Source organism: Nonomuraea sp. CA-141351 (assembly GCF_050944675.1).
Classification (GTDB): Bacteria; Actinomycetota; Actinomycetes; order Streptosporangiales; family Streptosporangiaceae; genus Nonomuraea.
Genome location: NZ_CP191982.1, coordinates 2,464,947 through 2,576,472, shown reverse-complemented (window position 1 = coordinate 2,576,472; position 111,526 = coordinate 2,464,947). Strand labels below are relative to the sequence as shown.

Annotated in this window: 110 protein-coding genes and 1 pseudogene (2 of these 111 only partly in view); 55 read left to right on the top strand and 56 right to left on the bottom strand. The window is 70.8% G+C overall.

Annotation, left to right across the window (positions count from 1 at the left end; all coding sequences use genetic code 11):
* Positions 1-851, top strand: partial view of a DUF6986 family protein gene (locus ACQPWU_RS12655; protein ID WP_433439480.1) — the 3' portion only. The gene continues 292 nt to the left of window position 1, outside the view; the window shows 851 of its 1,143 coding nt (coding positions 293-1,143); its start codon lies off the left edge, out of view; the stop codon is at positions 849-851.
* Between the two features lie 63 nt (positions 852-914).
* Here ACQPWU_RS12655 and ACQPWU_RS12650 read toward each other — a convergent pair whose 3' ends face one another.
* From ACQPWU_RS12650 to ACQPWU_RS12630, 5 genes are all read right to left on the bottom strand, one after another.
* A complete protein-coding gene (locus ACQPWU_RS12650; protein WP_433439478.1) occupies positions 915-1,595 on the bottom strand; it encodes a copper homeostasis protein CutC in 681 nt (226 codons plus the stop codon).
* Positions 1,596-1,811: 216 nt separating this feature from the next.
* On the bottom strand, positions 1,812-2,414 hold the full coding sequence (locus tag ACQPWU_RS12645; protein ID WP_433439476.1) for a GNAT family N-acetyltransferase: 603 nt from the start codon (positions 2,412-2,414) through the stop codon (positions 1,812-1,814).
* Between the two features lie 202 nt (positions 2,415-2,616).
* Complete coding sequence (locus tag ACQPWU_RS12640; RefSeq protein WP_433439474.1) at positions 2,617-3,354, bottom strand: GntR family transcriptional regulator; 738 nt, start codon at positions 3,352-3,354, stop codon at positions 2,617-2,619.
* 1,005 nt (positions 3,355-4,359) lie between these two features.
* Positions 4,360-4,803 (bottom strand): Zn-ribbon domain-containing OB-fold protein, encoded by a 444-nt coding sequence (locus ACQPWU_RS12635; RefSeq protein WP_433439472.1) that lies wholly within the window; start codon positions 4,801-4,803, stop codon positions 4,360-4,362.
* On the bottom strand, positions 4,803-5,972 hold the full coding sequence (locus ACQPWU_RS12630; RefSeq protein ID WP_433439470.1) for a thiolase C-terminal domain-containing protein: 1,170 nt from the start codon (positions 5,970-5,972) through the stop codon (positions 4,803-4,805). Before ACQPWU_RS12630 ends, ACQPWU_RS12635 begins: the two co-directional genes overlap by 1 nt.
* 260 nt (positions 5,973-6,232) lie before the next feature.
* Between ACQPWU_RS12630 and ACQPWU_RS12625 the strand changes: the two genes are divergently transcribed.
* The 5 genes from ACQPWU_RS12625 to ACQPWU_RS12605 all read left to right on the top strand — a co-directional run bounded on the left by ACQPWU_RS12625 (position 6,233) and on the right by ACQPWU_RS12605 (position 11,396).
* Positions 6,233-6,844: a flavin reductase family protein gene (locus ACQPWU_RS12625; protein ID WP_433439468.1), complete on the top strand. Its 612-nt coding sequence runs from the start codon at positions 6,233-6,235 to the stop codon at positions 6,842-6,844.
* Positions 6,837-7,994 (top strand): acyl-CoA dehydrogenase family protein, encoded by a 1,158-nt coding sequence (locus ACQPWU_RS12620; RefSeq protein WP_433445197.1) that lies wholly within the window; start codon positions 6,837-6,839, stop codon positions 7,992-7,994. Before ACQPWU_RS12625 ends, ACQPWU_RS12620 begins: the two co-directional genes overlap by 8 nt.
* 11 nt (positions 7,995-8,005) lie before the next feature.
* Positions 8,006-8,803: an SDR family oxidoreductase gene (locus tag ACQPWU_RS12615; protein WP_433439466.1), complete on the top strand. Its 798-nt coding sequence runs from the start codon at positions 8,006-8,008 to the stop codon at positions 8,801-8,803.
* Between the two features lie 63 nt (positions 8,804-8,866).
* Positions 8,867-10,162, top strand: coding sequence for a DUF2252 domain-containing protein (locus tag ACQPWU_RS12610; RefSeq protein WP_433439465.1), 1,296 nt, complete (start codon positions 8,867-8,869; stop codon positions 10,160-10,162).
* A gap of 34 nt (positions 10,163-10,196) precedes the next feature.
* Entirely contained in the window at positions 10,197-11,396 is a 1,200-nt protein-coding gene (locus tag ACQPWU_RS12605; protein WP_433439463.1) for an ATP-grasp domain-containing protein, read from the top strand.
* Positions 11,397-11,569: 173 nt separating this feature from the next.
* Here the strand turns inward: ACQPWU_RS12605 and ACQPWU_RS12600 are convergent, their stop codons facing one another.
* The 4 genes from ACQPWU_RS12600 to ACQPWU_RS12585 all read right to left on the bottom strand — a co-directional run bounded on the left by ACQPWU_RS12600 (position 11,570) and on the right by ACQPWU_RS12585 (position 14,042).
* Positions 11,570-11,836: a hypothetical protein gene (locus ACQPWU_RS12600; protein WP_433439461.1), complete on the bottom strand. Its 267-nt coding sequence runs from the start codon at positions 11,834-11,836 to the stop codon at positions 11,570-11,572.
* A 48-nt stretch (positions 11,837-11,884) separates the two neighbouring features.
* Positions 11,885-12,172: a hypothetical protein gene (locus ACQPWU_RS12595; RefSeq protein WP_433439459.1), complete on the bottom strand. Its 288-nt coding sequence runs from the start codon at positions 12,170-12,172 to the stop codon at positions 11,885-11,887.
* A gap of 186 nt (positions 12,173-12,358) precedes the next feature.
* Entirely contained in the window at positions 12,359-13,273 is a 915-nt protein-coding gene (locus ACQPWU_RS12590) for an SDR family oxidoreductase (RefSeq protein ID WP_433439458.1), read from the bottom strand.
* A gap of 31 nt (positions 13,274-13,304) precedes the next feature.
* Complete coding sequence (locus tag ACQPWU_RS12585; RefSeq protein ID WP_433439456.1) at positions 13,305-14,042, bottom strand: SDR family oxidoreductase; 738 nt, start codon at positions 14,040-14,042, stop codon at positions 13,305-13,307.
* 50 nt (positions 14,043-14,092) lie between these two features.
* On the opposite strand from ACQPWU_RS12585, the gene ACQPWU_RS12580 reads away from it, so the two are divergent.
* The 4 genes from ACQPWU_RS12580 to ACQPWU_RS12565 are packed head-to-tail and all read left to right on the top strand — an operon-like array spanning position 14,093 to position 17,343.
* Positions 14,093-14,821, top strand: a complete 729-nt coding sequence (locus ACQPWU_RS12580; RefSeq protein WP_433439454.1) for an enoyl-CoA hydratase family protein — start codon at positions 14,093-14,095, stop codon at positions 14,819-14,821.
* 8 nt (positions 14,822-14,829) lie between these two features.
* Positions 14,830-15,600 (top strand): CoA transferase subunit A, encoded by a 771-nt coding sequence (locus ACQPWU_RS12575; protein WP_433445196.1) that lies wholly within the window; start codon positions 14,830-14,832, stop codon positions 15,598-15,600.
* A complete protein-coding gene (locus ACQPWU_RS12570; protein WP_433439452.1) occupies positions 15,584-16,306 on the top strand; it encodes a CoA-transferase subunit beta in 723 nt (240 codons plus the stop codon). Before ACQPWU_RS12575 ends, ACQPWU_RS12570 begins: the two co-directional genes overlap by 17 nt.
* Positions 16,303-17,343 carry an NAD(P)H-dependent flavin oxidoreductase gene (locus tag ACQPWU_RS12565; protein WP_433439450.1) on the top strand — a complete coding sequence of 347 codons (1,041 nt, stop codon included), beginning with the start codon at positions 16,303-16,305 and terminating at the stop codon, positions 17,341-17,343. The genes ACQPWU_RS12570 and ACQPWU_RS12565 overlap by 4 nt, the downstream gene beginning before the upstream one ends.
* 5 nt (positions 17,344-17,348) lie before the next feature.
* Here ACQPWU_RS12565 and ACQPWU_RS12560 read toward each other — a convergent pair whose 3' ends face one another.
* From ACQPWU_RS12560 to ACQPWU_RS12550, 3 genes are all read right to left on the bottom strand, one after another.
* Positions 17,349-18,020: a pentapeptide repeat-containing protein gene (locus ACQPWU_RS12560; protein ID WP_433439448.1), complete on the bottom strand. Its 672-nt coding sequence runs from the start codon at positions 18,018-18,020 to the stop codon at positions 17,349-17,351.
* Between the two features lie 11 nt (positions 18,021-18,031).
* Positions 18,032-19,513, bottom strand: coding sequence for a glycoside hydrolase family 3 protein (locus tag ACQPWU_RS12555; RefSeq protein WP_433439446.1), 1,482 nt, complete (start codon positions 19,511-19,513; stop codon positions 18,032-18,034).
* Positions 19,514-19,588: 75 nt separating this feature from the next.
* Positions 19,589-20,746 (bottom strand): acetyl-CoA C-acetyltransferase, encoded by a 1,158-nt coding sequence (locus ACQPWU_RS12550; protein WP_433439444.1) that lies wholly within the window; start codon positions 20,744-20,746, stop codon positions 19,589-19,591.
* 97 nt (positions 20,747-20,843) lie between these two features.
* Here ACQPWU_RS12550 and ACQPWU_RS12545 point away from each other — a divergent pair, with 97 nt between their 5' ends.
* Positions 20,844-21,512, top strand: a complete 669-nt coding sequence (locus ACQPWU_RS12545; protein ID WP_433439442.1) for a TetR/AcrR family transcriptional regulator — start codon at positions 20,844-20,846, stop codon at positions 21,510-21,512.
* The gene (locus tag ACQPWU_RS12540) at positions 21,509-22,189 is read left to right on the top strand and encodes a DNA alkylation repair protein (protein WP_433439440.1); all 681 of its coding nucleotides are present in this window, start codon (positions 21,509-21,511) and stop codon (positions 22,187-22,189) included. Before ACQPWU_RS12545 ends, ACQPWU_RS12540 begins: the two co-directional genes overlap by 4 nt.
* Here ACQPWU_RS12540 and ACQPWU_RS12535 read toward each other — a convergent pair.
* On the bottom strand, positions 22,182-23,021 hold the full coding sequence (locus ACQPWU_RS12535; RefSeq protein ID WP_433445195.1) for a LysR family transcriptional regulator: 840 nt from the start codon (positions 23,019-23,021) through the stop codon (positions 22,182-22,184). The two genes, ACQPWU_RS12540 and ACQPWU_RS12535, sit on opposite strands and share 8 nt — an antisense overlap.
* 86 nt (positions 23,022-23,107) lie before the next feature.
* On the opposite strand from ACQPWU_RS12535, the gene metE reads away from it, so the two are divergent.
* Entirely contained in the window at positions 23,108-25,255 is a 2,148-nt protein-coding gene (gene metE, locus ACQPWU_RS12530) for a 5-methyltetrahydropteroyltriglutamate--homocysteine S-methyltransferase (RefSeq protein ID WP_433439438.1), read from the top strand.
* Here the strand turns inward: metE and ACQPWU_RS12525 are convergent.
* The 5 genes from ACQPWU_RS12525 to ACQPWU_RS12505 all read right to left on the bottom strand — a co-directional run bounded on the left by ACQPWU_RS12525 (position 25,246) and on the right by ACQPWU_RS12505 (position 28,275).
* Positions 25,246-25,797 (bottom strand): GNAT family N-acetyltransferase, encoded by a 552-nt coding sequence (locus ACQPWU_RS12525; RefSeq protein ID WP_433439436.1) that lies wholly within the window; start codon positions 25,795-25,797, stop codon positions 25,246-25,248. The two genes, metE and ACQPWU_RS12525, sit on opposite strands and share 10 nt — an antisense overlap.
* A 77-nt stretch (positions 25,798-25,874) precedes the next feature.
* Positions 25,875-26,033: a hypothetical protein gene (locus tag ACQPWU_RS12520; RefSeq protein WP_433439433.1), complete on the bottom strand. Its 159-nt coding sequence runs from the start codon at positions 26,031-26,033 to the stop codon at positions 25,875-25,877.
* 115 nt (positions 26,034-26,148) lie between these two features.
* Positions 26,149-27,027 carry a hypothetical protein gene (locus ACQPWU_RS12515; protein WP_433439430.1) on the bottom strand — a complete coding sequence of 293 codons (879 nt, stop codon included), beginning with the start codon at positions 27,025-27,027 and terminating at the stop codon, positions 26,149-26,151.
* Positions 27,006-27,263, bottom strand: coding sequence for an MFS transporter (locus ACQPWU_RS12510; RefSeq protein ID WP_433439428.1), 258 nt, complete (start codon positions 27,261-27,263; stop codon positions 27,006-27,008). The genes ACQPWU_RS12515 and ACQPWU_RS12510 overlap by 22 nt, the downstream gene beginning before the upstream one ends.
* Before the next feature lie 22 nt (positions 27,264-27,285).
* Positions 27,286-28,275 carry a S66 peptidase family protein gene (locus ACQPWU_RS12505; protein ID WP_433439425.1) on the bottom strand — a complete coding sequence of 330 codons (990 nt, stop codon included), beginning with the start codon at positions 28,273-28,275 and terminating at the stop codon, positions 27,286-27,288.
* A gap of 108 nt (positions 28,276-28,383) precedes the next feature.
* Here ACQPWU_RS12505 and ACQPWU_RS12500 point away from each other — a divergent pair, with 108 nt between their 5' ends.
* A complete protein-coding gene (locus ACQPWU_RS12500; protein WP_433439422.1) occupies positions 28,384-28,623 on the top strand; it encodes a hypothetical protein in 240 nt (79 codons plus the stop codon).
* Positions 28,620-29,063, top strand: a complete 444-nt coding sequence (locus tag ACQPWU_RS12495; RefSeq protein ID WP_433439419.1) for a type II toxin-antitoxin system VapC family toxin — start codon at positions 28,620-28,622, stop codon at positions 29,061-29,063. The genes ACQPWU_RS12500 and ACQPWU_RS12495 overlap by 4 nt, the downstream gene beginning before the upstream one ends.
* Positions 29,064-29,317: 254 nt before the next feature.
* Here the strand turns inward: ACQPWU_RS12495 and ACQPWU_RS12490 are convergent, their stop codons facing one another.
* Genes ACQPWU_RS12490 through ACQPWU_RS12465 form a run of 6 tightly spaced genes read right to left on the bottom strand, consistent with a single transcriptional unit; the run spans position 29,318 to position 35,048 of the window.
* Entirely contained in the window at positions 29,318-30,163 is an 846-nt protein-coding gene (locus ACQPWU_RS12490) for a phosphotransferase family protein (RefSeq protein WP_433439417.1), read from the bottom strand.
* A gap of 21 nt (positions 30,164-30,184) precedes the next feature.
* Positions 30,185-31,102 (bottom strand): carbohydrate ABC transporter permease, encoded by a 918-nt coding sequence (locus ACQPWU_RS12485; protein WP_433439415.1) that lies wholly within the window; start codon positions 31,100-31,102, stop codon positions 30,185-30,187.
* Positions 31,102-32,013 (bottom strand): carbohydrate ABC transporter permease, encoded by a 912-nt coding sequence (locus ACQPWU_RS12480; RefSeq protein ID WP_433439412.1) that lies wholly within the window; start codon positions 32,011-32,013, stop codon positions 31,102-31,104. Before ACQPWU_RS12480 ends, ACQPWU_RS12485 begins: the two co-directional genes overlap by 1 nt.
* Positions 32,013-33,425: an N-acetylglucosamine/diacetylchitobiose ABC transporter substrate-binding protein gene (ngcE, locus tag ACQPWU_RS12475; RefSeq protein WP_433439409.1), complete on the bottom strand. Its 1,413-nt coding sequence runs from the start codon at positions 33,423-33,425 to the stop codon at positions 32,013-32,015. The genes ACQPWU_RS12480 and ngcE overlap by 1 nt, the downstream gene beginning before the upstream one ends.
* Before the next feature lie 18 nt (positions 33,426-33,443).
* Positions 33,444-34,178, bottom strand: a complete 735-nt coding sequence (locus ACQPWU_RS12470; protein WP_433439406.1) for a sugar isomerase domain-containing protein — start codon at positions 34,176-34,178, stop codon at positions 33,444-33,446.
* A complete protein-coding gene (locus tag ACQPWU_RS12465) occupies positions 34,179-35,048 on the bottom strand; it encodes a MurR/RpiR family transcriptional regulator (protein ID WP_433439404.1) in 870 nt (289 codons plus the stop codon).
* Positions 35,049-35,127: 79 nt separating this feature from the next.
* Here ACQPWU_RS12465 and ACQPWU_RS12460 point away from each other — a divergent pair, with 79 nt between their 5' ends.
* Entirely contained in the window at positions 35,128-36,084 is a 957-nt protein-coding gene (locus tag ACQPWU_RS12460; RefSeq protein WP_433439402.1) for an N-acetylglucosamine kinase, read from the top strand.
* Here the strand turns inward: ACQPWU_RS12460 and ACQPWU_RS12455 are convergent.
* The 6 genes from ACQPWU_RS12455 to ACQPWU_RS12430 form a co-directional block, all read right to left on the bottom strand.
* The gene (locus tag ACQPWU_RS12455) at positions 36,074-36,892 is read right to left on the bottom strand and encodes a carbohydrate ABC transporter permease (RefSeq protein ID WP_433439400.1); all 819 of its coding nucleotides are present in this window, start codon (positions 36,890-36,892) and stop codon (positions 36,074-36,076) included. The two genes, ACQPWU_RS12460 and ACQPWU_RS12455, sit on opposite strands and share 11 nt — an antisense overlap.
* Positions 36,889-37,767 carry a carbohydrate ABC transporter permease gene (locus tag ACQPWU_RS12450; protein WP_433439397.1) on the bottom strand — a complete coding sequence of 293 codons (879 nt, stop codon included), beginning with the start codon at positions 37,765-37,767 and terminating at the stop codon, positions 36,889-36,891. The genes ACQPWU_RS12455 and ACQPWU_RS12450 overlap by 4 nt, the downstream gene beginning before the upstream one ends.
* Positions 37,768-39,015: an extracellular solute-binding protein gene (locus ACQPWU_RS12445; RefSeq protein WP_433439394.1), complete on the bottom strand. Its 1,248-nt coding sequence runs from the start codon at positions 39,013-39,015 to the stop codon at positions 37,768-37,770.
* 11 nt (positions 39,016-39,026) lie between these two features.
* Complete coding sequence (locus ACQPWU_RS12440) at positions 39,027-40,382, bottom strand: cellulose binding domain-containing protein (RefSeq protein WP_433439391.1); 1,356 nt, start codon at positions 40,380-40,382, stop codon at positions 39,027-39,029.
* 92 nt (positions 40,383-40,474) lie between these two features.
* The gene (locus tag ACQPWU_RS12435; RefSeq protein ID WP_433439388.1) at positions 40,475-41,236 is read right to left on the bottom strand and encodes a sugar isomerase domain-containing protein; all 762 of its coding nucleotides are present in this window, start codon (positions 41,234-41,236) and stop codon (positions 40,475-40,477) included.
* Positions 41,233-42,102 (bottom strand): MurR/RpiR family transcriptional regulator, encoded by an 870-nt coding sequence (locus ACQPWU_RS12430; RefSeq protein WP_433439386.1) that lies wholly within the window; start codon positions 42,100-42,102, stop codon positions 41,233-41,235. Before ACQPWU_RS12430 ends, ACQPWU_RS12435 begins: the two co-directional genes overlap by 4 nt.
* Positions 42,103-42,162: 60 nt before the next feature.
* Here ACQPWU_RS12430 and ACQPWU_RS12425 point away from each other — a divergent pair, with 60 nt between their 5' ends.
* On the top strand, positions 42,163-43,128 hold the full coding sequence (locus ACQPWU_RS12425) for an N-acetylglucosamine kinase (RefSeq protein ID WP_433439383.1): 966 nt from the start codon (positions 42,163-42,165) through the stop codon (positions 43,126-43,128).
* Between the two features lie 2 nt (positions 43,129-43,130).
* Here ACQPWU_RS12425 and ACQPWU_RS12420 read toward each other — a convergent pair whose 3' ends face one another.
* Entirely contained in the window at positions 43,131-44,201 is a 1,071-nt protein-coding gene (locus ACQPWU_RS12420) for a thiolase C-terminal domain-containing protein (protein WP_433439380.1), read from the bottom strand.
* Between the two features lie 247 nt (positions 44,202-44,448).
* Between ACQPWU_RS12420 and ACQPWU_RS12415 the strand changes: the two genes are divergently transcribed.
* Both ACQPWU_RS12415 and ACQPWU_RS12410 read left to right on the top strand, forming a co-directional pair.
* Positions 44,449-45,297, top strand: coding sequence for a LysR family transcriptional regulator (locus ACQPWU_RS12415; protein WP_433439377.1), 849 nt, complete (start codon positions 44,449-44,451; stop codon positions 45,295-45,297).
* Between the two features lie 15 nt (positions 45,298-45,312).
* Positions 45,313-45,933, top strand: a complete 621-nt coding sequence (locus ACQPWU_RS12410) for a MerR family transcriptional regulator (protein WP_433439375.1) — start codon at positions 45,313-45,315, stop codon at positions 45,931-45,933.
* Here the strand turns inward: ACQPWU_RS12410 and ACQPWU_RS12405 are convergent.
* Positions 45,930-46,817: a hypothetical protein gene (locus tag ACQPWU_RS12405; protein WP_433439372.1), complete on the bottom strand. Its 888-nt coding sequence runs from the start codon at positions 46,815-46,817 to the stop codon at positions 45,930-45,932. The genes ACQPWU_RS12410 and ACQPWU_RS12405 overlap by 4 nt on opposite strands.
* Before the next feature lie 76 nt (positions 46,818-46,893).
* Between ACQPWU_RS12405 and ACQPWU_RS12400 the strand changes: the two genes are divergently transcribed.
* Positions 46,894-47,307 carry a TIGR03668 family PPOX class F420-dependent oxidoreductase gene (locus tag ACQPWU_RS12400; RefSeq protein ID WP_433439369.1) on the top strand — a complete coding sequence of 138 codons (414 nt, stop codon included), beginning with the start codon at positions 46,894-46,896 and terminating at the stop codon, positions 47,305-47,307.
* Here ACQPWU_RS12400 and ACQPWU_RS12395 read toward each other — a convergent pair.
* Positions 47,297-47,971 carry a ThuA domain-containing protein gene (locus tag ACQPWU_RS12395; RefSeq protein ID WP_433439367.1) on the bottom strand — a complete coding sequence of 225 codons (675 nt, stop codon included), beginning with the start codon at positions 47,969-47,971 and terminating at the stop codon, positions 47,297-47,299. The two genes, ACQPWU_RS12400 and ACQPWU_RS12395, sit on opposite strands and share 11 nt — an antisense overlap.
* A 99-nt stretch (positions 47,972-48,070) precedes the next feature.
* On the opposite strand from ACQPWU_RS12395, the gene ACQPWU_RS12390 reads away from it, so the two are divergent.
* The 3 genes from ACQPWU_RS12390 to ACQPWU_RS12380 all read left to right on the top strand — a co-directional run bounded on the left by ACQPWU_RS12390 (position 48,071) and on the right by ACQPWU_RS12380 (position 50,660).
* Positions 48,071-48,946, top strand: coding sequence for an NAD-dependent epimerase/dehydratase family protein (locus ACQPWU_RS12390; RefSeq protein WP_433439365.1), 876 nt, complete (start codon positions 48,071-48,073; stop codon positions 48,944-48,946).
* A 7-nt stretch (positions 48,947-48,953) separates the two neighbouring features.
* Positions 48,954-49,799, top strand: coding sequence for an RNA polymerase sigma-70 factor (locus tag ACQPWU_RS12385; RefSeq protein WP_433439363.1), 846 nt, complete (start codon positions 48,954-48,956; stop codon positions 49,797-49,799).
* A gap of 99 nt (positions 49,800-49,898) precedes the next feature.
* Entirely contained in the window at positions 49,899-50,660 is a 762-nt protein-coding gene (locus tag ACQPWU_RS12380) for an SDR family oxidoreductase (protein ID WP_433439361.1), read from the top strand.
* 3 nt (positions 50,661-50,663) lie between these two features.
* Here ACQPWU_RS12380 and ACQPWU_RS12375 read toward each other — a convergent pair whose 3' ends face one another.
* On the bottom strand, positions 50,664-51,236 hold the full coding sequence (locus ACQPWU_RS12375) for a TetR/AcrR family transcriptional regulator (protein ID WP_360691995.1): 573 nt from the start codon (positions 51,234-51,236) through the stop codon (positions 50,664-50,666).
* 79 nt (positions 51,237-51,315) lie between these two features.
* Here ACQPWU_RS12375 and ACQPWU_RS12370 point away from each other — a divergent pair, with 79 nt between their 5' ends.
* The 5 genes from ACQPWU_RS12370 (at position 51,316) to cpt (ending at position 57,831) form a co-directional block, all read left to right on the top strand.
* Entirely contained in the window at positions 51,316-52,965 is a 1,650-nt protein-coding gene (locus ACQPWU_RS12370; RefSeq protein ID WP_433439357.1) for an FAD-dependent oxidoreductase, read from the top strand.
* Positions 52,962-54,392 carry an ATP-binding protein gene (locus tag ACQPWU_RS12365; RefSeq protein ID WP_433439355.1) on the top strand — a complete coding sequence of 477 codons (1,431 nt, stop codon included), beginning with the start codon at positions 52,962-52,964 and terminating at the stop codon, positions 54,390-54,392. Before ACQPWU_RS12370 ends, ACQPWU_RS12365 begins: the two co-directional genes overlap by 4 nt.
* Before the next feature lie 87 nt (positions 54,393-54,479).
* Positions 54,480-56,012 carry an AbgT family transporter gene (locus ACQPWU_RS12360; protein WP_433439352.1) on the top strand — a complete coding sequence of 511 codons (1,533 nt, stop codon included), beginning with the start codon at positions 54,480-54,482 and terminating at the stop codon, positions 56,010-56,012.
* Between the two features lie 25 nt (positions 56,013-56,037).
* Positions 56,038-57,171, top strand: a complete 1,134-nt coding sequence (locus ACQPWU_RS12355) for a M20 family metallopeptidase (RefSeq protein WP_433439349.1) — start codon at positions 56,038-56,040, stop codon at positions 57,169-57,171.
* 117 nt (positions 57,172-57,288) lie between these two features.
* Positions 57,289-57,831 carry a chloramphenicol phosphotransferase CPT gene (gene cpt, locus ACQPWU_RS12350; RefSeq protein WP_433439346.1) on the top strand — a complete coding sequence of 181 codons (543 nt, stop codon included), beginning with the start codon at positions 57,289-57,291 and terminating at the stop codon, positions 57,829-57,831.
* A 23-nt stretch (positions 57,832-57,854) separates the two neighbouring features.
* On the opposite strand, the gene ACQPWU_RS12345 is transcribed toward cpt, so the two are convergent.
* The gene (locus tag ACQPWU_RS12345; protein ID WP_433439343.1) at positions 57,855-58,877 is read right to left on the bottom strand and encodes an ROK family transcriptional regulator; all 1,023 of its coding nucleotides are present in this window, start codon (positions 58,875-58,877) and stop codon (positions 57,855-57,857) included.
* A gap of 73 nt (positions 58,878-58,950) precedes the next feature.
* Here ACQPWU_RS12345 and ACQPWU_RS12340 point away from each other — a divergent pair, with 73 nt between their 5' ends.
* Both ACQPWU_RS12340 and ACQPWU_RS12335 read left to right on the top strand, forming a co-directional pair.
* Positions 58,951-60,129 (top strand): MFS transporter, encoded by a 1,179-nt coding sequence (locus ACQPWU_RS12340; RefSeq protein ID WP_433439341.1) that lies wholly within the window; start codon positions 58,951-58,953, stop codon positions 60,127-60,129.
* A complete protein-coding gene (locus ACQPWU_RS12335; protein ID WP_433439339.1) occupies positions 60,116-61,033 on the top strand; it encodes an aminoglycoside phosphotransferase family protein in 918 nt (305 codons plus the stop codon). The genes ACQPWU_RS12340 and ACQPWU_RS12335 overlap by 14 nt, the downstream gene beginning before the upstream one ends.
* 21 nt (positions 61,034-61,054) lie before the next feature.
* On the opposite strand, the gene ACQPWU_RS12330 is transcribed toward ACQPWU_RS12335, so the two are convergent.
* A complete protein-coding gene (locus ACQPWU_RS12330) occupies positions 61,055-61,645 on the bottom strand; it encodes a TetR/AcrR family transcriptional regulator (RefSeq protein WP_433439337.1) in 591 nt (196 codons plus the stop codon).
* 117 nt (positions 61,646-61,762) lie between these two features.
* Between ACQPWU_RS12330 and ACQPWU_RS12325 the strand changes: the two genes are divergently transcribed.
* From ACQPWU_RS12325 to ACQPWU_RS12315, 3 genes are all read left to right on the top strand, one after another.
* Complete coding sequence (locus ACQPWU_RS12325) at positions 61,763-62,578, top strand: SDR family NAD(P)-dependent oxidoreductase (RefSeq protein WP_433439334.1); 816 nt, start codon at positions 61,763-61,765, stop codon at positions 62,576-62,578.
* An 875-nt stretch (positions 62,579-63,453) separates the two neighbouring features.
* The gene (locus ACQPWU_RS12320; protein WP_433439331.1) at positions 63,454-64,509 is read left to right on the top strand and encodes an LLM class flavin-dependent oxidoreductase; all 1,056 of its coding nucleotides are present in this window, start codon (positions 63,454-63,456) and stop codon (positions 64,507-64,509) included.
* Between the two features lie 15 nt (positions 64,510-64,524).
* Positions 64,525-66,009 (top strand): AMP-binding protein, encoded by a 1,485-nt coding sequence (locus ACQPWU_RS12315; RefSeq protein ID WP_433439329.1) that lies wholly within the window; start codon positions 64,525-64,527, stop codon positions 66,007-66,009.
* 22 nt (positions 66,010-66,031) lie between these two features.
* On the opposite strand, the gene ACQPWU_RS12310 is transcribed toward ACQPWU_RS12315, so the two are convergent.
* Both ACQPWU_RS12310 and ACQPWU_RS12305 read right to left on the bottom strand, forming a co-directional pair.
* Positions 66,032-67,174, bottom strand: coding sequence for a phosphatidylinositol-specific phospholipase C1-like protein (locus tag ACQPWU_RS12310; protein ID WP_433439326.1), 1,143 nt, complete (start codon positions 67,172-67,174; stop codon positions 66,032-66,034).
* Positions 67,175-67,282: 108 nt separating this feature from the next.
* Positions 67,283-68,191, bottom strand: a complete 909-nt coding sequence (locus ACQPWU_RS12305; RefSeq protein WP_433439323.1) for a cyclase family protein — start codon at positions 68,189-68,191, stop codon at positions 67,283-67,285.
* Between the two features lie 31 nt (positions 68,192-68,222).
* Here ACQPWU_RS12305 and ACQPWU_RS12300 point away from each other — a divergent pair, with 31 nt between their 5' ends.
* The gene (locus ACQPWU_RS12300) at positions 68,223-69,374 is read left to right on the top strand and encodes a serine hydrolase domain-containing protein (protein WP_433439321.1); all 1,152 of its coding nucleotides are present in this window, start codon (positions 68,223-68,225) and stop codon (positions 69,372-69,374) included.
* 12 nt (positions 69,375-69,386) lie between these two features.
* On the opposite strand, the gene ACQPWU_RS12295 is transcribed toward ACQPWU_RS12300, so the two are convergent.
* Together ACQPWU_RS12295 and ACQPWU_RS12290 are read right to left on the bottom strand one after the other, a co-directional pair.
* Positions 69,387-70,121 (bottom strand): SDR family NAD(P)-dependent oxidoreductase, encoded by a 735-nt coding sequence (locus tag ACQPWU_RS12295; RefSeq protein ID WP_433439318.1) that lies wholly within the window; start codon positions 70,119-70,121, stop codon positions 69,387-69,389.
* Positions 70,118-70,708: an isochorismatase family cysteine hydrolase gene (locus tag ACQPWU_RS12290; protein WP_433439316.1), complete on the bottom strand. Its 591-nt coding sequence runs from the start codon at positions 70,706-70,708 to the stop codon at positions 70,118-70,120. Before ACQPWU_RS12290 ends, ACQPWU_RS12295 begins: the two co-directional genes overlap by 4 nt.
* 168 nt (positions 70,709-70,876) lie before the next feature.
* Here ACQPWU_RS12290 and ACQPWU_RS12285 point away from each other — a divergent pair, with 168 nt between their 5' ends.
* The 7 genes from ACQPWU_RS12285 (at position 70,877) to ACQPWU_RS12255 (ending at position 80,421) form a co-directional block, all read left to right on the top strand.
* A complete protein-coding gene (locus tag ACQPWU_RS12285; RefSeq protein ID WP_433439313.1) occupies positions 70,877-72,631 on the top strand; it encodes a protein kinase domain-containing protein in 1,755 nt (584 codons plus the stop codon).
* Positions 72,632-72,828: 197 nt separating this feature from the next.
* On the top strand, positions 72,829-73,191 hold the full coding sequence (locus ACQPWU_RS12280) for a Zn-ribbon domain-containing OB-fold protein (protein ID WP_433439310.1): 363 nt from the start codon (positions 72,829-72,831) through the stop codon (positions 73,189-73,191).
* Positions 73,188-73,511 (top strand): VOC family protein, encoded by a 324-nt coding sequence (locus ACQPWU_RS12275; protein ID WP_433439306.1) that lies wholly within the window; start codon positions 73,188-73,190, stop codon positions 73,509-73,511. Before ACQPWU_RS12280 ends, ACQPWU_RS12275 begins: the two co-directional genes overlap by 4 nt.
* Before the next feature lie 15 nt (positions 73,512-73,526).
* On the top strand, positions 73,527-75,035 hold the full coding sequence (locus tag ACQPWU_RS12270) for a class I adenylate-forming enzyme family protein (protein ID WP_433439304.1): 1,509 nt from the start codon (positions 73,527-73,529) through the stop codon (positions 75,033-75,035).
* Positions 75,032-77,050 (top strand): acetate--CoA ligase family protein, encoded by a 2,019-nt coding sequence (locus ACQPWU_RS12265; protein ID WP_433439302.1) that lies wholly within the window; start codon positions 75,032-75,034, stop codon positions 77,048-77,050. The genes ACQPWU_RS12270 and ACQPWU_RS12265 overlap by 4 nt, the downstream gene beginning before the upstream one ends.
* On the top strand, positions 77,037-77,786 hold the full coding sequence (locus tag ACQPWU_RS12260) for a glucose 1-dehydrogenase (RefSeq protein WP_433439299.1): 750 nt from the start codon (positions 77,037-77,039) through the stop codon (positions 77,784-77,786). The genes ACQPWU_RS12265 and ACQPWU_RS12260 overlap by 14 nt, the downstream gene beginning before the upstream one ends.
* Before the next feature lie 622 nt (positions 77,787-78,408).
* On the top strand, positions 78,409-80,421 hold the full coding sequence (locus ACQPWU_RS12255) for a CHAP domain-containing protein (RefSeq protein ID WP_433439296.1): 2,013 nt from the start codon (positions 78,409-78,411) through the stop codon (positions 80,419-80,421).
* A gap of 130 nt (positions 80,422-80,551) precedes the next feature.
* Here ACQPWU_RS12255 and ACQPWU_RS12250 read toward each other — a convergent pair whose 3' ends face one another.
* The 3 genes from ACQPWU_RS12250 to ACQPWU_RS12240 are packed head-to-tail and all read right to left on the bottom strand — an operon-like array spanning position 80,552 to position 83,420.
* Positions 80,552-81,361: a TIGR03619 family F420-dependent LLM class oxidoreductase gene (locus ACQPWU_RS12250; protein WP_433439294.1), complete on the bottom strand. Its 810-nt coding sequence runs from the start codon at positions 81,359-81,361 to the stop codon at positions 80,552-80,554.
* On the bottom strand, positions 81,358-82,320 hold the full coding sequence (locus ACQPWU_RS12245; RefSeq protein WP_433439292.1) for an acyl-CoA dehydrogenase family protein: 963 nt from the start codon (positions 82,318-82,320) through the stop codon (positions 81,358-81,360). The genes ACQPWU_RS12250 and ACQPWU_RS12245 overlap by 4 nt, the downstream gene beginning before the upstream one ends.
* Positions 82,317-83,420 carry an acyl-CoA dehydrogenase family protein gene (locus tag ACQPWU_RS12240; protein WP_433439290.1) on the bottom strand — a complete coding sequence of 368 codons (1,104 nt, stop codon included), beginning with the start codon at positions 83,418-83,420 and terminating at the stop codon, positions 82,317-82,319. The genes ACQPWU_RS12245 and ACQPWU_RS12240 overlap by 4 nt, the downstream gene beginning before the upstream one ends.
* Positions 83,421-83,483: 63 nt before the next feature.
* Here ACQPWU_RS12240 and ACQPWU_RS12235 point away from each other — a divergent pair, with 63 nt between their 5' ends.
* Positions 83,484-84,527: a helix-turn-helix domain-containing protein gene (locus ACQPWU_RS12235; protein WP_433439287.1), complete on the top strand. Its 1,044-nt coding sequence runs from the start codon at positions 83,484-83,486 to the stop codon at positions 84,525-84,527.
* Here the strand turns inward: ACQPWU_RS12235 and ACQPWU_RS12230 are convergent.
* Positions 84,505-85,482 carry an alpha/beta hydrolase gene (locus ACQPWU_RS12230; RefSeq protein ID WP_433439284.1) on the bottom strand — a complete coding sequence of 326 codons (978 nt, stop codon included), beginning with the start codon at positions 85,480-85,482 and terminating at the stop codon, positions 84,505-84,507. The genes ACQPWU_RS12235 and ACQPWU_RS12230 overlap by 23 nt on opposite strands.
* A 74-nt stretch (positions 85,483-85,556) precedes the next feature.
* Positions 85,557-86,225, bottom strand: a complete 669-nt coding sequence (locus ACQPWU_RS12225) for a type 1 glutamine amidotransferase domain-containing protein (protein WP_433439281.1) — start codon at positions 86,223-86,225, stop codon at positions 85,557-85,559.
* Between the two features lie 72 nt (positions 86,226-86,297).
* Here ACQPWU_RS12225 and ACQPWU_RS12220 point away from each other — a divergent pair.
* Both ACQPWU_RS12220 and ACQPWU_RS12215 read left to right on the top strand, forming a co-directional pair.
* Positions 86,298-86,429: pseudogene (locus ACQPWU_RS12220) on the top strand (helix-turn-helix domain-containing protein); the annotation flags it as partial.
* Positions 86,430-86,612: 183 nt separating this feature from the next.
* Positions 86,613-87,179, top strand: a complete 567-nt coding sequence (locus ACQPWU_RS12215) for a substrate-binding domain-containing protein (protein ID WP_433445193.1) — start codon at positions 86,613-86,615, stop codon at positions 87,177-87,179.
* 9 nt (positions 87,180-87,188) lie between these two features.
* Here ACQPWU_RS12215 and ACQPWU_RS12210 read toward each other — a convergent pair whose 3' ends face one another.
* Positions 87,189-87,992: a helix-turn-helix domain-containing protein gene (locus tag ACQPWU_RS12210; protein ID WP_433439278.1), complete on the bottom strand. Its 804-nt coding sequence runs from the start codon at positions 87,990-87,992 to the stop codon at positions 87,189-87,191.
* A gap of 86 nt (positions 87,993-88,078) precedes the next feature.
* Between ACQPWU_RS12210 and ACQPWU_RS12205 the strand changes: the two genes are divergently transcribed.
* Positions 88,079-88,801 carry a dienelactone hydrolase family protein gene (locus ACQPWU_RS12205; protein WP_433439275.1) on the top strand — a complete coding sequence of 241 codons (723 nt, stop codon included), beginning with the start codon at positions 88,079-88,081 and terminating at the stop codon, positions 88,799-88,801.
* On the opposite strand, the gene ACQPWU_RS12200 is transcribed toward ACQPWU_RS12205, so the two are convergent.
* The 3 genes from ACQPWU_RS12200 to ACQPWU_RS12190 are packed head-to-tail and all read right to left on the bottom strand — an operon-like array spanning position 88,793 to position 93,271.
* A complete protein-coding gene (locus ACQPWU_RS12200) occupies positions 88,793-89,533 on the bottom strand; it encodes an ABC transporter ATP-binding protein (protein WP_433439272.1) in 741 nt (246 codons plus the stop codon). The genes ACQPWU_RS12205 and ACQPWU_RS12200 overlap by 9 nt on opposite strands.
* 1 nt (position 89,534) lies before the next feature.
* On the bottom strand, positions 89,535-92,135 hold the full coding sequence (locus tag ACQPWU_RS12195; RefSeq protein ID WP_433439269.1) for an ABC transporter permease subunit: 2,601 nt from the start codon (positions 92,133-92,135) through the stop codon (positions 89,535-89,537).
* Entirely contained in the window at positions 92,132-93,271 is a 1,140-nt protein-coding gene (locus tag ACQPWU_RS12190) for an ABC transporter substrate-binding protein (RefSeq protein WP_433439267.1), read from the bottom strand. The genes ACQPWU_RS12195 and ACQPWU_RS12190 overlap by 4 nt, the downstream gene beginning before the upstream one ends.
* A 247-nt stretch (positions 93,272-93,518) precedes the next feature.
* Between ACQPWU_RS12190 and ACQPWU_RS12185 the strand changes: the two genes are divergently transcribed.
* From ACQPWU_RS12185 to ACQPWU_RS12170, 4 genes are read left to right on the top strand one after another with little or no spacing between them, the layout of a single operon-like run.
* Positions 93,519-94,607, top strand: a complete 1,089-nt coding sequence (locus tag ACQPWU_RS12185; RefSeq protein ID WP_433439264.1) for an alcohol dehydrogenase catalytic domain-containing protein — start codon at positions 93,519-93,521, stop codon at positions 94,605-94,607.
* Positions 94,608-94,651: 44 nt separating this feature from the next.
* On the top strand, positions 94,652-95,050 hold the full coding sequence (locus tag ACQPWU_RS12180; protein WP_433439262.1) for a carboxymuconolactone decarboxylase family protein: 399 nt from the start codon (positions 94,652-94,654) through the stop codon (positions 95,048-95,050).
* A 47-nt stretch (positions 95,051-95,097) separates the two neighbouring features.
* Complete coding sequence (locus tag ACQPWU_RS12175; RefSeq protein WP_433439259.1) at positions 95,098-96,006, top strand: LLM class flavin-dependent oxidoreductase; 909 nt, start codon at positions 95,098-95,100, stop codon at positions 96,004-96,006.
* A 45-nt stretch (positions 96,007-96,051) separates the two neighbouring features.
* Positions 96,052-96,363 (top strand): hypothetical protein, encoded by a 312-nt coding sequence (locus ACQPWU_RS12170; RefSeq protein WP_433439256.1) that lies wholly within the window; start codon positions 96,052-96,054, stop codon positions 96,361-96,363.
* 6 nt (positions 96,364-96,369) lie between these two features.
* Here the strand turns inward: ACQPWU_RS12170 and ACQPWU_RS12165 are convergent, their stop codons facing one another.
* Positions 96,370-98,583 carry an MMPL family transporter gene (locus ACQPWU_RS12165; protein WP_433439253.1) on the bottom strand — a complete coding sequence of 738 codons (2,214 nt, stop codon included), beginning with the start codon at positions 98,581-98,583 and terminating at the stop codon, positions 96,370-96,372.
* Between the two features lie 97 nt (positions 98,584-98,680).
* Between ACQPWU_RS12165 and ACQPWU_RS12160 the strand changes: the two genes are divergently transcribed.
* Positions 98,681-99,202, top strand: a complete 522-nt coding sequence (locus tag ACQPWU_RS12160) for a TetR family transcriptional regulator (protein WP_433439251.1) — start codon at positions 98,681-98,683, stop codon at positions 99,200-99,202.
* A gap of 24 nt (positions 99,203-99,226) precedes the next feature.
* On the opposite strand, the gene ACQPWU_RS12155 is transcribed toward ACQPWU_RS12160, so the two are convergent.
* The 3 genes from ACQPWU_RS12155 to ACQPWU_RS12145 form a co-directional block, all read right to left on the bottom strand.
* Entirely contained in the window at positions 99,227-101,170 is a 1,944-nt protein-coding gene (locus ACQPWU_RS12155; protein WP_433439248.1) for a protein kinase domain-containing protein, read from the bottom strand.
* A gap of 108 nt (positions 101,171-101,278) precedes the next feature.
* Positions 101,279-102,703: a serine/threonine protein kinase gene (locus tag ACQPWU_RS12150; protein ID WP_433439246.1), complete on the bottom strand. Its 1,425-nt coding sequence runs from the start codon at positions 102,701-102,703 to the stop codon at positions 101,279-101,281.
* Positions 102,704-102,712: 9 nt separating this feature from the next.
* Positions 102,713-103,534, bottom strand: coding sequence for a TIGR03619 family F420-dependent LLM class oxidoreductase (locus ACQPWU_RS12145; RefSeq protein ID WP_433439243.1), 822 nt, complete (start codon positions 103,532-103,534; stop codon positions 102,713-102,715).
* An 89-nt stretch (positions 103,535-103,623) separates the two neighbouring features.
* Between ACQPWU_RS12145 and ACQPWU_RS12140 the strand changes: the two genes are divergently transcribed.
* Positions 103,624-104,871 (top strand): LLM class flavin-dependent oxidoreductase, encoded by a 1,248-nt coding sequence (locus ACQPWU_RS12140; RefSeq protein ID WP_433439240.1) that lies wholly within the window; start codon positions 103,624-103,626, stop codon positions 104,869-104,871.
* Positions 104,868-105,737, top strand: a complete 870-nt coding sequence (locus tag ACQPWU_RS12135) for a TIGR03619 family F420-dependent LLM class oxidoreductase (RefSeq protein WP_433439238.1) — start codon at positions 104,868-104,870, stop codon at positions 105,735-105,737. Before ACQPWU_RS12140 ends, ACQPWU_RS12135 begins: the two co-directional genes overlap by 4 nt.
* 18 nt (positions 105,738-105,755) lie before the next feature.
* On the opposite strand, the gene ACQPWU_RS12130 is transcribed toward ACQPWU_RS12135, so the two are convergent.
* Positions 105,756-106,211 (bottom strand): MarR family winged helix-turn-helix transcriptional regulator, encoded by a 456-nt coding sequence (locus ACQPWU_RS12130; protein WP_433439236.1) that lies wholly within the window; start codon positions 106,209-106,211, stop codon positions 105,756-105,758.
* A gap of 55 nt (positions 106,212-106,266) precedes the next feature.
* Here ACQPWU_RS12130 and ACQPWU_RS12125 point away from each other — a divergent pair, with 55 nt between their 5' ends.
* From ACQPWU_RS12125 to ACQPWU_RS12115, 3 genes are all read left to right on the top strand, one after another.
* Complete coding sequence (locus tag ACQPWU_RS12125; protein ID WP_433439234.1) at positions 106,267-107,436, top strand: FAD-dependent oxidoreductase; 1,170 nt, start codon at positions 106,267-106,269, stop codon at positions 107,434-107,436.
* A 639-nt stretch (positions 107,437-108,075) separates the two neighbouring features.
* A complete protein-coding gene (locus ACQPWU_RS12120) occupies positions 108,076-108,885 on the top strand; it encodes a HipA family kinase (protein ID WP_433439232.1) in 810 nt (269 codons plus the stop codon).
* A complete protein-coding gene (locus tag ACQPWU_RS12115) occupies positions 108,882-109,259 on the top strand; it encodes a DUF3037 domain-containing protein (protein WP_433439230.1) in 378 nt (125 codons plus the stop codon). The genes ACQPWU_RS12120 and ACQPWU_RS12115 overlap by 4 nt, the downstream gene beginning before the upstream one ends.
* On the opposite strand, the gene ACQPWU_RS12110 is transcribed toward ACQPWU_RS12115, so the two are convergent.
* Both ACQPWU_RS12110 and ACQPWU_RS12105 read right to left on the bottom strand, forming a co-directional pair.
* Positions 109,256-110,098: a GNAT family N-acetyltransferase gene (locus tag ACQPWU_RS12110; protein WP_433445192.1), complete on the bottom strand. Its 843-nt coding sequence runs from the start codon at positions 110,096-110,098 to the stop codon at positions 109,256-109,258. The genes ACQPWU_RS12115 and ACQPWU_RS12110 overlap by 4 nt on opposite strands.
* Positions 110,099-110,179: 81 nt before the next feature.
* On the bottom strand, positions 110,180-111,526 hold the 3' portion of the coding sequence (locus tag ACQPWU_RS12105; RefSeq protein WP_433439228.1) for an alpha/beta hydrolase. The gene runs 228 nt beyond the window's last position; only the last 1,347 of its 1,575 coding nucleotides appear in the window; its start codon lies off the right edge, out of view; its stop codon occupies positions 110,180-110,182.

Genomic DNA, 111,526 nt, shown 5'->3' with positions numbered 1-111,526 from the left:
ACTTCGAGGACGGGTACGGCGTACGGCCCGGCCTGGTCGAGGACGAGCACGTGGCGCAGGCCGTCGAGGCGGTGGCCACGATGCACGCGGCGGGCACGCTGCCGCGGCGCTGGGGGCCGCGGGTCAAGTCGTTCGCCGACGGGGATCCCGGGCGGTCGGTGCGCACGCTCGACCTGTTCGTCACGGGAGTGGTCGAGCGGACCGGCGAGCTGCCACCGGGGTTCACGGTGACCTTTCCCAAGGTCCTGATGGAGGCGTACCTCGGGCACTTCGCGGACGTGCTGGAGCAGCTCGAGGCGGAGCTGGAGGTGCCGCTCCGGTTCGAGATGCAGGTGGAGGCGCCGCAGACGCTGCACTTCCTGCGCGGGGACCTTGCCGAGTCGCTGGGCGGGCGGCTGGCCGCGGCGCACTTCGGGGTGTTCGACTACACGGCCGCGATCGGGCTGCCGCCGCACGAGCAGCGGCTCGACCATCCGGCGTGCGACCATGCCCGGCACGTGATGCAGACCGCGTTCGCGGGCACGGGAGTGGAGCTGTCGGACGGATCGCTGGCCGCCTCGCCCGCCTCCGGCCTCGGGCGGGACGTGCACGCGCTGTGGCGGCGCCATGCCGAGCTGGTCAGGCACTCGCTACGGCACGGCTTCTACCAAGGGTGGGACATGCACCCTTCGCACCTGGTGAGCAGGTTCGCCACCGTCTACGCCTTCCACCTCGCCCGGTACGACGCGTACCAGGAGCGCGTGAGAGCGTGGGAGGAGCAGCGAGAGGCCGGGGGCGGCGTCATGGACGAGCCGGCCACGATTCGCACGCTGGTGGCCGCTCTCAGGCGCGCGGACGCGGCACTGCCGTGACCGCCCCGGCTTCGGGGGAGCCTCACGGGTCCCTGTCGTGACCGCGCCAGGCCCGGCGGGGGCTCAGTCGCGTTCGACCCGGGCCCGCCACTGGCGTACGAGCCGCCACTCGACCGGGTCGGACCAGCTCGCCCGCACGGCGGACCCCACGTGGAACGCGCGGATGCCGTAGTCGAGCAGCGCCGGGACGTGCGCCGGCTTCAGTCCGCCGCCGGCCAGGATGATCGAGCCGTCACCGGCCCCGGCGCGCGTCTTCAGCACCGGGAGCCCCTCCCCCACCCCGTTGGGCGAACCCGAGGTGAGCACGGTGGCGAGGTTGGGCAGCAGCCGTACGGCCCGCCAGGACGCCTGGACGTCGGCCGCGTGATCGACGGCCCGGTGGAACGTCCAGGGCAGCGGCGAGACGGCGTGGATGAGCGCCTCCGTGGCCGCGAGATCGACCTTCCCCGAGCCGTCGAGGAACCCGAACACGAATCCCGCCGCCCCTGCCTGCGCCAACGCCTTGGCGTCCCGGCTCAGCCGCTCGAGTACGTCGGGGTCGGCGGTGAAGTTGGCGTCGCAGCGGAGCATGACCATCTGGGGGAGGGGGCATTCGGCGGCGATCGCGGCGACCGTCTCCGGGGACGGGGTCAACCCGTCGGCCGCCATGTCGGCGACGACCTCCAGCCGGTCGGCTCCACCCTGTTCAGCGGCCACGGCGTCGCGCACGTTCAGCGCGATCACCTCGAGCAGGGATCCGGTCATGGAGGAGAGGTTATATGGTGCTCTGCACCATTCCGCCGCAGATCACAGCAAAATGTCCCGCCCCGGCCTCCGAGACGGCCCCACATCCGCCGGCTCCCACGCCACGAAGGCTCGACAGGCACGGCCGGGCCGCCCCATGCGCGTCTGAGCGCTTGCCAAACCGAGCCCCACGGCCCGGCCGGAGTCGGGCTCCGGCCGGGCCGTGGGCGAAGGGCGTCAGGCAGTGATCAGTTCGGCCATCGTGAGGTCGCGGAAGGCCGTGGTGGACAGATCCGCCGAGGACCGTTCGAAGAGGGCCCCCGAGGCGCGGTGGGGAAGGTCCACCGTGCGGACGTGGCGGAAACCGCGGCGGCGGTAGTACTCCTGCAGCCGCCGGTTCCCCTTGGCGCAGTCCAGCCGCAGCCAGGGCAGCCCCACCGCGTGGGCCGAGGCGCCGGCCCAGTCGAGGAGGGCGTCGCCGAGGCCGCTGCCGGACCAGGGACGGGCCACGGCGAGCTTGTGGACATAAAGGGCATCTCCGGGGTCGTCATCGAGTGTCCAGAATTCCGGATCCGCGTGGCCGTCGAGGGCTATGGTGGCTACAGGCGGGGCCGATTCGTCGGGGTCGAGGTATCTGAGCTCGTCGTCGAGCAGGAACAGCACCCGCTCCTCAATGAGGGGTTCGATCCGCTCGGGGCCGAAGCCCCCGCGCGGCCACTGCCGCACTCCTTGCGCATAGAGCCACTCGGCGGTGTCCGCGAGCAGCGTGAGTACGCCGGGAAGGTCTTCGGGTTCGGCTCTGCGGAGCGCGAGCGGATGAAGCAGGGTGTTTGTGTGCATAATACAACTCCCGTTGCGTTGGGTGCGCGCGAAAATACACAGCGTGATGACGCAATGTCGCGCAGGCCCGGAATTCGGGCCTCAACCCGATATATATGGATAAATGGCGATTTAGGGGAGTATGCACGACTCCCCATGGCCAGCGAGGCGGCTAATTCTCGCTGCGCCCGGCCGGCGGGATCACCCCTTCACCCCGAGCCCGTTAGCGGCGATCGAGCTCGTATCTGATCAGATGTTTGTCGGCGGGCAGCACCGACACCGCGACACGCACAGGCATGTCCGCCACGTCGAATCCGACGCGGACGTAGACCATGACCGGCGTGCCGAGCTCTAGTTGGAGGCGCTCGGCCTCCTCCTGGTTGGGCATGCGAGCCCAGATGTCGTCCACGACGCGCACCTGCGCATGCCCCAGCTCCTCCAGTACCCGGTTCGCCCCTCGCGCGATGTCTCCGGGCCTGGCGATCTCGGAATCGGCAACCAGATCACGGGGGAAGTAGGAATCGTTGGTGTTGTACGGCTGCCCGTCCACGAAACGCAGACGGCGTCTCACCACCGCCAACTCCCCGTCCGCCAACTCCAGTCTGCTGGCGATCTCCTCGACGGGAGACACCGTCAGCACCTCGATGTACTGGCTTGGCGCGCGGCCTTCCTGCGCCACGGCAAAGGCGAAGGCTTCCCGCAGTTCCCCAGTAGGTTGCGGCTCCAGCTCCCGCTGCGGATAGATCAGCAGCGGTCTGCGATCTCTGACCACGGTTCCGCGCCGCGGCGTGCGCGTAACGAGCCCCTCATTGACGAGCTCTCCCAGGGCCAGCCTTACGGTGTTCCTGCTCACCCCATGGTCTTCCATGAGCTGCGCCTCGGTCGGTAGCTGTGCGCCCGGGCCGAGGACACCCGAGTAGATGGCTCGACGCAATTCCGCAGCCACCTGCTGATACAGCACCGACCTTGCCACTTTCACCCCTTTTGTTCCAACAATTTAGACGATCTGGTTCTAGCAGGCCACAACCCCTTGACCGAACCCCCTACCGCGGCCCATCATCCATTCGTTGGTACAAATCCATCTAAAGGCCGGTGAGGGGGTGAAGGCCAATGTCGCCGGTCCGCACGGGTACGCCGTACCTGCCCTGGCATGACCCTTGCGAAGCAACACGTTTACTGCGTTACGGGTTGCCTCGCCAGCGGTTCACCCACACCTACCAGAGCAACGGCGCATCCGAGCAATCGGTGTTGACTGAGCTGACCGTGCGGTGCACTGACGGATCCTTTGTCTGGAATGAGGAGGGTGTCGCCCCCGTCACGCACCCCATCGATGACCCGGTTGGTGCAGCTCAACGCATCGCCGCACGTTACCGGCAGCAGGAGCTTTCACACTCCCCCATCGACTCCGTGTGCGATCCAACGGCCTAGGACTCCATCCCTCGCCGGAGTCCTGGCGCCGTCGCTCACGGGACAGGAAGCGCGTCCTGGCGGGTCCCCCACGCCCGCCAGGGCGCGCTTTCCTCTGCGGGGAACCCGGCGCTGCTCCCGATCCAGGCGGACCGCGCGCGGCCGAGGCCCAGCTTCCCGCCGTGATCAACGGCGCTCCGCGCCGTCCAGAACCCCATCTTGTACGGCAGGCACGGCCGGCCCCACCCGCCGACCATGGCCGGCCTCTGTCCAGGGAGACGGTCCTCAGGTGTGCATGGCCGGGCGCCGTCACGGCACGGCACGACCGGCTGGGTGGTGAACCCGGCGACCGGCGGACAGGCATGCTCATGACCCGCGACCTCCGGGTCATGCCTGTCACCAAGTCCGAACCAGTCATCGCTCGCCGCCAAGTCAGAGCCGTCCGCGTTGACGCCTACTGCCACATCATCAACCCTCGGAGCCCAACCTGGGGGCTGCTTCGTGCTGGTGGGACTGGTGGGATTTTCCGGTACCAATCCAATTTCCGGACCAAGGTCAACTAGCGGGAGGATTTGCGCCGCCCCGGATGAGTATCCAGATTCCCGTCATCCTCGGCAGCCTCCCAGTCCACCAGCGTCAGCCCTTCATCGACCCGACGGTACGCGGCCCGTACCCGCTCGCCGCGCTCCGGTGGCCGCTCGCCGCGCCAGATCCCGTACACGAAGCACCCCGGCACCGCCGCCAGCCTGACCATCACCACCACGTACGGCTCCCCGAACCCCGGCATGAACGGCTGATGGTTGACGATCCAGCTCTCCACGGCCCCCTCGGGCTCCACCTCCCGCCAGTGCCACGCCTCCGTCCGGCACGCGGGGCAGAACGCCCGCGCCGGAAAGCGCGCCGTGCCGCAGCCGTCGCACTCCTGCACCGCGAACTCACACCTTGCCACCCGTTCCCACCACTGCCTGGAGTCCCGGTCGGGCTCGGGCCGGTACGCGGTCATCACGCACTCCTCAGGATCAGGGCGGAGGTGGCCGGCAGGATGTAGCCGGGCTGGGCGGTGGAGAGCGCGACCTCGGCACCCGGCACCTGACGGTCCCCGGCATCGCCCCTGAGCTGGGAGACCGCCTCGGCGATGTGGTTCATGCCGTGGACGTAGCCCTCCGACAGGAAGCCCCCGTGCGTGTTGACCGGGAGCGGGCCGTCCAGCGCGGTCGCGCCCGAGGCCACGTACGGGCCGCCTTCGCCCTTGCCGCAGAACCCGTAGTCCTCGAGCTGGACGATCACCGAGTACGTGAAGCAGTCGTACAGCTCGGCCACGTCGACGTCACCCGGCCCCAGCCCGGCCTGCTCGTAGAGACGCGGGGCCAGGGCGGCGGCCGCGGTCACCGTGGGATCGGCGGACGGGCCGGACAGGTGTGTGGTGCCGCCGCCCCAGGCGGCGGCCGAGATCAGCACCGGGGGACGGCGGAGCGAGCGGGCGCGTTCGGCGGTGGTGACGACCACGGCGCAGGCGCCGTCCGTCTCCAGGCAGCAGTCCAGCAGCCGGAACGGCTCCGCGATCCACCTGCTCGCCAGGTAGTCGTCGAGCGTGATCGGGGTGCGCATCAGCGCCCGGGGATTCTTGACGGCGTTGGCGCGCTGGGTGACCGCCAGCCGGCCGAAGTGCTCAGCTTCAGTGCCGTATTTCAGCATGTGGGCGCGGGCGTACATGGCGTACTGCTGCGGCGGCGCCACATACCCGTACGGAGCCTGGTACTGCACCTCAGGGCTAACCGGGACACCTCGGCCCGTCCCGCCCATGCGGAACTCCGAGCGGGCGTTGATGGCCCGGTAGCAGACGACCGTCTCCGCCATGCCCGCCGCCACCGCCAGGGCCGCCTGGCCGACGACCGCGTGGGAGACGCTCCCGCCGCCGAACTGGTCGAGGTGCCAGGTGAGGTCCGTCAGCCCCAGCGCCGGGCCGACCAGGGTGGGCGCCGCGGAGTCGCCCACGCGGTGCGTGGCCAGCCCGTCCACCTCGTCCACCGTCAGCCCCGCGTCCTCCAGCGCGGCCAGCACGGCCCGGCAGGCCAGCGTGAGCGTGCTGACGCCCGAGTCCTTGGTGAACGGGGTGTAGCCCACCCCGGCGATGGCGGTCCGATTACGGAAATCAAGCAAGCGCTTGGGCACCTTAGCCAGATTAAGCCGGACATTTCACCATGTCAACGCGGGCGCCCCGAGAAGAGCGCAGGCCGAGGACCCTTCCTACAGGGCGCTGTACCGGTACATGGTGCGCGACCTCGCGGTGCTCGAAGCACGCTGACCGGCGTGGAGCGCGCCGGACACCCCTGCCCACGCCATTCCAACTTGACATGGTCTTGGCATCCGCCCTACCGTCCAAGCAAGCGCTTGGTATGATAGGGCGCAGCCGGTGGACTAGGAGGCGGACCATGAGCACACACGCTGCGCGGCTCGTGGCGCCGGACGGCTGTCGCGGCCTTCCGACGCCCCATCAGCGCAGGATTCGCAACGGAGCCACCATGCCGACCGGCCCTTCACCCCAAAGCGCGAACGGCCATCTCGACAGCCGCGTCTTCCGGCAGGTGCTCGGCAGGTTCGCGACCGGTGTGGTGGCGATCACGGCGGTCGACCCGGTGAACGGCCGGCCGTGCGGGCTGGCGGCCAACTCCTTCACCTCCGTCTCGCTCGACCCGCCTCTGGTGGCGTTCTGCGTGGCGTACACCAGCACCAGCTGGCCCAAGGTACGCGGCGCGAAGGTCGTCACCGTGAACGTGCTGGCCGAGCACCAGCAGGACGTGTGCGCCCAGATGGCGACCAAGGGCGGCGACAAGTTCGCCGGCCTGGAGTGGACCGGCTCCCCCGGCGGCAACCCGGTGCTCGAAGGCGCGCTGGCCTGGATGGACTGCGCGGTCGAGGCCGAGCACCCGGCGGGCGACCACGTGATCGTGGTGGCCAGGGTGCTCCAGCTCGACACGCATGCCGAAGGCGGCCCGCTGGTGTTCTTCCGCGGCGGGTACGGAGGCTTCGTTGAGCCTGCCTGACCCGGCGGGCGCCACGCCCGGCCTCCGCGAGGAGGCGAGGGCCTGGCTGGAGGAGGCGCTGAGCGGCGAGTTCGCCCACGCCAGGGGGCTGGGCGGGCCCGGGCGCGAGCACGAGGGCCACGAGCTGCGCCAGGCGTGGGAGCGCCACCTCGGCAAGGCCGGGTGGACCTGCCTGGGCTGGCCCGAGCGGTACGGCGGCCGCGCCGCCTCCCTGGAGGACCAGGTGGCCTTCCACGAGGAGTACGCCAGGGCCGACGCTCCCGCCAGAGTGGGCCACATCGGCGAGGGGCTGATCGGCCCGACCATCCTGGAATTCGGCACCGACGAGCAGAAGGACCGCTTCCTCCCGCCCATCCAGCGCGGCGAGGAGCTGTGGTGCCAGGGCTACTCCGAGCCCGAGGCCGGATCCGACCTCGCCAACGTCCAGACGAAGGCGCGTCTGGAAGGCGGCGAATGGGTCATCAGCGGCCAGAAGGTGTGGACCTCGCTGGCGCACGTGGCCGACTGGTGCTTCGTGCTGTGCCGCACGGAGCCGGGCTCCCAGCGTCACAAGGGACTGTCGTACCTGCTCGTCCCCATGTCCGGGCCCGGCGTCGTCGTACGGCCGATCGTGCAGCTCACCGGGACGTCCGAGTTCAACGAGGTGTTCTTCGACGGCGCGCGCACGGCGGCGGGGAACATCCTGGGAGCGCCGGGCGACGGCTGGCGGGTCGCGATGGCCACACTCGGCTACGAGCGCGGCGCCTCGACGCTCGGGCAGCAGATCGGGTTCAGGCGTGAGCTGGCCAAGGTGATCGATACGGCCAGACGCACCGGCGCCATCGACGATCCCGTGCTGCGCGACCGGCTCGTCCGGTCGTGGCTGGAGCTGGAGATCATGCGGCTCAACGCGTTCAGGATGCTGCGCCCCGACCCGGGTCCCGAGGTGTCGATCGCCAAGCTCTACTGGTCGGAATGGCACAGGAGGCTGGGCGAGCTGGCGCAGGCCGTGCAGGGCAAGGCCGGGCTGGTCGCCGATCTGCCGGGCGACATCGGGCTCAATGAGCTGCAGCGGCTCTATCTGTTCAGCCGCGCCGACACGATCTATGCCGGATCCAGCGAGATCCAGCGGAACATCATCGCCGAGCGCACCCTGGGACTCCCCCGCTGATTGGAGCAAGGATGCCCCCGCCATACACGCAGCCACACACGCCGCCGTACCCGAGGGCGCATGGACTGCTCGACGGCAAGGTGACGCTCGTGACGGCCGCCGCAGGGGCGGGCATCGGGTACGCGACCGCGAGGCGCTGCGCCGAGGAGGGCGCGACGATCGTCCTCTCGGACAGGCACGAGCGCCGCCTGTCCGCCGCCGCCGACGCGCTGACCGAGCTCACCGGCGTCAAGCCGCTCGCCGTGCCGTGCGACGTGACGTCGGAGGCGCAGGTGCTGGCGCTGTTCGACGCGGTGGTGGAGGCGCACGGCAGGCTCGACGTGGTCGTCAACAACGCCGGTCTGGGCGGTACGGCCCCGCTGGCCGAGATGTCCGACGACCAGTGGCACACGGTCATCGACGTCACCCTGAACGGCACCATGCGCTGCACCCGGGCGGCACTCAAGCAGATGATCGACCAGGGCTCCGGCGTGATCGTGAACAACGCCTCCGTGATCGGCTGGCGGGCCCAGCGGGGACAGTCGCACTACGCGGCGGCGAAGGCCGGGGTGATGGCGCTGACCAGATGCGTCGCGCTGGAGGCCGCCGAGCACGGCGTACGGGTCAACGCGGTGGCGCCCTCGCTGGCGGTGCACCCGTTCCTGGCGAAGGTGACCAGTGAGGAACTGCTGGCGGAGCTGGCGGCCAAGGAGGCGTTCGGGCGGTCGGCGGAGCCGTGGGAGGTGGCGAACGTCATCGTCTTCCTGGCCAGCGACTACTCCACGTACATGACGGGAGAGGTGGTCTCGGTCTCCTCCCAGCACCCCTGACGCGGCCCTGTCAGGGGAAGATCAGGGTAGTCGGCAAGGGCACGACGATCTACTGTCCGGAGTATGGGCGCACGCTCTTCCTTCCTGCTCGATGTCCTCATGGCGGAGTTCGGCGAGTCGATCCAGCGAGACCCCGCCGCTTTCAGGCGGAAATTTCGGAAAATGGCGGCTTCTCCCTTCGCCTTCTACCGAGGCAGTGCCTGCCTGTTCTACGCGGACATGACCGGCCCGTACGCGGACGAGTCCTACCTCGACGAGCCGACCAGCCGGGTCTGGATCCACGGCGACCTCCACGCGGAGAACTTCGGCACGTACATGAACTCCTCCGGTGTCCTGGTCTTCAACGTCAACGACTTCGACGAGGCGTACGTGGGCCCGTACGTCTGGGATCTCAAGCGCTTCGCCGCCAGCGTGGCGCTCATCGGCTATGCCAAGGCGCTGTCCGACGACTCGATCAGCATGCTCGTGACCGACTTCGCCGGCGCGTACCTGGTCGAGCTGGCCGCCATCGCGGCCGGTGGGGACGACGCGATCGGCTCGCTCACGCTGGACACCACCACCGGCGTGCTGCACCGGGTCCTGCAGACGGCGCGGCTCAGCACGCGGGTGGCGCTGCTGGACGTCGAGACCGTGATCGACGACTACGACCGGCGGTTCGCGCTCATGGAGGGCCGGGAGAGCGTGGACGCGGAGACCAGGCGGTCCGTGCTGGCCGCGTTCCAGGACTACCTGACCACTCTGCCGGGGCAGGCCGGCCCCGTCGAGCACGTGATCAAGGATGTGGCGCTGCGCAAGGGCGTGGGCATCGGCTCGGCGGGCCTGCCCTCGTACAACCTGCTGCTCGAGGGGCGCTCACAGGCGCTGGAGAACGACGTCATCCTCTACATGAAGCAGGCGGCGGTGCCCGCGGTGGCGCGGTACGTCACCGACGAGAAGGTGGCCTCCTACTTCCTGCACCAGGGGCATCGCACGGCCGAGTCGCAGCGGGCCCTGCAGGCGTACGCCGATCCCTGGCTCGGCTACTCCACGCTCAACGGGGTGGGCCAGCTCGTGGCCGAGGTGTCGCCGTACTCCGCCGACCTCGACTGGGACGACGTCAACGAGCCGGCCGATCTGCGCGCGATCGTGCAGGACCTGGGGCGGGCGGTGGCGCGCATGCACTCGGTGGCCGACGACGAGTCCAGCCACGACCTCGTCGACTTCTCGACGGAGGAGGCGATCGTGGCGGTGATCGGCGACGACAAGCCCGGATTTATCGGGATGCTGGTGGATTTTGCCCACCGGTATGGGGCACAGGCCCGGGAAGACCATCAAAGGTTCGTCGACCTGTTCCGCAACGGCCGTCTCCCCGGCGTCTGACTCCGGCGACCGCGCGGGCGGGAGGAGGGGCGTCGTGCGACATCTGATCGGGCTGCTGTTAGGGACCGAGGAGGACTGGCCGTCGGCGTTCGAGACCGTGCTGCGGCGGCTCGGCCCGATCAAGGGGGTGGGCGAGTTCGGCGTGGAACGCCTCACGATCGAGCCGTTCGACCTGCGCGCCAAGCCGCGTCACGAGCTGGTGATCGACCGGCTGGCGTACTGGTACTACCACCCGCGCGAGTGGCTCAAGAAGGTCTCCATGATGGACGACGTCTATCTCCTGAACAGCCCGTTCACGTTCCAGTCGATGGAGAAGCACGCGGCGTACTGCGCGATGATGCGGCTCGGGCTCAAGGTCCCGGAGACGGTGCTGGTGCCGTACAAGAACCCGCTCGACAACGCGCGGTACGCCTACACGGCGGCCCGCTACAACCAGCCCTTCGACCTGGACGAGGTGGCCGGGCGGATCGGCTACCCGCTCTTCATGAAGCCGTACGACGGCGGGGCCTGGCGCGGCGTGTCGCTGGTGCGCGACCGGGACGAGCTGCACCGGGCCTACGACCAGAGCGGCGAGATGCTCATGCATCTCCAGCAGGCCGTCGAGGGATACGACGCGTTCGCCAGGTCGCTGTCGATCGGGGCGGAGACGATGGTGATGCGGTTCAGGCCCGACGAGCCGATGCACGCCCGATACGCCGTCGACCACGAGTTCCTGTCGCCGCCCGTGGGCGAGGAGGTGGTGACGATCGGGAAGCTGGTGAACGCGTTCTTCCGGTGGGAGTTCAACTCCTGCGAGACCCTGATCAAGGGGTCGGACGTGCACCCCATCGACTACGCCAACGCCTGCCCCGACGTGGCGCTGACGAGCCTGCACTACTACTTCCCCTGGGCGATCAAGACGCTGGTGAAGTGGAGCGTGTTCTGCGTGGCCACCCGGCGCAGGCCGCGGATCGACCTGGAGACGCACGACTACTTCGCCGTCGAGGGGACGTACGAGGAGCGGCTGGCGGAGTACAGGCGGCTGGCGGACAAGTACTTCGAGACCGAGCGCTACCACGAGTTCTGCCAGGACCGCCTGGCGCACATCGACGAGGTGGTGCTGGAGTGGGTGGCAGGGGCCGAGTTCGACCGGTTGCTGGTGGACACCGTGACCGCCACGTACCCGGCCCACGAGCGAGACCGCTTCGTCGAGCACTTCCGCGGGCTGCTGCGGCTCTGGGTGAAGGAGTCCTAGATCGAAAACTGCCGGACCAGGTCGATCCTGGCGTAGAGAAGGGGCTGGGGTACGGCGGTGAGCACCTTGTCCGCGAGATCGACCTGGTCCGGGGCTGGTGTGCGGAGCTTTGCCGTTACGGCGCGAGCCAGGCTGTTTCCGGCCCGGCCCGCGCCGGGGCGCGTCCCGCCTGGCTAGCCGACGTCGACCACGTCATCGACGCTCACGGTGCCGCGGTTGGTGGCGGTCACGGCGTTGCCGTTGACGTTGTTGATGCTGGTGGCGGCGAGGCCGCTCCGGTTGCTGCTGACGACGTTGCCGAAGTTGTTGCCCGACTGCGAAGAGCCTCGGTTGGCGCTGGTGTTGCCGGCGTTGACGTCCGCGTACGCGGGTGCCGACAGCAGCGTCACGCCCGTGACCGCAGCGGCGATAAGGCCCGTCGCGCAGAGCTTCTTCATCATGTTCGTTGTTGTCCTTTCGGATCATCTTTGACTTCGGACGTCAGCCGGTCAGTAGAAGATGTAGGTCACCGTGATCCCGCCGTTGGTGGCGGTCGGGGCGATGCCGTTGATGTTGTTGACGTTGGTGGAGTCGCCTTCGCCGCGGTTGACGGCGGTGACGTCGCCGAAGTTGTTTCCGGACTGGGACGAGCCGCTGTTGCGGCTCCAGTTGCCGAACCAGCTGTCACTTCTCCAGGGCCCGGACCAGCCGTCGTCGGCGTGAGCGGGGGAAGCCAGTAGTGCGCCGCCGGCGGCCGCTGCCATCACGACCGCGGCGGCGCACACCCTTCTGATCACTTCTGCTCCTTCGCCAGTTGGGCTTTGGGGGCCGGCGGCACGGGTCCGCCGCCCCTTGACCTTCCTTGACCGCAGGAGATCAAGGTCAGTGCGAGCATATAACCGTGCGTTGCCATTATGTAGCTCTACGTGACCAGAACATTGTTCGAGGGATACGCGTACAACAACGTAGCCGTGGAAGGGGGGTCAGTCGCCCGGCTGCGCGCCGTAGACCGGTTCCGGGGATGGGGCGGAGGCGAGGAGCGTGGCGACCGCGTCGCCGACGTGTGCCGGGTCCCAGCGACCGTCCTGGCCGGCCCTGGGCCCGTGCCGCCAGCCGGTGGCCAGGGCGATCGTCGCGCCCTCCACCTCGAACACCCGGCCCGTCACGTGGGCCGACCCTTCGGACCCGAGCCAGACGACGAGCGGGGCGATGTTCGCGGGGTCCATGGGATCGAAGCCGGACTCCGGCCTGGCCATGGTCGCGGCGAACACCTCCTCGGTCATGCGGGTACGTGCGGCGGGCGCGATGGCGTTCACCGTCACGCCGTACCTGGCCAGTTCGGCGGCGGCCACCTGCGTCAGCGCGGCGATCCCCGCTTTGGCGGCCGAGTAGTTGGCCTGGCCGACGCTGCCCAGCAGGCCCGCACCCGACGAGGTGTTGATCACCCGGCCCTCGACGCGCTCGCCCGCCTTGGACCTCTCCCGCCAGTGCGCCGCCGCGTGGCGGAGCGGCAGGAAGTGGCCCTTGAGATGGACGCGTACGACGTCGTCCCAGTCCTGCTCGGTCATCGAGACGAGCATCCTGTCCCTGACGAAGCCCGCGTTGTTCACCAGGACGTCCAGGCGGCCGTACGCGCTGACGGCGGTCTTGACGAGCCGGGCCGCGCCGTCCCAGGCGGACACGTCGTCGCTGTTGGCCACCGCCTGGCCGCCGAGCGCGTGGATCTCCGCGACCACCTCCAGCGCCGGGCCGCCCGAACTGCCCTCGCCGCCCGGGCCCGTGCCGAGGTCGTTCACCACGACGCGGGCGCCCTGCCTGGCGAACTCCAGCGCGTGCTCCCTCCCGATGCCCCGACCGGCGCCCGTCACGATCACCACGCGGCCAGCACAGATTCCCACACAGACCTCCCAGAAGGATCATGCAGAGATATCAGGAAATGTCGCCCGAAGCTAGGTGTCGCCAGGCGGGGATCTCGCCGCCGCCGTCCACCCGTACCTCCGCACCCGTGACGTAGCCGGGCGCGGCCAGCCACAAGCAAGCGCCGGCCACGTCGGCGGGCGTCGCCATCCGGCCCGCCGGGATGGCCGCACCCATCCCGTTCTCGCGGCCGCCGTAGTGGGAGGAGGCGTTGTCGGTGGCGGCGAGGCCGACGACGACCGTGTTGACGCATACCTCCGGAGCCCACTCGGCGGCCAGGCAGCGGGCCAGGTGGTGCAGCCCGGCCTTGGCGGCGCCGTACGCGGAGGTGCCGGGCGAGGGGCGCGCGCCGCCGGCGCTGCCGATCATCACGATCGCCCCGCCGGCGGCGGCGAGCAGCGGGTACGCCCGCTGCGAGACCAGCAGCGGGGCCGTGAGGTTGAGCTCGATGACGCGGGCGTGCAGGCGCGGCGAGGTGCCGTCCAGCGGCGCGTACGGCGAGCCACCCGCGTTGTTGACCACCACGTCCAGCCGGTCGAACCCGGAGATGAGCCGTTCGACGTCCTCAGGCACGCGCACGTCCGCCCGCACGAACCGCATCCCTGGGATCGGGGCGGCCGGGTCGTGCCTGGCGCAGACCGTCACGTCGGCGCCCGCTTCGCGGAAGGCGCGGGCGATGCCGGCGCCGATGCCCTTGGTGCCGCCGGTCACCAGGACGGCCTTGTCCGCGTAGTCGTAAGTCACGGTCACGAGTGCTACCGTACCAAGCAAGCGTTAGGTGCAACCAGACGGGAGCGTGGATGGGGATCACGCTGCGGAGCGGGCCGATCGCCGAGGTCGTGGTGGACGTGCCGCCGGTGAACGCGTTGACCGTGCGGGGGTGGCAGGAGCTGGCGGAGGCCGTCCGGCGGGCCGGGGACGAGCCGGAGACCAGGGTGGTGGTGCTGCGGGCCGAGGGGCGCGGGTTCAACGCCGGGGTCGACATCAAGGAGCTGCGGGACGCCGAGGGCCACGAGGCGCTGGTCGGGGTCAACCGGGCGTGTCACGCGGCGTTCGCGGCGGTCTACGAGTGCGCGGTGCCGGTGATCGCGGCGGTGCACGGCCACTGCCTGGGCGGCGGCGTCGGCCTGGCCGGGAACGCCGACGTCGTGGTGGCGAGCGACGACGCGTACTTCGGGCTGCCCGAGGTGGACAGAGGCGCGCTGGGCGCGGCCACGCACCTGGCCAGGCTGGTTCCGCAGCACCTGATGCGGGCCATGGTCTACACGTGCAGGAACGTGACGGCCGCCGAGCTGCACGCGTTCGGGTCGGTGCTGGAGGTGGTGCCGCGAGACAAGCTGCGCGACGCGGCGCTGGAGGTGGCGGGGCAGATTGCCGCGAAGGACCCGTACGTGATCCGCCGCGCCAAGGAGTCCCTCAACGGCATCGACCCGGTGGACGTCAAGCGCAGTTACCGCTTCGAGCAGGGCTTCACCTTCGAGCTGAACCTGATGGGCGCAGGAGACCGGCGCAGGGAGCGGTTCACGTGACCAAGCTGATGTCCGCCGAGCAGGTCGCGGGCGAGATCGAGAGCGGGATGACGGTCGGGATCGGCGGCTGGGGCTCGCGCCGCAAGCCGATGGCCCTCGTACGCGCCCTCCTCCGCTCCCCGGCCGACGACCTCACGATCATCTCGTACGGCGGCCCGGACGTGGGCATGCTGTGCGCGGCGAAGAAGGTACGCAAGGTCGTGGCGCCGTTCGTCACGCTCGATTCCATCCCCCTGGAGCCCCATTTCCGGCGGGCCAGGCAGGCCGGCGAGATCGAGTTCGTGGAGTACGACGAGGGGATGTTCATGTTCGGGCTGCTGGCGGGGGCGCACCGGCTGCCGTTCCTGCCGACGCGGGCTGGACTGGGGTCGGACGTGCTGCGGGTCAACCCCGGGCTGCGGACGGTCCGGTCGCCGTACGCGGACGGGGAGGAGCTCGTCGCGGTGCCCGCGCTGAGCATGGACGTGGCCCTGGTCCACACGAACCGCGCCGACTCCCGGGGGAACGCCCAGTACCTGGGCCCCGACCCGTACTTCGACGACCTCTACGCCAAGGCCGCGCGGCGGTGTTACGTGTCGTGCGAGCGGGTGGTGGAGGACCTCCTGAAGGAGGGGCCCGTGCAGTCGCTGCTGATCAGCCGGTCGATGGTGGCGGGGGTGGTGGAGGCGCCCGGCGGGGCGGGGTTCACCTCGTGCGAGCCCGACTACGGGCGGGACGAGGCGCTCCAGCGGCGTTACGTGGAGACGCCTTGGGAGGAGTTCGATGAGCAGCAGGGCTGACGTGTGCGTGGTGGCGTGCGCGGAGGCGTTCAGGGGCGACGGGGAGATCCTCGCGGCGGGGATCGGCGGGGCGGTGACGGTGCTGGCCGCGCGGCTGGCACGGCTGACGTTCGAGCCGGAGCTGCTCACGCACGACGGCACCTGCCTGCTCACCGGCGACGTGCCCGCACTGGGCGAGGCGCCCGGGGTGGTGGAGGGATGGCTGCCGTTCCGGGAGCACCTGTGGCTGGTGCTGAACGGACGCCGGCACGTCATGCTCGGGGCCAGCCAGATCGACCGGTACGGCAACTCGAACATCTCGTGCATCGGCGACTGGTCGCGGCCCAAGGCCCAGCTGCTGGGCGTGCGGGGCGCGCCGGGGAACACGCGCTGCGACCCTACGAGCTACTGGATCCCCCGGCACTCTCCCCGGGTGTTCGTGCCTTCGGTGGACATGGTCAGCGGCGTCGGCACCGACAGAGGCGCCTTCGACCTGCGCCGGGTGGTGACGGACCTGGCCGTCCTGGACTTCCGCGGCCACGGCGGGACCATGCGGCTGGTGTCGGTGCATCCGGGGGTGCGGGTGGACGACGTGGTGACAGCGACCGGCTTCGATCTCGACATTTCCGAAGATGTCACTCAAACGCGCGAACCGACCCCCGAGGAGCTGGACGTCCTGGACCGGCTCGATCCCCGGCGGACCCGCGACCGCGAGGTGCCGGCGTGAGGACCGCGCTGACCGATCTGGTGGGGTGCCGCCACCCGATCGTGCAGACCGGCATGGGGTACGTCGCCGGGGCCCGGCTCGCGGCGGCCACTTCGGAGGCGGGCGGTCTGGGCGTGATCGGCGCCGCGACGATGTCGATGACCGAGATGACGTCGGCGATCAGGCGGGTGAAGGAGCGCACGGACGCGCCTTTCGGGGTGAACATGCGTTCCGACGCCGACGACGCCGCCGAGCGGATCGAGGTGCTGATCAGGGAAGGTGTTCGGGTGGCGTCGTTCGCGATGGCGCCCAAGCGCGACCTGATCGCCCGGCTCAAGGACGCGGGCGTGGTCACGATCCCGTCGGTGGGGGCCCGCCGGCACGCGGAGAAGGTGGCGGGCTGGGGCGTCGACGCGGTGATCGTCCAGGGCGGCGAAGGCGGCGGCCACACCGGCCCCGTCGCCACCACCTTGCTGCTGCCGCAGGTCGTGGACGCGGTGGACATCCCGGTCATCGCGGCCGGAGGCTTCTTCGACGGGCGGGGGCTGGTGGCGGCCCTGGCATATGGGGCCTGCGGGATCGCCATGGGGACCAGGTTCTTGCTGACGAGCGACTCCCCCGTGCCCGACGAGGTGAAGAAGCTGTATCTGGCCATGCGGGAGACGGTGGTCACGACCAGGGTGGACGGGGTGCCGCACCGGGTGCTCCTGACGCCTTTCGTGGCGTCGCTGGAGCGGTCGCGCCTGATCAGGGCGGTGATGAACGGGGCCCGCTTCAAACGCCTGTCGGGCCTGTCCTGGGCGGAGATGCTCAGGGAGGGCAGGCGGATGCGGCAGGCCCGGGACCTGACGTGGGCCCAGGTGCTGCAGGCGGCCAACACGCCCGTGCTGCTGCGGGCCGCCATGGTGGAGGGACGGGCGGATCTCGGGGTGATGGCGTCGGGCCAGGTGGTGGGCGTGATCGACGATCTGCCGTCATGCCGGGAGCTGATCGACCGCATCATGGCCGAGGCCGAGACCGCCCTGGCCCACCTGGGCCGCACAGGGAACGACTCGTAGCGGCGTCAGACGACGGTGATGCCGCGGGCGGCGAGGATGGCGTTGGCCTGGGTCTGGTTGATGACGGCGCCCGCGAAAGCCCGCAGCTTCGCGTCGTCCGGCTGGCCCAGGTCGGCCCCGCGCAGATCGGCCTTGGCGAACTTCGTCTGCAGCAGGCGCGTCCCGATCAGCCGGCACTCGCTGAACGTGGCCTCCGTGAAGTCGCAGCCCGACAGGTCGGCGTCGTCGAAGCGGACGCCCTCGATGAGCTCCCCGCGCAGCGAGCAGCCGCCCAGGTTGGCCAGGGTCAGGTTGGAGCGGCTGAGCTTGAAGCCGGTGCCGCGCGAGGCCGTGAGAGACGTGCCGATCATGCGGCAGCCCGTGAAGGAGACGTCTGTCAGGAGCGCGCCGCCGAACTGGGCGGAGGACAGGTCCACGTCGGTGAACGTCACGTCGATGAGGTCGGCGTCGTTGAAGCGGGTCCGCATCCCGCCCCCGCCCGTGAACGAGGCCCCGTCGAGGTCGGCCTTGCGGAAGTCGGTCTGGTCCAGCACGCAGGACTCGAACCTGGCCCCCGCCAGCGGCGCGCCCCACAGATCGGCCTCCGTGAGGTCGCAGTTGCGGAAGACGTGTGTTTCGTCGGAGGGGAGCCGGTCGGCCAGCGCTTTGCGTGAAAGGTCCTCGCCGTCGAAGTTCACGGGATCACACACTACTCATGAGAACCCGTGAGCACCTCCGCCGCCGCCTGCCCGCAGACCCGGGCCGACCCGTACGTGGCGATGTGGACGGCGCCCAGATCCGACCGCGCGGGAAGGCCCATCTCCACCACCACCGCGTCGGGCCGGGCGCTGAGCAGGTGCCGCAGCGCCTGTTCCTGCCAGGCGTAGCGGTGCACGTCCCGGACCACGATCACCAGCGGCCGTCCGGCCGACTCCTTGACCAGGCGCTCGAGCGCCGAACCCGTCGAATCCCCCACCGCCAGCCGCGTCACCACGGTGTCCGGCAGCAGGCGGGCGAGGGGCTCGCCGACGCCCCACGGCGTGTTGCGGTCGATGGCCAGGTTCATCTCCGGCGCCAGCTCCACCACGTACGCCGGAGAGGTCAACGGCAGCACGGGAGCGGCCGACCGGCGGGTGACCCTGATCGCCCGGCGCGCGGCGACCAGGCCGATGGAGTGGTCGCGGGACGGCCGGCTGCCCGAGGAGGCGGCCCATGAGGCCAGCTCGCGGACCCTGCGAGCGGCGTCGGCCAGCCGCTCCTCGGGCAGCAGTCCCTGGGTCACCGCCGTGGCGATCGCGTCGCGGATCCCGGCGGCGGTGGCCTCGTCGGCTCGCTCGCCCCCGACGCAGATCGCGTCGGCTCCCGCGGCGATGGCGCGGGCGGAGGCGCCCCCGATCCCGTACTCCCCCGCCACCGCCGCCATCTCGATGCCGTCAGTGATGATCATTCCTTGGAACCCGAGCTCCTCGCGCAGCAGCCCGGTGAGTACCTTGGGGCTGAGCGTGGCGGGCAACTCGGCGTCGTACGAGGGCACCAGGAGATGGCCGGTCATGACGGCCTTGACGCCCTCCTTGATCGCCTCTCGGAAAGGGAGCAGCGCGTCCTCGATTCCGTCGTCGGACACCACGGGCACGCCGTGATGCGAGTCCACCGAGGTGTCCCCGTGCCCGGGGAAGTGCTTGGCGCACGCGGCCACGCCGGCCGACTGCAGGCCCCGTACGAACGCCCTGGTGTGCCGGGACACCAGGGCCGGGTCGGCACCGAAGGCCCGCAGGCCGATGACGGGGTTGTCCGGGTTGGAGTTCACGTCGGCGGATGGGGCGAAGTCGAGCGTGACGCCCGCCGCCGCCAGGTCGCTGCCGAGGTCCCTGGCCAGGGCCTCGGTCAGGGCCACGTCGTCCACGACGCCCAGCGCGTAACCGCCGGGGCGGCTGCTCCCGGTGGCCACCTCCAGCCTCGTGACCTCCCCCGACTCCTCGTCGGTGCCGACGAGCACCGAGGGGTTCTCGGCGCGCAGCGCGGCGGTCAGCCGGGCCACCTGGGCGGGGCCGGCGATGTTGCGCGAGAACAGCACGACGCCGGCCAGCCCGTCGCCGAGGCGGCGGCGGAGCCAGTCGGGAGGCATGTGTCCCGTGAAACCGGGGAAGAGTACGGCGTCGGCGAGGCGAAGCAGGTCACCGCTCAAGGGCATGACCCGCAATCTAATAGGAAAGTTTCCTATTTGCTAGAGGTATTTTCTGACGTCAGCTTGCTCCCCCTCACATGGTCACGAGGCCAGCCGCTCGATGACGGTGACGTTCGCCTGACCTCCGCCCTCGCACATGGTCTGCAGGCCGTACCGTCCGCCCGTGCGCTCCAACTCGTGCAGCAGCTTCACCGCCAGTACGGCGCCGGTCGCGCCGAGCGGGTGGCCGAGCGCGATGGCGCCGCCGTTCGGGTTGACCTTGACGGGGTCCGCGCCGGTCTCCTTGATCCAGGCCAGGACCACCGGCGCGAACGCCTCGTTGATCTCGATCGCGTCGAAGTCGTCGATGGCCAGGCCGGTCCTCCCGAGCGCGTGGACGGTGGCGGGGATCGGCGCGGAGAGCATCATGATCGGGTCGGCGCCGCGGGCCGAGACGTGGTGCACGCGGGCGCGCGGGGTCAGGCCGTGCTCCCGTACGGCCCTGGGCGAGGCGATGAGCAGGGCCGCCGCGGCGTCGGAGATCTGGGACGCCAGCGCCGCGGTGAGCCGGCCGCCCTCGACCAGAGGCTTGAGCCCGGCCATCTTCTCGACGGTGGTGTCCCTGCGTGGGCACTCGTCCGTGGCGACACCCTCGTAGGGGATGATCTCGCGGGCGAAATGTCCGGCGTCGATGGCGTGGACGGCCCGGCGGTGCGACTCGTACGCGAACCGCTCCATCTCCTCGCGGGAGACGTCCCAGGCGGCGGCCATCTGCTCGGCCCCGGTGAACTGGGAGACCTCCTGCGTGCCGTACCGCTCGGCCCAGCCCTTGGAGCCCACGAAGGGGGTCTCGTGCCCGAACGCGCGGCCCGCGAGCATCGCGGCCGAGATGGGGATCATGCTCATGTTCTGCACGCCGCCCGCCACCACCAGGTCGCTCGTGCCGGACAGCACGGCCTGGGCGGCGAAGTGGAGCGCCTGCTGGGACGAACCGCACTGGCGGTCCACCGTGACGCCCGGGACCTCCTCGGGGAGCCCGGCCGCGAGCCAGCAGGTGCGGGCGATGTCCCCCGCCTGGGGGCCGATCGTGTCCACGCAGCCGAAGATCACGTCGTCGACGGCCGACGGATCGGTGTCCGCGCGGTACATCAGCTCCTTGAGCACGTGCGCTCCGAGATCGGCGGGATGGGCCGCGGCCAGGCCGCCGTTCCTGCGCCCTACGGGGGTGCGGACCGCGCCGACGATGTACGCCTCGTTCACCCTCGCATGGTAGCAAGCGCTTGGTAGAGTATGGAATGCCGTATGAGCTGGGGCGGTTAGGTGAACAAGCGATTGTCTGAGGGCTCATAATGGTGTCGTGACCACGCGTAAGAACTCCGGCACCACGACAACCCCGGCGAAGCGCCAGCGCGCGACCTCATCGGGGCCGGCCTCCGAGCGCCGCGACCACCTCGTCAAGCTCGCCGCGGAGCTCTTCGCGCGCAAGGGCTTCCAGGCCACGACCGTCCGTGAGATCGCCGACGAGGCGGGCATCCTCTCCGGAAGTCTCTACCACCACTTCGACTCCAAGGAGACGATCGTCGACGAGGTGCTCTCCACCTTCCTCGACGACCTCATCGCCCGCTACCGCGCGGCGGTCGACTCCAGCGCCGACGCCCGCACCGTGCTGTCGGAGATGGTCCGCATCGGGTTCGGCACGCTCGAGCCCCACCGGGCCGCGATCACGGTCATGCAGAACGACTGGAACTACCTGCGGCAGTTCGAGCGGTTCAACTATCTGGTCAAGGCCGAGGACGAGGTCGAGCAGATCTGGGTCGCGCAGATCAAGAAGGGACAGGCGGCCGGGCTGTTCAGGTCCGACGTCGATCCGAAGCTGACGTACCGCATGATCCGCGACACGATCTGGGTCGCGGTGCGCTGGTTCCGCCCGGGCGGCAGGCTCAACACGACCGCGCTGGCCGAGCACTACATCACCGTGCTCTTCGACGGCCTCGCCACGGGCGAGCGCACCACGCAAAAGGGATGAGCCTCGGCAAGGCGGTGCGGCTGGCACTGCAGGACGCCGCGGAGCCCGGCAAGGCCGAGACCATGCGCGCCTACATGAAGTCCTCGATGCCGTTCCTGGGTGTCCAGGCCGTCGCCAGGCGGGCGGCGCTCAGGCGGGTCTTCTCCGAGCACCGGCTGGACAGCGCGCCGGAGTGGCGGCGGGCCGTGCTGGGGCTGTGGCGGGAGGCCGAATACCGCGAGGAGCGTTACGCCGCCGTCGAGTTGTCCGGCCACCACCTCTACCGGGACTTCCAGACCCTCTACACGGTGCCGATGTACGAGGAGATGATCGTCACCGGCGCCTGGTGGGACCTGGTGGACGAGCTGGCCACGCACCGGATCGGCGGCCTGCTGGCCGCCTTCCCCGACTCGATGCGGCCGCTCATGCTGGAGTGGGCGCACGACGGCGACCTGTGGAAGCGGCGCACCGCCATCCTGTGCCAAAACCGGTTCAAGCAGCGCACGGACACGGCCCTGCTGTACGCGTGCATCGAGCCCAGCCTGGCCGACAACGACTTCTTCGCGCGCAAGGCGATCGGGTGGGCATTACGCGAGTACGCCAAGACCAACCCCGCCGACGTGCTCCGCTACGTCAACGCCAAGGGCATCTCGGGCCTGAGCCGCCGCGAGGCGCTCAAGAACCTCCCCGTCACCTAGTCCACAGGGCGTCCTGAACGGCCTGCACAAGTGCGATCAGCTCCGGCGTGACGCGCTCCTTCGACCAGGCCAGTGCGTACGTGATGCGCAGGTCGCCGGCGTCGAGCGGCACGAAGCGCACGTCGTCCCTCCTGACGGCCCTGACCAGGAGCTGCGGGATCGGCAGCAGCCCGGCGCCCGCCGCCACCAGGTCGAGCGCGGCGGCGAAGTCGTCGTCGGCCACCATGCGCGAGCGCCCTGGCAGCCCCGCCCAGGGGCGGCTACCCGGCGTGAGCAGCACCTGGCCGCCCAGCTCATCCGGGGTGACCTTGGGCCTGGCCGCCAGCCGGTGGCCCACGGGAAGGGCCAGGTGGTCGACCGTGACGTGGAACCTGGCCGCCGTCACGAACTGCGCGGGCGCCGGAGTGGCCAGGATCGCGGCCGAGACCTCGCCGCCCGCCAGCGCCTGCGCCGCCGGCCCCCGGCCCGCCGCACGCAACTCCACGCCGATCGCCGGAGTGCGGCCCGCCAGCCGCCTGACGATCCGCGCCGCCAGCGCGCCGACGAGTGGTGGATAAGCGAGATGAATGGTCGGCCGCGCCAGCCTGGCCGACTCCGCCGCGAACGCCTGGACCGACTCGATCACCTGCTCCGCGTACGGCAGCAGCGCCTTGCCCTCGGCCGTGAGCCGCACGTCGCGGGCGGTCCGCTCGAAGAGCCTGACCCCGGCCGCGCGTTCGAGCCGGGTGATGGCCTGGCTCATCGCGGGCTGGGACATCCCCAGGTCGGCGGCGGCCCGGGAGAAGCTGAGCCGTTCCGCGACCCTGGCGAAGCAGTGGATCTCCTTGAGCATAAGCAGCACCAATACATGATGCATGAGCTCCCGAGTGCTCGGCAGGATGCCTGTGATCACTCGAACGACGTCAAGGGAGCCGAGAGATGTCCCCATTCCCCAAGTCCACCGTGCTCGGATATCCGAGGATCGGGCCGCGAAGGGAGTTGAAGCGGGCGCTGGAGTCCTACTGGGGCGGGCGTTCGACCCGGGCCGAGCTCGAGCAGGTGGGGGCCGAGATCAGGGAGCGCACCTGGCGCAGACTGGCCGAGCTGGGGCTCGAAGGGCTGCCGTCCAACACGTTCTCGCTGTATGACCAGGTCCTGGACACGGCGGTGCTGCTGGGCGCGGTGCCGGAGCGGTATCGCGAGGCCGGCGACCCCTACTTCGCGATGGCCAGGGGCACCGAGGGGCTCGCGCCGCTGCGGATGACGAAGTGGTTCGACACGAACTACCACTACATCGTTCCCGAGATCGGGCCCGGGACTGTGTTCAAGCTGGACGCGAGCAAGCCGCTGTCCGAGGTGCGGGAGGCCCGGGCCCTGGGGTTCGAGACGCGGCCCGTGGTGGTGGGACCGGTCACGTTCCTGCTGCTGGGGGCGGCGCTGGACCGGCTGGACGACGTGCTCGGCTGCTACGAGGAGCTGCTGTCCGCGCTGGCCGCCGAGGGGGTCTCGTGGGTGCAGCTCGACGAGCCCGCGCTGGTGGGCGACCGGACCTCGGACGAGCTGGCCGCCGTGCATGCCGCGTACTCCCGGCTCGGCTCTCTCACCACCCGGCCCGGGATCTTCGTGGCCTCCTACTTCGGCGACCTCGGCGAGGCCCTCCCGGTCCTGGCCGGCACTCCCGTGGAGGCCATCGGCATCGACCTGGTCCGGGGTGGCGTGCCGGCGCTCGACCTGTCCGGCAAGACCGTGGTCGCGGGCGTGGTGTCCGGGCGCGACGTGTGGCGCGTCTCGCCCGAGCGGGCGCTGGCCGCTCTGGGTGCCGTGCGGGCCTCGGAGGTGGTGGTGAGCACGTCGTGCTCGCTGCTGCACGTGCCCTACTCCGTGGAGGCAGAGCCGGAGCTCGACCCAGCGCTGAAGGAGCGGCTGGCGTTCGCGGAGCAGAAGGTGGCGGAGGTGGTGGCGCTCGCGCGTTCCCCGCTGCGGGACACTCCTCCCGCAGAGCCCTCCGTTCCCCTTTCCGGGCCGGTGGTGCCGGAGGAACGCGGCCCGTACGCCGTGCGTGCGGCGGCGCAGGCCGAACACCTGCGGCTGCCCCCGCTCCCGATCACCACGATCGGCTCGTTCCCGCAGACCGGCTCGCTGCGCGCCGCCCGGGCCGCGGTCGCCTCGGGCACGCTTTCTCAGGCCGACTACGAACAGCAGGTGAAGGCCGAGATCGAGCGGGTCATCCGGGTCCAGGAGCGCCTCGGGCTCGACGTCCTCGTGCACGGGGAGCCGGAGCGCAATGACATGGTGCAGTACTTCGCCGAGCACCTCGACGGGTTCGCCGTCACCAGGAACGGCTGGGTCCAGTCGTACGGCTCCCGCTGCACCCGGCCGCCGATCCTGCACGGGGACGTCGGCCGCCCCTCGCCGATCACGGTGCGGTGGGCCACGTACGCGCAGTCGCTCACGGACAAGCCCGTCAAGGGCATGCTCACCGGCCCCGTCACCATCGTGGCCTGGTCCTTCGTCCGCGACGACCTGCCGCTGCGCGACGTCGTGTTCCAGGTGGCGGACGCCGTCAGGCAGGAGGTCCGCGATCTGGAGGCGGCCGGGGTGTCGATCATCCAGGTGGACGAGCCCGCCCTGCGCGAACTGCTCCCGCTCCGCCGGGCCGCGCAGGCCGACTACCTGGAGTGGGCGGTGGCCGCGTACCGGCGGGCCACGTCAGGGGCGAGCGATCGCACGCAGATCCATACCCACCTCTGCTATTCGGACGCCGACCAGATCCTGGCCGCCATCGACGGCCTCGACGCCGACGTGACCACCATCGAGTCCGCGCGGTCAGGTGCCCGGATCCTGGGCTCCGTCGGGTCCTTCGGCCGCGGGCTCGGCCCCGGGGTGTACGACATCCACTCGCCCCGGGTGCCCGGCGCGGAGGAGGTCTCGGAGCTGTTGCGGCGCACTCTGGAGGTGCTGCCGGCGGAGCGGGTCTGGGTCAATCCGGACTGCGGGCTGAAGACGCGGACGTATGAGGAGGTGGAGGCCGCGCTGGCGAACGTGGTCACCGCCACGCGACGGCTGCGCGCGGAGCTTCACGCGTAGCGTTCGGTGAACTCCTCGACCGTCATCCCGAAGAGGAACTCGTCGTCGTAACGGCCGTTGGCGTAGTGACCCCTGCGCCGGCGGCCCTCCTCCACGAACCCCAGCCGCCGGTGCAGCGCCAGCGACGGCTCGTTGGAGCTGTAGACCCAGGCCTCGGCCTTCTGGAAGCGGCGCTCGAAGAACATGTACCTCAGCAGCAGGACGATGGCGTCGCCGGCGTAGCCCTTGCGGTGGTACGGCGTCCCGATCCCGATCCCGTACGCGAAGGTGCCGTGCACGCGGTCGACGCTGTGCGTGTTCACCATGCCGACCGGGGCATCCCCGTCTCGGGTGGCGATCACCAGGCGGACGTCGTCCAGGCCCTGGGTCTGCTCGGCCAGCTCGGCGGCCCACTTCCTGGCCCGCGCCGCCGACTGGGGCGGGTGGAGCTGGTGGCCGCTCCTGACGGCCTCGGAGTACTCCTCGAAGGAGTGGAACGCCTCCCAGTCCTCGGGCTCGATGGCTCGAAGCCGTACGCGCTCGCCTACCCATGCCGACGTCATGCCCGGCAGCAAACCACGCCGCCCCGGCCCCTCGCGAGCGGTTTTCCAGCCCGTTGGACGATGCAGGGAGCCGGGACCTAATCCCCCAAGAGGCGGCGGATCGCCTCTGCCCGGTGCTCGGCGAGGTAGCGGCTCTCTTCGGCGAGATCGTCGACACCGCCGGGCTCGTCGTCAGGCGGGGGATTGCGCTCGGCCCACCGGCGCAGGCGAGCCAGACCGGAGCCCAGGTCTGGCAAGGGCGGCCCCCGGCAAGATCGAGTCGCGCGTCGTCCCGACGCTGCCTGCCAGCTTCCCGCATAGGTGGTGTCCAGCAGGCGAGGGGCCTCCCGTCCAGGCATTGGTGCTGTGACATCACGGTGCGGCCTGGAAGCGGCTCCCCGCTGCCGACGCGGCTCGGCGCTCGGCCGCGCGGGCGGCGGGTGGGACGAGGAGGCCGACGACCGCCAGCCCGCCACCGAGGGCGATCCAGCCGAATTGTCCCCACTCGATGCAGAGCGTGGTGACCAGAGCCGGGCCGAGGAACTCGGAGGCGCTCATTCCCATGCCGAACAGTCCCTGGTACTGGCCGATCGCGTGCGGCGGAGCCAGGGCGAACGACAGCTCGAAGCCTCCGGCGGCATGCCAGAGCTCACCCACGGTGTGCACCACGACGGCCGCCAGCAGCATCGTGGCGGCCATCCATCGCGGCACATCGGCGCTGAACGCGATGACCGTACAGGAGAGCAGGAACATCGTCCCAGCACGGCGCATGGCCCGGCCGGCCGCCGCCGGCGTGTCGACCCCCCTGGCGGTACGCGCCTGGAACAGGCCCACGATGGCGGTGTTGACCAGCATCGTCGCGCTGATCAGCCAGTGGGGCGCGGCCGTGGCCGCGACGATCCAGAGCGGCACCGCGATGGTGAGCACCTTGAACTGGACGGCCATCAGCCCGTCCAGGACGGTCAGGATCACGTACGGAATATCCCTCAGCGCGGTCCACCGCGGCCCGCTGTGCGCCGGCGCCGGCGGGGTGGGCGGGAGGAGCACGGCGATCGCCGCCGCGCCGAGGAAGGTCGCGGCGGTGCCGAGAATGAGCGCCAGGTAAGCGGGACGGGTGCCGACCTGGATCGCCCATCCCGCCGGGAGGGTTCCGAGGGAGATGCCGATGTTGCTCACCGAACGCAGGTAGCCGCGGAACTCCTGTGGACGGTCCGGGCTGTGGTGGGCGATCAGCGGCGCCCGCGCGGCCACACCAAGCGCCCGCCGATCCGGTCCGCGAGGTGACCACTGGGCGGCCCGGCCGCCAGGGACAACAGCCCGGCGATGCTGAGGGCGACGCCGACCTGCTGGGCGGGCAGGTGGATGACTTGCGTGAAATACAGCACGCCGGCGGTCAGGTAGGCGCCCCTGCCGGCGGCGTTGACGAACGTGGCCGCGGCGAGGACCCGCTGCGGCCCGGGTCGCGGGATCCAGGAACTCGGCCTCATGCGCACGATCGGGGCCGGACGGTCAGTGTCGCCGCAGCGTCAGGCTCGCCTCGCCACCCGCGACGGTGAGCTCGGCCTGACCGCCAACGGGAAAGGCGGCCAGCGGGTCGGTGTGGCCGACGTCGATGTTGGCCAGCACCGGGAGTCCCTCCAGTGCCGGCTGGGTGGCGATGATGTGTTCCAGCAGCGGGCGCGTCATACGGCTTGCCCTCTGGAAACGCCCGATCGCCAGCCCTCGGACCCCGGCGGCGTCGGGAAGCTGGAGCAGTGATGTCAGATTCCGGGCGAAGGCCACCGGAGGCGATTCGAGGTCGTCCTCGACGATCAGTATCGCGCCGTCGAGAGAGGGCATGTAGGGGGTGCCCTGCAGCAGGTTCAAGGTGCAGAGGTTCCCGCCGACGATCCTCCCCTCGGCGGTGCCGGGCCGGAGCGGCCACCATCCCTCATTGGGGAACAGGTCGCGCTTGTCCTGGTCGAGGAACCAGAGGTCGTCGCTCCAGCGGGCCGCCGGGCTCCAAGCGATCGGATCGGAGCCGAACATGATCTCCGTGAACCATCGCAGGGTCGGCTCGAAGTGATCGCGCATCCCGAACGTCGACCAGTGCGGCCCCGAGTAGGTGACCAGCCCGGTACGGGCGAGGATGGCGTTCTGCAGGGCCGTGATGTCGGAGTAACCGCACAAGATCTTCGGGTTGGCGCGGATCAGATCCCAGTCCAGGTATGGGAGAAGTTCGTTGCAGTTGTAGCCGCCGATGACCGTCATGATCGCTGCAACAGAAGGGTCCGCGAAGGCCTCGTGCAGATCCGCCACCCGGGAGGCGATGCTGGAGGAGTCGAAGGGGTCCCGTTCATCGACATGGCGGCCGTAGGAGAGTGTGAGGCCGAGCTCGGCGAACCGGGATCCGATGATGTCGGTGTGGTCGTGCTCCGTCACCATGGCGCGGGACCTGGACGGCGCCACCACTCGTACGACGTCGCCTCTGTTCAGCTTGGGCGGGAAGATTACGTCCATTGTCGGGAGCGTAACCGACCGGTGTCGACGGCGATGTGCGCAACGACAGCGAACTCAACGATGAGGCTTGTCGGGCGTTCGCGGTACCGCCAACGTACACTCGCAGGTATGAGCGCCGGACATGCGCATGAGGAGCTTCACCACCTGGTGGATCGGCTATCGCCCGACCAGGCACGCCGCCTTCTGCGTCTGGTTAAGACCGACCCGGAACTCGCTAATCTCTCGGACGAACAGGACAAGCCGGTCCGTCGTCGTCTCTCGATCGCCGGGATCGGCGCGTCCGGTGAGGGGGATCTCTCGGAACGGGTCGAAGATTTGTTGGCGGAGCGGTTCAATCGCTCAGTGTGACCGCTGTTCTGCTGGATACGGGCCCCTTGATCGCGGTGGTCGATCGAGACGACAAGCATCATGCTTCTTGCGTTCGGCTGCTGGAGAGACTCGACGGACCACTGCTCCTGCCGTCAACGATCCTGATCGAGGCTGGCTGGACCATCAACCGGCACATGGGAGCGTCCGTCCATGCCCAGTTCCTCGATCTCGTGATCGAAGAGTTCGAGCTGGTCAACCTCATCCCACAGGATGTCCTACGAATGGCGGAACTGGTCCGTGTCTACAGGGACGCACGCCTCGACCCTGCCGACGTGTCCGTTGTCGCGATTGCCGAGCGGCTGGCGATCGCCCACATCGTGACCCTCGATCGCCGAGATTTCTCCCTGATTCGCCCTCGCGCGAAGTCGGAGACGACTGCTCCGGTTATTCCAGCGCACGTAAGCTCCCATTCCGCCTGAGGGGATGGGCCGGGCAACGCGTAGGCGCAGCCTGCGCCGCGGGTAAGACCGCCTGAGCGCAGCGAAGCCCGACAGGGGTCGGGACTGGGCCCGACTGGGAGCGACGGCTGAGCCCCTGAGCGCGAAGCTCCCCTGGCGAAGACCTTGCGCGCCGCCAGGCGCGTCCAAGGGGCGAGCGGAGCGAGACCCGCCCGGGGCCGGGCTCCAGCAGGCCGACCAGCCACTGGGCAACGGGTGGGGTGAGCCCGCGCAACCTACCCGAACGTCCAGGCCAGGTGGTTCAGGGCGGCGTCGGCGTAGTGGCGGGGACCCGTGCTCAGACCGTACGCCAGGTCCTCGATGAGGGCGCACCTCGCGTAGAAGAGCACCCTGGCGCGGTCCGTCTCGTCAAGGTCGAACTCGTAGTGGGCCACTGTCGACTCGAAGACCTCCGGGCCGAGGTCGCGGTAGATCAGGGCGAAGTCGTGGGCCGGGTCGGTGATGGCGGCGTCGGTCCAGTCGATGATGCCGGTGATCGTGCCCGACGAGGCGTCCACCAGCACGTGCTCGGCGCCCAGGTCGTTGTGGCAGAAGCGTAACGAGCGGGGCTCGTCCGGCGGCGGCTCCCGGAGGAAGCGCTCCACCAGGAGGCGCTGCTGCTCCGGGACGTGGCGCTCCACGTCGCGGTAGTCGAGCTCGGCGTCCTGCAGGAGCGTCGGCGCCGGGTAGACGTCGAGAGGCGCCAGGTCGCGCATCGTGTCGGCTGGGGCGGCGTGGAGGGCGGTGAGGAACTCGCCCAGGGGCTCTGCCAGGCGCCGCGGGTCGTCCACCGGGTGCCGGTTGAGGGGCTCTCCCGGGAGCTTGTGGTACGCGATCACGCCCGACTCGTCGTCGGCGAAGAGCACCTCGGGGACCGGCAGTGGGGAAAGCTCCCTGAGGGCCGCCAGGCGGGCGGCCTCCTGCCGGTTCTCCTCCGGATTCGTCGCCTTGTTGCGCCGTACCAGCAGCTCGTCGTTGACCTCGTACACCAGGTTGTCGAGGCCCTGGCCGAGCTGGCGGATGGAGCGCACCTGGTAGTCGGGGAGATGGCGGGACAGCAACGTGTGGATTTCGCCAGTCACACCCCGCAGCCTAAGCCCCGGCTACTTGAGGGCTCCAGACGTCAGGCCGCTCTGGATCTGGCGCTGGAAGACCGTGTAGACCACCAGCATCGGGAGGATGGCCAGGGTCAGGGCTGCGAACAGGGCGGACCAGTCCTGGTCGTATCCGGCGGCGGTGGAGATGTCGGCGATGCCCTGGGTGAGGACCCACTTGTCCCGCTCCTGCAGCAGCACCAGAGGCAGCTGGTACTGGTTCCACTGGCCCAGGATGTTGAAGATCGTGATGCTGATGATGCCCGGCCGCGCCATCGGGAGCATGATCTGGAAGAAGACCCTGGTGTGCGACGCGCCGTCCACCATCGCGGCCTCTCCCACGGCGGTCGGGAGCGTGCGGAAGAACGCCGACAGGAAGAAGACCGTGAACGGCATCGAGTACGCGATGTACACCAGGACCAGGCCCGCGTGCGTGTTCAGGCCGATGAACGGGCCGATCAGCGGCACGTTGCCCATGTTCTGGACGACGAAGAAGAGCGGGGTCAGAGCCAGGTAGACGGGAAAGGCCAGACCCGAGACGAAGAGCAGATAGACGGCCCGGTTGCCGCGGAAGGGGTAGCGGGCCAGCACGTACGCGGCCATCGACCCGATCAGCATCGTCCCGAACGTGCTGAACGACACGACGATGACGCTGTTGAGCATGTACTGCCCGATGTGCGCCTGCTCCCAGGCCCTGGCGAAGTTGTCCCAGTGCAGCGCGGAGGGCAGTGACCAGGCGTCCCCGAAGATCTCGTCCTCGCTCTTGACCGAGGCCAGGAACGTCCACAGGATCGGCACGATCACCAGCAGCGTCCAGATCAGCAGCGCGACGTGCGTCAGCACCCCGAGCGGGCCGAGCCGCCGTTTGCGCTCCTGGCGGGCGAGCTTGCGCGAGTTCGCCGCCGTCCACGAGATGGTCGTTGTCATCAGTACTCGATTCGTTCGCGCCGCGTGAGGCGCAGCGAAAGGATCGCGAAGCCGACGGTGAAGAAGAACATCACGACGCCCAGCGCCGAGGCGTAGCCGAAGCGGAAGTACTGGAACGCGTTGCGGTAGATCTCGGCGGCCATGACCGTGGTCGACCAGTCGGGGCCGCCGTGCTGGTCGGTCATCACCCAGACGATCGCGAACACGTCCAGCGCCAGGATCCCCAGATAGACCCAGGCCACTTGGACGGTGTCCCAGAGCAGCGGCAGCGTGATGCGGAAGAACAGGCTCACCCGGCCGGCCCCGTCGATCTGCGCGGCCTCGAACATGTCCCTGGGGATGGAGGCCAGGCCGGCGGAGAAGAGCACGACGTAGAAGCCGACCGCCTGCCAGACCATGACGCCCAGCACCGACCAGAACGCCACGTCCGGATTGGACAGGAACCCGATCGGCTTGACCCCGAGCGCCATCAGCGGGCCGTTCAGCATGCCGCTGCCGTCCGGCCGGAACACCTGCTGGAACAGCACCGCCACCACGGCGACGGCCAGGACCTGCGGGAAGAAGAACACCACGCGGTAGAAGTTCGACCCGCGGATCCCCGACGTGCCCTGCGCGCCGCCCACGTTCAGGAGAAAGGCGAAGAACAGGGCGATGACGATCGTGATCAGCGGCAGCAGCACGAGCAGCGCGCCGTTGTGCGTGACGGCCTTCCAGAACGTCCCGTCGCTGAGGAGCCGCTCGAAGTTTTCCAGACCTATGAACGTGGGCGTGGCCGTCACGCCGCGCCAGTCGGTCATCGCGATGTAGAAGGCCTGGACGTACGGCGAGATCACGTAAACCAGGTAGAGAATCACCGGGGCTGCCAGGAACGAGGTGATGAACAGCCCGCGGCGATACCTGTTGAAAATCATCAGCGCTTGTACTTCTTGATCGAGGAGTCCTTCTTGAGCTCGTCGGCCTTCTTCTGCAGGCGCTCGAGGTAGGCGTCCGGCTTGATCCCGCCGGTCATCAGCTCGCCGGTGGCGGCGATGGCCTCGTCCTTGAGCTGGGCGTACCAGGTCTGCCAGCGGTAGTAGACGACGTTCGTGCCCGCGGCGGCGAACGCCTTGGTCGCGCTCTCCGCGCCCGGCGACAGCTGGCGCCCCTCACCCGCGCCCTTGACCACGGAGACCGTCTTGACCATCTCGCTGAAGTCGCCCGCCGCCTTCTTCGACAGCATGGCCCGCAGGTACTCCATGCCGCCCTGCGGGTTGGGTGACTTGGAGGGCACGATGAAGTTCTCGCTCGGCTGGCTGTGCAGGGTGCCGTACGGCAGCTTGTCGGAGCCGCCGAAGTCGGGGATCGGGAACATCCCGTACTCGAAGTCGGCCGGGGTGGTCGTCTTCTGCTCGTTCTCCAGCCAGGAGCCGGAGGGGAGCATGGCGACCTTGTACTTGTTCTGGGCCGTCTGGGTCTGCACGTGGTCGAGGCCGGCGGTGCCCTCCATGAGGTACTTGGCGCCGATCTCGGCCCAGGCCGTGGCCGAGGTCTTCATGGCGTCGCTCTTCCAGGCGCCGTCCTCGAGGTTGTCGATGTTGACGAGGACCTCGGCGCCGCCGATCTTGGCGGCCATGGTGAGCAGCGGCTCGTAGAGGTACTGCGGGAACTTCCCGGCGTAGGTGAAGGGCGCCATCTTGCCGGACTTCTTGATGGTCTCGCAGAGCTTGAGGAACTCGTCCCACGTCTTCGGGGGCTCCCAGCCGTTGTCACGGAAGGCTTTCTGCGAATACCAGATGCCGAAGATGTAGTTCACGTAGCCGAGCACGCTGAAGGTGCCGTCGTACGTGCCGAGATCGATGACGGCCTGGTCGATGGTGTCGCGGACCTTGGTGTTCGGGTCGTCCCAGCTCGGCGCGTCGAGCAGTGGGGTGAGGTCCTGGAGCTGGCCGTCCTGGGCGAGCGCGCCGAAGTCCATGGCGTTGGCGCCGGAGTTGTCGATCACGTCCGGCGGGTTGCCGCCGGCGAAGCGCGGCTGGAGGACCTTGGTGATCTCCTTGGTCGCGTTGTGCTTGATCTCGACGCCGGGGTGCTTGGACTTGAACAGCGGCTGGTGGATGGTCTTGGCGTAGTCCTGGCCGAAGCCGCCGTCGAAGATCCACACCTCCAGCGGCTTGTTGTCCGCCACGCCGAACGGGTTGGCGGCGCTGGTCGCGACCGGCGCCGCCGAGGACGAGGCGGAGGGCTTGGCGGCGGGCGTGGCGCACGCGGCAAGCGCTCCCGCCACGGGCACGAGTGCGGCACCGCGAAGGAGCTCACGGCGGCTGATATGGGGGGTGTTAGGCATTTGACTGCTCCTGACTGTTTATGATCCGCGTCGGATACGTCCTGCGTAGCGGCTCTCCAGGGCCCTGTTGTGCTCGTCGCCGCCGGTCACGTTGGCGGACAGGTAGATGGGAGGCGTCTCCCCCGTGGCCACGAGCTCGTCCACCGCTTCGGTGACCACCATCTGCGCGAGCAGCGCCGAGGTGACCGTGGACACCGCGCCGTAGGTGCCGCCGCCGGGCAGCTCGAGGAGGGCGTCGCCGTACGGCGCGCCGTTGTCCAGCACGACGTCGGCCAGGTCGAGCAGCTTGCGGCCCGACGGGTGGCGCGAGGTCATCTGGGTGCTGTGCTTGACCGAGGTCAGCGCGATCAGCGGGTGTCCGCGCTCCTTGACGAGCGTGGCCAGCTCGACGACCGCGCCGTTCACCCCGGAGCTGGAGATCAGCACGAACACGTCCTGCGGCTCCACCGGCGCCAGGTCGTAGATCTCGTGCGCGATGGCCGGGTCGCGCTCCAGCTCGGGGGTCAGCACGCTCGCCGGGCGGCCCCCGTACAGGACGAGGTCCCTGGGCGTGAGGCGGTTGCTGGGGACGAGGCCACCGGCCCGTCCGGCGATCTCCATCGCGATGGCCTCGGAATGTCCCGACCCGAACGCGTTGACCACGCCGCCCGCCCGGATCGAGGCCACCACCAGCGCCGCGGCCTGCTTCACCGGCTCGGCCTGGCTCTGCGCGACCTGGTGTGCCAGCTCGAGGACCTTGGATGCGTACGTCATTCAGCCTCTCTCCACCCGATGGCTCTCCACTGCGCTGATCGTGCGCTCGAACGCCTCGTTGGTGCGTTCGTAGGTCTGTTGGGCCACCGCCACGTACACGGCGTCCAGCACGAACAGCTGCGAATGGACGGCGGCCAGCCCGCCGAGCCTGAACGTTGTCTCCCTGCTGGCGGTGGTCAGCACCAGGTCGGCCAGCTCCGCCAGCGGTGAGCGGGCGAAGGAGGTGACCGCGACCGTCAGCGCGCCGTGGCTGCCCGCCTCCGCCAGCGCCTCCATGACCTCGCGGGTGCGGCCCCTGTGGCTGATGCCGATGGCCACGTCGCCCTCCTTGAGCAGCGCCGCCTCCGACAGGGCCACGTGCGCGTCTCCGGCGCTCCAACCGGGGATGCCGATGCGGCGCAGCCGGCCTTCCAGCATGGTGGCGACGTTACCGCTGGTGGAGACGCCGACGAGGAGGACACGCGGCGCGGCCACGATCGCGTCGGCCACCTTGGCGACGACGTCGAGGTCGAGCTGCGCGGCGGTGTCCTGGATGAGCCTGGTGTCGGCGGCGGCCATGACCTCGATGGCCGCGTCGAGCGGGTCGTCCGGTCCGATCTCGTGGCCGACGCCCGCGCCCCAGCCCGCCTGCGCGGCCCTGCCGGTCTCGGTGGCGAGGGCGACGCGCAGCTCGGCGTACCCGGAGAAGCCGAACGCCCGGCAGAACCTGGTCACGGTCGCGGGCGAGCTGCCCGCCCGCTCGGCCAGCGCGATGATGGTCGAGCGCGCGGCCTCGGCCGGATCGCCGAGAATCACCTCGCCGACCCTGCGCAACGCCTCCGGCAAACCGGGTAGTTCTGTTTCGACGCGCCCCAGCGCTCCTGAAGTCACGAATATTCCTTCCGAATACCCGGTCTTCTGGCGAAAATTATTCTTGCTTCCGGTCCACGTCAACCCCCAGACTCGGACCGTGACTGAATCGCTAGTGGTCGGTGTCGACGCAGGAGCCACGTCCACGCGGGTCGCCGTCCACGCGCTCGACGGCACCAGGGTCGGCTACGCCCGGGCCGGAGCGGGCAATCCGACTGCTCACGGGCTGGGCAAGGCGGTGGCGGCCGTCGCGGCCGCGCTCGGGGAGGCACTCGGGACGCACGACGGAGGGCGGGTCGCCGGCTCGCTGGCCGGGATCGCCGGGCATGTGCACGAGATGGTGCCCGAGCTGGCGAAGGTCTGGGCCGGCCACGGCATCGCCGAGGGGCCCCGTTACATGGGCGACGTGCCGATCGCCTACGCCGCGGGCTCCGCGGAGCCCGACGGCTCGCTGCTGCTGTCGGGAACGGGCGCAGTGGCGGCCAGGATCGCAGGCTTCAAGGTCGACGCCCTCGCCGACGGGCTGGGCTGGCTGCTGGGCGATGAGGGCTCGGGCTTCTGGATCGGGCGCCGGGCCGTCAAGGCCGTGGTCGGCGCCCTGGACCGGGGCGCGCCTCCCAGCGGTGGCGGCGAGCTGGCCGAGCTCGTGGTGGAGCACTTCCTCGGCGACGAGCGGCCCCCCTCGTCGCGTGCCGCCGCCGACCGCATCGTACGGCTGGCGCAGGCCGACCACATGCGCCTGGCCGCGCTGTCCTCGCTGGTCAGCCGGGCCGCCGCGGCAGGCGACGAGACGGCACTGAAGATCACACAAGAGGCCGCCGGCCATCTGGTCGCCACACTCGGGCGGGTGCACGTGTCCGGGCCCGTGGTGCTCGCCGGGAGCGTGCTGACCAGCGACGGTCCGGTACGGCGGGCGGTGGTGGAGCGGCTGGCGGACAAGAACGTCACGACGGCGGGCGACGCGGCGGGCGCGGCGGCCTGGCTGGCGGCCCGCCCCCTGCTCCCGGAGGCGGACGCGAAGGCACTGCACGCGGCGTTCACCGCCGTCAGCCCTTGACGGCTCCCGCCGTCATTCCGGTGCCCATGCGGCGCTGCAGAAACAGGAAGAGCAGCAGCGCGGGCAGCGCGAACAGGCTGGCGGCCGCCATCGTGGCGCCCCAGTCCGTGCCGAAGACGTCGCGGAACGACGACAACCACACCGGCAGCGTGCGCTTGTCCTGGTCCTTGATGATCAGCACGTTCACGAACGCGAACTCGTTCCACGCCGTGATGAACCCGAACAGCGACGTCGCCATCAGCCCGGGCGCCAGCAGCGGGAACACCACCCGCCGGAAGGCGACCAGCCGGCTGCACCCGTCCACCTGCGCCGCCTCCTCCAGCTCCGGCGGGATCGCCGCCAGGAACCCGCGCAGCGTCACGATCGTGAACGGCAGCGTGATCATGAAGTAGACACCGCTCAGCATGGCCAGCGAGTCCAGCAGCCCGGTGTCCCTGGCGATGATGAACACCGGCACCAGCAGCGCCTCCCATGGCGCCATCTGCGCCGCGAACACCGCCACCACGAACGCCCCTCTCCCCCGCCAGCGCATCCTGGCCACCGCGAACGCCGCCAGCAGCGACACCACCAGCGCGACCAGCACCGCGGCCACGGTGACGACGAGGCTGTTGCGCCAGTAGGTCCAGAACCCCGGCGCGTTCACCGCCGTCACGAAGTGCTCCAGCGTCGGGTGCGCCGGCCAGAACAACGGCGTGGCCGCCTGGATGTCCCTGGTCGGCTTGAACGCGGTCAGGAACATCCAGTAGACCGGGAAGATCGTCACCACGAGCACGACGACCGCGGCCGCGTTGAGCGTCAGCCTCTTCACTGGCGGACCATCCTTCGCAGGTTGCTGACCAGGGCGACCGCGAGGATGACGACCGTGAGCATGGCGACCGCCGAGCCCAGGTCGTACCGGTGCAGCACCCGGGCGATCTTGAACGCGTACACCGGAAGGGTGGTCGTCGCGCCGTCCGGGCCACCCTCGCTGAGCACCCAGATCTGCGGGAAGCACTTGGCCACCCAGATCACCTCCAGCGAGGCGACCAGGGCGAACAGCTGCCGCAGAATCGGCAGCGTGACCTTCCAGAACACCTGCCAGCCGGTGCCGCCGTCGATCCGGGCGGACTCGTACAGCTCCGCCGGGATGGTGGTCAGCCCGGCGTAGAGGGTGAGCGCCGCGAACGGCACCGACTGCCAAACGACGAGGACCACGAGCACGGCGAACGTGGCCGTGCCGTCGGCGAACCACGTGTAGCCCCGGAAGGAGTCGAGCCCGAGGGTGACCAGCAGCCAGTTCACCACGCCGAGCTCCGACTGGAACAGCCACTGGAAGACCGTCGTGGCCGCGATGATCGGGGTGGCCCAGGCCAGGGCGAGGGCGCTCATCAGGGCCAGTCGCAGGCCGCGGCGCAGGCGGACGAGCATCAGCGCCACGCCCGTGGACAGGACCACGATCAGCACCACGTTGATCGCGGTCCACCCCAGCGTGCGCCACAGCACCCGCCAGAACTCCGCGCCGGACAGCAGCTCGGCGTAGTTGTCCAGGCCCGCGAAGGCCGCGCCGCCCTTGATCAGCTCCCCCATGCGGAAGTGCTGGAAGGAGATCACCGCCGCCTTGAGCAGCGGGTAGAGCAGGAGGAAGGCCCCGCCCGCCACCGTGGGCGCGATGAGCAGGTAGGGCCACAGGCTCCTGGCACGCATTCAGGATCCGCTGTTCAGGGTCGTGGTGATGGACTCCGAGACCTTCTTCGCCTCCGTCGCGGGATCGGCTCCGGTGAGCACGGCGGTCATGTACTGCTTGATCACGGAGGTGGCCTCGACGGCGGCCCAGTTGGGGGTGTTCGGGGTGGCGCGGCCGCCCGCGGCGCTCTTCGCCATGGCCGCGGTGCCCTCGTCGCCGGACAGCACGCCGGCCAGCGAGGTGCGGTTCGGCACGAAACTCATCGCCTTGGCCAGCTCGGTCTGGAACTGCTCACCGGCCAGGGACCTGACCAGCTCGTACGCCGCCTCCTGGTTCTTGGACGCGACCGGGATGATCAGGTCGGAGCCGCCGGTGAAGACGGTGCCGGGCTTGTCGGCCGTCTTACCCGGGATGGGGAAGAAGCCCATCTTGCCCTTCAGCTTGTCGTCCACCTCCAGGACGCGGGCGGCGATGCCGGGCACGGCGATGATCTGCGCGACCTTGCCCTGGGCGAACACCTCGTGCTGGGGCGGGTTGGCCTCGTCGGCGTCCTTGGGGCCTTTGCCGAGGGCCTGGAGGCGCTTGTAGAAGTCCATGCCGGCCAGGGCCTGCGGGGTGTCGAGGGCGCCCTTCCACTTGCCGCCCTCCTGGACGGCCAGGTCGCCGCCCTCGTCCCAGATGAAGCCGGCCAGGGCGTACCAGGTCTGGCCGGTCAGATAGATGCCCTGATTTCCGTCTTTATTTAGCTTTGCGGTGATATTTAGCCATTCGTCCTGAGTTTTCGGCGGCTCCTTGATGCCTGCCTTGGCGAACAGGTCCTTGTTGTAGACGACCACGCGGTTGGCGGCGTACCACGGGATCCCGTACTGCTTGCCGTCGATCTTGCCCGGCTGGGCCAGGCCCGGCAGCCAGTCCTCGCCCTTGAGCTCGGCGACCTTGGCGGTCAGGTCCGTGACGCCGCCGCTGGCCGAGTACTGCGCGACCTGGGTGTTGCCCACCTCGATCACGTCGGGGGCGTCGGTGCTGGCCAGGGCCGCGGTGACGCGCTCACCGATGCCGTCCCACGCCTGGATCTGGATGTCGAGGTCCACGCCCTTGTGCGCGGCCTCGTACTCGGTCTCGAACTTCTTCAGCAGGTCCTGCGTGACGCTGCCGTCCATGATCCAGACGATCAGTTTGGCGGGACCCGCGGCCGCCTTGGGCTCCTCGGCAGTGCCGCACGCGGCAACCGCGAATACGGCCGCCAAGGCCAGGATGCGGTTCTTCATGGCGATCCTTGTCACGGGTTGGGGACGGTGTCCCTGAAGGAGGTCCCGGCGGCGCGCAGGGAGGCGACGCGGGTGGTGACGTCGGCGGGCGAGACGACCTCGTTCTTGCTGTAGTAGAGCCAGTCCACCTGCTGCCGGTACGTACGCGTCCCGGTGGCGCCCTGGAGATCGATGAACCACTGGTTGAACATGATCCACATCGGCGTCTCGGGGTAGTAGATGTCGCCGTGGTCGGCGAACAGGCGGCCGTCCACGTAGTACTTGATGCGACCGCCGGAGACCTGGATCACGAGGTCATGCCAGCCGGCGAAGCTCGCGCGCTCCTCGGTGTGGGTGTTCACGGCCTGCCAGGGGTCGGCCTGGTAGGTCTCCCAGCTGGTGGTGTAGAGGATGTCGGACGGCTCGCCCCAGCCGCCGTTCGGCAGGTACTCGAAATCGAGCTCGCCGTAGTCGGGGTCCAGGTTGTAGCGGAGCGGGGTGATGGTGAAGAACGTCTGCACCACGTGCTCGCCATCAGGGCCGCCGGTCGGGGCGTCGCTGAAGCGGACGCGGGCGGCGTAGGTGCCCTCGAAGAACTTGCGGTTGGCGGTGGACACCTCGGTCTGCACAGTGCCGGCGGCGGTGCCGTTCGTCGAGGAGTCGAGCGTCAGCACGCCGCCGGGGAACGAGACCGCCGACGGCGACCAGGTGGCGCCGGGCACGCCGGGGCCTCCGGAGCTGGAGCGCACCGTCCAGCCGCGCTGGGTGAGGAGCGGGTCGCTCGATCCCGAGTACGTGAAGTCGTCGAACAGCACGCCCGCCGAGCCCGTCGGGGGGACCGTGGGCGTGACGGTGGGGGTGGGCTCGGTGCCGTTCGGCCGGCCCCACGCCAGCTGGCCGTTGACGTGGACGGTGACCTTGTCCCAGTTCGTGTAGGCCGTGTTGGACCCGTAGGAGTAGTCGTCGCTCTGCGTGAACGTCTGCCAGTCCGCGCGGTAGAAGCGCAGCTGCATGTCGCCGGTGTTCGCGCCGGGGGCCAGGCCGCCGGAGGTGAAGCCGACCTCGAGGTACTGGTCGGCGCCCGACTGGCGGACGAACTGCCCGGTCACCGTCGAGCAGCCCACCACGGCCCAGGAGCAGGCGAAGCGGTACGTCTCCGTGCCGGTCAGGTAGTAGCGGATCTTGACCTGGTTGAGCGGGATCGTGGTGGTGCCGTCGTTGAAGAGCTGGAACCAGGGCTCGGCCTGGGCGGTGGTGGCGCCTGGGGCGCTGGTGCGGTACTGGAGGCGTACGGACTGCTGGGCGCTGGCCGGGGCGACCAGGGCCACGACGACGAGGACGAGGGGGATGGCTAAGGAGAGGACTACTTTTCCGATATTTCGGTACATGGGGGGTTCTCCTTGCTGTGTGCGGCTCCCGAATTTCGTGCATGCCGAACAGAGCTCGTGGCGGCTCGTGGCGGAGGACTCTGGTGTCGTGATCAGGCACCGCGCCGGATGCGACCGGCGTACAGCGCCTCCAGCTTGAGGTTGTGCGCGTCGCCCTCGGGGACGTTGGCCGAGAGGTAGACCGGCGGCACCTCACCCGCTTCGAGCAGGTTGCGTACGGTCTGGGCCACGACGAGCTGGGCCAGCAGCGCCGAGGTAATGGTGGAGACGGCTCCGATGGAGGTGGGCGCGGTGGCGCCTCCTTCGGGCAGAGGAAGCACGGCGTCGCCGTAGGGTGCGCGGTTGTCCAGGACGACGTCGGCCAGGTCGATGAGCTTGCGGCCCGAGGGGTGGCGGGACGCGACGGCTCCGCTGTGGGCGCGCGAGGTGATCGCGATCAGGTCGTGACCGCGCTGCTTGACGAGCGTGGCCAGCTCGACGACCACGCCGTTGACGCCCGAGTTGGAGATGATGACGAACAGGTCGCCGGGGTGGACGGGCGCCAGGTCGAGGATGGTGCGGGCGATGGACGGGTCGCGTTCGAGGTCGTACCGCTCCAGCTCGGAGCGGGGGGCGTCGCCGTACAGGACGATGTCCCTGAGCGCGAGCTTGTTGGTGGGCACCAGGCCGCCCGCGCGGCCGGCGATCTCCATCGCGACGGCCTCGGAGTGGCCGGAGCCGAACGCCTGGATGACGCCGCCTCCGGTCAGCGCCTTGGTGAAGAGGCCGGCGGCTCGGGAGATCTCCGGGTCCTCCGGGATGGTCCGGACGAGGTCGGCGATGTGCTCAGCGAAAGTTGCCGGATCTATCGTCATATATCTCCTTCTGGAAGGCGATGTCCGGCTACCGCCCGGACGGTCACGTCGAATGCCTGCTTGGTGCGCTCGTACGTACGTTGGGCCACCGAGACGTAGACCACGTCGAGCACCACCAGCTGCGAGTGGATCGCGGCGAACCCCTCCGACCTGAAGCTCGTCGCGCGACTGGCCGTGGTCAGCACCAGCTCGGCCACCTCGGCCAGCGGCGAGCGCGGCTGCGAGGTGACGGCCACGGTGATCGCGCCGTGGCTGCCCGCCTCCGCGAGCACCTCGATGACCTCGCGCGTCCGGCCGCTGTGCGAGATCCCGATCGCCACGTCGCCCTGTCCGAGCAGCGCGGCGTCCGTCAGCGCGCTGTGGGCGTCAGACCTGCTCCAGGTCGGTACGCGCATGCGCTGCAGCCGGTACTCCATCTCGCTCGCCACGGCCGCGCTGCTCGACACGCCGAACAGCAGCACCCGCCCGGCCCTGGCCACCGCCTGGGCCACCTTCTCGACCACGGCCAAGTCCAGCTGGTCGGCGGTCTCCTGGATCAGGCGGATGTCGTTGCCGGACACGACGCCGAGCACCTTGTCGAGGCTGTCGTCGGGGAGGATCTCCTGGCCGATGTCGGTGTGCCAGGTCTGCTGGGCCTTGCGTCCGGTCTCGGTGGCGACGGCCACGCGCAGCTCGGCGTACCCGGTGAAACCGAGGGCGCGGCAGAAGCGCGTGATGGTCGCCGTGGACGTCCCACTCCGCTCGGCCAGGTCGACGATGGTCAGCCGGGCAGCCTCGGCCGGGGCGGCCAGGATCGCCTCGGCCACCTTGCGCAGCGCCTCGGGCATGTCGTGCTGCTCGGCCTGGATGCGGTTGAGTAGTTCCACGCGGTGAAAATTATGCTCAGACTCTGGTGCCGTCAAGGCTTAAGGGCAATAATTTTTGACATGCGGCAGCTTGTTCTCGGCGTCGACGCCGGCGGCACCTCGTCGCGGGCCGCGCTGTTCACGGTGGACGGAGCGCTGGTCGGGCGGGGGCACGCGGCCGGGGCCAATCCGGTGACGCTCGGCATGGACCGCGCCACCGCGAACTTGACCGCCGCCATCCGGGAGGCCGCCCATTCATCCTCGTTATCGCACGTCAGTGCGGTGGTCGTCGGGCTGGCGGGCAATCCCGGGTCGTGCCGGTCGCTGGCCGAGCGCGTCCTCCGCCCGCTCCTGCCCCAGAGCCCGCCGGTGCGGGTCGCCGGGGACATCGTGACCGCCTTCGCCGCCGGCACCTCCGCGCCGTCGGGCACCGTGCTGATCTCGGGGACGGGGGCGATCGCGGCAAAAATTACCAACCACGAGCAGACGGCGACCGCCGACGGGTACGGGTGGCTGCTCGGGGACGAGGGGTCGGGCTTCTGGCTCGGCCACGCCGCCGCCCGCGCCACCGTCCGCGCCCTCGCCACACCGGACCCACGCGCCGCACCCTCTGTTGATCGCGGGGGCGGGTCGCTGGTGGCGCTCGTCGTCCGGCACCTGCTGCCCGAAGGCGTGGGCGAGGATCCGGTCGCGCAGCTGGCGGCGGCGGTGCACGCGCGGCCGCCGCTCGCGCTCGCCGAGCTGGCGCCCCTCGTCAGCCGGGCCGCCGAGGCAGGCGACCAGGTCGCGGAGTCCCTCGTCACCGAGGCCGCGTCGCGGCTCGCGAGCACCGCCGCCCAGGTGCACGAGCCCGGCCTGCCCATCGTGCTCGCGGGCAGCGTGCTCACGTCGGATGGCCCCGTGAAGCGAGCGGTCCAGGGCCTCCTGGCGGGCGCTGCCACGGCCGGGGACGCGGCAGGCGCGGCGGCATGGCTGGCGGCCCGGCCGCTGCTCGGGCATGACCGGGCCGCCCGCACACACCATCGCTTCGTCGCGACGGCCGGATGACTTCACCGTGTGAGCAGGGCGGCGCTTCCGTAGCTGCCGCCGAAGCCCGTCACCAGCGCCACTTCGCGCCCGTTCCGCAGCTCACGCACGGCCTGGGCCACGTTGTTCAGGCCGTGCACGTACCCCTCGGAAAGAAGCCCTCCGTGCGGGTTCACCCAGGCGTGGCGGCGCTCCAGCAGGTACGCGCCCAGGTCCCCGCGCCCGACCAGCCCGAAGTCCTCCAGCTGCCGGGGCACGAGCCACGAGTACGCGTCGTACGGCAGCGCCACGTCCACATCCGACGGCCGCATGCCGGACGCCTCCCAGAGCATGGGCGCCACGTACGCCGAGAAGATCGCGGTGACGTCCGGCGCGCGGTCCATCGAGGAGCAGCCGGGGCCTCCCCCGCGCACGACCGCCTGGACGCGTGGCCCGTCGAGGACGCCGCTGACCAGCAGGGCGCAGGCCCCGTCGGTCTCCTGGCAGCAGTCCGCCGTGCGGAGCGGGGTGCAGACGTACGGCTTGGCGAGGTAGTCCGCGAGTTCGAGCGGCTCGCGGCGCAGGGCCCGGGGGTTGCTCTTGGCGTTCTCCCTGGACTGGGCGACGACGGCGTGCAGGTGCTCGGGGGTGAGGCCCGTGTCGTGCAGGTAGCGGGTCGCGGCCAGGGCGAACAGCGGGATCGGGCCCGCCAGCCCGTACGTGAAGCGCTCCTGGGGGCCGGTGGAGACGGTGTTCATGCGCTTGCCGGAGCGGCCGTTGAGCGCACGAAATATCACGATATTTCGCGCTAACCCGGCGTGTATCAGCATCGCCGCGTCGCCCAGTATCGACGCCGCCTGCGTGCCCCCTCCCGCGATGTCGTTGTGCCAGCCGAGCCGCTCGATCCCCAGAGCCCGCGCCACCTGTACGGCGGGCACGGAGTCGTTCATGTGGTAGCTGAGCACCGCGTCCACGTCACGCGGCCCGATTCCGGCGTCCCCACAGGCCGCCCGGCACGCCTCGACCGCCAGCTCCAGCTCGGCACGCCCGGACTCCCTGGTCAGGGCCGTCATCCCGATCCCAGCCACGGCCGCCCGCCCCGCGAACGGCTGCATCCCCGCCTCCGCCCCTCTTGCAGACCCGGTGCCGCCACGCTAGCCCGCACCACCAGCTTAGGCAAGCGCTTGCTCGGCAACGACGAGACCTCCCCGGTGGAGGCCGGTGCGCCGACGAGGTGCACTACGGCGATTCATCCATAAATATGGCCATCAGCGGATAACTGAGTATCTTCACCAGAGCCAGACCCTCTTGTAATACGGAAGTGTGATCAACCGATAGCCCATCATCACGCCGAGGTGAGGGATGGATCTACGCTACGTCCGGTACGCGATGGCGATCGCGCGGGCAGGCAGTCTGCGCCGGGCCGCCGCCGCGCTGCATATCGCGCAACCGACGCTGTCGGAGCAGCTCAGGGCGCTGGAGAAGGAGATCGGGGTCGAGTTGTTCAGCCGCTCATCGAGCGGCGTCCAGCTCACGGAGGCGGGCGAGGCGTTCCTGGCGCAGGCCACCGTCGCGGTCGAGGCCTTCGACCGGGCCGTGGCCGCCGCGAGGTGCACGGCCCAGAGCGCCCGCCTGGGCGTGGCCGACGGGCTGGCGGACGTGGTGGCCCGGCTGCTCTCCCAGCTCCAGACCTCGAACCTGCGGGTGGCGCCCATGGGGACGGCCGAGCAGATCGTCTCCATCGCGGACGGCACCCTGCAGGCCGGGCTCGGCTACGCGCCGGGCTCGCTGCCCAGGGGCGTGGCTCGCATGCTGGTCCACCGTTTCCCGGTGCGCGCGCTGCTTCACCGCGACCACCCCCTGGCCGCACACGAGGCGCTGTCGCTGTCGGACCTGGCGGCCGAGCCGCTCGTCATGCCGGAGTCGGACGCGGTGGCCGGGGCCCGCCGCTTCCTGGAGGGATTCGTACGGCACCGCCTCCACCCCCGCCTCGGTCCGTCCGCGGCCACGCACGACCTGGTCATCAACATGGTGGAGGAGGGCGCAGGCTATGCCCTGTGCGTCCATGAGGGCACCACAATCCCCGAGGCACTCTCATTTATCACGATAAAAGAGGACGTACCGCCACTCGAAGTGGTCTTCCTCTGGAACCGCCAGACCGACGTGCACGAGCTCCTCAGCGCAGCCCGCCACCTCGCCCGATCTGGATAGCGCTATTATCTATCGATGCGCATCTCCGAACTCAGCGCCAAGTCCGGTGTCGCCATCCCGACGATCAAGTACTACCTACGCGAGGGCCTGCTGCACCAAGGGCAGCAGACGGCCGCGACCAGAGCCGAGTACGACGAGTCCCACCTGCGCAGACTCCGCCTGATCCGGGCCATGCTCGAGGTCGGCAGGCTCCCCGTGGCCTCGATCAAGAAGGTCATCGCGGCGGTCGAGGACGAGTCCCTCCCCGTGCACCTGATGCTGGGCACGGCCCATTACGCCCTGAGTCCCGCCGTCGAGCCCGAGCCCGGCGAGGACTGGCAGATCGCCCGCGACCAGGTGGACCGCCTCATCGCCGATCTGGGCTGGGCCATCGACCCGCGCGCCCCGACCCGCGACGAGCTGGCCCAGACGCTCGTCAAAATGCGCCAGCTCGGCCTGCCCATCGACCTGACGCCGTACGTCGAGGCCGCGCGGAAGCTGGTGTCCGAGGTCGAGATGGACAAGATCCCGTTCGACGGCCCGCGCGACGCCGCCGTGGAGGCCCTGGTGCTCGGCACCGTCCTGTACGGCAAGGCGTTCGACGCGCTGCGCCGCATGGCCCAGGAGTCGGAGTCGGCCGGCCGCCTGTCCCCCTAGATCAGGCCGTTCGCGCGCAGCACCTCCACGGCGTGCACGGTGGCGGCCCCGCGCCAGTCGAGCGCCCCGACGGGTGAGATGCGCGCGTAGTCCACGCTCCAGCCGCCGTCGTCCTGCTGCTCCCCCGCCAGCCGGACCAGGTCGGCGGCGATCACCTCGGGCTCGAACAGGTCTCGGACCGGGCGGCCCGGGTGGGGCGCGAAGTCCAGCGGACGCAGGGCCTCGTTCTCGGTGCCGCCCTCGACGGGCACCCGCCCGTCCGCGGGAATGCGGGCGCTGAGCCGTTTGAGCAGGTCGGCCGCCCTTGGCCGGCTGTCATACACGGTGTCGAGGAACTGCACGGCGAACAGCAGCACGTACGCGTGCGGCCTCTCGTCGAGCGCCTGGATCGCGTCGAGGCAGTAGCGCGTGGCCCGCTCCAGCCACGGATGCCCGGCCACGGCCGGGTCGTGGACGGCGACGCGGTGGGCGGAGGCCGCGGAGATCGAGGTGATCTGCAGGGAGGAGGTGGCCGGGTCGCCGCTCGCCCACCAAGGAGCGGTGGCCTCGGCGACCGTGAGCGGCAGCGTGAACGGCAGTCCGCCGTCGGGCAGCGTGACCGACTCCAGCCAGTCGCACAGCGCCACGGCCTGCGGCGCGGTCGTGGGGGCGACGTTCTCGAACACCTCGAAGGCGTGCAGCGCGGCTCCTGGCTGGCTCTCCGGTGAGCGCAGGTCCGCCTCCAGTCCCCAGCCGTAGCCGCCGTCGGGGTTGCGGTAGGCGTCCAGGGCGGCCAGCACGGAGGCCGCGTCACCGTCGCCCATGAACAGGTCGTAGCGACGGCGGTCCAGTACACGTGCGTGCCCGGCCAGGAAACCGGGGATCGCGGCAGTGTTCACGTTCATGCGCTCATCCTGCCCAGGCAGACGACATGCGGTCTTGTAAGTTCCGGACGCCTTCTCCGGCCAGCAGAATGAGGGGATGGACGGCGAGCGGGCCCGCGCGAGATTCCGGGGGGAGCGGGTGGCACGGCTGGCCACGGTCAGCGGCGACGGCACCCCTCACCTGGTACCCGTCACCTTCGCCGTCGTCGCGGACCGCGTGGTGACCGCGATCGACCACAAGCCGAAGACCACCACCGACCTGAGACGCCTTCGCAACATCCGGGAGAACCCGCGGGTCAGCCTGCTGGCCGACCACTACGAGGACGACTGGACACGGCTGTGGTGGGCGCGCGCCGACGGCCAGGCCAGGGTCGTGGAGGAAGGACCGCAACGCGAGCCGGCGATCGACGCACTGGCGGCCAAGTACGGCCAGTATCGCGAACACCGGCCCGACGGCCCGGTCATCCTCGTGGACGTCACCCGCTGGACCGGCTGGTCCTTCACTCCGTGATGGTGACGGGCCGCTTCAGCAGCCACAATGCGGCCCGCTGGAGCAGCGTCCTGTGCACCTCGTTCTCGTACGACCGGGTGTCGTGCCCCAGGGCGTCGTAGAACACCCGGCCCCGGCGCACCGGCCGCGCCCAGATCAGCGGCTGGCCGTTCGACGACGCCAGCGGCCGGACGTCGGGCAGGATGTCGAGGTCGCTGTAGACCTCGTCCACCACGTCGAAGTCCCGCAGGCCGTCCACCACCGGGTGTCCGCCGTGCACCCGCACCCCTGTCCACCCCAGCGGCGGGTGGTGGGACTTGGGCCAGGTCCAGCAGCCGCCCAGGACGCGCGGCCAGCCCTGCCAGTCGTCGAAGCAGATCGACGCCGAGTGCATGCACAGCAGCCCGCCGCCCCGCTCGAGGTGGTCGAGGAGCGTGGTCTGGGCTTCGGCCGGTAACGTGAAGCGCCACTCGTCACGCAGGTCGGCGAAGCGGTCCTGGGTCATCTGCCAGCGCAGTGCGTTGACCGTGATGAGCTGGACCTCCGACGGCTCGCTCAGCGCGCCCGCGATGTCCTCGGTGATCTCCGACTCGACCCCCACCTCGGCGAGCGCCTCAGCGAGCGCGGCCGACGTGGCGGCGAAGTCGTGGAACAGTCCTCCTGACAGGATCAGATTTCTCGCCACTTCCCAAGCTCATCATGCTTACCGCGGCATTTCCAGCCGGGAACTGTCACATCTCGCAAGGCTGCCCCGTCCTGTCCGCGTATGCGGAAGGAGAAGGTCATGAAAGTTCTGGTCGCGGGAGCCACGGGTGTGATCGGCCGCCAGCTGGTCCCGCTGCTCAAGGCGGTGGGGCATGAGGTCGTGACGCTGTCCAGGTCGCCGGGCGCGGACGTCGCCGTGGACGCGCTGGACCGCGATGCGACCGTGAAGGCGGTGCGGCGGGTCGCGCCGGACGCGGTGGTGCACCTGCTGACGGCCATCCCCCAGGCCATCGACCCGCGCAAGATGGATCAGGAGTTCGCCCTGACGAACCGGCTGCGGACCGAGGGCACGAGGAACCTCATCGAGGCGGCGCCGGACGCCAGGTTCGTCGCCCAGGGGCTGGCCTACGCCTACCAGCCGGCGCCCGGACTGGCGGACGAGGACGCTCCGCTGTGGCACGACGCTCCCAAGGTGTACACGCCGGTCGTGGCGGCGCTCGACTCACTGGAACGGCAGGTCACCGAGGTGGGCGGGCTGGTGCTGCGGTTCGGGCACCTCACCGGGCCCGGCTCCGTCTATGCCAAGGACGGCTCCACCACGCAGTCGGTGCTCGCGGGCAAGCTGCCGATCGTCGGCGACGGCGGCTCTGTCCTGTCGTTCACCGACTCTCACGACGCCGCCACGGCCGTGGTCTCGGCGCTCGACCGGAACGTCTCGGGTGTGCTGAACATCGTGGACGACACGCCGGTGAGGATGGCCGAGTGGCTGCCGCGGTATGCCGCCCAGCTCGGCGCGCCCAAGCCCAAGCACGTGCCCGCCTTCCTGGCCAGGATGCTCGTGGGCGCCTTCGGCGTGGCGTACATGACCAGGCTCAGAGGCGCCGACAACAGCCGGGCGCGGCTTCAGCTCAACTGGCGGCCCCGGCACACCTCGTTCCTCAACGACGAGGCATGATGCCGCCGTGGAATTCGAGGAGTACCGACCCATGCTGCTCGGCCTGGCCTACCGCCTGCTCGGCAGCATGTGGGACGCGGAAGACGTCGTCCAGGAGGCCTGGCTGCGGTGGGAGGGCACCGACCAGAGCGAGATCAGGGAGCCGCGGGCCTTCCTGCTGACCGTGGTCTCGCGGCTGGCGCTCGACCAGCTGCGCTCCGCGCGGGTCAGGCGCGAGGCGTACACCGGGCCGTGGCTGCCCGAGCCGGTGATGACGTCGGAGGCGGGGCCGCTGGACACGGCCGAGCTGCGTGACACGGTCTCGTACGCGACCCTGCACCTGATGGAGCGGCTCTCGCCGCCGGAGCGCGCGGTGTTCGTGCTGCGGGAGGCGTTCGAGCTCCCGTACGACGAGATCGCGGGGATCGTCGGCACCTCCGTGGCCAACGCCAGGCAGATGCACCACCGCGCCTCCGCGCGGCTCGCCCAGGGGCGTGACAGGTTCCAGCCGTCAGCGGCGGACCACACCAAGCTGCTGACGAAGTTCATGGACGCGGCCTCGGGCGGCGACCTGGCCGCGCTCACCGAGCTGCTCCACGAGGACGTCGTGGCCTACAACGACGGCGGCGGCAAGGTCAGGGCCGCGCTGCGGCCGATCTTCGGGCGCGGCAAGGTGGCGGCGTTCCTGGACGGCCTGCTCAGCCGGTACGACTTCACGGACACCCAGCTGATCGAGGTCAACGGCCAGCCGGCCGTGTGGACGCGGGTCGGCGAGAACCGCCAGGTGGTATTGATCGACATCCACGACGGCCTCATCACGGGCATCTACGGCGTGCTCAACCCGGACAAGCTCACCCGCGTCATCCCGAACTGAGCCCGATCCGGTTCAGCACCCTGACCAAGCTCTGCGAGGTGCTGGAACGCCGGCCGGGCGACCTGCTCAGCCACGCCCGCACGATCTATAGTCGCCCCTATGGATCTCGGCATCTCGGGCAAGGTCGCCCTCATCACCGGAGGCAGCGCGGGCATCGGGCTCGCGGCCGCCAAGAGCCTCGCGCGTGAGGGCTGCGACGTCTGCGTCAGCGCCCGCAACCCGGAGCGGCTCGCGGACGCGGTGGTGCAGCTGCAGGAGTACGGCAAGGTCGTGCACGCCGTGCTGGCCGACGTGGAGGACCCGGCCGCCGCCCGGCGGGTGGTCGAGGAGACGCGCGACGTGCTCGGCCCGATCGACATCCTGGTGGCCAACTCGGGCGGGCCGCCGGCCGGCCGCTTCGACCAGGCCAGCCTGGAGGACTGGGAGGTCGCAGTCGAGCGCAACCTGCTCGGCACCGTACGCCTGATGCACGCGGTCCTGCCCGACATGCGCTCGCGCGGCTGGGGGCGCATCGTCACGATCACCAGCAGGTCGGCCAGGGAGGCGATCGACGGCCTGGCGCTGTCCAACGCCACCCGCTCGGCCGTGGCCGGCGTCGTACGCACGCTGGCCCGCGAGGTCGCCCGCGACGGTGTGCTGGTCAACAACGTGATGCCGGGCCCCATCGACACCGAGCGGCTGCGGGAGCTGGCGGGCGGCGAGGAGGGCCTCGCCCAGCGGGCCGAGGCGGTGCCGGTCGGACGCGTCGGGACCCCGGAGGAGGTGGGGGACGTGGTGGCGTTCCTGGCCAGCGAGCGGGCCTCGTTCGTGAACGGGATCTCGATGCTGGTGGACGGCGGCGAGAGCCGCGTCATCGCCTGAGCGTCACTTCCTGACCAGCGTGCGCACCATCGCGGCGGCCCAGGGCCCGTCCGCTTCGGGGAGCTCGACGAAGTAGGACATGTTCGCCCGGTGGAAGCAGGCACCCATCAGCATCGCCGCGGCGGCGTCGGCGTCCATCGCCTCGTCGATCCGGCCGGCGCGCTGCTCGACCCGCAGGATCTCGGCCAGCGCCTGGATCGGCAGATGCGGGCCCGAGCGGGTCTCGGCCAGCATGCCCCTGAACCCCGTCATGAGCTTCGGGTCGGCCAGCACGCCGGAGGCGATGCCCGCGGCCTTGGTGTAGAACTCCACCGCCATCAGCGCGAACTCGGTGAGGTTCGCGGCCAGGTCGCCCTGCCCGGTGCTGAGGCGCAGCCGCGCCAGCGCGGGGGCGAGCGCGGGCAGCCGCTCCAGCAGGACCGCGAGGAAGAGCGCCTCCTTGCTGGCGAAATGCTTGTAGAGCAGCGCCTCCGAGCAGCCGGCCTGATGGGCGATGCGCTTGGTGGTGGCACCCGCGATGCCGAAGTCCCGAATCGCCTGCTCGGCGGCGTCGATGATGCGATCGCGTGTGCCCATCCGCCCATGATATGAGCGAGTGCTCACTGACCCCCTCGCGCATGACATGCTTCCTATTAGGGACCAGTGGGGAGAAGACATGGACAAGCCGGTCATCGTTACGGTGGACGACGACCCGGGCGTCTCGCGGGCGGTGGCCCGCGACCTGAGACGCCGCTATGGCCAGGAATACCGGATTGTCCGCGCCGAGGCGGCCCGGGAAGGCATTGAGGCAGTCAAGCAGATGCGGCTGCGGGGCGACGACGTGGCTGCCATCCTGGCCGACTACCGCATGCCGCAGATGAACGGCGTGCAGTTCCTCGAGGCCGCCATGGACATGTATCCGTACGCCCGCAGGGTGCTGCTCACGGCCTACGCCGACACCGACGCCGCCATTCAGGCGATCAACGTGGTGGACCTCGACCACTACCTGCTCAAGCCGTGGGACCCCCCGGAGGAGAAGTTCTACCCGGTGATCGACGGCCAGCTCGACGCCTGGATGCGTACGGAGCGGGTCGAGCAGTCCGAGCTGCGGGTGGTGGGCGACCGGTGGTCGGCGCAGTCGTACAAGGTGCGTGACTTCCTGGCCCGCAACCACGTGCCGTACCGGTGGATGCTGGCGGAGGACCCGGAGGGCGCGCAGCTGGTGAAGGCCGCCGGCGAGGGCTGCCACCTGCCGCTGGTGGTGACCGCCGAGGGCACCACGCTGGAGTCGCCCGACCAGGCCACGCTGGCCATGGCGGTGGGCCTGTCGACCACCCCGGCCACCGACTTCTACGACCTGATCGTGGTGGGCGGCGGCCCCGCCGGGCTCGGCGCGGCCGTCTACGGCGCCTCGGAGGGGCTGAACACCGTACTGGTCGAGGCCTACTCCTCGGGCGGCCAGGCGGGGCAGAGCTCCAGGATCGAGAACTACCTGGGCTTCCCCGACGGCGTCTCGGGGCAGCAGCTCGCCGACCGGGCGCGCAGGCAGGCGCTGAAGTTCGGGGCGGAGCTGCTGACCGCGCGCAAGGTGGTCTCCCTGGAGGCGCGCGGCCAGGCGCGGGTGATCGGGTTCAAGGACGGCGGGGAGATCGCGGCGCACGCGGTGATCCTGGCGACCGGCGTCACCTACCGCCGTCTGGAGGCGCCGGGGCTGGACGAGTTCGTCGGCCGGGGCGTCTTCTACGGCGCGGCCCTGACCGAGGCGCCGTCCTGCAAGGACACCGAGGTCCACATCGTGGGCGCGGCCAACTCGGCCGGTCAGGCAGCGGTCTACCTGGCGGGATTCGCGAGCAAGGTCCATTTGTTGGTGAGGAGTGATGGTTTGGAGAAGTCCATGTCTCACTACCTCATCGAGCAGATAGCCGCGCTCCCCAACGTCGAGGTGCACCTCCAGACGGAGGTCGTCGGCGGCGAAGGCGACGATCACCTCGAGCGGCTGACGCTCTCGACCAAGGGCGAGACGCGTACGGTCGACGCGCAGTGGCTGTTCGTGTTCATCGGCGCCGAGCCGTACACGTCGTGGCTGAGCGAGACGATCGAGCGCGACGAGAAGGGCTTCGTGCTGACCGGTCCCGACCTGCTGCAGGGCGGGAAGCGGCCGCGTAACTGGCCGCTACGGCGCGAACCCTACTTCCTGGAGACGAACGTGCCCGGGGTGCTGGCCGCGGGCGACGTACGCGCCGAGTCGATCAAGAGAGTGGCCTCCGCCGTCGGCGAGGGCGCGATGGCCGTCGCGCTCGTGCATCGCTACCTGGAGAAGCAATGAGCACAACCATCGACATCGACGAACTGCGCAAGCTCTTCCTCTTCGAGCGGCTGACCGACGAGCAGCTCACCAAGCTCGCCAACGCCGGCAGGGTCCAGTCGTACGGCGCGGACGATCTCATCATCCGTCAGGGCGACCCGGCCGAGTGCTTCGCGGTGCTGATCGAGGGCGAGGTGCAGATGCTCAACGAGACGGTCAGCGCCGGGACCGTCGCGATGCCCCGCACCTCCCAGCCCGGCGTGTACGCCGGCGCCACCAGCGCCTACCTCGGCGACCGCGCGCCGCAGACCTACCAGCACTCGCTGCGGGCCACCGCGCCGTCGCGGATCTTCCTCCTGCCGGCCAAGAAGTTCGCCTACATCGTCGCCGAGTGGTTCCCGATGGCGATGCACCTGCTCGACGGCCTGATGTCCGGCGGGCGGTTCCAGCGCGAGGCCATCGACCGGCGGCAGCGGCTGACCGCGCTCGGCACGATCACGGCCGGGCTCACGCACGAGCTGAACAACCCGGCCGCGGCGGCCGTGCGCGCGGCGAGCGAGCTGCGCTCGCTGATCAAGATCTCGCGCCTCCAGCTCGCCACGCTCGCCGAGGAGGGCATCCCGCCGGAGAAGCTGCGCGCGCTGATCGAGTGGCAGGAGGCCTGCACGAGCAATCTGGGCAAGCTGCCGCCGCGTTCGCCGCTGGAGATCTCCGACGCCGAGGACGAGCTGGGCGACGCGCTGGACGAGCTGGGCGTCGAGGACGCGTGGGACCTGGCTCCCGCGCTGGTCAACGCCGGGTTCTCGAACAAGGAGCTGGAGAAGGTCCGCGGCAAGGTGGGCGAGGAGCAGACTCCCGCCGCGCTGCGCTGGCTGGCCAAGGCGATCGAGATCTCGCAGATGCTCGACGAGGTGACCGAGGCCACCGAGCGCATCACGTCACTGATCAGCTCGGCCAAGCAGTACTCGCAGATGGACCGGGCGCCGTTCCAGCAGGTGGACGTCCACGACCTGCTCGACAGCACGATCGCGATCTTCCGCGGCAAGATCGCGCCTGGCATCAGCGTGGTCACCGACTACGACCGCACGCTGCCGCTCATCCCCTGCTACGCGGGCGAGCTCAACCAGGTGTGGACGAACCTCATCCACAACGCGCTCGACGCGATGGGCGAGGAGGGCACGCTGACGATCCGTACCGCCCACGACGAGGACGAGGCGATCGTCGAGATCGGCGACACCGGACCGGGCGTGCCCGACGCGATCAAGGAACGGATCTTCGAGCCGTTCTTCACGACGAAGAGCGTGGGCCAGGGCACCGGTCTCGGCCTCGACATCTCCTACCGGATCGTGGCCGGACGGCACGGAGGGGAGATCAAGGTCCGCTCGGTTCCGGGCGAGACCTGGTTCGAGGTACGCGTGCCACTCCGGGAGCCCGTCCCCATCCCCTGAACACCCGTCTCTTGACCGAACACTTGTCAAGAGCCTCCTTTACCCCATGTAATGGTTGACCGAAATATGGGGAAAGGAGACGGGCTAGTGAGCGCCTCCGAGACGGTGACGGGTTCGCGTTCCCTCAACGCGCTGCTCCGCGTGCTGAGCGGGATCGAACGGCTGGGCAACAGGCTGCCTCATCCGTTCTGGCTGTTCATCGTCCTGAGCGCGTTACTGGCGCTGGTGAGCTGGGGTCTGTCGGCGGCCGGCGTGTCGGCGGTGAACCCGGCTTCCGGCAAGACCGTCGTGGCCAAGAACCTGCTGTCCGCCGACGGCGTGCGGATGATGGTCGAGGACGTGGTCGAGAACTACACCACGTTCCCGCCGCTCGGCACGATCCTGGTCGTCATGCTCGGCGTCGCCGTCGCCGAGCGCTCCGGGCTGCTGGCGGCCGTGCTGCGGTCCGGGGTGTCGAGGGTGTCGCCGAAGTGGGTGACGTTCGCGCTGGCGTTCACCGGCATGGTGGCGCACGTGGCCTCCGACGCCGCGTACGTCGTGCTCATCCCGCTCGGCGCGCTGGCCTTCCGCGCGGTGGGGCGCAGCCCGATCCTGGGCATCGTGGTGGCGTTCGTGTCGATCTCGGCGGGTTACGACGCCAGCCCGCTGGTCACCCCGGTTGACGCCATCCTGTCAGGGCTGACCACGGCCGCCGCGCACACCGTCGATCCGGCCTACACGGTCACGCCGCTGGCCAACTATTTCTTCTCGCTGGCCTCCTCCCTGGTGCTGGCGGGCACGATCACGCTCGTGACCGAACGCGTGCTGGCCCGCCGGGTCGAGTCCATCCCGGTCGATCCCGACGCCCCCGACGACGACCTGGGCTCGCTCGCGCTCAGCGCCGAGGAGCGCCGGGGCCTGCGGGCCGCGTTGATCGCGCTCCTGGCGTTCGTGATCGTGGTCGTGGCGGCCGTGCTGCCCGCCGGGTCGCCGCTGCGCGGCGAGGGCGGCAGCATCGTGCAGTCGCCGCTGCTCACCTCGATCGCGGTCTTCCTCGCGCTGGCGTTCCTGGCCGCCGGGTGGGCGTACGGGAAGGCCGCGGGCACGGTCACGGGCAGCAGGGACATCCCGGGCTTCATGGCCCACGGGCTCCGCGAGATGGCGCCGATCCTCGTGCTGTTCTTCGCGATCTCGCAGTTCCTGGCGTACTTCAAGTGGACCGGCATCGGCGAGATCATCGCGATCGGCGGGGCGGACCTGCTGAAGTCGGCCGGGGTGAGCGGACCCGTGGTGTTCCTGGGCATCCTGCTCGTGGTCACCCTGATCAACCTGGTGGTCACCAGCGGCTCGGCGCAGTGGGCGCTGGTCGGCCCGGTCTTCGTGCCGATGCTGATGCTGCTGAACATCCCGCCAGAGATCACCCAGGCCCTCTACCGCATCGCCGACTCGTGCACCAACGCGATCACGCCGATGAGCCCGTACTTCGTGATGGCGCTCGGTTTCCTCCAGCGCTACCGGCGCGCGGCCGGCATAGGCACACTGGCCTCGATGACCATCCCGCTCTCGCTCACCCTCCTCGTCGTCTGGACTCTGCTGTTCTTCGTGTTCTGGTGGCTGGGCATCCCGCTCGGCCCCGGCTGATTCATCGGTTTTGAAGGGATTTCCCGTGTTGATCAACGACTGGACCCGGCAGGCCCTTCCGGGCATGCTCGACGACCTCAAGGCCGCCGTGGAGCTGGAGACCCACAGCTACGACAAGGCCATGCTGGTCAAGGGGTTGCGCGCGATCCGCGCCCGGGCCGTCGAACGCCTCGGCACACCGGACGAGGAGGTGCTGCACGACGGCGGGCCGCACGGCGACATCCTGGAGCTGACCTACGAGGGCACCGCGCCGGGGACCGTTCTCATGCTCAGCCACTACGACACCGTCTGGCCGGCGGGGACGCTGGCCGAGTGGCCGTTCTCGGTGGTGGAGGGCAAGGCCACGGGGCCGGGCGTGTTCGACATGAAGACGGGCCTGGTGCAGTCGATCTGGGCGCTGCTCGGGCTGCGGGAGCTGGGGCTGCCGCACCCGAGCGTGCGGTTCCTGTTCAACGGGGACGAGGAGATCGGCAGCCTGACCTCGCGTCCGTACATCGAGGCCGCGAGTGAGGACGCGCTGGCGACCCTGGTCTTCGAGGCGTCACTCGACGGCGCGCTCAAGACCGCCCGCAAGGGCGTGGGGCTGTTCAACGTGAACGTGACCGGGAAGGAGGCGCACGCCGGGCTCGACCCGGACGCGGGAGCGAACGCGATCCACGCCCTGGCCGAGATCGTCACCACGCTGGCCGGGGCCGGCTCCCGCGAGCGCGGCACCACCGTGAACGTCGGGCTGATCACCGGCGGCACCGGCCGCAACGTGGCGGCCGGTCACGCGAGCTGCGGCATCGACGTTCGCGTGACGGATCCGGCGGAGATGGGGCGGATCGACGACGTGTTCGCCGGCCTGAAGGTGTCGGATCCGCGAGTGTCGATCTCCGCCACCGGGGACTGGAACCGGCCGCCCATGACGCCCAACGCGGCCTCGCAGCGGCTGTTCAAGGAGGCGCGGGAGGTGGCCGCCGGGTTCGGGTGGCTGCTGGACGAGGCGTCGGTGGGTGGCGCCAGCGACGGCAACTTCGTCTCCGCGCTGGGGCGGCCGGTGCTGGACGGGATGGGGGCCGTGGGTGATGGGGCGCACGCGCGGCACGAGCACGTGCTGGTGGAGCACATTCCGGAGCGTACGGCGCTGGCGATGGGGCTGATCACGGCGCTCGCCTGACGCGCGCGTTCAGGGTCGCGGGGCAGGTCCAGGCGGGTGGACCCGCGCACTTCCGAAACCGCTCGCCCGGCTGAAAACGTGTTTTCAGGCCATGGGCACCGCTTCTAGTGTGGGGCGGTGACAACTCAGGTGATCGTGCTGAATGGCGGCTCCAGCTCGGGAAAGTCGGGAATCACCCGCTGTCTGCAGGCCGTACTCCCGGATCCGTGGCTTGCCGTCGGCGTCGACTCGCTGATTGAGTCGATGCCCGCGTCCATGCAGGCATCAGACGCGGGGATCGAGTTCGCTCCGGACGGCGGGGTGAGCGTCGGTCCAGAGTTCCGGATGCTGCAAGCGGCGTGGATGGAGGGAGTCGCCGCCATGGCCCGGGCGGGCGCTCGGGTGATCGTGGATGACGTCTTCCTCGGTGGAGCGGCGTCCCAGCAGGATTGGCAGAAGGCTCTTGCCGGACTGGACGTGCTGTGGGTCGGTGTCCGGTGCGAGAGCGCGGTCGCGGCGGGCCGCGAAATCGCCCGAGGGGACCGGATCCAGGGGATGGCCGCGTCACAGGCGGAGGTGGCTCACCAGGGCGTGGTCTATGACATCGAAGTGGACACCACACATACCGAGGCCCTGGTGTGTGCGCAGAGTATCGTCACCCGAATGCGGTGCCAGGCATAGCCTCCTCGGACGGCTTCGCGCGTTCAGCCGAACACGTTGTCGCGGGCCAGGTCCAGAGCGGTCAGCACGGCGCCTTGCAGCACCGCGTTGCCCTTGACCGTGCTGGCGCGGACCTCGGTCGGCGCCGGGGCCAGCTCCCGCAGGTGCCCGGCGACCAGCTCGGCCAGCTCGTCCCCACCTTCGTGACCCGTCGTGCCACCGAGAACGACGAGCCCGGGGTCGAGGAGGGTGGCGAACGCGAAGGCGCCCAGGGCGATCCGCCGGGCCAGCTCGTCCCGGCCGAGGCCCGAGATGGCCTCGGGGTTCACCTGATCGCAGAAGGCCACGCCGCCCACTTCCAGGAACCCGATCTCCCCCGCGCCCCCCGATGCCCCCCGGCGCAGCCGCCCTCCGAGCACCACCGCCGCCCCCACGCCGTCGTCGAGCCAGAGCAGCACGAAGTCCTCGCTCCCCACCGCGGCTCCGGTGCGGAGCTCTGCGATGGCCGCCAGATTGACCTCGTTCTCCAGGATCACCGGCATGCCCAGGCGCTCGCGTACGGACGTCATCGTGCCGCGCCGCCACCCGGGCACGTCGTTGGGCGACACCAGCTCCCCGTCACGCGGATCTACCAGCCCCGGCGCGCCGACCACGAGCGTGTCCAGCACGCGCTGCCCGACCGCGTCCCTGACCACCTTGGTGATGAGGGTCGCCAGGTCGGCTCTCGCGCCGATCGTCGTCCTGGCCTCACTGACCACGCGCCCGGTGATGTCGGCGACCGTGACGTTCACGGCGTCGCGCCGTACGTCCACCCCCGCCACGTGGGTCCGGTCCGCCACGAGCCCGTACACGCGCGCGTTCGGGCCCCGGCGGTCCTCGCCGGACTCGCCCGTGATCTCGATGAGCCCGCCCGCCGTGAGCCGCTCGATCAGGTCGGACACGGTGGGCCGGGAAAGCCCGGTCATCGTACGGAGCTGGGGCGCGGTCAGCGGCCCGTGCTCCAGCAGCAGGTCGAGCGCCAGCCGGTCGTTGATCGCCCGGGCCATGGACGGGGTCGCGGTCTTCACGGTCCCAATAATAATCAGGGACCCTACCTAAAAGCTCTTTTCATCAGGAACCCTGCCTGATAATTTTCCGGACATGAGCCATCACCGTGCCATCGCGGCCGTCTTCGCCACGCACGGCGCCGTCGCCGGCACCCTGTCCACACGCATCCCCTGGATCCAGGACCACCTCCACCTCAGCCCCGCCACCCTCGGCCTCGCACTGCTGTGCCCGTCGATCGGCGCCTTCGCGGGGATGCCGACGGCGAGCCGTCTCGCCTACCGCTTCGGCAACCGCGCCGCCACGCGCACCCTCATCGCGCTGTGGTGCGCGGGGCTGGCCCTGCCCGCGCTCTCGCCGTCGCCCGTGTGGTTGTTCGGGGCTTACCTGCTGTTCGGGGCGGCGGCGGGCATGTCCGACGTCGCGATGAACGCGCACGCCGTCGTGCTCGAACGACGTCTGGGCCGCTCGATCATGTCGGGGCTGCACGGCATGTGGGCCGTCGGCAGCCTGGCCGCCGGTGGCCTCGGCGCCCTGGCCGCGCACGCGGGCATCGACGCCCGGCTCCACCTCGGGGTCGTGTCGCTGGCGTTACTCGCCTTCGGCGCGGCAGCCGGCCGCGGTCTCCTCCCCGACAGCGGGACGGCAGGTTCCGTACGCGTGGCCGACGCACCCCCGCCACGGCGCTTCGCGCTCCCCACACGCGGGATCCTGGCCATCGGGCTGGTGGGGTTCTGCGGGACGTTCACCGAGGGCGCCAGCTCGAACTGGGCCGCCGTCTACCTCACCGCGGTCACCGACGCCGGTCCAGGACTGGCCGCCGCCGGGTACACCGTCTTCATGCTCTGCATGGCGAGCGCGCGACTGCTGGGCGACCACGTCATCCGGCGGCTCGGACCTGTCGCGACCGTCAGGACGGGCGGCGCCGTGGCGGTGGTCGGCGGGGTCCTCGTGGTCGCGGCCCGCACCCCGGCCCTCGCCATCGCCGGGTTCGCCCTGGTCGGGCTGGGGATAGCGGTGATCGTGCCGCTCGTGTTCGCGGCGGCGGGCAACGCGGGCACGACTCCGGGCGAGGGCGTGGCGGGCGTGGCCACGATCACGTACCTGTCGGGCCTGATCGCCCCCGCCGTTACCGGATGGGTCGCCGGCGCGCTCAGCTATCCCACGGCGTTCGCGCTGATCACCGCCGTGGTCGTGCTGCTGACGCTGCTCGCGCCCGTCCTGCGCCGCTCCCCCGACTCTCACCCAGAAGGAGCCCTGCGTGTCCACGCCTGACCCCGGCGACGTGCTGATCGACGAGCCCCTGGTACGCCGCCTGCTCGCGGCGCAGTTCCCCCAGTGGGCCTGCCTGCCCCTCACCCCCGTGCCGCGGTCCGGGATGGACAACGCGACGTTCCGGCTCGGCGAGGACATGTCCGTACGTCTGCCCCGCTACCCCCGGTGGGTCGGGCAGGTGGAGCGCGAGCACCGCTGGCTGCCGCGGATCGCCCCGCACCTGCCGCTGCCGATCTCCGAGCCGCTCGCGAAGGGCGAGCCCGGTGAAGGCTATCCCTTCCCCTGGTCGGTCTACCGGTGGCTGGAGGGCGAGACCACGGAGGAGCTGGCGGATCCCGTGCAGGCGGCCAAGGAGCTGGCCGGGTTCGTCCGCGCGCTGCAGCGGATCGACGCGACCGGCGGTCCCGGCCCCTCATGGAGCAACGCGTTCCGCGGCGTGCCGATGGGCGACGAGCGGGACTCCCTGGCCGTCGAGGCCCGCGTACGCCCCAAGATCGAGGCGCTGCGCGGGATGGTGGACACCGACATGGTGACGGCCGTGTGGGAGGCGGCCCTGGCGGCCCCCGCCTGGGACGGCCCGCCGGTGTGGATCCACGGCGACCTCGCCACCGGGAACCTCCTGACCGTCGAGGGCAGGCTGAGCGCCGTGATCGACTTCGGCACGCTCGCCGTCGGCGACCCCGCCGTGGACCTGCTGGCCGCGTGGAAGTTCCTGCCTTCCGAGGCTCGGGGCGTCTTCCGGGAGACGCTCGGCGTGGACGAGGCGACCTGGGCGCGGGGCCGCGGCTGGGGCCTCGCGGCATCGCTCCCGGTGCCCGACGACCCCTACTACGCCGACCCGGTACGCGCCGACACCGCCCTGCGCCATCTCGACGAGATCATCGCGGACTTCCGTTCCGCCTGAAACCAGGGCAGAGGGTTGGGGTCAGTCCGGGCGTAGGGCCTTGAGTGCGAGGTCGACGAGGGCGTCGGCGTACTCGGGGGTGAGCGGGCCCGAGCGGTGCAGCCACCGCTGGAACAGCGGGGCGTACAGGAGCTCCAGGGCCAGGTCGAGGTCAGTGTCGGCGGCGATCTGGCCAGCCCGCTGCGCGCTGCGCAGCCTGTCCTTCTTGGCCTCGTCTACCGGGCCTGCCAGCTTCTCGCGGTACTGGGCGGCCAGCTCGGGATCGTTGATGATCTCCGTAGTGAGCGCCCTGATCGGCGCCTCGAACGCCGCATCGGCGAACTCGGCCACCGTCGCCCGCATCACCGTCTTGAGATCGGCCTCGATGTCGCCCGTGTCGGGCAGCGCGATGCTGTCGCCGACCTGACTGAGGGCGAGGAAGGCGTCGAAGACCACGGCCCCCTTGGACCGCCACCAGCGGTAGATCGTCTGCTTGCCCACGCCGGCGCGGGCGGCGATGGCCTCGATCGAGAGCTTGGCGTATCCCACCTCGGAGACCAGCTCGCGGGCCGCGTCGAGGATGGCCTGGCGCGAGCGCTCGCTGCGGCGGGCCGGGTCGGGTCGCGTGGACATGCGGGTCAGCATAGCAGCGAAGCGAGACGAGACGGTCCGTCTTGACAGGGCGCAACCATCCGATAGAGTGCTCACTCGACGAGACGATACGTCTCGTCTTGTTCTGAGGAGTACTTCATGACCCGTGTATGGTTCATCACCGGCGCGTCCCGCGGCCTGGGCCGGGCGTTCGCCGAGGCGGCGCTGGCCGCGGGAGAGCGGGTCGTGGCCACCGCGCGCAACGTGGAGCCGCTGGCCGACCTGTCCCGGAAATATCCCGACACTCTCGTACGGATGCCACTCGACGTGTCCGACCGGGCCGCCGTACACGAGGGCGTGGACCGGGCGGTAGCCGCGTTCGGGCGGCTCGACATCGTGGTCAACAACGCCGGCGGGCTGCTGTACGGCATGCTGGAAGAGGCCACGGAGGAGCAGATCAGGGCCCACTTCGACGTCAACCTCTTCGGCGCGATCTGGGTGGCCCAGGCCGTCGTCCCGCACCTGCGCGATCAGGGCTCAGGGCGCATCCTGCAGGTCACCTCGATGGGCTCGGGCGGCGGCGTCGCCTCGGTCGGCCTGTACGCGGCGGGCAAGTCGGCGCTCGACTCGGCCATCCAGGCCCTGGCCATGGAGGTGGAGCCGTTCGGCATCAAGGTCACCATCCTGCAGATGGGCGGCTACGACACCGGGCTGTTCACCACCGGCACCACGGCCACACAGCCGAACCCCGTCTACGACCCCCTACGCGCCAAGATGGCCGAGATGTGGGGCGACGACGCGGGCCCCGACCCGAGCACCGCCGCCCCGGTCATCATGGAGGTGGTCGACCTGCCCGACCCGCCCCTGCGGCTGATCGTCGGCGGCCACTCCTACGACCTGGTGCAGCAGATGGACCAGGAGCGCGCCGCCGAATACCGCGCCTGGGAACACCTCAGCCGCAAGGCACCGGGATAACCCAGGGGCGCTGCGGTGAGGTTCCGTTGCCGTACCCCGGCCGACCAGCGGCGACCGGCCGGTGAGCCGCCCCTGACGAGCGTGCCGCGCTCGACATCCACCCAGCGATCAGGCTGCGTATCAGGCAGGGGGTCTCGGCAACCGAGCCTTGTCTCGGGCGAGTCAGGGGCCGCACGACCGCTGGAACGCTTCGATATTGCTGGTCGTGCGGCGCACGCTGAAACCCAAAGCACACAGATTGATTGGCTTGGTGCAGGTGTGCCATTTTTCATCCGGAGTGGAGGATGTTCCTCCTGAGTAGAAAGATCATCCTCCCGCGTATCAGGAATGCTCCCGCAGCGAGACGACGCCGAGAGACTACCGCTGCTCCTCTATCAGGGCACGGCCGTGCGGGCTGAGCGCCGGCCGCCCGCCCCGGCAAGGTGTCCCGCCAGGCAGGGTGGATTCGCGGTGCCTGCCTGCTCATCCGCCGATCTTCAGGTGAGCAATCACAGGGTAGTGGTCGGATGGGAACTGGCCGCCCTGCTCGAATGGGTCGATCTCGGTCCAGAGAGTCTCAACGGCGCCACGTGACAGGATCCAGTCGATCCGGTCGCCATCTGGGACGGGGGGCTTCCAGTTGCCGAAGGTGTTGTACGCGGGGCCGCGGCGAAGCGCGGTCCGCCCCTCGTGGAGCAAGGCGGACCTGAAGCGCTGGCCATCCGTGCCAAGCGGGCGAACGAGATGCTGGAACTGTTCGTCGCAGGCTTCCTTGCCGAACGCAAGGTCAAGCAGCAGGCATCGTAGACGAACCCTGGACGGACCCCTGGGGCTTCCCCGGGCGACATGGTACGCTCCCAAGCGAGCGCTTGGTTTACACGCTGAGGGGTCACCGCATGAAGTTCTCGACCTTCCACCTCTTCCACCGCTTCGACGGCCAGAGCTTCAAGGACGTCTACGACTATCACCTGGAGCTCATCGAGCTGGCCGAGGAGCTGGGGTTCGACGGGGTACGGCTGGCCGAGCACCACTTCCGCGACTACGGCGTCGTCCCCAACCTGTTCACCATGCTCGCCCACGCCGCCGCCCGCACCTCGGGCATCCGGCTCGGCACGGGGATCGTGGTGCTGCCCCTGCACAACCCGATCCACGTGGCCGAGGAGGCCGCGCAGGTGGACGTGCTCTCCGGGGGCAGGCTGGACCTGGGGATCGGCCGGGGGTACCAGAGCTTCGAGTTCGAGGGGTTCGGGATCGACCTGGCTGAGGCCCGCGACCGGTTCAACGAGGCGCTGGAGGTGATCATCGGGCTCTGGACGCAGGAGGCGTACCAGCATGAGGGGAAGTTCTACAAGACCGGTTCCGAGGTGAGCCTGACGCCCAGGCCGCTGCAGTCGCCGCATCCGCCGCTGCACGTGGCGGCCGTGTCGCCCGAGACCGTGACCATGTACGCCGAGCGCGGGCTGCCCATCCTGGCCGATCCGGCGGCGCCGTTCAGCAAGGTGATCAAGGCGGCGGAGACGTGGCGGGAAACGGCCGCGCAGGCCGGGCACCCCGAGGGGGCGGAGCTGGTGGTGGCGCGGACCGTGTACGTGGCGCCGACACTGGAGCAGGCGCGCGAGGACCAGGCGCGGTTCGAGGCATCGTTCGACCGCTCGCGCATCTTCAACGAGCGCAGCGCCCCCATCGACCCCAAGACCGGGCAGGCCGCGCAGGGCTTCGAGTACTACCAGAACCGCTACCTCAAAGGCGGCACGTTGTCGGCCGACTTCCGGTGGGAGCAGCTGGAGGTGATCGGGGACCCGGCGCGGGCGATCGAGCAGATCTCACTGCTCAGGGACGCCGGCTTCACGAACCTGCTGTGCGACTTCGGCAGCACCCGCCCGATGCCGCTGGAGGACATGAAGCAGGTCATGCGCCTGTTCGCCACCGAAGTCATGCCCGCCTTCCGCTGATTCCTGGAGGCCGCGATGATCCACAGCCTGTCCCTGTCAGACGTCCTCGCCGACCACGCCCGCAGCCGTCCCCAGGGCACGGCGGTGGTGGACGGGGACGTACGGCGCACCTACCCGGAGCTGGACACGCGGGTGACCAGGCTGGCCGACGCCCTGGCGGGGCGGGGCGTGACGGCCGGGGAGAGGGTGGTGTGGCTCGGCCAGAACTCCCATGCCGTGCTGGAGCTGCTGCTGGCCTGCTCCCGCCTGGGCGCGATCCTCTGCCCGGCCAACTGGCGGCAGTCGGAGGACGAGCTGCGGTTCGTCCTGTCCGACCTGACCCCCAAGGTCGTCGTCTGGGAGCCCTCGGACGCCACCGCGGCCGTGTCAGAGAGCACGTGGGTGCGGGCCGGGGACGAGTACGAGGAGCTGGTGGCGGGCGGCTCGCTGCGGGACTTCCCGCAGGTGGCGGACACCGAGCCGGTCCTGGCCCTCTACACGGCCGCTTTCGGGGGACGGCCCAGCGCCGCCCTGCTCAGCAGCGCCGCGCTGGTCGCCCACAGCGCCTCGCTGCTCGTCTTACGCCAGATGGAGCCCGGCTTCACGTTCCTCAACAACGGGCCGCTCTTCCACGTCGGCACCATGATGTTCTGCCTGGCCACGCTGCAGATCGGCGGCACGAACGTGTTCACGCCCGCCTTCGACGCCGAGGAGGTCTGCCGGCTGATCGACGCCGAGCGGGTGACGCAGGCGTTCCTGTTCGGGCAGATGATCGACGCGGTGGCGGCCGCGAACGCGGGCGGCAAGTACGATCTGTCGTCGCTTGGGTTCGTCTCGCACTCGGCCGAGTGGGACGACATGATCACGGTCGACGACTCTCCCTGGTGCCGGTCCAAGATGGGCGGGTACGGGCAGACCGAGGTGGGCGGCATGCTCACGTTCCTCGGGCTGGCCGAGGGCGGCGCCGGGTTCGCGGGCCGCCCCTCTCCGCTGGTCCAGGTACGCATCCTGGGCCCGGACGGCGTCGAACTCCCGCCTGGTGAGGTAGGCGAGATCTGCGCCCGCGGCAAGACCCTCTTTTCCGGATATTTCGCCCGACCTGACTTAAATGCGGCCAAGGCGGCGTACGGCTGGCACCACACCGGCGACCTCGGCCGCCGCGAACCCGACGGCACCATCACCTTCATCGGCCCCAAGCTTCGGATGATCAAGTCGGGCGCCGAGAATATCTACCCCGCCGAGGTGGAACGCGCGCTCAAGTCCCACCCCGCCGTGGCCGACGCCGCGGTGATCGGCGTGCCCGACCCCGCCTGGCACCAGGCCGTCAAGGCCGTGGTGGCACTCAAGCCGGACACCACCGCCACGCAGGACGAGCTGGTCGAGCACGTCAAGACGCGGCTGGCGTCGTACAAGAAGCCCAGGGAGGTGGCGTTCGTGGACACGATCCCCAAGCGCGGCTTCGTCCCCGACTACGACGCCCTGGACGCGACGCACGGCGGCGGCAACTACCCGGGAACATGACGGGCGGCCGCCGCGTGCGGGTTCAGCGCAGGCGCTCCAGGGTGCGGTCCTGGCAGCCGGTGGGCGCGTTCACCGGGTTGCAGCGGGCAGTGGCGCCGCCGGGCAGCTCGGCCACGTAGTCGCTGCCGTTCCTGGCGGACAGGCCGACCACGGGGAAGTCCGTGCTGACCATCTGCGCGCCGCTGTCCAGTGCCGCCTTCAGCCGGCTCGTGTCGCCCGACCTGGCCTCGGTGAACGGCACGTCGGAGCGGGTGCGCACGTAGTAGCCCTTCCGTACGAGGTCCTGGATCTGCGCGGTGTTCGTGCCCTGCGGCTCGTTCCAGCCGACGAATGCGGCGTCCGCGCGGCCGGGGCGGGAGTTGGTGAACAGCACCCGCCCCTCCAGGCTGGGGTGGCCGGCGAGGTAGGGCGTCTGGATGGCCTCGGCCTGGTTGTCCATGAAGAACATGACCTTGCCCCGCGAGGACGACAGCTCCGGCCAGCCGTGCTGGAGCACGGACTGCTCGAGGGTGAGCCCCGGCCTGCGAACGTCGTCGGGCGTGATGAGCCGGTCGTCAGGGAAGATCGAGCGGATCTCGGCGTCCAGGGCGTCCATCAGCGCCGCGTCCCACGCCGGGCTCTTGGCCCCGCCCATCGCCTCCTTGGCCGGGTCGGTGCTCTTGAACTCGGTGAGGATCGTCAGCGGCACGTGCCCGGGGTGGGCGTCGGACCATTCGCGCACCTGGCGCAGGCAGGTGACCAGGGCCGAGCAGTTGGTGCCGTAGTCGTGGTCGGCCCAGTGCAGCACCTTGAACCCGGGCTTGGCGAGCGCGGGGTCGTTGAGCGGCGGCAGCCCGGCGTCCCGCCTGACCAGCGGGTTGGCGTACAGGCCACCCTTGGGGTCGGGGAAGACGTCCAGCTCGATGCCGCGCACGTGCTGGGCGGTGAACTGGTTCGGCAGGGCGGTGTGCGAGTACTGCAGGTTCCACCAGTTGGCGTCGGTCTTGCGCTGCACGTCCTTCTCGGCGTCGGTCAGCTCGCGGTGGTAGCTGTTGTGGGTGGCCATGGTCTGGATCTGGTTGATCCGCAACGTGCCGCGTCCCGCCGTGGTGGCGTCGGCGGCTGGTACGGCCGCGAGAGCGGTCAGGGCGGTGGCGGCGATGCCGATGAGGGCGAGGCGGCGCACTGGGTCTCCTAGCACGGGGGTTTTACCGGGACAGACCCTTGAGCTCGGGGGTTAACGGCTGATCACGAAATATCCAAATGTGCCGGAAAATATGCGGAACCGTCCGGATCAGAGGATGGCCAGAGGAGTGACCGGGCTGCCGGTCCCCCCCTCGATCCTGAGCGGCGCCACCACGAACACGAACTCCGTACGGCCCGCGGCCCCCAGCTCCTCCAGCCAGAGCATCTCGACGAGGTGCACGCCGTGCCGGTGGAGCAGGATGAGGTGCAGGTCGTCGGCGAGGCCCTCGTCGGCGAGCCCCCGGGCGTTGAGCCCGCCGATGGCGGCGTTGTCCGAGGCCACCACCGACACGTCATGCGCGGCGAGCCAGCGGCCCGCGTCCGCGGACAGCCCCGGCTGACCCGCCCAGTACTCCTCGCGCGAGCGCTGCCACACCAGGGGCCATCCGGTACGGATCACCGCGGCGTCCCCCGGCCGCGGCGTGGCGATCTCCGCCAGCAGCTCCGCCGGGATCCTGAGATCGGCGGGCAGGTGGTCGAGGCCGAGGTGGGCTGCCACGTCGAACAGGACACCCCTGGCGACCACGCCGCCCACCTGCTCGATTCCGCACCTGGTCGCGCCGTAGGAGCGGACCCTGGCCGCCGGGTGGCCGTTGTAGAGCTCGTCGCCCGACCACATGTGGCACAGCGCGTCCATGTGGGTGGTGGTGCCGTGGTGGCTGACGACCAGCGCGTCGTCGGCCACGTACAGACCCTCCCCGATCGGGCGGGTGCCGGCCGCGTAGTCGCCGCCGTCCACGGACATGAAGTGCTGCGGCAGCGGGCGGCCGGGCAGGTGCGGGACCGTCGTGGGGGCGGGCGAGGAGGTGGCGCCCCTGATCGGCATGGCCAGGCTGAGCACCTCGCCCGTGGTGGCGCTGCGCAGGGCGTCGAGTACCACGGCAGGGGTGAGGAGGTTGAGGGTGCCGCGCTGATCGTCTGGGCCGAAACGCCCCCAGTTGTTAGGCTCGTGAACCAAGTAAGCGCTCCCTTTCTCATGCGGAGGTCTGATGCACTGTGATCCGCGGTTCTCCCGCGTGCGCGAGGTGTTCGAAGGGCATCTCGCCGACGGTGCGGAGCTGGGCGCCGCCTTCGCCGTCTACCTGGACGGCGAGCTGGTCGTGGATCTGTGGGGCGGTGTGGCCGACCGGCACACGGGACGGCCGTGGGAGGGCGACACGCCCGCCTTTGCGTACTCCTGCACCAAGGCGATCACCGCCACCGTGCTGCTGCAGCTCGCCGAGCGGGGGCTGGTGGACGTCTCCGGGGCGGTCGCGGACGTGTGGCCGGAGTTCGCGGCCCGGGGCAAGGGAGCGATCACCGTCGAGCACCTGCTCACTCACCAGTCCGGGTTGCCGGTGGTGGAGGAGCCGGTGCCGGTGGAGGAGTTCGGGGATCCGGCAGCCATCGCGGCCCGGCTCGCCGGTCAGGCGCCCCTGTGGGAGCCGGGGTCGGCACACGGCTACCACGCGTTGTCGTACGGGTTCCTGGTGGGGGAGGTGATCAGGCGCGTCACCGGCAAGCCGGTGGGCGAGCTGGTCGCCGCGGAGATCGCCGAGCCGCTGGCGCTGGAGCTCTGGGTGGGGGCGCCGGACACGGTGATCGCCCGCACGGCGCGCCTCAAAGCCGGCGAACGCCCCCGTACGGCGGCCACCGAGACCACCGGCGGGGTTCCGGATGTGCTGGCCGAGATGGCGACGGCGGCGCTCGACCCGCAGAGCCTCATGAACCGTGCGCTCGGCAACCCCGGCATGCACCTCCTCAAGGGCGGCGCGAACCACCCCGTCATCCTGCGGGCGGGCTGGCCCGCGGCCGGGGTCGTGACCACGGCCAGAGGGCTGGCCGGGTTCTACCGTTCGCTGATCGCGGGCGAACTTCTGCGCCCCGAGACGCTGCGGGACGCCGTACGCCCCCGCGTGCACGGCCCCGACCGTGTCCTGCTCCTGGACACCTCGTTCGGTCTCGGCTACATGCGGCCGTCCATGACGTTCCTGATGCCGTCCGAGACCGCGTTCGGCCACTCCGGCCTGGGCGGCTCGCTCGGCGTGGGCGATCCGGAGCGCGGCCTGGCCGTCGGCTACGTCATGAACAAGATGGCCAACGCCGTCTCCGGCAACCTGCGCGGCCTCCGCCTGGTGCAGGCCGTCTACGACTCGCTCTGATCGCATGATCGCTCAGTGCATGGTCACGCCGCCGCTGACCGACAGCGTCTGCCCGGTGATGTAGGCCGCGCGATCCGTGCACAGATAGGCGACCAGGCCCGCCACGTCGGCGGGGGTCCCGAGGCGGCGCAGCGGGATGCCTCGCGCGATCTTGTCCACCAGCCCCGGCTCGGCCGCGGACACCCGCTGGAGCATCGGTGTGTCCGTGGGGCCGGGGCAGACCACGTTCGAGGTGACCCGCGCCTTGGCCGCCTCCCTGGCGAGCGTCTTGGCCAGGCCGAACAGCCCCGCCTTGGTCGCCGCGTACGCCCCCTCGCCGCCCGATCCCGCCCTGGCGCCGTCGGAGGAGACGAACACCAGCCGCCCCCAGCCCCTGGCCATCATGCCGGGCAGGAGCAGCTTGGTGAGCAGCATCGGCCCGCGCAGGTTGACCTGCCACATGAGATCCCAGCCCGCGGGGTTGCTCTCGGTGAACGGCTCCACGATCGACACCCCGGCGTTGTGCACCAGGATGTCCACCGGCCCCACTGCTTTGGAGAACTCCTCGACGGACGCGGGCGAGGCCAGGTCCACGACCGCCGCCCGCCCGCCGGGCAGACCCGAGGCCACCGGTGCCGCGTCCCGGACGTCGGCGACCACGACCTCCACCCCCAGCGCGGACAGGTCCGCGGCGATGGCGGCGCCGATCGCGCCCGCTCCCCCGGTCACCACCGCCACGCGCCCGTCCAGGCGCAGCCCGTCGATCATTTCCAGCTCTCGACGAGGTCCGCGGTGGTGGCGCGGGTGGCGAGGAGGCTGATCGTGTGTTTCAGTACGGCCCGCGCGTAGTCCTCGGGGATGCCCGCCACCGCGTCCGTGACGACCGTCACCCGGTATCCCAGGTTGACCGCCTCCAGCGCCAGGCCCGGGATGCCCAGGTTGAGCGACACGCCCGTCGCGACCACGGCGGACACGCCCAGGGAGCGCAGCGTCATGTCGAGCGAGGTGCCGGTGAACGGGGAGAAGCCGTGGTGGCGGCGGCTCTCCAGGTCGCCGCCGTCTCGCAGTTCGGGGATGACCTCTGCTGCGGCCGTGCCCTCCAGCATGTGGTCCGGGTCCTTGAGCAGGGAGACGATGAACGGGCAGTTGTCCGTGTGGGAGCCGGACCGGTCGGGGCGGAAGGCGGCCGTGCAGTGGATCACCGGGATCCCGGCCGATCTGGCTGCCTGGAGGAGGCGGGCGGTGTTGGCCACGACGTCGTGCCGAGCACAGGCATCCACCAGGTCCGGAAATTTCGTGAGATCGCCGACGACGCCCCTCTGCATCTCCATCACCAGCACGGCCACGCGCTCCACGGGCGACCTCCGTCGATTTAGCCGAGCGCTTGCTTGGGGACGACTCAGCATACCACCCGCAACACAGCGTCATTTCGCATTAACACCCGGCGAAATATCTTCAGTCGTGACAACCGCAACCCCAGGTGAGACCGTCAAATCGAAGACGGCTGCTTATGGGGGTTGGACTTGGTCCCTGGTTACCGTGAAGTACGCCAGCTCGGCGCCGGCCGCACCGGCCGGGTGTTCCTCGCCACATACCAGGAGACCGGCGCCTACGTGGCGATCAAGTATCTGAACGCCACACTGCGCAGGGACACCGAGTTCATGGACCGCTTCCGGTCGGACACCCACGAACTGGTCGAGATCGACGACCCGAACGTGGTCCGGCTCTACGAGTACGTCGAGACCTCCACCAGGGCGGCCGTCGTCATGGAGCTGGTGGACGGCGTGTCACTGCGTACGCTGCTGACCGAGCACCGCGGGATCAGCCCGGAAGCGGCCCTCGCCGTGCTGAAGAGCACGCTGCTGGCCCTGGCCGCCGCGCACGAGCGGGGCGTGCCGCATCGAGACGTCAAGCCGGAGAACATCCTGGTCCAGGCGGACGGCACCAGCAAGCTGGCCGACTTCGGCGTCGTCGTGCACGCGGAGGAGCCGGGCGTGCCCGCGGGCAGCCCCGAGTACATGTCGCCCGAGCTGTGGACCCAGGGGCAGGCCGGGCCGCCGGCGGACCTGTACGCGGCGGCGTGCGTGCTCTTCGAGGCCGTCAGGGGGCGACCTCCCTATCGGGCGGTCAAGGAGGGCGAGGAGGGGGAGCTGGACGTTCCCGCCGTGCGGGACCAGCACCTGGTGGAGCCGGTGCCACTGGAGGTGACCCCCGACACCCTGCGCGACCTGCTCAAACGCGGGATGGCCAAGGATCCCTCCGCCAGGTACGCCTCGGCCAGGCAGTTCGCGGCCGAGCTGGAGGAGGACGCGGTCGCCGGGTACGGGCCGGAGTGGGAGAAGCGGGGGCGGCGGCATCTGGGCGAGCTGGCCACGCTGCTGGCGCTCCGGTTCCCGCTGGCCAGGACCGAGCGGGCTGCCGGGATCACCCTGAAGGACCGGGTGCTGCGGATGCCCCGGCTGCCCCCGCACTTATGGGTGGCGGGGGCGACGGTGGTCGCGGTGGCGATCTCGCTCATGGTGTCGGGCGGGCGGCTGCCGCCCGGGCCCGGCACGATCCTGATGCCACCGCCCAAGACGACGCCGAGCGAACCGGGGCCGACGCCCGTCGACGCGGCCACGCCCACCCGGACCCGGACGTCTGCCGCTCCCCGCCGCACCTCCCCCACCCCTACCCGTGCGCCGAGCAGCTCCCCGCCGCCGCCACCTCCTCCCACGATCCGGCAGGGCGGGACCTCCCTGCCGCGTCCCGCCTCCGTCCAGGCGGCCAGCATCGTGGGATGGAGCGGGACGTCGGGGGCGATCAAGGTCTCCGCGGACGGCACCGGGCCCGTGCGGCTGCGGATCTCGTACACGCGGCGGGACGGGGAGGGCGGGGCGGCGAGCACGGTACGGCAGGAGAGCCGCACCTTACGGGGCAGCACCGTCTACACCAGCAGCGTGGCGCACGCTCCTGGGAGCGTTTCCTGCGGTGAGAGGGCGTACTTCGGGATCGTCGTCATGACGGAGCCTGCCGCGGCGAACGGGCCGCAGGTGAGCGAGGTCGCGGTGGACGGCCCCGCCTGCCCCACACCCTCCCGTTCCGCCACGCCGACGCCCACCCAGGAACGCAGCACCTCGACCCTCACCACCCCCACGCCGTCAGGCACCCCGGCGGCCACTGCCGAGGAGCGGCTCGCCCGCTCATCGGACCCGCCCACCGCGGAGCCCTCCGCCCCGCCTTCCGACGAGCCGCTGGTCCAGCCCTTCTCGACTCCCCTGGAGGAGCCGTCACCTTAGACGCGCCGCACTTCGGCCGGCGCCCTGTGGGGATCAAGGGCGCCGGACGGGATCCGGGCCGGCGCCGCCCTCCGACCCGCCCCCTTCCCTCCACCAGAGGACATCAGCCGAAGTGCGGCGGGCGCCTGGCCCGGCGGCGGGAAGGGGGACAGACGGGGCCTTGTGAGGCAACCAAGCGTGCGCTAGCTTGGCAAGCGATGAGCGGTGACACCTCTGCGTACTGGGCCGCCTGCGCGCGCGGCGAGCTGGTCGTCCAGCGCTGTACGTCGTGCGGCCGCCGCGTCCACCTCCCCGAGGCCGACTGTCCCTGGTGCGGTGCAGGCGAGCTCGTGTTCGAGCCGGTCAAGGGCGAGGGCGTCGTGCACACGTTCACGGTCGTGCACCGCTCGTTCGCTCCCGCCTACCGGGGCCGGGAGCCGTACGTGATGGCCTGGGTGGACCTGCCCGAGGGCGTGCGGGCGTTCGGGCATGTGGTGGGGTGCGCCCCGGACGACGTACGCATCGGCATGCCGGTACGCGTGACGTTCATCGACGAACTCCCTCGTTGGAGGCCCATGTGAAGCTCGGCAACGTGCTGATCCCCGTCGCCGACCTGGACGAGGCGATCGCCTTCTACGGCCTGCCGGTGAAGTTCAGGGACGGTGACAGGTTCGCGGCGCTGGACGGCGGCGGGGTCACCGTGGCGCTGGCCGGGCCCGCCGAGCACGTCACAGCCTCGATCGCGCCGTCGTACAAGGTGGACGACCTGGACAAGGCCGTGCGGGGGATGACCGCGCGCGGCGGCAAGGTGGTGCGGGAGCCCGAGAAGGGGCCGCATGAGACGCGGGCCGTGCTGCGCGATCCCTCAGGAAACGTCTTCGTGCTCTATCAGCCCCTCTGACTGGAGGCATCCCCCATGGCGCGATCACCCTACGGCAACTACGGCCACGCGATCCTGACCGCCGGAGCGCTGCGCACGCCCGACCGGGTCGCGCTCACGTACTGCGGCGAGCAGAGCTTCACCTACGACGAGCTCAACAGGAACGTCAACCGCCGCGCCAACGCCCTCCTCGCGAAGGGGATCGCGCCGGGCCGGCGGGTGGCGGCGCTGCTCAACGAGACGTTACGGGTGGCCGAGGTCTACCTGGCGCAGGCCAAGATCGGGGCGGTGACGGCGGCGCTGAACCCGTACTGGCCGGTTGAGACGCTGCGTGACGTGGTGGCGGCCTCGGGGTGCACGGCGTTCGTGTACGACGCGACGGTCGAGGGCGTGGTCGAGCAGATCAGAGGGTCGCTCCCGGCCGTGACCACGTGGATCGACGTGCGCGAGCTCGAAGGCGAGTCCGACGAGGAGCCGCCGATCAGCGGCTGGTACGACGACCCGCTGGCGCTCTACTACACCTCGGGCACGACGGGACTGCCGAAGGCGATCGTGCACACGCACGCGTCGTCCCTGGCCACGGCGCAGATCTGGCTGGATGTGCCGCGCGGGCCGGACTCGGTGTTCGGGACGGGCGCGATCATCTGGGGCATCGGTTTCCCGGCCATCGTCGGGCCCGCCCTGTACGCCGGGATGCGCCTGGTGCTGGAGCAGGACTGGGGTCCGGCGAATTTCCTGCGCGTGGTCCCCCGCGAACGGGTCACGCACCTGTCGCAGATCCCCTCGTTCTACGCCGCGCTGCTCGCCTCGCCCGACCACGAGGGCGTGGACCTGTCGTCCATCCAGGTGATCATGCTGGGCGGCGAGCCGCTGACCAGGACCATGCTGGACCGGATCAAGGCCAGGCTCCCGCAGGCGGGCGTGTACTCGTACTACGGCCAGACCGAGGCCCCGTACACGTGCATGGGCCGCGTGGACGACGGCTCGATCCCGCTCGGCTCCTCGGGGCGCGCCCGTACGGGGAACGCGGTGCGGATCACCGGCCCGAACGGCAGCCGGGTGGTCGGCGAGGTCGGCGAGATCAACCTCGCCGGGCCGCACCGGATGACCGGCTACGACGGCCTGCCGGAGCGGACGGCGGAGGTGCTGCGCGGCGAGTGGTACGTCGGCGGCGACCTCGGGACCCTCTCCCCGGACGGCGTGCTGCAGGTGCTGGGCAGGCGGGAGGACTCGATACTCAAGGGCGGCGTCTGGACCCAGCCGGTCGTGATCGAGGAGGCGGCCTCGGCGCTGGACGGGGTGGCCGAGGCCGGCGCGGTCGGCGTACCGGAAGGGGCCTCCGAGCAGCGCGTGCTGCTGGCGGTCGTGCCGCGCGCCGGGCACACGCTCGAGGCGTCCAAGCTGGCGCTGGCCCTGGCCGACACGCTGCCCGAGCACCAGCGGCCGGACCACATCGTGGTGGCCGAGGAGCTGCCGCACTCGCAGGACGCCTCCGGCGGACCCGGCAAACTGCTGCGCGGGAAGATCCGCGAGCTGCTCGGGTGAGCGCGTACGAGCACGAGGTCAAGGCGCTGCTCAGCGAGGCCGGGGTGCCGGTGCCGCGCGGGGTGGTGGTGCGCGACCTCGACTTCTCCCGGGCCGAGGAGCTGGCCGAGCCGCTGGTGCTGAAGGCGTTCGGACCGGGGCTGGTGCACAAGTCGGACGTCGGGGCCGTCGCGCTCGGGCTCTCCAGGGACGAGCTCGAGGCGGCGGCGGCCGGCATGCGGGCCAGGCTGCAGGTCGCGGGGTTCCTGGTCGAGGAGCAGGCCGACGCCGGGGTGGAGCTCATCGTGGGCCTGGTGCGAGACCCGGGCTTCGGGCCGGTGCTGCTGGCCGGGCTGGGCGGGGTGTGGACGGAGGCGCTGCGTGACACGGCGCTGCGGCTCTGCCCGATCTCGGAGGAGGACGCGCGGCGCATGCTGGCGTCACTGCGCGGGTCATCCGTCCTGTACGGGCACCGCGGCGGCCCGCCGGTGGACGTCGACGCGGTGGTCAAGCTGCTCATGACGGTCGGCGGTCCTGGCGGACTCTGGGAGCGGCTGGAACTGGGCGAGTTCGAGCTGAATCCGGTCATCGCGAGCCCTTCGAGGGTGATCGCGGTAGACGCCCGCTACCTGCCCTCCTCGGGACCTGTGTCCGGGGTGCCTGGTGCTGAAGCGGATTTCCTGCCGCTCTTCGAGCCCAGGGCGGTGGCCGTCGTCGGGGCCTCCACGACCAGGCCGAACTTCGGGAACATGTTCCTCGCCTTCTACCAGGCCGCGGGCGTCCCACTGGTGGCCGTGCACCCGTCGGCGACCGAGGTGGCGGGGGTGCGGGCCGTGCCGTCCCTCGCCGAGGCGGACGTGGACTACGCCCTTGTGGCCGTGCCCGCCGAGCGATGTGCCGAGGTGGTGCGGCAGGCGTACGGGGTGCCGTTCGTGCAGGTGATGAGCGGCGGGTTCGGCGAGGCGGGACGGCCTGAGCTGGAGGAGGAGCTGGTCGAGGCGGCGCGGGCGGCGGGGACACGGCTGCTCGGGCCCAACTGCATGGGCGTGTACTGCCCCCGGGGGCGGCAGACGTTCGTGGGGGGCGGGGTCGGGCCTGCCGGGTCGGTGGCGCTGATCTCGCAGAGCGGCGGGCTCGCGGGCGAGGTGATCAAGGTCGGGGAGCGGCGCGGGCTGGCGTTCAGCCGGGTCGCCACCGTCGGCAACTCGGCCGACGTGACCCCCGCCGAGCTGCTCCGCTGGCTCGCCCGCGACCCGGAGACGCGCGCCGTCGGGCTGTACCTCGAGGATCCGCGTGACGGGCGCGAACTGTACGAGGCGCTGCGTTCCACGGAGGTGCCGGCGGTGCTGCTGGTCGGCGGGCGTAGCGGGCAGGGGCAGGAGGCGGCCGCCTCGCACACCGGTGGCATGGTGAGCGACCGGCGGGTCTGGGAGGCGGTGGCCGAGCAGGCCGGGGTGGTGCTGGTGTCCAGCCAGGACGACCTCATCGGAGTGCTGGCGTACTTCCAGGCGCACGGCTCACGCGCCGCCGGCTCCGATGGGGTGCTGGTGGTGGGGCCGAGCGGGGGCGCGAGCGTGCTGGCGGCGGACGCGTTCGACCTGGCCGGGGTGCGGCTCGATCCGCTGCCCGGCGACGCGCTGGACGCGCTGCGCGGGCTCGGCGTGGCGGCCACGGGCAATCCGCTCGAGGTGCCGGTGGGGCCTTTGGGGCGGACCGCTCTCGTGCCTGACGTGATCGCGGCTCTGCTGCGGCACCGGGCGTACCGTGACGTGGTCCTGCACGTCAATGTCCAGGCGTTCTTCACGTACGGGGACACGGCCGAGCCCTTGTACGCGTACGCGCGGGCCGTGGCGGGGGCGCAGGACGCGCTGCCCGGCACCAGGATCACCCTCGTCACCAGGAACGGCGAGTGCGCGCCCGCGGGTGTCGAGGACGAAGTGAGGCGGATCGCGGCGGCGGCGGGGATCCCCGTCTACCGCTCCATGGAGGCGGCCGCGGTGGCCGTCGCGGCAGGAGGTCGTTATGAGGTTGCTTGACGGCAAGGTCGCGTTGATCACCGGGGGGGCTCGCGGGATGGGGGCGGCGCACGTGCGGCTGTTCCTTGAGGAAGGGGCACGCGTGGTCTTCGGTGACGTGCTGGACGAGGAGGGCAAGGCGCTGGCCGAGGAGACGGGGGCCGCGTACGTTCATCACGATGTGACCAGCGTCGAGGACTGGTCGCGGGCGGTGGCGACGGCCACGAAGCTGCACGGCCGACTGGATGTACTGGTCAACAACGCCGGGATCCTGAAATTCCGGCGCATCGCCGACATGTCGCCCGACGACTTCGATCGCGTGATTTCCGTCAATCTCAAGGGCACCTGGCTGGGGATCAAGTCGGTGATCAGCCCCATGAAGGCGGCCGGCCGCGGCGCCATCGTGAACATCTCCTCGATCGAGGGCTACGTCGGGGCCGAGGGGTTGTCGGCGTACTCCGCCTCCAAGTTCGGCGTGCGCGGCCTCACCAAGTCGGCGGCCCGCGAACTGGCCCGCTTCAAGATCCGGGTCAACTCGGTGCACCCTGGCGCGATCAACACCTCCATGGCGATGGATCCGGACCTGATGAACGAGGTCGACGCCGACGCGTTCGTGAAGTCCATGGTCATCAAGCGCTTCGCCAAGCCGGTGGAGGTGTCGCACGTCGTGGCGTTCCTGGCGTCGGACCGGGCCAGCTACTGCACGGGCAGCGAGTTCACGGTCGACGGCGGCTTGCTGACCGGCGCCGGCTACTGACCCCGCCGAAGGCGTGCCACAGCACGCCGGCTCGCCCTCACGGGGGGAACCGATCCCTGGTACGGCACGACCGCGTCGAGTCGCCGAAGCATCGCGGGCTCGGCTGCCCTCCCGGCACCGGGACGCCGCGCTGGTTGCCCCTGGGACACGACCCGGCGCGGCCGGCACGGCGCCGCCGCACATAGCACGGGCACGCATGACGCGGCTCGGCGTACGGCACGACGCGACGCAGCATGGACACGGCGCGGGGCGATGCACGGCGCTCGGGTTCAAGACGCCCCGCGCCAGCATCCCGCGGGGCACGGCCCTCCCGGATGGGGCGGCACCGCCTATGCGCGGGCTTGCGGGCATAGGGGGTGCCACCTGGGCACACGTAGATCTTTTTGGATTAAACCACCGCAGCTTGGACATTTCTGGCAACATCTTTGACCAGCGGTTTCCTAGCCTAGGAAGGCTTGAACCTCTCTTGGGTCGTGCTTGACCTGCCTTGACGGCAAGGTAGCCTCGCTCATCACGGAAGACGACAAGCCTCCGGTTTTGTCACACAAGTCCCGGGTTACCCTTTTTACCCGGATTTATGTTGACAAACCCGGTCTTGCCCGGAAGGTTCCCCCATACTTCCATGACGCCAGAGATGCAGAAGTTCATCGACCTGCTCGAGAGCCAGCTCGGCTACTCCGAGAAGGGCGGGTCGTACACCAAGTTCGGCGACTGGTACGGCAAGCACGTCGAGTTCGACGCCGACTACAGCTCCGCCCCGTGGTGCGACATGTACCTCTCGTGGGCCGCGCACAAGCTCGGGTACGAGGACTGGATCGGGCAGTTCGCATGGACGGTCTCCCACGCGAAGTGGTTCAAGGAGCAGGGGGCGTGGGGCCACAAGCCCAAGCCCGGGGCGATCGTCTTCTACGACTGGAGCGGGACGAACCGCATCGACAACATCGACCACGTCGGCATCGTGACGAGGGTCGAAGGCGACATGATCTTCACCATCGAGGGGAACATCGACGGGGGCATCGCCAAGCGCAAGGAACGCGACACGAGCAAGGTCGTCGGGTACGGCTACCCCGAGCGCATCAAGGCCCGCCTGGACGATGAGGTGGCCCAGCAGGCGCGGGAGGCCAAGAAGAAGGCCGAGGAGCAGGCCGCGCTTCCGCCCGGGCCCGGCACCGACGTTGGCACGCTCCAGCTTCCCGGGCACGAGTCGCTCACCTCCCTGATCCCTCAGAGCGAGATCGAGGAGCCCGCCCACGCCCCGGTCGCCGGGAGCTCTCCGGCGAAGAAGTCCCCCCAGACCGCCGCCACCCCCGCCCCCAAGGCCACCACCGCCACCGCCACGGACGGCAAGGCCGCCGAGACCCCGCAGCAGACCAAGAAGGCCAAACACGCCAAGCCGACCACGGCCGACACCACGGCGGCGACCGCCGAACCCCTCCCCACGCACGCCGACGCCTCGTCCACCGGCCCGCTGCCGGTCATCTCCTCCCCGACGCTCGTCGGCTCGGCTCTGGTGGCCGCGCTGGCGCTGCTCGCCGTGGCCAAGACCCGCCGCCTCCGCACGGTCCCGGCCGCCGCGGGGAGCACGACACCCCGCTCCAACGCCAACCGCCGCCGTCGCCGCCGCGAGCCCACGACCACGCCGGTACGGGCGAGCCTGCGCCTGGACAGCACCCAGGACACGCCCCAGCGCACCGCTGCCCTGGACACCGTCCAGCTCGCCACCGCCGTCCAGCTCACCGCCGCCCACGACGCCCGGCCACTCACGGCCGCCAGCGCCATCGGCCGTACCTCCGCCTACGACGGCCGCCCGGCCACGGACTCAGACCGCATCGGGCACACTGCCGCCCACGACGCCCGGACTGTCACGGACTCGGATGCCTTCGAGCGCATCGCGACGCCCGGCGCGCGAGACGTTGACGCCTCGGAGGCCTTCCGCCGTGCCGCCGCCACCCGCAGTGCCAGGCACCGGAGGCGCCCGCTCGACACCCGCCCGTTCGACCTCGCCGAGACCGCCACGTTCGCGCCCGCTTTCGGCACGGACCGGCGTGCCTCCGGAAGCGAGTCCTTCGAGGCCCGCTTCGGCGCACGGCGGTCCGAGGCGGGCGCCGCGACGGGGCCGGTCGAGATCGTGCTGGACACCGGGCCGCTGGAGCGCTTCGTCGACACCGGGCCGTTCGAGCGCATCGTCATCCCGGGAGCGAGCAGCGCGTTCGACGCCTTCGCCCCGGCCAGAAGCATGGGCGGCGACGTACTCGACACCTCCGACATCGGCGCCACCTACCGGGGACGCCGGCGCAGCCGCGAGCGCCCCGTCGACGAGTCGGCGGCCTTCACAGCCGACCTCCCCCTGCGCGGCCGCCGCCACCGCAGGCCGGCGCCCGGCCCTCAAGGGGTCCACGTCGGCGGCGCTCAGGACCATCCGCCGGCCGGCCGCCGCCACGCCACCCCGACCGCCGCCTTCCCGCCACCGCCCCGGCACGACGACGACCGCGAGCTGGTCGGCGCGAGCACGAGCGCCACACCCCAGCCGGGCAGGAGCGCAGCAGCCCAGCCGGGCGGCAGGAGCAGCGCCTCCGGCCACGCGGCCAGGAGCGCTCCGGGCCAGCCCAGAAGGCGGGGACGGCACCGCGCGTGACCGACCTCGGCGCCCCACAGAACCCGTAGTCGACAACGAAGGCGACCAGCCAGGTCACAGTCCGCAATCGACAGCGAAGGCGACCGGCCGGGTCACAACCCGTAGTCGGTGGCAGAGGCGGCCGGCCGGGTCACAACCCGTGGTCGGCGGCGAAAACGGCCAGCCGGGACACCGCGTCCCGGCTGCGCGTCCAAGGACGTACGATCAGGCGTTCCACACCCAGCGCCGCCCAGGCCGGCACCTCGTCGGGCGAGGCCAGCGAGTACGCGTGCGCGGTCACCGCCACCCCCGCCCCCAGCCGGTCGAGCTGCGGCTTGATCGACTCGAGAGTGTGCGGCATGCTGATCCACCCGTCGCACAGCCGGGCGGCCCGGCGCAGCGCGGCGGGCGACTCCCCGCCCGCGAGCACCGGCAACCGCCCCTGCACCGGCTTGGGCTCGAAGGCGACCTCGGGAAAGGAGTAGAACCTCCCGGAATGGGCGACCACGGGCTCGCTCCAGAGCCGCCTGACCACCTCGATCGCCTCGTCCAGCCGCGCTCCCCGGGTGCTGAACTCGACTCCGGCCGCCTCCCACTCCCCCCGGTACCAACCCGCGCCGACCCCGCAGATAGCCCGTCCCGACGAGACCACGTCGAGGGTGGCGAACGCGCGGGCCGACACGAAGGGGTGGCGCAGGGCGAGGAGCTGCACCGCCGTACCGAGCTTGACGCGGGAGGTGAGGGCGGCGAGCCAGCAGAGGTACGCGGGCGCGTCGAACAGCGGCGTCGTGGGCTTGATCCCCGGCTCAGACGTGCCCGGATAGGCGGCCGACGACAGGTCGGTGGCGAAGACGAGGTGTTCGGGCAGCCACACCGACTCGAACCCCAGCTCGTCCGCCGCCACCGCCACGTCCTTCCACGCGGCCGGATGCAGCAGCCCGAGCGGCACGCCGAACTTCACGGATACCTCCGCAGGTCATCGGCCATCACGGCGGCGCGCAGGCGTTCGCGGTGGACGGCCGTGGTGCCGTACGCGGCCGACAGCGACCAGGCCCGCGCGAGCCAGAACCGCAGATCCAGCTCCTCCGTGTACCCGATCGCCCCGTGCACCTGCAACGCCACCCGAGCCGCCAGGACGGCGGCCTCGCCCGCGGCGGCCTTGGCCGCGCTCACGTCACGGTCAACGGCGGGGACGGCCCGGTCCACCGACAGGGCCGCCCGGTGTACCAGCGGCGCGGCGAAGTCGACCGCGATGGCCACGTCCGCGAGCTGGTGCTTGACGGCCTGGAACGACCCGATGGCCGCGCCGAACTGCTTGCGCACCCGCGCGTAGGCGACGGTGACCGCGAGCAACTCCCTGGCGACCCCGATGAGCTGCGCGGAGGTCGCCACCGTAGCCCGCCGCAGCGCCGGCGCGGCCGAGCCGCCCAGTTCCTCAGAGGCGTCGAAGGAAACCTCGAACAACCGCCTGCACGGATCCACCCCAGGGCGGGGCGCGAGGCGTACGGACTCCCCGGCGACCAGGCGCAGGCCGCCGGCCCGCGCCACCACCAGCAGGTCGGCCAGGTCGGCGTCCGCCGCGTACGCCTGCCCCGGCGGCACCACGCTGACGCACACCTCGCCCGAGGCCAGCTTCGGGTTGTCCGGCAGCAGGTACGGCGCCGCCACGGCCGTCTCCACGACCGGCCCCGGCAGGCACGCGCGCCCGGTCTCCTCCAGCGCGGGCAGGACGTCGGCCAGCCCGAGCCCCAGCCCGCCGGCCTCGGGAGGCACCAGCAGCCCGAAGAACCCGAGCGTGGCCAGCTGCTCCCACGCCGGGCGCCGCTCGGAGCGGAGCGCGGCCGGGGGGCAGTGCGCCCGCAGCACGTCCCGCACGGTCGCGGCCAGCGCGAGCTGCTCGTCGGTGAAGCCGAAGTTCATCGCGGCAGCCCCAGGACTCGTTCGGCGACGATGTTGCGCTGGATCTCGTTCGTGCCCGCGTAAATGGGCCCGGCCAGCGAGAACAGGAACCCGTCCAGCCAGGACGTCTCCCCGGCCCGCTCCCCCAGCAGCTCCATGGCCAGGGCGTGCATGCGAAGGTCCAGCTCGGACCAGAACACCTTCCCCATGCTGGCCGCGGACCCGATCTCCTCCCCCGCCATGACGCGCCGCGCCGTCCCGAAGGTGTGCAGCCGGTACGCCTCCGCCTCCACCCAGCACCTGGCCGCCCGATCGACCAGCGCGGGATCTCCTGAGGAGCGGGCCAGCGCGACGAGCCGGTCGGCGGTGGCCAGGAAGCGGCCGGGGCTGCGCAGGGTGAGGCCGCGTTCGGAGGAGGTGGTGGCCATCGCGACCCGCCATCCTTCGCCGGGCTCGCCGAGCACCATCGACTCGTCGGCGAACACCCCGTCGAAGTGCAGCTCCGCGAAGCCGGGCAGACCGTCGAGCTGCGCGATCGGCCGCACGGCGACGTCCGCGAGCGGGAACAGGAAGTACGTCAGCCCCCGGTGCCGCGTGCCGGAGGTTCGGAACAGGCCGAAGCCGTGCGTGGCGTAGGCGGCTCGCGAGCTCCACGTCTTGTGCCCGTACAGCCGCCAGCCGCCGGGCACGGGCTCGGCACGGGCGGTCAGCGCGGCCAGGTCGCTGCCCGCCTCCGGCTCCGACCAGGCCTGCGCCCACACGTCGTCGCCCCTGGCCATCCTGGGCAGCCACCGTTCGCGCTGATCGGGTGTGCCGAAGCGCATCAGGGACGGCCCCAGCAGGAAGATCCCGTTCTGGGTCACCCGGGCGGGGGCTGCGGCGGCCCAGTACTCCTCCTCGAAGATCAGCCACTCCATCAGGGAGGCGCCGCGCCCGCCGTACTCCTCGGGCCAGGAGACGACGGACAGCCGTGCGTCCGTCAGCAGCGCCTCCCAGGAGCGGTGCGCCGCGAAGCCCTCGGGGGTGTCCATGGACGGGAGCGACTTCGGCACGTGCGCGCTCAGCCAGTCGCGAACCTCGGCGCGGAAGCCCTGCTCGGCCGGGGAGAAGTCGAGATCCACATAAACCAACCTAGCGCACGCTTGGTCCATCGAACAGCGGTATTCAGACATAGTGTGTTGGACATGCTGGGACTGCTGCTGCGGCTCTCCACGCTCGACGCGGACGCGGAGAGCGCGGTGCGCGTCATCGCCTACTTCGACTCGCTGGTTCGCGACCACGTGAGCGTGCCCGTGCTGCTCGCGGCCACGGCGCGACTGGCGCAGTGCCCGGTCGGGCTGCACGACGCGGTCACCGGCCGCCGCACCCGCACGTCACCCGGCGGCGCCGTGGACACGCCCGCTGACGCCCCATCCCCGGTCAGGGAGCTGAGCGACGGGCTCGGGGCGGTCTGGATGGAGCGCGAGGGGCCGCCGCACGGGCTCGACGAGATCGTCCTCGAGCGGTACGCGGCGGCGGCCGAGGTCACCCTCGAACGCGCGGCCGCACTGGCGCGTTCAGGGCAGGACCCCGCGCTGGTGGAGCTGGTGCTGTCGGCCGAGACCGGCGAGGCCGAACGCGCCCGCGCCCTGCGGCTGCTCGGCTTCGCCCCTTCCACGCCGCTCCAGGCCCTCGCCATCGCGCTGCCCGATCGGGGGCTGGCCTCGGGCCTGCGCGCGATGGGCCACCAGGTACGCGCCGCGACGATCGGTGACACGGAGGCGGTCCTGGTGGCGACCACCCTGCCCAGCGAGCTACCCGAGGGGTCGCGGGTGGGCATCGGGCCCGAGCTGCCCGGGGAGCGGGCGGCCGAGTCGTGGGCCGGCGCGCGGACCGCACTCCGCTTCACCGGCCCGCACGATCGCGTGATGCGCTGGTCGGACCTGGGCGCGCTGGCGCTGTTCGCCGGCCTCCCTGAGCCGGCTGTCGCGGGGCTGGCCGACGTCCAGGCGATGGAGCGGCTCGGCGACGAAGCCATGACGGCGGTGCGGGCGCTCTGTCTGGCCGGCTCGGTACGCGGCGCGGCCACCGCCGTGCACCTGCACCACAGCTCGATGGCCGCGCGTATCGCCCGGGCCGAGTCCGCGCTGGGCTTCTCGCTCGCCGACCCTGCCGGACGCCTCCGCGCCCACCTGGCCCTCGCCCTGGTACGGCTCCGCTCGAACCTCAGAGCCGGTACGCGCGCTTGAGCGCGGCCAGCCGGCCCGCCCGCGCCCGCTTGCTGAGCTCGGTGTCCGGGACCATCCCGTCGAACCCGTGGAAGGCCCCCGGATAGAGGTGGAACTCGGTGGACACCCCAGCCTGCGACAGCCGCAGCGCGTAGTCGATGTCCTCGTCCCTGAACACCTCCAGCTCGCCGACGTCGATGAACGCCGGCGGCAACCCGGCCAGGTCCGTGGCCCTCGCGGGGGCGGCGTACGGGGGCACGTCGTCGGTGCCGATGCGGTCGCCCAGCAGGGCGGTCCAGCCAAAGAGGTTCGCGGTCCGGTCCCACACCACGGCCTCGGTGAACTCGTGGCTGGACGGGGTGATGTTGCGGTCGTCCAGCATCGGGCAGACGAGCAGCTGGAACGCGACGTCGGGGCCGCCCCTGTCGCGGGCCAGCAGCACGGTGGCCGCGGCCAGCCCGCCGCCCGCGCTCGCGCCGCCGACCGCGATCCTGTCCGGGTCGATGCCCAGCTCGCCCGCCGACTTGGCGGTCCACACCAGCCCCGCGTAGCAGTCCTCGACGGGCGCGGGATGCGGGTTCTCCGGTGCCAGCCGGTAGTCGACGGAGACCACCACGCACCCGAGCGCCTCGACGTAGCCGATCAACATCGCCTCGTCGATCTCGGGCGTGCCGATGATCATCCCACCGCCGTGGATCCAGTAGAGCCCCGGGCACCCCTCACCGTCCTGTGCCGGGCGGTAGATCCGTACCCGCACGTCGGGGGCGCCCTCGGGGCCCGGCACATGGCGGTCCTCGATCACCACGTCCGTGTCAGCGAGCGGCGCGGCGGCGAGGAAGGCGTTGACCTGCGCCCGGTGCCCGGGCAGCTCCTCGGGCGACAGATTCGCCATGTCGAACGTCGGGAGGGGCGTCCGTTCGAGCGCGGCGCGGATCTCCGGATCGAGGTTGGGGTGGAAAGCCATGAGATCTCCCATCTATGGAGGCTACCCCTCGATGCTCGAAGCCCAGGCCACGACACACAACCGCCAACCGGCGGCGATTGCGCTCCTCAGACCCGCCGTTCGGCGAGGACCTCGAGTACGTGCTCCGCGAGGGGCGCTGCGCTGGCCGGGTTCTGGCCGGTGGCCAGGCGGCCGTCCACCACGACCTGGGGTTGCCAGTTCGCGCCCGGCTCGTGCTGGGCGCCCCGCTCCACCAGCTTGTCCGCCAGCAGGAACGGCACCACGTCGGCCACGCCGCGCAGCTTCTCCTCCTCGTTGGTGAACGCCGCCACCCGCTTGCCCGCCACCAGATAGGAGCCGTCGGACAGGGTCAGGTTCACCAGCGCGGACGGACCGTGGCAGACCGCCGCCACCACACCGCCCCGCTCGTACACCTCGCGCCCTACCCGGATGACGTCGGGATCGTCGGGGAAGTCCCACATGGTGCCGTGGCCTCCGGCGTAGAGCACGGCGTCGTAGCGGGAGGGGTCGGCGTCGGCCAGGCGGCCGGTGCCCTGCTGTTCGACGGCGGCGACGAAGGCCACCTGGGCCTCGTCATCCGGGTCGAACCCGTCCTGGGGCGGCTGCCCGCCCCGCATGCTGGCGACGTCCACCTCGTATCCGGCCTTGCGGAAGATCTCCCAAGGGTGGGCGGCCTCCGGCACGTAGTAGCCGGTCGGCTCGACGCCGCCGAGGTCGTCGTGGCTGGTCAGAACTATCAGGATGCGCTTGCTCATGCCTCACAGCATCGCCCCGCAGAGCCATCAGCACAAATAACAGAATATCGTCTGAGGCATCAGAATAGTGATATGTCGCCTCTCTCGCTCGACCTGCTGCGGACGTTCCTCGCGGTGCACAGGACCGGCTCCATCACGGCCGCCGCGCAGACGCTCGGCCTGTCGCAACCGGCCGTGACCGCGCAGATCAGGACGCTGGAGTCGGTGCTGGACCGGCCGCTGTTCGACCGGCTGGCGCGCGGGGTCGCGCCCACGCCCGCCGCCGACGAGCTGGCCCGCCGGGTGGCGCCCTCGCTCGACGCGCTGGACGAGGTGGTGGAGTCGGAGCTGCCCTCGGACGCGGCCGTGCACCTGGGCGGGCCCGCCGAGTTCCTGTGCGAGGAGGTGATGCCGATGCTCGCGCCGCTGGTGCGCTCCGGCCTGCGGCTGCGGACCACGCTCGGGCTGTCGGACGACCTCCTGGCCGACCTCGCGGCCGGGCGGCTGGACCTGGTGCTCTCCACGATCCGCCCCCGGGTGCGCGGCGTGCAGGCGGACCCGGTCTACGACGAGGAGTTCCTGCTGGTCGCCGCCCCCTCCCTGGCGCTTCCCGGCACCGGGCCGAGGGAGCTGGCGGGGGTGCCGCTGGTGGCCTACGCCGAGGACCTGCCCATCGTGCGCCGCTACTGGCGGACCGTGTTCGGCCGCCGGCCCGCGATGGCGGCCCAGGTCGTCATCCCCGACCTGCGCGGTGTGCTCAGCGCTGTCAGAGCCGGGATGGGCGTCTCCGTCCTGCCCGCCTACCTGTGCCGCCGCGACCTGACGGCGGGCACGCTGGTGACGCTGGCCGAGCCCGACGAGGCGCCGATCAACACCGGCTACCTGGCCGTCCGCTCGGGCGCGCTGGCGAGGCCCGCGGTGGCCAGGGTACGGGCGCACCTCATCGAGGCGTTCCGCACCGCTCCCACGTACTAGGCCGGCCCTTTACCAGGCCGACCACGAGGCGAGCAGCCGCAGCGACTCCTCGTCGGTGCCGCCCGGCTCGGGATGGAACAGGCTGAGCCGCTGCCCCGATCCACCCGGCAGCTCGAACGTCTCATAACGCAGCACCAGCTCACCCACCACCGGATGCGTGAACCGTTTGACCCCGTTGGCGCGCTCCTTGACGACGCAACCGGCCCAGAGGGTGCGGAAGCGCGGGCTGTGTACCGACAGCTCGCCGATCAGGGCGGTCAGCGCCGGGTCGTCGGTGTGGCGGCCGGTGGCGAGGCGGAGCTGGCCGACCGTGGCCCTGAGCACCTCCTCGCGGTCGGCATAGACACCGGGCTCGGAGAGGAAGTTGTACCTGGCCAGGTTGGCGCCGGGGCGGCAGAGGCCGGGGAAGAGCGCGTCGGCCAGCCGGTTCCAGGCGAGCAGGTCGAGCCGATGATCGGTGAGGAGGGCCGGGATGTCCGTCATCCGGTCCATGAGCTCCACCACCTCCCGCCGCACCCCGCCGGACGGCCGGGACCTGCGGGGCCGCGGCGCGGCCAGGTCGAACAGGTGCGTCCGCTCGGCCTCGCTCAGGTCCAGCGCCCTGGCCAGCGACTCGATCACGGACGCGGACGGCTGCGCGGTCCGCCCCTGCTCGAGGCGTACGAGGTATTCGACGCTGATGCCCGCCAGCTCGGCCAGCTCCTCGCGGCGCAGCCCGCGCACCCGCCTGCGCGGCCCGCTCGCCAGCCCCACGTCCTCGGGCGTGACCTCGTTCCTGCGGGCCTGGAGAAACGCCCCGAGTTCCCGGTTCATGTGGACAAGTCTGCCTGGCCGGAACCCGTCGAGCCTGCCACTCCGAGTACCTGGATAGCCAGGATCGTGGTGGGCATGCTGCTCTCATGTGCCATTCCACCGACAGCAGGCCGCCCGCCCCACCGATCCAGGGCGAGGTGGCCTCTCATGAGCAGACAGAGCTGACCGCCGCCGACGGCAACCGTTTCCTCGCCTACCGGGCCGAACCCGCCGAGCCGAACGGGCGCAGCGTGGTGATCCTGCCCGACGTGCGCGGGCTGCACCCGTACTATCGCGACCTCGCCGTGCGCTTCGCCGAGGCGGGCTTCCGTACGATCGCGATCGACTACTTCGGCCGGACGGCGGGACTCGGCGACCGGGGCGACGACTTCGACTACATGACGCACGTCAAGCAGCTCAGCAGCGACCACGTGCGGGCCGACGCGAAGGCCGCCACCGACGCCCTGGACGGGCCGGTCTTCACGGTCGGCTTCTGCATGGGCGGCGCCCAGTCGTGGCGGCAGGCGTTCGAGGGGAACGGCCTGGCGGGCGGCATCGGCTTCTACGGCGCCCTGCGCGCCATCGGCGAGCCGAAGACCGGGCCCGGCGCGCCCCTCCTGATGCTGCTGGCCGGCGCGGACACGGCCACCACGCCCGAGCAGTTCGCGACGTTCGAGGACGCGCTCGACCAGGTCGGCACGGGGCACGAGAAGGTCGTCTACGACGGCGCGCCCCACTCCTTCTTCGACCGCTCGTACGCCGAGTGGGCGGACGCCTGCCAGGACGCCTGGCGCCGCATCCTGTCGTTCACCGAGCGCCACTCATCCTAGGTAGGCGGCCCTGACGACCGGGTCCTCCCTGATCTCCCCCGGCGTGCCGGTGGCGATCACCTTGCCCAGGTCCAGCACGACGATCCGGTCGCAGGTGTCCATCACGAAGCTCATGTCGTGCTCGACCAGCAGCACGGTCGTGTCCAGCGCCTTGACGACCTCTCCCAGGCGGGCCGTCTGGGAGGCGTCCAGGCCCGAGGTGGGCTCGTCCAGCAGCAGCAGGCGGGGCCGGTCGGCGAGGGCCCTGGCCAGCTCGACGAGCCGGCGCTGCCCGACGGGGAGCGCGGCGGCGTACGCGTCGCGCATCGCGGTGAGCCCGCACAGCTCCAGCACCTCGCTCACGCGCTCGCCGCGCTCCCGCTCGAGCCGCCGCCGGGCGGGCCAGCCGACGAGGTCGGCGGCGAGCCCGCCACCGCCGCCGTGCCAGTCCAGCGCGGCCAGCACGTTGCCCGCGACGGTGAGCCGCCCGAACACCTGGGTCCGCTGGAACGTGCGCCGCACCCCCGCCCTGGCCCGCCCGACCGGGGAGACGCCGGTCAGGTCCCGGCCCGCCACGCTGACCCGTCCTTCGCTCGGCCTGCGCAGCCCGGACACCACGTCGAACAGCGTCGTCTTCCCCGCGCCGTTCGGCCCTATGACGCCACAGACCTGACGCTCCGCGACCTCGAACGACGCCTGGTCCAGCGCCTTGACCCCGCCGAACGCCACCGACACGCCCTCCACGGCCAGCATGTCACCGCACTCCCAGGTAGGCGGCGGTCAGCCGCTCGCTGTCCACGTCCGAACGCGGCCCCGCCCAGGTGACACGGCCCAGCCGCATGAACGCCACCCTGTCGGCGATGGCCAGCGCCTCGGTGGCCTTCTCCTCGATCAGCAGCAGCGCCACCCCGCGCTCACGCAGCTCGGCGAAGACGTCGAACACCTGCCGCACCACCATCGGCGCCAGCCCCAGCGACGGCTCGTCCGCGATCAGCACCCGCGGCGGCCGCACCAGCGCCGGGGCCAGCGTCAGCAGCTGCTGCTCGCCGCCGGACAGGGCCCCGGCGAGCACGGTACGGCGCTCGGCCAGCCGGGGCAGGCGCTCGTAGACGGGATCGGGATCGGACAGCCACGTCCGCAGGTTCTCCTCCACCGTGAGGCCGGGGAAGACGCCCCTGCCCTCGGGCGCGAGCAGGATGCCCGCCCGTGCCCTGCGGTGGGCGGGCCAGGCCGTGACGTCCTCGCCGCCCAGCAGGATCCTGCCGCTGGTGACGGGCAGGTCTCCGGCGGCCGCCGCGCAGGTCGTGGACTTGCCCGCGCCGTTCGCGCCGAGCAGCGCGACCACCTCGCCGGGGTTGACGGCCAGGTCCACGCCGCGCAGCACGGTGCAGTCCGCGTAACCGGCGACGACGCCCTCCAGCCTGAACAGCGGCCCCTCCGCCCGGGCCGGCGGGAGAGACGGTGCCGGCTCCGTAGAGGTGTGGGGGCGGTGGCGGAGCTCGGCGAGCTGGGTGAGCACCCCGTCGGGATGCTTGGCCAGGATCATCCCGCCGGCCCCGAACAGGATGGCCCCGACGTGCGCGGACACGCCCCAGGTGGCGAGCAGTTCGGGCACGACCACCGCGATCATGCCGCCGAGCACCGCGCCGCCGATGCGGCGCACACCCTGGAGCACGACCACGGCCAGCCACACGAACCCGGAGAACGCGGGGAGGTCGGTCGCGGTGATCGACCCCTTGGAGACGGCGAACAGCACCCCGCCCAGCCCGGCGATCGCCGAGGCCAGCGCGAACAGCATGATCTTGGTACGGGGCGCCGACAGCCCGGACGTGGTGGCTGCGGCGGGGGCCGACCGGACCGCCAGGATCGCCCGCCCGGATGCCGACTTTTCGAGATTCCGTACGAGCAGCGCGACCCCCGCGATCAGCACGAGCAGCACCACCACCCGCACCCGGGCATCGGAGGTGTCCGCGAAGCCGAGCCCGAGCGCGGGCAGCGGCCAGCCGATGGTCCCGTTGCTGAACGCGTCCACCTGGAACAGCACCTGGTCGGCCAGCAGCGCCATGGCCAGTGTCGCGAGCGTCAGCACCCGCCCGCCCAGCCGCAGCGCGGGCAGTGCCACCAGCATTCCCGCGGCGGCCGCCGCCACCACTCCCAGCAGGATCGCCGCGAAGAACGGCAGCCCCGACGAGAACGCCCACCCGCAGGTCAGCGCCGCCATCGAGGCGAAGGCGGCCTGGGCCAGGTTCACCATGCCGCCGATCCCGGTCACCACCACGAACGAGCAGAAGATCAGCGCCAGCACCAGCCCCTGCGCCGCCACGCCCACGTAGTACTCGGACGCGAGGAAGGTGAACGCCAGGAGCGCGGCCAGGCCCAGCGCCCAGGGCAGCCGCCGTCGCCAGGGCGGCAGCCCCGCCAGGTGGTCGGGCGGGGGCGCGTCCTCGGCCGCGCTGCCCGCGACCCGCTCACGCGATCGGTTCAGCAGGACCAGTCCCGCGAACAACAGGATGACCGGCACGGCCGTGCGCAGCCCCGTGACCTCTTCGAGGAAGTCGGTGTACCCGGCGACGAGATTCTGGATCACGCCGAGCGCGAGCCCGGCCGCGAACGTCCACGGGATCGACCGCAGCCGCCCGAACACCGCCGCCGTGGCCGAGGCGAACAGCAGGACCGTGTACGCCGTGGCGTCCAGCCCCAGCACGGACACGGCCAGCACCCCGGCGAGCCCGGCCAGTCCCGAGCCGAGCATCCAGGCCAGCGCCGAGGTGGCGTCCGCGTCGATGCCCCGGAGCGTGGCCAGGCGGCGCCGGTCGACGGCGGCCCGCATGCGCAGCCCGTACGGGGAATGCCGCATGAACGCCCACAGCCCGGTTGCCGCCACCGCCGAGAAGCCGAACGTGATGAGCTGGTCGGTGTCCAGCCGGGCGCCCAGCACGTCGAAGGAGAGCGCGGGGTGCGGCCCGATGCCGCGCGGCAGCGAGGTCGCGTCCGCGCTCGGCAGCCCGGCCAGGTCCACGACCAGCAGGCCCAGCGCGGGCAGCGCGATCGTCAGACCGATCGTGGCGACGATCTGCGCGGTCTCGCCCGCCTGCGCGAGCCCGCCGAACATGGTCTTGTGCAGCGCGTACCCGAGCGCGGGCGCGAACAGCGCCACCGACACGAGGGCGGACAGCCACGCGGGCAGTCCGGCGGCCGCGTTCAGCTCGTAGAACAGCAGGGCGGCCAGGAAGCCGATGGCGCCGTGGGCGAAGTTGAACACCCCGGTCGCCGCGTACGAGAGCGTCAGGCCCGATCCCATGACCGCGAAGATCGCCCCGGTGACCAGGCCGCTGAGCACGTAGCCGAGGATCATTTGAGCGGCACGTTGTCGAAGCACTTCATGCTCTTGGCCACCTGGAAGGCGCCGTTCTCCAGCTTGACCAGGGCGCCGCAGCCGTTCGGCTCGCTGTGGTCCTTGGGGTACTGGATCCTGCCGAACCCGGCGTTCTCATAGAGGTAGTCGCCGTTGCCGGTGGCCAGGAACTTCTCGCGGGTGAGGTCCTTGCCGGTCTTGTCCAGCATGTCGAGGAAGATGTCGGCGGACCAGTAGCCGATCGCCATGTGCTGGGTGAGCACGGCGCCCGGCGACACCTTCTCGACGTCCTGCTTGAACTGGGCGATCTCCGGGGCGGTGGACTCGAACGGCTCGAACATCGGCGCCGCGATCACGCCCTCCAGTGCCTGCGCACTGGCCTGGTCCTTGAGTATGGCGGCGTCGTAGCTCGTCGCGTCCGTCAGCGCGCCCTTGTATCCGGCCCGCTTGAGCGCCGAGTACAGGCCGACGTTGAACTTGGTGCCGGCGATCACGGAGACCACGACGTCGGGGGCCTTGCCGCCGTTCGAGGTCATGATCTTGTTGACGTACGGGAGCCAGTCGGGGGGCGGTGCGGCGGCCGGAAGGCCGGAGTTCACGCCGACCAGCTTGAACCCGGCGGCCGTGAACGACTGGGAGATCGTGGTGCCGCCGTACTTGCTGCCGCTGGAGTCGGAGGTCTGCACGTAGACGGTCTTGCCGGCCGCGCCACCGAGCAGGTCGGCCATCTGCCTGCCCCACCACGTCTGCGAGCCCGCCCCCTGCTTGGGCGCGAGGCAACCGTTGTAGCCGAAGCCGGTCTTGGTGCCGCACCACTGCGGGCCGGTCGCCCAGCCGAACCACGGCACGCCCTGCTGCTCGAGGAAGGCGGCGCCGCCGAAGTTCGGGGCGTGCACGGGAACGAGGGCGAACACCTGGTCCTTCTGCACGAGCTTCTTCGCCGCCGCGTCGCCCTTGGCCGCGTCCTGGCCGTCGTCCTCGGCCCCGACGAACTCGATCTTGCGCCCGTGCACACCGCCCTCGGCGTTGGCCCGCTCGAACCTGGCCTTCGCCCCGATCTCGGCGTCCTTGGTGGAGTAGCCGCTGGCGCTGGTCTTGGTCAGGACGCCGCCGACCTTGACGGTCGTCTCGGTCACGCCTGGCGCGGCCGTTCCGTCTTTCGCCTGGCTTGTCGGGCTCTTCTGCTGGGCCGCGCACCCGGAGACGAGCAACGTTACTGTGAGTGCCGCCGCCGCGACCCGCCGTACCATCCTGGCCTCCTGCGATTTGGCCTAGCGCTCGCTTGGTTTTGCGCCGAGCGTAAATTCGGCTCGGTGGGGTGTCAACGGGCGCGCCCGAGCAACCGCTTGCTCGCAATCACGAGACCGGGTTACCGTGTGGCGCATGCTGATGCGCGCGGCCGTGCTGACCAGGTTCCACGCCCCCATGGAGATTCGCGAGGTCGAGATCGCCGACCCCGGCCCCGGCGAGGTCCGCGTGCAGATCAAGGCGTCGGGCGTGTGCGGCTCCGACCTCAAGGCCATCGACGGCAAGAGCCCTGTGGTGAGCAGGCTGCCGTTCATCCTGGGGCACGAGAGCGCGGGGGTGGTGGAGAGCGTCGGCGCGGGCGTCACCGGCGTCCGGCCCGGCGACCACGTCATCATCTCGATGAACGGCCCCTGCGGGCGGTGCCGCCACTGCGGGGCGGGCCGGTTCCACCTGTGCTCGGGGCCCGCCAGGCTGCAGGCCATCATGGGCGGATCCCCCAGGATCACCCTGGACGGGGAGGAGACGCGCCGGTTCATCGGCATCGGGTCGTTCGCCGAGTACGCGGTCGTCGCCGAGACCATGTGCGTGAAGGTCGCGAAGAGCGCGACCTTGGACGCCCTGTGCCTGCTGGCCTGCGGCGTCGTCACCGGCGTCGGCGCGGTCATGAACGTCGCCAAGGTGCCGCCCGGCGCCGGCGTCCTCGTCGTGGGCTGCGGGGGCGTAGGGCTCAACGTCATCCAGGGCGCGGTGCTCGCGGGCGCCACCACGATCGTGGCCGCGGACGTGGCAGAGCAGAAGCTCAAGCTGGCCGAGCGCTTCGGCGCCACCCACACGATCCTCGCGGACGACCTTCCGCGGCAGGTGGACGAGGTGGTGAAGGGCGGCGTCGACTACGCCTTCGACGCGACGGGCGCCCCCGGCGTCCTGTCCGCGGCCTTCGCCGCGACCCAGCCCGGCGGCACCACGGTCATGGTGGGCAGCCCGCCCCAGGGCAAGCCGGTGGAACTGGACCCCGGCCTGCTGTTCTCCTCCCGCCGCCTCATGGGCACCCAGGGCGGCGACGCCGCGCCCCAGCGCGACCTGCCCATGCTGGCCGGCCAGTACCTGCGCGGCCGCCTCGACCTCAACGGCCTCATCTCGGAGCGCCTGCCGCTCGACCAGATCAACGAGGCGGTCGCCCACGTCAGAGAGGGCTCGGTCGCCCGTACGGTCATCACCTTCTGATCCGGTTTGCGATAGAGCACGCTCTAACTCTTAGCGTGGGTCACATGAACGCACGACAAGAACGGTACGAGCAGGGCCTGGCGATGCTCAGGCAGATCGACGGCGAGGCGGGGCAGCGGGTGATCGACTCGCTCGCGGACATCTCACCCGAGCTCGCCCACCAGGTGGTCGCCTGGGGCTTCGGCGAGATCTACTCCCGGCCCACGCTGCCGCCCCGCGACCGGCAGCTGGTCACCCTCGGCATGCTGACCGCCCTGGGCGGCTGCGAACCCCAGCTCGAGGTGCACGTCAACGCCGCCCTGAACGTCGGGATCACCCCGGCCCAGATCGTCGAGGTGTTCCTGCACGCCGCGGGCTACTGCGGCATGCCGCGCGCGCTGAACGCGACCTTCGTGGCCAAGAAGGTCTTTGCCGAACGCGGTCTCCTCCCGGTCGAGAACTGACGCGTCGCCACTGGACGTGCCGCCGGGACAGGTCTATTCGGTGGAGGATGACACAGACCAGGTTCGCCGTCTCCCTCCCGCAGCAAGTGGCCGACGGCACGTTCGACCCCGGCGCGTTCCGCGACTACCTGAGGCGGGCCGAGGAGCTCGGGTTCCACAGCGCGTGGACCCGGGAGAGCGTGCTGGCGCCGTCGCCGCTGCCCATGCTCAGCCCCATGGAGACCATGACGTACGCCGCCGCCTGCACCGAGCGGCTGCGCATCGGCTGCGCGGTCTTCATCAGCGTGGTGCACAGCCCGCTCCACCTTGCCAAGAGCATCAGCACCCTGGACCAGCTCAGCCGGGGCCGCCTCGAGGTGGGCTTCGGGCTTGGCAGCCGGGACAACCTCCCCAATTTCGGCATTTCTCCGGACGGGCTGGTCTCCCGGTTCACCGAGGGCATCGAGCTGATGAAGACCTGCTGGACGGAGACCAAGGTGGCCTTCGACGGGCGGTTCTGGCACGTGGACGCCGCCATGGAGCCCAAGCCGTACCAGAAGCCGCATCCGCCCGTCTGGATCGGCGGCCACAAGCCCGCCGCGATCCGGCGCGCGGTCCACCACGGCGACGGCTTCTTCGGCGCCGGCGGCTCCACGACGGCCGCGTTCGCCGAGCAGGTGCGGATCGTCAAGGACGAGCTCGCGCAGGCCGGCCGCGACCCCGGAAGCTTCGGGATCGCCAAGCGCGTCTACGTCTCGGTCGGGGACGAGCAGCGGATCTCGGGGCTGCTGGAGCGCATGTACGGCGACGCGAGCATCGCCGTCGAGGGGCCGCCGGAGACGTGCGTACGCGGGCTGCGCGAGGTCATCGAGGCCGGGGCGGACCTGGTCCTGCTGGACTCGATGTTCGACGAGCCGGAGCAGCTGGAGCTCCTCGCCACTCAGGTGCTGCCCGAGCTGCGAGGAAATGAGGAATGACGCCATTACTCTGAGTAGCTGACGATCTCGGAGAGGAGACGCGAGGTGCGGATCCGGCGGGCCGCCATGGCCACCCTGCTCGCGGCCCTGGCCACTCTGGCGCCCGCCCAGGCCGCGCGGGCCGCGAGCCTGTACGACTTCGGCGGCCAGAACGTGATCATCTGGAGCGAGCCCCGGGCCGGCTCCACCCGCGTCGGCCTCGGTCTCCCCGGCCAGGGCTTCCAGTCGGACCGGTCTAAGGAGGGCGAGCCCTACCGCTGCGACTGCTTCGACAGCACCCTGTGGCACCACGGCCGCAACACGACCACCGGCGCCGTCGGCTGGGTCGCCGCCTGCGACCTCGTCGACACCGACTGAAGCCCCCTAAACCCCCAGCTTGACGGGCTCGGGGTGCTGAGGCGCCGGGCCGTCCTCCTCGTGGCCCTCCACCGAGAGGTTCGGCAGCAGGCGGTCCAGCCAGCGCGGGCACCACCAGTTGAGCCGTCCCAGCAGTACCATCGTCGCCGGCACCAGGAACCCCCTGATGATCGTGGCGTCCACCGCGATGGCCACCGCCAGCCCCACCCCGAACGTCTTCACCATCGGGTCCGGATACGCGATGAACGCCACGAACACGGCCACCATGATCAGGGCGGCCGACGTGATGACCCGGCCCGTCGAGCCCAGCCCCTCCGCGACCGCCCGCGCGTTGTCCCCATGCCGGTGGTAGGCCTGCCGCACCGCCGTCAGCAGGAACACCTCGTAGTCCATCGAGAGCCCGAACAGCACCGCGAACAGCATCAGCGGCACATAGCTCTCGATCGGCACCGAGAAGAAGATCGTCTGCAGGGACGACGAGCCGGCGGGAGCATCCATGCCCACCAGGCGACTGCCCAGGCCGATCGAGAACACCAGGGCCAGCGCGCCGAAGGCGGCGCCGAGCGAGATGAGGTTCATCACCGCGGCCTTCACCGCGACGACGGGGGCGCGGAAGGCGAGCAGCAGGAGCAGGGCGCTCAGCAGCACCACCACGCCGATGACCAGCGGGGTGCGCTCGGACATCCGGGTGCCCGCGTCGGCCATCGCCGCCACCTTGCCGCCCACGTGCACGCTGACCCCGGGCAGCGACATGGCCCTGATGTCCTTGACCACGCCGGACGCCCGCGTGTCACTGGGGGCGTAGTCGGTGACGACCTGGAACATGACCGAGCGGCCCGAGGAGTTGACCTTGGGGGTGGCCACGTGCGCGACGCCGTCGACGTCCTGCACCTCGCGGGCGACCTGGTCCACGATGGGATCCTTCGGGTCGGCCACCTGGGAGGGCAGCTCGGCGACCACGATCAGCGGGCCGTTGGCGCCGGGGCCGAAGCCGGTGGCCATCAGCTCGTAGGCGCGCCTGGGCTCCGAGCCCTGCGTGCCGTACCCGTCGTCGAGCGGCCCCAGCTTCAGCGCGAGCGCCGGAGCGGCCACCACGCCCAGCACGATCACACTGCCGGCCAGCACCCGCCACGGCCGGCGCGCCACCCACGCCCCCAGGCCCGCCCATCCGGAGCCGGACGAGCCGCCGCCGCGCAGGAAAGGCACCTTGAGTGCGTTGATCCGGTGGCCGAGCAGCCCGAGCAGGGCTGGGACGAGCGTGACCGAGGTCAGCACGGCGGCGATGACGGAGATGCCGGTGATCCAGCCGAGCGTCGCCAGCAGTGGGAACCCGCCCAGCATGAGCGCGCTCAGCGCGATGATCACCGTGCCGCCCGCGAACACCACGGCCCCGCCCGAGCTCGCCACGGTACGCCGCACGGACTCCACGACCGGCACCTCGTCCGCCAGCATCCGCCGGTGCCTGGACAGCAGGAACAGCGCGTAGTCGATGCCCACGCCCAGGCCGATCATCGTGGCCATGATGCCCGCCTGCTTGGGCACGTCCAGCACGTGCCCGAGCAGCCCGATCACGCCGAGCCCCGACGCGACGCTGACCAGGGCCGTGAAGATCGGCACCAGCGCCGCAACCAGCGTCCCGAACGCGAACACCAGCACCAGCAGCGCGCACACCACGCCGATGATCTCGCTGGGCCCGGTCCTGATCTCCTTGTCGGCGGGCGTGGAGCTGTCGGCCGCCACCACCTCGATCCCGGCGGCCCGCGCGGGGTCTGCAGCCTTCGACAGCGCGCGGGTGTTCTCGGCGGGCTTGGTGCTGTCGTGGCCCTGCATGCGGATGGCGATGAGCCCGATCTGCAGGCTGGAGGAGATGCCGCCACGCCGGAACGGAGTGTCCACCTCAACGACGTGCGGCATGGAGCGCAGCCGCGCCAGGGCGTCCTCCACGGCCTGCTTGCGCCGCTTCTCGATGAGCGGCCCGTCGGCGGAGTAAAGGACGAGCTGCACCGTGCCGCCGGTGTCGTAGCCCGGCCCGAAGCCGGTCTTCATGAGATCGTGCGCCCGCTGCGCGTCGGTGCCGGGAATCGTCACGTCGTTGCTGACCGGGCTGCCGAGCACGAGGCTCCCGCCCATCAACGCCGCCGCCACGACCACCCATAACGACAGCACCAACCGTCCGTGCCGCGCGCACCAGCCGCCCAGCCGCCCAAGAAACCGCGTCATCGCCCAAGGCCCTCTCGACGACCGTCCTGTACGCTCGTACAGGATTACGATAAAGCAGGAAATATCCGGAGGGGATGGATCGCACGGAAATGAGACGATGACCACACCCGACGACACCCGGTCCCGGATCCTGGCGGCGGCCAGGGAGTTGTTCGCGCAGCGCGGTTACGCGGGCACGTCCCTGGCCGACATCGCGGCGGCCGTTGGGCTGACCAAGACCGCCGTCGCCTACCACTTCCATCCCAAGGACCGCCTGGCCACCGAGCTGCTCGCCCCGGCGGCCGACGACATGCTGGCCCTGCTCGGCACCGACTTCCCGAGCAGGGAGGCGTTCGTCGACGCCCTGGTGACGTTCGCGGTGCGCTACCGCTCGGTGATCCGCCTCTTCATGGAGGACCTGGCCGCCGACGACCCCGGCTCGCCGGACTCGGAGCGCGCGACGGTCAGGACGTTCAGGGACGAGATCTTCGCCAGGCTCGCAGGCGACTCCCCCGATCCGGAGACCGAGCTGAAGAGCTGGGCCCTGCTCGGCGCACTGCAGTGGGGCGCGGTCAAGACGATGGACCTGCCGGAGGAGCAGGTCCGCGACGTGCTGCTGGAAGCCTGCCGCGCCTTCTAGAGCCCCAGCTCACGGCGGGTGGGGTCACTCGCCGGGGACCTGGCCCGTCGGAGTCTCCGTCGGCTCGTCGGGGTCGGGGCCCGACTGGGCCGCCAGGCCGACCACGATCACGACGGCGGTCCCCGGCTCGGCGCAGGTGCCCGGCTGGACGGTCTGGCTGAGGACCATGCCCACCCGGGACTCGTCGTCCACCACCTGACCCCTCGACCGTACGGTGAAGCCCGCCCCGATCAGGGCCTTCCGGCCGTCCTCCAGGGACTGGCCGACGACCGGGGGCACTTTGGCGCCGTTGCGGGCCACCGTGAGCGCCACCGGGGTGCCGCCCGTGACGCGGCTGCCCGCCTTGGGCTGCGTGGAGAGCACCTGGCCGTCCGGCTGGCCGGTGCATGAGCGGGTGACGGTGCCGACCGCCAGGCCCGCGCCGGTCAGCCGGGCCTCGGCGGCCTTGAGTTGCAGGCCCGTGGCCCCCGGCACGGGCAGCCCCGCCGACACCTGGATCGAGACCGTGCTGCCCTTGGCCACCGTCGTGCCCGGAGCGGGCTCGGCGGCCAGGACCCGGCCGATCTTCTGGGGCGAGTCGAGCTGGGTGACGGTGCCCAGGACCAGCCCGGCCCGCTTCAGTGCCCTCGTCGCCGCGTCCTTGTCCAGTCCCGTCAAGGACGGGATCGGGACCGTGGCCGGAAGTGCCACAGGTGGGCCGGCGGTGGGCTTGCGCTCCTGCTGCGTTCTGTCGGGCTTGAGCGGGGATGACGTGTCCGCCGGAGGACGGGACTTCACCGGGTCGGACTGCGAGGGGACCGTCGGGCCGGCCGCCTGGGACGGCTGGACGGCGTCGCTCTTGTTCATCGCGGGGATGAGGGCCGTGACCAGGACCGCGGCCGTGACGAGCAGGGCCGCGCAGACCGCGATGACCGCCCTCGGCCAGCCGCGGCTCGACGTCAGTGGAGCGTTCCGGGAGGTCGACGGCTCCACCGTGCTCGGGCCGGAGGGCGGGCCGCCGCCTTCCTGAGTCCCGGGTAACCGGTATCCGCCGGGCGTCCCCGTCGCCTCGGGCTGGGCCATCGGCGTCCGTGGCCCGGTGGTCGCCGAGCGCTGCTCGGGCACCAGCGGCGGCGGCGTGACCCGCAGGATGTGAGCCGGAGGCGAGTCCAGCACCTCGGCCGGCACCGCGTCCGACTCCCCCAGCAACTCGAACAGCAGCTCTCTGCTGGTGGGCCGGTTCCGCGCGTCCTTGTCCAGGCACGCATCGACCAGCGTCCGCAGCCGCCCGTCCAGGCGCCCCAGCTCGGGCGGCGCGGTCAGGATGCGGTGCAGTACCGGCGCCACCGAGTCCTGCCCGAACGGCGCCGTCGCGTTGGCCGCGAAGCACATGGTGGCACCCCACGAGAACACGTCCGCCGCCCCCGTGACGGCTGACGCCGTGATCTGCTCGGGCGCCATGTACGCGGGCGTGCCCACTCCCCGCCCGCTCACCGTGGCCGCCGCGTCCAGGGCCTTGGCCAGGCCGAAGTCGATCACGCGCGGCCCGTCGGACCCGAGCAGCACGTTCTGCGGCTTGAAGTCCCGGTGGACGATCCCCGCCCGGTGGATCGCGGCGAGCGCGGTGGCCGTGCTGACCGCGAGCCGCTCCAGCGCACCGCCCCGGCGCGGCCCGGTCAGCGCGACCTCCCTCTGCAGCGAGGGCCCGTCCACGTACTCGCTCACGATGTACGGCCGGCCCTCGTCGAACCCGGCGTCGATCACCTGGGCCGTGCAGAACCTCGCCACGTGCTTGGCCAGCTCGACTTCCCGCAGGAACGCCGCCTGTTCGTCGCCCACGGGCCCGTGCAGCAGCTTGACCGCGTATGTCTCCCCGCCCCTGGAGCCGAGGAACACCGTGCCTTGTCCGCCCTCACCCAGCCGTCCGGAAAGCGCATACTCCCCGAGTCGCTGTGGGTCCCCCGTCCTGAGCGGCTGCGCCGTTGGCACGGGGCGCCTCCCCTCGCCGCCACCCGTTCCTGCTCTCTACTGAAAGCAACGGGCCGCGTTCAGTCAACGGTGCTCAGGGCAATCGCCGCCTGACCGTGACACAGCTGGTCAAGAAGCCCGTGCGACCGTACCCGAATACGTCACTTCGTCCTTACCCTGGCGCGTCACCTTGATGGCCATCCGGTTCGAGTCGGACATCGGGAACATCCGCAACGTTCCCGGATAGCATTCGCTGCCCGTGACCTGATCGAGGGTGAAGACCGCCCCTCTCCCGTTGCGCCCGAGCCGCCCGGAGCAGTGCAGGTCCGCTCCCCACCGCATGGCCCCGCCGTCGGCGCCCATTCGCAGCTCGACGGGGAAGACCCGGTGCGCGGTGAAGTGCTCGGCGGAGCCCGTCCACGTGCCTTCCAGCCCAGGCCCTCCGGCTCCGCGCACCCAGAACACGAACCCGGCCACCGCCATGGCCACCCCCGCCGCCGCCACGACCATCTGCCAGGGCCGAACCCGCCTGCGGGACGGGGCCTTCGATGAGGTGTCGCGTGCGACGACGGGAAAGCTCGTGGTGGGGTCGGGGTCCATGATCCGGCCGGGGTCGGCGCTGGGCGGCGCGGTCTCGATGACCAGCCGGAGCCCGGCCGTAGCGGGGTCGCCGGCGGCCGGGGCGCCGGTGGGTGCGGGCTGGTAGGAGCCGACGGCCGCCTGCGCGCCCGACGACAGCACGTCGCCGCCCGCCGCCGCCTGGCCCAGCAGCCGCCGCAGCACCTCCTCCGTGCCGGGCCGGTCCCCCGGCTCCGGCGTCAGGCAGGCCTCCACGATCTCCCGCAGCCGCCCGGTCAACGCCCCGAGGTCCGGCTTGCCGTACAGGATCCTGGCGAGGATCTCCTGGTAGGTGTCCGCCTTGTACGCGTGCCGTCCCGTGGCGGTGTACACGACGGTCAGCCCCCAGGCCCACAGGTCGGCGGCCGGCCCGGCGGGCTCGCCCTTGATGCGCTCGGGCGCCAGGTACGCCGGGGTGCCGACGGGCATCATGTTGGTCGTGGTCGCGGTGTCCATGAGCCGGGCCACGCCGAAGTCGATCACTCGTGGCCCGTCGATCCCGAGCAGCACGTTGCCCGGCTTGAAGTCGCGGTGCACGACGCCGGCCCGGTGGATGGCCCCGAGCGCGGTGGCGGTGCCGATGGCCAGGCGATCCAGCGAACCGCCCAGGCGGGGCCCCTTGGCGACGACGTGCTCCAGGAGAGAGGGCCCCTCGACGTACTCGCTGACCAGGTACGGACGGTCGCCTTCGAGGTCGGCGTCGAGCAGCTGGGCCGTGCAGAACGCGGCCACCCTGCGCACCGCCTCGACCTCGCCCAGGAACCTGCGCCGCACGTCTGGATTATCGGACAGGCTGGCGTGCAGCAGCTTGACCGCGACCTGGGCCCCCTGCGCGGAGTGGCCCAGGTAGACGACGCCCTGACCGCCCTGGCCGAGCCTGCGCGACAACCGGTACGACCCCAGCTGCCGCGGGTCATCGGCTCGGAGTTCGGACATATTTCCCGATTATGCCGGGCTTTCGATCAGCCGCGCGTACTCATCGAGGAACGGCAGCACCGCATCCGCGGGCCCGCTGGGCAGCGAGGCCACCGCCTCCTCGATGCCGAGCCCGGCGAAGTAGTCGAGCTTCTCCCTTGTCGGCAGCGTCCCGAACGGGATCACCTTGGCCATCGGCCGGCCCGCCTTCTCGCACGCCTCGCGCAACATCGGCAAGGCCGTCTTGATGCCCTTGCCGCCGATCGGCATCCAGCCCTCGGCGTACTCGGCGACCTGGGCGAACAGCTTCGGCCCCGCGGCGCCGCCCACGTACACCGGTGGCCCGTCGAGCGGCTTGGGCCAGGACCAGGAGGGCTCGAACCCGTCGAACGACGCCACCTCGTCCCGCCACAGCGCCCGCATGGCGAGCACGTTCCGCCTGGTCACCTCGCGGCGGCGGCCGTACGGGACGCCGTGGTTCTCGATCTCCTCGACGTTCCAGCCGAAGCCGACCCCGACCACGACGCGCCCGCCCGACAGGTGGTCGAGCGTGGCGATGGCCTTGGCGGTCACGATGGGGTCGCGCTGGGCGGCGAGCAGGATGCCCGTGCCGACGCGCAGCCGGCGCGTCGCGGCGGCGGCGAAGGAGAGGGCGACGAGCGGGTCGAGCGTGCGCTTGTACTCCTCCGGCAGCTCGTCCTGGCCCGCCGCGGGAGGGGTACGGCGCGAGACCGGGATGTGGGTGTGCTCCGGCACGTAGAGCGAGTCGAAGCCGCGCTCCTCCGCCGCTCTGGCGAGGTCCTGGATCGGCATGGCCAGATCCGTGGCGAACATCGTGAGCCCGAGCCTCATGCGATCCCCTCCTGGGCGAACCAAGCGATTGCTCGGTTAAGATTTCCAGAGTACCTTGCAGAGGACCGTCCCGCGGAAAGAGGTACCCGGTGAAGTTTTCTATCTTCCTGAATCCGCAGATTCCCGGCTCCGGGTACGCGGCCGAGGAGAACGCCAAGGCCAGGCGACCCATCGGGCGCGACACGGAGTCGTACCAGAGGCTGCTGCACGAAGTGCGGGAGATAGCCGTGCACGCCGACCAGGTCGGTTTCGACGCGCTGATGATGACCGAGCACCACTTCCATTCGGAGGGCATGGAGTTCTCGGTCAACCCGCTGATGTTCCTCACCGACCTGGCCGCCAGGACCGAACGGATCCTGCTCGCGCCGCTGGGCCTGGTGCTGCCCGCCTGGGACCCGATCAGGGCAGCGGAGGACGTGGCGCTGCTCGACCAGTTCTGCAAGGGACGGCTGCGGCTGGGCGTTGCGCGCGGCTACCAGAACCGTTGGATGAACGTGCTGGGCCAGCGCTGGCACGCGGCCGCCGCGCGTTCGGACGGGTCGGCGTCCGACACGCGGAACTTCGACGTCTTCGGCGAGGTGCTGAAGATCATGAAGATGGCGTGGACGCAGGAGACGCTGCGCTACAAGTCCGACGTGCTGGACTACCAGGTGCCTTATCCGTACGAGGGCATCGAGGGCTGGCCGGCGCTGGAATGGACCCGGACATTCGGCGCGCCGGGCGAGCTCTCCGAGGACGGGAAAGTGCAGGCCGTCTCCGTCTGCCCCAGGCCGTACCAGAACCCTTACCCCGAGCTGTGGCAGCCGTTCACGATCTCGGACCGGTCCGTCATCAGGGCCGCCCAGGAGGACATCCTGCCGTGGATGTTCACCCCCAACCCGGACGACCACGCGGCCAAGGCCAAGCTGTACCAGGAGGAGTCCGCCAAGCAGGGCCGCCACTACAAGCTGGGCGAGCACACCGGCATCCTCAAGATCGTCGGCATCGCGGACACCACCGAGGAGGCCATCAACACCTTCGGCCGCAGCATCCCCAAGGACTTCGCCGCCTTCTTCGGCCCCTTCGGCTACCTGGAGGTGCTGCGGAAGAAGGAGGACGAGAAGCACAAGCCCATCTCCCCGGAGAAGGGCGACGCCAAGCGGATGAACGACGTGGAGATGGCGCTGTTCGGCACCCCGGACGACGTCAAGCGCGGCATCCAGCGGATGCTCGACCGGATGCCCGACCTGGAGTGGTTCGGGCTCTACATGCAGGGGCAACAGGGCGTGCTGCCGCTGGACACGGTCAAGCGGAACCTGGAGCTGTTCGCCACCAAGGTCATCCCGGAGTTCCAATGAGGTTCTGGCTGGGGGCCTCGTTCGTCGACACCGACCAGTTCGTGGAGCTGGCGCGGGCGGCCGAGCGGTGCGGGTTCGACACGCTGACGTTGTCGGACCACCTGTTCTACGCCGACTTCGCCTCTCCCTACCCGTACTCGCGGTCGGGGCGGCCACGTTGGGACGCGCGTACGCACTGGCCGGACGTGTGGGTGACGATCGGCGCCATGGCCGCGGTCACCACGTCGCTCCGCTTCTCGCCGAACGTCTACATCGCGCCCGCCCGCGACCTGTTCACCGTGGCCAAGCAGGTGTCCACGGCGGCGGTGCTGTCGAAGGACCGGGTCACGTTCGGGGTGGGCGTCGGGTGGTGCAAGGAGGAGTTCGTCGCTACGGGGCAGGACTTCCACACGCGGGGGCGGCGCCTGGACGCGATGCTCCCGGCGCTCCGCTCGCTCTGGGCCGGTGAGACGGTGGCGCTGGACGGACTCCCCGAGCTGTCGATCTCGCCCACCCCGGCCCGGCCGATCCCCGTTTACGTGGGCGGCGACAGCGAGGCCGCCCTGCGGCGCGCGGCCCGCCTGGGCGACGGGTGGATCGGGAACCGGATCTACACGGAGGAGCAGCTCGACCCCGTGCTGGACACGCTGCGGCGCCACCTTGCCGAGAACGGCAGGACCGAGCCCTTCGACATCATCGCGCCGCTGGCGGTGCTGCCGGACGCCGACACGTACCGCCGCTTCGCCGCCAAGGGCGTGACCGGGACCATGGCCGCGCCGTGGTGGCTGGCCACCCCGGAGGAGAAGGCCCGGTACGGGGAGGGGACGCTGGAACTCAAGATCGCCACCATGGAGCGCTTCGCCGAGGAGGTCATCGCCAAGCTCTGAGGCACATCATGCTCGCCGCTAGGCGCCTTCGGCGAGGTTTCCCAGGATCCGTCGCAGCATGTCCGTGACCTGCGCGATCTCCTCCGGCGAGAACCCCGCGAAGACCTGGTGACTGATCCTCCCGAAGATCGGCGGCAGGCTGGGCACCAGCGCCCGCCCCTCGTCCGTCAGCTCGATGACGATCGAGCGCCGGTCCTCGGGATGGCGGGCCCGCCGCAGCAGCCCCTTGGCCTCCAGCCGGTCGAGCAGCCTGGTCATCCCGGCCGTGTCCGTACCGAGCCGGCTCTTCAGCAGGCTGGGCGTGCCGCCACCGCGCGACGCGTGCAACAGCAGCGCGGCCTGCTGCGCCGTGAGGCCGAGAGGGGCGAGGCGCCGCTCGGTCTCGGTGTTCAGCTCCCTGCCGACCTGGACGAGCAGCGACCCTCCCCCCAGGACCAGCTCGAACGTCGACTGCGGCGCACGGTTCTCGTTCATCTCCAGAGAATATCCTGCATAGACACTTGCTGTTGCGACAGCTACAGTCGTGACCATGAATGACACACACGTTTTGATCGTGGGAGGCGGAATCGCTGGATTGTGCCTTGCCCAGGGCCTGCGGCGGGCAGGTCTCGGCGTCACCCTCTTCGAACGCGACCCCTCGGCGGCCCACCGCCCCCAGGGCTACCGCATCAGCCTCAAGGAGACCGGCGTACGGGCGCTGCGGGCCTGCCTGCCGGACCACCTGTTCGACCTGGCCGTGGCGACCTCCATCCGGCCGGCCACCCGCATGATCTTCATGGAGACCGATCTGCGGCCCAAGTTCGCCAAGGACATTCCTGAGCAACAGCCCGGTGTGGACGGCCTGGGCGTCAACCGGCTCACGCTCCGCGAGATCCTCATGTCGGGGCTGTCGGATTCTGTCCGTTTCGGCATGGACTATCAGCGGTACGAGCGGCTCGACGGCGGCCGCGTACGCGCTCACTTCGCGGACGGCCAGAGCGTGGACGGCGATCTGCTCGTGGGGGCGGAGGGCGTCGGCTCGCGGGTCCGGGCGCAGCTGCTGCCCGACGCCGTGGTGGACGAGCTCGGCTGGGGCCTGTACGGCAGGACGTGGATCACCCCCGAGTTGCTGGCCGCCACGCCGCCGGAGCTGGTCGACTCGTTCAATCGGGTCATCGCCCCTGACGGCACGGCCATCTCCATCGCCACCTGCCGTCCGCTCACCCCCGTACCCGAAGCCGTGGCCCGCCACGCCCCCGGCGCGCGGCTGACGGACATCCCCGGCTACTTCTCGTGGACGCTGAGCGCGCCCGGCCCCCGCCCCGACGACGTGCCACCCACAGCACTGCACCGGCTGGCCATGGACACGGTGCGGGGCTGGCACGAGGGCGTGCGGCGCATCGTCCGCGAGGCGTCGCCGGAGGCGACGTTCGTCCTGCAGACCCACTCGGCGCGGAGCGTGGAGCCGTGGGACGACCCCGTCGTCACGCTGGTGGGCGACGCCATCCACAGCATGAGCCCTGGGCGGGGCGAGGGCGCCAACGTGGGGCTCCGGGACGCCCACCTGCTGAGCGACCTGCTCGGTGCGGCCGCGTCCAAGGGGCAGCCCCTCGCGGTCGCCAAGGCGGGGTACGAGCGCCGCATGCTCGACTACGCCTTCACCGCCGTCGACGCCTCCCGCGACCACCCATTCGCGCCCTTCCGCCCTCCTGCCCGCTGACCCACCCTCCGGCCCTTCCCGCCGCCGGGCCAGCGTCTTCCACCACGCCGGTGGGGTGCTCGTCTCACCCTGACGACGACACGCACGACCTTCCCCGGCGGCGCGCAGAGCGCCCGACACGTGGCGGCATCCCCACCGCACACGTCGCACCGAACTCCACCGCACACCACCCCGCCGACCCGACGCCGCTGAGACGCGCGGGCCGCGCGCGGCGCGCGGTTTCCCCAACGGCGCGCAAAGCGCCCGACACGTGGCCGCATCCCCACCGCACACGTCGCACCGAACTCCACCCCACACCACCCCGCCGACCCGACGCCGCTGAGACGCGCGGCCCGATAAGGCGCGCTGCTTCTCCAACGGCGCGCAAAGCGCCCGACACGTGGCCGCATCCCCACCGCACACGTCGCACCGAACTCCACCCCACACCACCCCGCCGACCCGACGCCGCTGAGACGCGCGGCCCGATAAGGCGCGCTGCTTCCCCAGCGGCGCGCAGAGCGCCCGACACGTGGCGGCAGCCGACAACGGACGACGAGCACCGGACGGTGGACGAAGGACGAGGGGCGGTGGGCGGTGGCGAGGGAGGGCCGGTGTGGGGTGAGGGCGAGAAGGGGTGGAGATGGGCGATAGCCTCATCCTGTGCTGGAAAAGATCGCAGCCACCCGTTATGTGACCCCGTTGCGGGAGGGCGGGTCGTTGCCGGGCGTCGTCGAGGCCGACGACCTGGGCACGTACGTGGTGAAATTTCGTGAGGCGGGTCAGGGCCGGCGGGTGCTGGTCGCCGAGATCATCGCGGCCGAGCTGGGCCGCCGCCTGGGGCTCAAGATCCCCGATCTCAAGCTCATCGACCTCGACCCCCAGCTGGGCATCCGGGAGCCGGACGAGGAGGTGCAGGACCTGCTCAAAGCCAGCACCGGACTCAACCTGGCGATCGATTTCCTGCCCGGCGCGCTGGGGTTCGAGCCGTTGGCCTGGGTGGCGGATCCGGTGTTCGCGGCGAAGGTGGTGTGGTTCGACGGTCTCATCCACAACATCGACCGCAGCTGGCGCAACCCCAACCTGCTGATCTGGCACCGCGACACCTGGCTGATCGACCACGGGGCGGCGCTCTGGTTCCACCACAACTGGAAGACGGCCGACCCCCAGCGGAAGTTCGACGCCGGTGACCACGTGCTGGCGCCGTACGCGGGTGACGTGCAGGCGGCGGGCGCCGAGCTGGCCGGTAAGATCGACCGGGAGCTGCTGGAGACCGTGACGGCGCTGGTGCCCGACGAGTGGCTGGACGGCGAGCCCGGGTTCGACGGGCCGGAGGCCGTGCGCGAGGCGTACGTCGGCCATCTGCTGCAGCGGGCGCACGGCCCGCAGGAGTGGCTCGTGCGTTCCGAGGCGGAGGCTCCCAGGACAGGGCCGGGATCCGTGGGCGAGTTCTGGCGGGGAGGCGGCCGGTGACCAGGGACGTCTACGAGTACGCGGTGATCCGCGTGATGCCCAAGGTGGAGCGCGGCGAGCTGATCAACGTCGGCGTGCTGCTCTACTGCCAGCCGCGTGGTTACCTGTGTGCCCGGGTCGAGCTCGACCCGGCCCGCCTGCGCGCCCTCGACCCGGGCGCCGACATCGACGCGGTACGCCGCGCGCTCAGCGCGTACGAGCTGGCCTGCGGCGAGAAGCCGGGACCGCTGGCCGAGGAGCCGCTCGGCGGCAGGTTCCGCTGGCTGACCGCCCCCCGCAGCACGATCGTCCAGACCGGGCCCGTGCACGCGGGCCTCACCGCCGACCCGGACATCGAGCTGAACAGGCTGTTCGACAAGCTCGTACGCGTCTAGAAGAGGACCGACATGAACGTGTCGACCTCCTGGAAGCCGACCTTGCGATAGACGGCCCGGGCCGATTGGTTGAAGTCGTTGACGTACAGCGTGACCACGGGCGCGAAGAGGCTCAGCGCGGCCTCCACGACGGCGGCCATGCCGGCCACGGCGTAGCCCCTCCCCCGCAGCTCCGGCGCGACCCAGACACCCTGGATCTGGCAGGCGTGCGGCGTGACGGCCCCGATCTCCGCCTTGAACACCACGCGGCCCTCGTCGATGCGGGCGTAGGATCGGCCGATCCTGATCAGCTCGGCCACGCGGGTGCGGTAGAGCGCGCCGCCGTCACCGAGGTTGGGCGAGACGCCGACTTCCTCGGTGAACATGGCCACGCAGGCAGGCAGCAGGATCTCGAACTCCTCCGGCCGCACCCGGCGTACCAGCGGATCGGGGGGCACCGGTGGCTTGCGCGTGGTGGCCATGACCGGCTGCGCCCACCGGATCGCCCGGGCCCGGCCCCAGTGCGGCTCGAGACGCTCCCACAGCAGGGAGACGGCGTCGACCGGGCCCACGATGGAGGAGCAGCGACGCCCCTGCTTGCGGGCGCGGTCGGCGAACGCGTGCACGGCCTCGGGACCGGCGTTGACCGGCACCATGTTGGCACCGGCGTAACAGAGTGACACAAGTCCACCGCGCGGCCCGAAGCCCCACATCTGCCCGCCCAGTCTCGCCGGATTGAGTCCGACGGCCCGCACCCGGGAGGAGACGAAGACGTTCGCGACCGGGTCGGTGTCCAGCAGGGCGAGAACCTCGTCCCGGTCGCTGTCGTCGAGCACGCGCGACGCCGATGTACGCAGCATCACATGGTCAGACTACGCGAAGGGTTACCGATTGGCTCATCGGGCGATGCCGACGGTAATCCTTTCTTGACGTCATTTCTCCTAGAGCAGCCCGAGGAGCCCGAACAAGCCGTCCGTGGGGCTTGCCGCCGCCATGTGCTCAGAAGCCTGAGGCTCGGGCAGCCCGGCGCACTTCACGTCCCGCGCCGGCAGAGTGCCGTCCCTCAGGTACGCGGCGAGACGGCCGTCCACGCACTTGTTCCCGGCCAGCGAGACGCCGTGGTTGCCGCCGCCTTCGATCACCATGGTCGCGTGGGCGAAGTGCCTGCGCATCTCCAAGGCCCCCTTGTACGGCGTCGCGGCGTCGTCGCGGGACTGGATCATGAGGATCGGCGGCAGGTTCGGCGACCCCTTCACCTCGACCGGTGTGCCGCCCTTGACCGGCCAGAAGGCGCAGGGAGCGTTGAACCAGGCATTCGGCCAGGTCATGAACGGCGCCTCGCGATGCATCCGCGTCATGTCGGTCCGCCACTTGTCCCACTGGCGCGGCCACTTGGCGTCGGCGCACTGGACGCTCAGGTAGATGGCGTAGCCGTTCTCGGCTCTCTCGTCGTCCTTGCCGTACTTCTCGTAGAGGTCGAGCAGGCCCTTGACGTCGCCCTCCCGTACGTAGGAGGACCAGGCCTGGGCGAACTGGGGCCAGACCCGGTCGCTGTACCCGGCGATCGTGAAGACGTCGTCCAGTTCACTCGGCCCCACTACCTCGCCCGCCGGGCGGGCGCGCAGCCGGTCGCGCATCGCGTAGTAGGCGAACGACGTCTGCTTGCTGGTGGCGCCCAGCTTGTAGACCGAGTTGTGCCTGGCGGTCCAGGCCAGGAACTGGCGGTGGCGGTGCTCGAAGGCACTGTCCTGCTTGAGGTTCGACTCGTACCAGACCTGCGTGGGGTCGATCGTGCTGTCCATGACGAGCCGCTTGACCCTGGTCGGGAAGAGCGTGGCGTAGACGGCGCCCAGGTAGGTGCCGTACGAGTAGCCGAAGTAGCTGATCTTCTCCTCGCCGAGCGCGGCGCGGATGGAGTCCATGTCCCTGGCGGAGTTCTCGGTGGTGAGGTACGGCAGCAGCCAGGCCCAGTAGTTGCCGCACCGGTTCGCGAAGTCCGCCGCCCTCGACAGCAGCACCCGCTCCTCTGCCTCACCGTGCGGCACCGCGTCCGGCCTGGGAGGCTTGAAGTACGCCTCCGGGTCCACGCAGTGCACCGCCGGCTCGCTCCCGCCGACGCCGCGCGGGTCGAACCCGACGATGTCGTACCGCTCGCTCACGTCCCGCGGCAGCGACGTGGCCACGAACTCGGTCAGCTCCCGGCCGGACGCCCCCGGCCCGCCGGGGTTCACCAGGAGCGTGCCGAGGTGGTTGGCGTCCCTGGACACCTTGGCCTTGATCCGGTTGAT

Bases quoted from the DNA above. Each gene is read 5' to 3' on its own strand.
- ACQPWU_RS12650 (WP_433439478.1), bottom strand. From the start codon at position 1,595: ATGACCGGATCCCTGCTCGAGGTGATCGCGCTGAACGTGCGCGACGCC.
- ACQPWU_RS12645 (WP_433439476.1), bottom strand. From the start codon at position 2,414: ATGCACACAAACACCCTGCTTCATCCGCTCGCGCTCCGCAGAGCCGAA.
- ACQPWU_RS12635 (WP_433439472.1), bottom strand. From the start codon at position 4,803: ATGACCGCGTACCGGCCCGAGCCCGACCGGGACTCCAGGCAGTGGTGG.
- ACQPWU_RS12625 (WP_433439468.1), top strand. From the start codon at position 6,233: ATGAGCACACACGCTGCGCGGCTCGTGGCGCCGGACGGCTGTCGCGGC.
- ACQPWU_RS12615 (WP_433439466.1), top strand. From the start codon at position 8,006: ATGCCCCCGCCATACACGCAGCCACACACGCCGCCGTACCCGAGGGCG.
- ACQPWU_RS12610 (WP_433439465.1), top strand. From the start codon at position 8,867: ATGGGCGCACGCTCTTCCTTCCTGCTCGATGTCCTCATGGCGGAGTTC.
- ACQPWU_RS12600 (WP_433439461.1), bottom strand. From the start codon at position 11,836: ATGATGAAGAAGCTCTGCGCGACGGGCCTTATCGCCGCTGCGGTCACG.
- ACQPWU_RS12580 (WP_433439454.1), top strand. From the start codon at position 14,093: ATGGGGATCACGCTGCGGAGCGGGCCGATCGCCGAGGTCGTGGTGGAC.
- ACQPWU_RS12575 (WP_433445196.1), top strand. From the start codon at position 14,830: ATGTCCGCCGAGCAGGTCGCGGGCGAGATCGAGAGCGGGATGACGGTC.
- ACQPWU_RS12570 (WP_433439452.1), top strand. From the start codon at position 15,584: ATGAGCAGCAGGGCTGACGTGTGCGTGGTGGCGTGCGCGGAGGCGTTC.
- ACQPWU_RS12555 (WP_433439446.1), bottom strand. From the start codon at position 19,513: ATGCCCTTGAGCGGTGACCTGCTTCGCCTCGCCGACGCCGTACTCTTC.
- ACQPWU_RS12540 (WP_433439440.1), top strand. From the start codon at position 21,509: ATGAGCCTCGGCAAGGCGGTGCGGCTGGCACTGCAGGACGCCGCGGAG.
- ACQPWU_RS12535 (WP_433445195.1), bottom strand. From the start codon at position 23,021: ATGCTCAAGGAGATCCACTGCTTCGCCAGGGTCGCGGAACGGCTCAGC.
- metE (WP_433439438.1), top strand. From the start codon at position 23,108: ATGTCCCCATTCCCCAAGTCCACCGTGCTCGGATATCCGAGGATCGGG.
- ACQPWU_RS12525 (WP_433439436.1), bottom strand. From the start codon at position 25,797: ATGACGTCGGCATGGGTAGGCGAGCGCGTACGGCTTCGAGCCATCGAG.
- ACQPWU_RS12510 (WP_433439428.1), bottom strand. From the start codon at position 27,263: ATGAGGCCGAGTTCCTGGATCCCGCGACCCGGGCCGCAGCGGGTCCTC.
- ACQPWU_RS12505 (WP_433439425.1), bottom strand. From the start codon at position 28,275: ATGGACGTAATCTTCCCGCCCAAGCTGAACAGAGGCGACGTCGTACGA.
- ACQPWU_RS12500 (WP_433439422.1), top strand. From the start codon at position 28,384: ATGAGCGCCGGACATGCGCATGAGGAGCTTCACCACCTGGTGGATCGG.
- ACQPWU_RS12485 (WP_433439415.1), bottom strand. From the start codon at position 31,102: ATGACAACGACCATCTCGTGGACGGCGGCGAACTCGCGCAAGCTCGCC.
- ACQPWU_RS12480 (WP_433439412.1), bottom strand. From the start codon at position 32,013: ATGATTTTCAACAGGTATCGCCGCGGGCTGTTCATCACCTCGTTCCTG.
- ngcE (WP_433439409.1), bottom strand. From the start codon at position 33,425: ATGCCTAACACCCCCCATATCAGCCGCCGTGAGCTCCTTCGCGGTGCC.
- ACQPWU_RS12470 (WP_433439406.1), bottom strand. From the start codon at position 34,178: ATGACGTACGCATCCAAGGTCCTCGAGCTGGCACACCAGGTCGCGCAG.
- ACQPWU_RS12450 (WP_433439397.1), bottom strand. From the start codon at position 37,767: ATGCGTGCCAGGAGCCTGTGGCCCTACCTGCTCATCGCGCCCACGGTG.
- ACQPWU_RS12445 (WP_433439394.1), bottom strand. From the start codon at position 39,015: ATGAAGAACCGCATCCTGGCCTTGGCGGCCGTATTCGCGGTTGCCGCG.
- ACQPWU_RS12440 (WP_433439391.1), bottom strand. From the start codon at position 40,382: ATGTACCGAAATATCGGAAAAGTAGTCCTCTCCTTAGCCATCCCCCTC.
- ACQPWU_RS12435 (WP_433439388.1), bottom strand. From the start codon at position 41,236: ATGACGATAGATCCGGCAACTTTCGCTGAGCACATCGCCGACCTCGTC.
- ACQPWU_RS12425 (WP_433439383.1), top strand. From the start codon at position 42,163: ATGCGGCAGCTTGTTCTCGGCGTCGACGCCGGCGGCACCTCGTCGCGG.
- ACQPWU_RS12420 (WP_433439380.1), bottom strand. From the start codon at position 44,201: ATGCAGCCGTTCGCGGGGCGGGCGGCCGTGGCTGGGATCGGGATGACG.
- ACQPWU_RS12415 (WP_433439377.1), top strand. From the start codon at position 44,449: ATGGATCTACGCTACGTCCGGTACGCGATGGCGATCGCGCGGGCAGGC.
- ACQPWU_RS12410 (WP_433439375.1), top strand. From the start codon at position 45,313: ATGCGCATCTCCGAACTCAGCGCCAAGTCCGGTGTCGCCATCCCGACG.
- ACQPWU_RS12405 (WP_433439372.1), bottom strand. From the start codon at position 46,817: ATGAACGTGAACACTGCCGCGATCCCCGGTTTCCTGGCCGGGCACGCA.
- ACQPWU_RS12400 (WP_433439369.1), top strand. From the start codon at position 46,894: ATGGACGGCGAGCGGGCCCGCGCGAGATTCCGGGGGGAGCGGGTGGCA.
- ACQPWU_RS12390 (WP_433439365.1), top strand. From the start codon at position 48,071: ATGAAAGTTCTGGTCGCGGGAGCCACGGGTGTGATCGGCCGCCAGCTG.
- ACQPWU_RS12380 (WP_433439361.1), top strand. From the start codon at position 49,899: ATGGATCTCGGCATCTCGGGCAAGGTCGCCCTCATCACCGGAGGCAGC.
- ACQPWU_RS12375 (WP_360691995.1), bottom strand. From the start codon at position 51,236: ATGGGCACACGCGATCGCATCATCGACGCCGCCGAGCAGGCGATTCGG.
- ACQPWU_RS12370 (WP_433439357.1), top strand. From the start codon at position 51,316: ATGGACAAGCCGGTCATCGTTACGGTGGACGACGACCCGGGCGTCTCG.
- ACQPWU_RS12365 (WP_433439355.1), top strand. From the start codon at position 52,962: ATGAGCACAACCATCGACATCGACGAACTGCGCAAGCTCTTCCTCTTC.
- ACQPWU_RS12340 (WP_433439341.1), top strand. From the start codon at position 58,951: ATGAGCCATCACCGTGCCATCGCGGCCGTCTTCGCCACGCACGGCGCC.
- ACQPWU_RS12330 (WP_433439337.1), bottom strand. From the start codon at position 61,645: ATGTCCACGCGACCCGACCCGGCCCGCCGCAGCGAGCGCTCGCGCCAG.
- ACQPWU_RS12325 (WP_433439334.1), top strand. From the start codon at position 61,763: ATGACCCGTGTATGGTTCATCACCGGCGCGTCCCGCGGCCTGGGCCGG.
- ACQPWU_RS12320 (WP_433439331.1), top strand. From the start codon at position 63,454: ATGAAGTTCTCGACCTTCCACCTCTTCCACCGCTTCGACGGCCAGAGC.
- ACQPWU_RS12315 (WP_433439329.1), top strand. From the start codon at position 64,525: ATGATCCACAGCCTGTCCCTGTCAGACGTCCTCGCCGACCACGCCCGC.
- ACQPWU_RS12300 (WP_433439321.1), top strand. From the start codon at position 68,223: ATGCACTGTGATCCGCGGTTCTCCCGCGTGCGCGAGGTGTTCGAAGGG.
- ACQPWU_RS12295 (WP_433439318.1), bottom strand. From the start codon at position 70,121: ATGATCGACGGGCTGCGCCTGGACGGGCGCGTGGCGGTGGTGACCGGG.
- ACQPWU_RS12280 (WP_433439310.1), top strand. From the start codon at position 72,829: ATGAGCGGTGACACCTCTGCGTACTGGGCCGCCTGCGCGCGCGGCGAG.
- ACQPWU_RS12270 (WP_433439304.1), top strand. From the start codon at position 73,527: ATGGCGCGATCACCCTACGGCAACTACGGCCACGCGATCCTGACCGCC.
- ACQPWU_RS12260 (WP_433439299.1), top strand. From the start codon at position 77,037: ATGAGGTTGCTTGACGGCAAGGTCGCGTTGATCACCGGGGGGGCTCGC.
- ACQPWU_RS12255 (WP_433439296.1), top strand. From the start codon at position 78,409: ATGACGCCAGAGATGCAGAAGTTCATCGACCTGCTCGAGAGCCAGCTC.
- ACQPWU_RS12245 (WP_433439292.1), bottom strand. From the start codon at position 82,320: ATGAACTTCGGCTTCACCGACGAGCAGCTCGCGCTGGCCGCGACCGTG.
- ACQPWU_RS12235 (WP_433439287.1), top strand. From the start codon at position 83,484: ATGCTGGGACTGCTGCTGCGGCTCTCCACGCTCGACGCGGACGCGGAG.
- ACQPWU_RS12230 (WP_433439284.1), bottom strand. From the start codon at position 85,482: ATGGGAGATCTCATGGCTTTCCACCCCAACCTCGATCCGGAGATCCGC.
- ACQPWU_RS12225 (WP_433439281.1), bottom strand. From the start codon at position 86,225: ATGAGCAAGCGCATCCTGATAGTTCTGACCAGCCACGACGACCTCGGC.
- ACQPWU_RS12215 (WP_433445193.1), top strand. From the start codon at position 86,613: ATGCCGATGCTCGCGCCGCTGGTGCGCTCCGGCCTGCGGCTGCGGACC.
- ACQPWU_RS12210 (WP_433439278.1), bottom strand. From the start codon at position 87,992: ATGAACCGGGAACTCGGGGCGTTTCTCCAGGCCCGCAGGAACGAGGTC.
- ACQPWU_RS12205 (WP_433439275.1), top strand. From the start codon at position 88,079: ATGTGCCATTCCACCGACAGCAGGCCGCCCGCCCCACCGATCCAGGGC.
- ACQPWU_RS12200 (WP_433439272.1), bottom strand. From the start codon at position 89,533: ATGCTGGCCGTGGAGGGCGTGTCGGTGGCGTTCGGCGGGGTCAAGGCG.
- ACQPWU_RS12195 (WP_433439269.1), bottom strand. From the start codon at position 92,135: ATGATCCTCGGCTACGTGCTCAGCGGCCTGGTCACCGGGGCGATCTTC.
- ACQPWU_RS12185 (WP_433439264.1), top strand. From the start codon at position 93,519: ATGCTGATGCGCGCGGCCGTGCTGACCAGGTTCCACGCCCCCATGGAG.
- ACQPWU_RS12180 (WP_433439262.1), top strand. From the start codon at position 94,652: ATGAACGCACGACAAGAACGGTACGAGCAGGGCCTGGCGATGCTCAGG.
- ACQPWU_RS12175 (WP_433439259.1), top strand. From the start codon at position 95,098: ATGACACAGACCAGGTTCGCCGTCTCCCTCCCGCAGCAAGTGGCCGAC.
- ACQPWU_RS12165 (WP_433439253.1), bottom strand. From the start codon at position 98,583: ATGACGCGGTTTCTTGGGCGGCTGGGCGGCTGGTGCGCGCGGCACGGA.
- ACQPWU_RS12160 (WP_433439251.1), top strand. From the start codon at position 98,681: ATGACCACACCCGACGACACCCGGTCCCGGATCCTGGCGGCGGCCAGG.
- ACQPWU_RS12150 (WP_433439246.1), bottom strand. From the start codon at position 102,703: ATGTCCGAACTCCGAGCCGATGACCCGCGGCAGCTGGGGTCGTACCGG.
- ACQPWU_RS12145 (WP_433439243.1), bottom strand. From the start codon at position 103,534: ATGAGGCTCGGGCTCACGATGTTCGCCACGGATCTGGCCATGCCGATC.
- ACQPWU_RS12135 (WP_433439238.1), top strand. From the start codon at position 104,868: ATGAGGTTCTGGCTGGGGGCCTCGTTCGTCGACACCGACCAGTTCGTG.
- ACQPWU_RS12130 (WP_433439236.1), bottom strand. From the start codon at position 106,211: ATGAACGAGAACCGTGCGCCGCAGTCGACGTTCGAGCTGGTCCTGGGG.
- ACQPWU_RS12125 (WP_433439234.1), top strand. From the start codon at position 106,267: ATGAATGACACACACGTTTTGATCGTGGGAGGCGGAATCGCTGGATTG.
- ACQPWU_RS12110 (WP_433445192.1), bottom strand. From the start codon at position 110,098: ATGCTGCGTACATCGGCGTCGCGCGTGCTCGACGACAGCGACCGGGAC.